This window comes from Jiangella endophytica (assembly GCF_003427025.1).
GTDB classification, from domain to species: domain Bacteria; phylum Actinomycetota; class Actinomycetes; order Jiangellales; family Jiangellaceae; genus Jiangella; species Jiangella endophytica.
In genome coordinates this window covers 286801-402143 of record NZ_QVAI01000003.1, presented here as the reverse complement: position 1 = coordinate 402143, position 115343 = coordinate 286801, and the positions used below count along the sequence as shown (strand labels likewise).

95 protein-coding genes and 1 pseudogene (2 of these 96 only partly in view) are annotated in these 115343 nt (G+C 72.8%); 29 read left to right on the top strand and 67 right to left on the bottom strand.

Going from position 1 to position 115343, the window contains the following annotated elements; translation table 11 throughout:
• From gltB to trpB, 7 genes are all read right to left on the bottom strand, one after another.
• Window positions 1–564, bottom strand: the 5' portion of a protein-coding gene (gene gltB / locus DZA62_RS08740; protein WP_116948467.1) for a glutamate synthase large subunit. Its footprint begins 3996 nt before the window's first position; only the first 564 of its 4560 coding nucleotides appear in the window; its start codon is at window positions 562–564; its stop codon lies off the left edge, out of view.
• 203 nt (window positions 565–767) lie between these two features.
• Window positions 768–956, bottom strand: coding sequence for a hypothetical protein (locus DZA62_RS35585; protein WP_157987554.1), 189 nt, complete (start codon window positions 954–956; stop codon window positions 768–770).
• Window positions 957–1158: 202 nt separating this feature from the next.
• The gene (gene lgt / locus DZA62_RS08735) at window positions 1159–2703 is read right to left on the bottom strand and encodes a prolipoprotein diacylglyceryl transferase (protein ID WP_232827313.1); all 1545 of its coding nucleotides are present in this window, start codon (window positions 2701–2703) and stop codon (window positions 1159–1161) included.
• Between the two features lie 54 nt (window positions 2704–2757).
• Window positions 2758–3600: a DsbA family protein gene (locus tag DZA62_RS08730; RefSeq protein ID WP_116948466.1), complete on the bottom strand. Its 843-nt coding sequence runs from the start codon at window positions 3598–3600 to the stop codon at window positions 2758–2760.
• Window positions 3601–3688: 88 nt separating this feature from the next.
• Window positions 3689–4471, bottom strand: a complete 783-nt coding sequence (locus tag DZA62_RS08725) for a DsbA family protein (RefSeq protein ID WP_116948465.1) — start codon at window positions 4469–4471, stop codon at window positions 3689–3691.
• Window positions 4471–5265, bottom strand: a complete 795-nt coding sequence (gene trpA / locus DZA62_RS08720; protein ID WP_116948464.1) for a tryptophan synthase subunit alpha — start codon at window positions 5263–5265, stop codon at window positions 4471–4473. The genes DZA62_RS08725 and trpA overlap by 1 nt, the downstream gene beginning before the upstream one ends.
• Window positions 5262–6512 carry a tryptophan synthase subunit beta gene (trpB, locus tag DZA62_RS08715; RefSeq protein WP_116948463.1) on the bottom strand — a complete coding sequence of 417 codons (1251 nt, stop codon included), beginning with the start codon at window positions 6510–6512 and terminating at the stop codon, window positions 5262–5264. The genes trpA and trpB overlap by 4 nt, the downstream gene beginning before the upstream one ends.
• Before the next feature lie 230 nt (window positions 6513–6742).
• On the opposite strand from trpB, the gene DZA62_RS08710 reads away from it, so the two are divergent.
• On the top strand, window positions 6743–7630 hold the full coding sequence (locus DZA62_RS08710) for a hypothetical protein (protein ID WP_116948462.1): 888 nt from the start codon (window positions 6743–6745) through the stop codon (window positions 7628–7630).
• Window positions 7630–9415, top strand: a pseudogene (locus DZA62_RS37535) (GMC family oxidoreductase N-terminal domain-containing protein). Before DZA62_RS08710 ends, DZA62_RS37535 begins: the two are co-directional and overlap by 1 nt.
• A gap of 15 nt (window positions 9416–9430) precedes the next feature.
• On the opposite strand, the gene trpC reads toward DZA62_RS37535, so the two are convergent.
• The 6 genes from trpC to hisI form a co-directional block, all read right to left on the bottom strand.
• A complete protein-coding gene (gene trpC, locus DZA62_RS08700; RefSeq protein ID WP_116948461.1) occupies window positions 9431–10246 on the bottom strand; it encodes an indole-3-glycerol phosphate synthase TrpC in 816 nt (271 codons plus the stop codon).
• Window positions 10247–10363: 117 nt separating this feature from the next.
• Window positions 10364–10645, bottom strand: a complete 282-nt coding sequence (locus DZA62_RS08695) for a winged helix-turn-helix domain-containing protein (RefSeq protein WP_198663550.1) — start codon at window positions 10643–10645, stop codon at window positions 10364–10366.
• A 71-nt stretch (window positions 10646–10716) separates the two neighbouring features.
• Window positions 10717–10968 (bottom strand): HGxxPAAW family protein, encoded by a 252-nt coding sequence (locus tag DZA62_RS08690; RefSeq protein ID WP_116948459.1) that lies wholly within the window; start codon window positions 10966–10968, stop codon window positions 10717–10719.
• A 247-nt stretch (window positions 10969–11215) separates the two neighbouring features.
• On the bottom strand, window positions 11216–11803 hold the full coding sequence (locus DZA62_RS08685; RefSeq protein WP_157987553.1) for a TIGR02234 family membrane protein: 588 nt from the start codon (window positions 11801–11803) through the stop codon (window positions 11216–11218).
• A complete protein-coding gene (locus DZA62_RS08680) occupies window positions 11800–13335 on the bottom strand; it encodes an anthranilate synthase component I (RefSeq protein WP_116948457.1) in 1536 nt (511 codons plus the stop codon). Before DZA62_RS08680 ends, DZA62_RS08685 begins: the two co-directional genes overlap by 4 nt.
• Window positions 13332–13691: a phosphoribosyl-AMP cyclohydrolase gene (gene hisI, locus DZA62_RS08675; protein ID WP_116948626.1), complete on the bottom strand. Its 360-nt coding sequence runs from the start codon at window positions 13689–13691 to the stop codon at window positions 13332–13334. Before hisI ends, DZA62_RS08680 begins: the two co-directional genes overlap by 4 nt.
• Before the next feature lie 142 nt (window positions 13692–13833).
• On the opposite strand from hisI, the gene DZA62_RS08670 reads away from it, so the two are divergent.
• Window positions 13834–14322, top strand: a complete 489-nt coding sequence (locus DZA62_RS08670) for a septum formation family protein (RefSeq protein WP_157987552.1) — start codon at window positions 13834–13836, stop codon at window positions 14320–14322.
• Window positions 14323–14422: 100 nt separating this feature from the next.
• Entirely contained in the window at window positions 14423–14995 is a 573-nt protein-coding gene (locus tag DZA62_RS08665; RefSeq protein ID WP_157987551.1) for a septum formation family protein, read from the top strand.
• A 19-nt stretch (window positions 14996–15014) separates the two neighbouring features.
• On the opposite strand, the gene DZA62_RS08660 is transcribed toward DZA62_RS08665, so the two are convergent.
• The 7 genes from DZA62_RS08660 to hisH form a co-directional block, all read right to left on the bottom strand.
• Window positions 15015–16811 carry an ABC transporter ATP-binding protein gene (locus tag DZA62_RS08660; protein WP_116948454.1) on the bottom strand — a complete coding sequence of 599 codons (1797 nt, stop codon included), beginning with the start codon at window positions 16809–16811 and terminating at the stop codon, window positions 15015–15017.
• Window positions 16808–18562, bottom strand: a complete 1755-nt coding sequence (locus DZA62_RS08655) for an ABC transporter ATP-binding protein (RefSeq protein WP_116948625.1) — start codon at window positions 18560–18562, stop codon at window positions 16808–16810. Before DZA62_RS08655 ends, DZA62_RS08660 begins: the two co-directional genes overlap by 4 nt.
• Window positions 18563–19550: 988 nt before the next feature.
• Complete coding sequence (locus DZA62_RS08645) at window positions 19551–20876, bottom strand: choice-of-anchor L domain-containing protein (protein WP_157987550.1); 1326 nt, start codon at window positions 20874–20876, stop codon at window positions 19551–19553.
• A 156-nt stretch (window positions 20877–21032) separates the two neighbouring features.
• Entirely contained in the window at window positions 21033–21794 is a 762-nt protein-coding gene (gene hisF / locus DZA62_RS08640) for an imidazole glycerol phosphate synthase subunit HisF (protein WP_116948451.1), read from the bottom strand.
• Window positions 21791–22516, bottom strand: a complete 726-nt coding sequence (gene priA / locus DZA62_RS08635; RefSeq protein WP_116948450.1) for a bifunctional 1-(5-phosphoribosyl)-5-((5-phosphoribosylamino)methylideneamino)imidazole-4-carboxamide isomerase/phosphoribosylanthranilate isomerase PriA — start codon at window positions 22514–22516, stop codon at window positions 21791–21793. The genes hisF and priA overlap by 4 nt, the downstream gene beginning before the upstream one ends.
• Complete coding sequence (locus DZA62_RS08630; protein ID WP_116948624.1) at window positions 22516–23256, bottom strand: class I SAM-dependent methyltransferase; 741 nt, start codon at window positions 23254–23256, stop codon at window positions 22516–22518. Before DZA62_RS08630 ends, priA begins: the two co-directional genes overlap by 1 nt.
• A 2-nt stretch (window positions 23257–23258) precedes the next feature.
• The gene (hisH, locus tag DZA62_RS08625; protein WP_116948449.1) at window positions 23259–23966 is read right to left on the bottom strand and encodes an imidazole glycerol phosphate synthase subunit HisH; all 708 of its coding nucleotides are present in this window, start codon (window positions 23964–23966) and stop codon (window positions 23259–23261) included.
• Between the two features lie 29 nt (window positions 23967–23995).
• On the opposite strand from hisH, the gene DZA62_RS08620 reads away from it, so the two are divergent.
• On the top strand, window positions 23996–25177 hold the full coding sequence (locus tag DZA62_RS08620) for an alpha/beta hydrolase (protein ID WP_157987549.1): 1182 nt from the start codon (window positions 23996–23998) through the stop codon (window positions 25175–25177).
• A 5-nt stretch (window positions 25178–25182) separates the two neighbouring features.
• On the opposite strand, the gene hisB is transcribed toward DZA62_RS08620, so the two are convergent.
• The 4 genes from hisB to DZA62_RS08595 all read right to left on the bottom strand — a co-directional run bounded on the left by hisB (window position 25183) and on the right by DZA62_RS08595 (window position 29371).
• Entirely contained in the window at window positions 25183–25782 is a 600-nt protein-coding gene (gene hisB, locus DZA62_RS08615) for an imidazoleglycerol-phosphate dehydratase HisB (RefSeq protein ID WP_116948447.1), read from the bottom strand.
• Window positions 25779–26870, bottom strand: coding sequence for a histidinol-phosphate transaminase (locus DZA62_RS08610; protein WP_116948446.1), 1092 nt, complete (start codon window positions 26868–26870; stop codon window positions 25779–25781). Before DZA62_RS08610 ends, hisB begins: the two co-directional genes overlap by 4 nt.
• A complete protein-coding gene (hisD, locus tag DZA62_RS08605; protein ID WP_116948445.1) occupies window positions 26867–28186 on the bottom strand; it encodes a histidinol dehydrogenase in 1320 nt (439 codons plus the stop codon). Before hisD ends, DZA62_RS08610 begins: the two co-directional genes overlap by 4 nt.
• Before the next feature lie 603 nt (window positions 28187–28789).
• The gene (locus DZA62_RS08595; protein ID WP_198663548.1) at window positions 28790–29371 is read right to left on the bottom strand and encodes a TetR/AcrR family transcriptional regulator; all 582 of its coding nucleotides are present in this window, start codon (window positions 29369–29371) and stop codon (window positions 28790–28792) included.
• 81 nt (window positions 29372–29452) lie between these two features.
• Here DZA62_RS08595 and DZA62_RS08590 point away from each other — a divergent pair, with 81 nt between their 5' ends.
• Window positions 29453–30253, top strand: a complete 801-nt coding sequence (locus DZA62_RS08590; protein WP_116948442.1) for an SDR family NAD(P)-dependent oxidoreductase — start codon at window positions 29453–29455, stop codon at window positions 30251–30253.
• Here DZA62_RS08590 and DZA62_RS08585 read toward each other — a convergent pair.
• Together DZA62_RS08585 and DZA62_RS08580 are read right to left on the bottom strand one after the other, a co-directional pair.
• Window positions 30250–30843 (bottom strand): SanA/YdcF family protein, encoded by a 594-nt coding sequence (locus DZA62_RS08585; RefSeq protein WP_116948441.1) that lies wholly within the window; start codon window positions 30841–30843, stop codon window positions 30250–30252. The two genes, DZA62_RS08590 and DZA62_RS08585, sit on opposite strands and share 4 nt — an antisense overlap.
• Window positions 30840–31436 (bottom strand): TetR/AcrR family transcriptional regulator, encoded by a 597-nt coding sequence (locus DZA62_RS08580; RefSeq protein ID WP_198663547.1) that lies wholly within the window; start codon window positions 31434–31436, stop codon window positions 30840–30842. The genes DZA62_RS08585 and DZA62_RS08580 overlap by 4 nt, the downstream gene beginning before the upstream one ends.
• Window positions 31437–31546: 110 nt before the next feature.
• On the opposite strand from DZA62_RS08580, the gene DZA62_RS08575 reads away from it, so the two are divergent.
• Window positions 31547–33751 carry an MMPL family transporter gene (locus DZA62_RS08575; protein ID WP_116948439.1) on the top strand — a complete coding sequence of 735 codons (2205 nt, stop codon included), beginning with the start codon at window positions 31547–31549 and terminating at the stop codon, window positions 33749–33751.
• Here the strand turns inward: DZA62_RS08575 and DZA62_RS08570 are convergent.
• From DZA62_RS08570 to DZA62_RS08550, 5 genes are all read right to left on the bottom strand, one after another.
• Window positions 33697–34350: a formylglycine-generating enzyme family protein gene (locus DZA62_RS08570; RefSeq protein WP_116948623.1), complete on the bottom strand. Its 654-nt coding sequence runs from the start codon at window positions 34348–34350 to the stop codon at window positions 33697–33699. The genes DZA62_RS08575 and DZA62_RS08570 overlap by 55 nt on opposite strands.
• A gap of 5 nt (window positions 34351–34355) precedes the next feature.
• Window positions 34356–35303, bottom strand: a complete 948-nt coding sequence (locus DZA62_RS08565; protein ID WP_116948438.1) for a sugar kinase — start codon at window positions 35301–35303, stop codon at window positions 34356–34358.
• The gene (locus DZA62_RS08560) at window positions 35300–35950 is read right to left on the bottom strand and encodes a bifunctional 4-hydroxy-2-oxoglutarate aldolase/2-dehydro-3-deoxy-phosphogluconate aldolase (protein ID WP_116948437.1); all 651 of its coding nucleotides are present in this window, start codon (window positions 35948–35950) and stop codon (window positions 35300–35302) included. The genes DZA62_RS08565 and DZA62_RS08560 overlap by 4 nt, the downstream gene beginning before the upstream one ends.
• Complete coding sequence (locus DZA62_RS08555; protein ID WP_116948436.1) at window positions 35947–36726, bottom strand: IclR family transcriptional regulator; 780 nt, start codon at window positions 36724–36726, stop codon at window positions 35947–35949. Before DZA62_RS08555 ends, DZA62_RS08560 begins: the two co-directional genes overlap by 4 nt.
• Window positions 36727–36827: 101 nt before the next feature.
• Window positions 36828–37802 (bottom strand): acetylxylan esterase, encoded by a 975-nt coding sequence (locus DZA62_RS08550; protein ID WP_116948435.1) that lies wholly within the window; start codon window positions 37800–37802, stop codon window positions 36828–36830.
• 152 nt (window positions 37803–37954) lie between these two features.
• Between DZA62_RS08550 and DZA62_RS08545 the strand changes: the two genes are divergently transcribed.
• Both DZA62_RS08545 and ybaK read left to right on the top strand, forming a co-directional pair.
• Window positions 37955–38848 carry a galactose-binding domain-containing protein gene (locus tag DZA62_RS08545; protein WP_198663545.1) on the top strand — a complete coding sequence of 298 codons (894 nt, stop codon included), beginning with the start codon at window positions 37955–37957 and terminating at the stop codon, window positions 38846–38848.
• 97 nt (window positions 38849–38945) lie between these two features.
• Window positions 38946–39443, top strand: coding sequence for a Cys-tRNA(Pro) deacylase (ybaK, locus tag DZA62_RS08540; RefSeq protein ID WP_116948433.1), 498 nt, complete (start codon window positions 38946–38948; stop codon window positions 39441–39443).
• Window positions 39444–39543: 100 nt separating this feature from the next.
• Here ybaK and DZA62_RS08535 read toward each other — a convergent pair whose 3' ends face one another.
• The 4 genes from DZA62_RS08535 to DZA62_RS08520 form a co-directional block, all read right to left on the bottom strand.
• On the bottom strand, window positions 39544–40089 hold the full coding sequence (locus DZA62_RS08535; protein ID WP_157987548.1) for a DUF2567 domain-containing protein: 546 nt from the start codon (window positions 40087–40089) through the stop codon (window positions 39544–39546).
• A complete protein-coding gene (dnaE, locus tag DZA62_RS08530) occupies window positions 40074–43544 on the bottom strand; it encodes a DNA polymerase III subunit alpha (protein ID WP_198663586.1) in 3471 nt (1156 codons plus the stop codon). The genes DZA62_RS08535 and dnaE overlap by 16 nt, the downstream gene beginning before the upstream one ends.
• 187 nt (window positions 43545–43731) lie before the next feature.
• Window positions 43732–44376, bottom strand: coding sequence for a chorismate mutase (locus DZA62_RS36250; protein WP_198663544.1), 645 nt, complete (start codon window positions 44374–44376; stop codon window positions 43732–43734).
• 249 nt (window positions 44377–44625) lie between these two features.
• Window positions 44626–47796: an ATP-binding protein gene (locus DZA62_RS08520; RefSeq protein ID WP_116948430.1), complete on the bottom strand. Its 3171-nt coding sequence runs from the start codon at window positions 47794–47796 to the stop codon at window positions 44626–44628.
• Between the two features lie 119 nt (window positions 47797–47915).
• On the opposite strand from DZA62_RS08520, the gene DZA62_RS08515 reads away from it, so the two are divergent.
• Complete coding sequence (locus DZA62_RS08515) at window positions 47916–49310, top strand: FAD-binding oxidoreductase (RefSeq protein ID WP_116948429.1); 1395 nt, start codon at window positions 47916–47918, stop codon at window positions 49308–49310.
• A 140-nt stretch (window positions 49311–49450) separates the two neighbouring features.
• On the opposite strand, the gene DZA62_RS08510 is transcribed toward DZA62_RS08515, so the two are convergent.
• The 4 genes from DZA62_RS08510 to DZA62_RS08495 form a co-directional block, all read right to left on the bottom strand.
• On the bottom strand, window positions 49451–50374 hold the full coding sequence (locus DZA62_RS08510) for an RluA family pseudouridine synthase (protein ID WP_116948428.1): 924 nt from the start codon (window positions 50372–50374) through the stop codon (window positions 49451–49453).
• Window positions 50371–50919 (bottom strand): signal peptidase II, encoded by a 549-nt coding sequence (gene lspA / locus DZA62_RS08505; RefSeq protein WP_157987547.1) that lies wholly within the window; start codon window positions 50917–50919, stop codon window positions 50371–50373. Before lspA ends, DZA62_RS08510 begins: the two co-directional genes overlap by 4 nt.
• Entirely contained in the window at window positions 50892–51317 is a 426-nt protein-coding gene (locus tag DZA62_RS08500) for a TraR/DksA family transcriptional regulator (RefSeq protein ID WP_198663543.1), read from the bottom strand. The genes lspA and DZA62_RS08500 overlap by 28 nt, the downstream gene beginning before the upstream one ends.
• 133 nt (window positions 51318–51450) lie before the next feature.
• The gene (locus DZA62_RS08495) at window positions 51451–51714 is read right to left on the bottom strand and encodes a DUF167 domain-containing protein (protein ID WP_198663542.1); all 264 of its coding nucleotides are present in this window, start codon (window positions 51712–51714) and stop codon (window positions 51451–51453) included.
• A 222-nt stretch (window positions 51715–51936) separates the two neighbouring features.
• On the opposite strand from DZA62_RS08495, the gene ileS reads away from it, so the two are divergent.
• Entirely contained in the window at window positions 51937–55122 is a 3186-nt protein-coding gene (gene ileS / locus DZA62_RS08490; protein ID WP_116948425.1) for an isoleucine--tRNA ligase, read from the top strand.
• Between the two features lie 484 nt (window positions 55123–55606).
• Here ileS and DZA62_RS08485 read toward each other — a convergent pair whose 3' ends face one another.
• The 5 genes from DZA62_RS08485 to ftsZ all read right to left on the bottom strand — a co-directional run bounded on the left by DZA62_RS08485 (window position 55607) and on the right by ftsZ (window position 59421).
• Window positions 55607–56407, bottom strand: coding sequence for a DivIVA domain-containing protein (locus DZA62_RS08485; protein WP_116948424.1), 801 nt, complete (start codon window positions 56405–56407; stop codon window positions 55607–55609).
• A gap of 46 nt (window positions 56408–56453) precedes the next feature.
• Window positions 56454–56732: a YggT family protein gene (locus DZA62_RS08480; protein ID WP_197682826.1), complete on the bottom strand. Its 279-nt coding sequence runs from the start codon at window positions 56730–56732 to the stop codon at window positions 56454–56456.
• Between the two features lie 106 nt (window positions 56733–56838).
• Window positions 56839–57378: a cell division protein SepF gene (locus tag DZA62_RS08475; RefSeq protein ID WP_116948423.1), complete on the bottom strand. Its 540-nt coding sequence runs from the start codon at window positions 57376–57378 to the stop codon at window positions 56839–56841.
• A 118-nt stretch (window positions 57379–57496) separates the two neighbouring features.
• A complete protein-coding gene (gene pgeF, locus DZA62_RS08470; RefSeq protein WP_232827310.1) occupies window positions 57497–58219 on the bottom strand; it encodes a peptidoglycan editing factor PgeF in 723 nt (240 codons plus the stop codon).
• 2 nt (window positions 58220–58221) lie between these two features.
• Window positions 58222–59421 carry a cell division protein FtsZ gene (gene ftsZ / locus DZA62_RS08465; protein ID WP_116948422.1) on the bottom strand — a complete coding sequence of 400 codons (1200 nt, stop codon included), beginning with the start codon at window positions 59419–59421 and terminating at the stop codon, window positions 58222–58224.
• A gap of 723 nt (window positions 59422–60144) precedes the next feature.
• Between ftsZ and yidC the strand changes: the two genes are divergently transcribed.
• Together yidC and DZA62_RS08455 are read left to right on the top strand one after the other, a co-directional pair.
• Complete coding sequence (gene yidC, locus DZA62_RS08460; protein WP_116948421.1) at window positions 60145–60921, top strand: membrane protein insertase YidC; 777 nt, start codon at window positions 60145–60147, stop codon at window positions 60919–60921.
• A gap of 97 nt (window positions 60922–61018) precedes the next feature.
• The gene (locus tag DZA62_RS08455; protein ID WP_116948420.1) at window positions 61019–61378 is read left to right on the top strand and encodes a hypothetical protein; all 360 of its coding nucleotides are present in this window, start codon (window positions 61019–61021) and stop codon (window positions 61376–61378) included.
• A gap of 458 nt (window positions 61379–61836) precedes the next feature.
• Here the strand turns inward: DZA62_RS08455 and DZA62_RS08450 are convergent, their stop codons facing one another.
• The 12 genes from DZA62_RS08450 to mraZ all read right to left on the bottom strand — a co-directional run bounded on the left by DZA62_RS08450 (window position 61837) and on the right by mraZ (window position 76703).
• On the bottom strand, window positions 61837–62589 hold the full coding sequence (locus DZA62_RS08450; protein ID WP_116948419.1) for a cell division protein FtsQ/DivIB: 753 nt from the start codon (window positions 62587–62589) through the stop codon (window positions 61837–61839).
• Window positions 62586–63998, bottom strand: coding sequence for a UDP-N-acetylmuramate--L-alanine ligase (gene murC / locus DZA62_RS08445; RefSeq protein ID WP_116948418.1), 1413 nt, complete (start codon window positions 63996–63998; stop codon window positions 62586–62588). Before murC ends, DZA62_RS08450 begins: the two co-directional genes overlap by 4 nt.
• A gap of 4 nt (window positions 63999–64002) precedes the next feature.
• Window positions 64003–65307 carry a UDP-N-acetylglucosamine--N-acetylmuramyl-(pentapeptide) pyrophosphoryl-undecaprenol N-acetylglucosamine transferase gene (locus tag DZA62_RS36775; protein ID WP_232827309.1) on the bottom strand — a complete coding sequence of 435 codons (1305 nt, stop codon included), beginning with the start codon at window positions 65305–65307 and terminating at the stop codon, window positions 64003–64005.
• Between the two features lie 145 nt (window positions 65308–65452).
• Window positions 65453–66769 carry a putative lipid II flippase FtsW gene (gene ftsW, locus DZA62_RS08430; protein WP_116948417.1) on the bottom strand — a complete coding sequence of 439 codons (1317 nt, stop codon included), beginning with the start codon at window positions 66767–66769 and terminating at the stop codon, window positions 65453–65455.
• Entirely contained in the window at window positions 66766–68205 is a 1440-nt protein-coding gene (murD, locus tag DZA62_RS08425) for a UDP-N-acetylmuramoyl-L-alanine--D-glutamate ligase (protein ID WP_408618443.1), read from the bottom strand. The genes ftsW and murD overlap by 4 nt, the downstream gene beginning before the upstream one ends.
• A gap of 224 nt (window positions 68206–68429) precedes the next feature.
• Window positions 68430–69491 (bottom strand): phospho-N-acetylmuramoyl-pentapeptide-transferase, encoded by a 1062-nt coding sequence (mraY, locus tag DZA62_RS08420; RefSeq protein ID WP_116948416.1) that lies wholly within the window; start codon window positions 69489–69491, stop codon window positions 68430–68432.
• Window positions 69488–70876 carry a UDP-N-acetylmuramoyl-tripeptide--D-alanyl-D-alanine ligase gene (locus tag DZA62_RS08415; protein ID WP_116948415.1) on the bottom strand — a complete coding sequence of 463 codons (1389 nt, stop codon included), beginning with the start codon at window positions 70874–70876 and terminating at the stop codon, window positions 69488–69490. Before DZA62_RS08415 ends, mraY begins: the two co-directional genes overlap by 4 nt.
• Window positions 70873–72393 (bottom strand): UDP-N-acetylmuramoyl-L-alanyl-D-glutamate--2,6-diaminopimelate ligase, encoded by a 1521-nt coding sequence (locus DZA62_RS08410; protein ID WP_116948414.1) that lies wholly within the window; start codon window positions 72391–72393, stop codon window positions 70873–70875. The genes DZA62_RS08415 and DZA62_RS08410 overlap by 4 nt, the downstream gene beginning before the upstream one ends.
• Window positions 72394–72412: 19 nt before the next feature.
• The gene (locus DZA62_RS08405) at window positions 72413–74746 is read right to left on the bottom strand and encodes a penicillin-binding transpeptidase domain-containing protein (protein WP_116948413.1); all 2334 of its coding nucleotides are present in this window, start codon (window positions 74744–74746) and stop codon (window positions 72413–72415) included.
• Window positions 74746–75126 carry a septum formation initiator family protein gene (locus tag DZA62_RS08400; RefSeq protein ID WP_116948412.1) on the bottom strand — a complete coding sequence of 127 codons (381 nt, stop codon included), beginning with the start codon at window positions 75124–75126 and terminating at the stop codon, window positions 74746–74748. Before DZA62_RS08400 ends, DZA62_RS08405 begins: the two co-directional genes overlap by 1 nt.
• Window positions 75123–76097: a 16S rRNA (cytosine(1402)-N(4))-methyltransferase RsmH gene (gene rsmH / locus DZA62_RS08395; protein ID WP_116948617.1), complete on the bottom strand. Its 975-nt coding sequence runs from the start codon at window positions 76095–76097 to the stop codon at window positions 75123–75125. Before rsmH ends, DZA62_RS08400 begins: the two co-directional genes overlap by 4 nt.
• Before the next feature lie 174 nt (window positions 76098–76271).
• On the bottom strand, window positions 76272–76703 hold the full coding sequence (gene mraZ, locus DZA62_RS08390; protein WP_046767667.1) for a division/cell wall cluster transcriptional repressor MraZ: 432 nt from the start codon (window positions 76701–76703) through the stop codon (window positions 76272–76274).
• A 775-nt stretch (window positions 76704–77478) separates the two neighbouring features.
• On the opposite strand from mraZ, the gene DZA62_RS08385 reads away from it, so the two are divergent.
• Genes DZA62_RS08385 through DZA62_RS08375 form a run of 3 tightly spaced genes read left to right on the top strand, consistent with a single transcriptional unit; the run spans window position 77479 to window position 82115 of the window.
• Entirely contained in the window at window positions 77479–78429 is a 951-nt protein-coding gene (locus tag DZA62_RS08385) for an AAA family ATPase (RefSeq protein ID WP_116948616.1), read from the top strand.
• A gap of 6 nt (window positions 78430–78435) precedes the next feature.
• A complete protein-coding gene (locus tag DZA62_RS08380) occupies window positions 78436–79752 on the top strand; it encodes a DUF58 domain-containing protein (RefSeq protein ID WP_116948411.1) in 1317 nt (438 codons plus the stop codon).
• Window positions 79752–82115 carry a transglutaminaseTgpA domain-containing protein gene (locus DZA62_RS08375; protein ID WP_116948410.1) on the top strand — a complete coding sequence of 788 codons (2364 nt, stop codon included), beginning with the start codon at window positions 79752–79754 and terminating at the stop codon, window positions 82113–82115. The genes DZA62_RS08380 and DZA62_RS08375 overlap by 1 nt, the downstream gene beginning before the upstream one ends.
• A gap of 545 nt (window positions 82116–82660) precedes the next feature.
• Here DZA62_RS08375 and DZA62_RS08365 read toward each other — a convergent pair.
• The 3 genes from DZA62_RS08365 to mgrA form a co-directional block, all read right to left on the bottom strand.
• A complete protein-coding gene (locus DZA62_RS08365; RefSeq protein ID WP_116948408.1) occupies window positions 82661–83107 on the bottom strand; it encodes a DUF3040 domain-containing protein in 447 nt (148 codons plus the stop codon).
• 132 nt (window positions 83108–83239) lie between these two features.
• Window positions 83240–84001, bottom strand: coding sequence for a methyltransferase domain-containing protein (locus tag DZA62_RS08360; protein WP_116948407.1), 762 nt, complete (start codon window positions 83999–84001; stop codon window positions 83240–83242).
• Window positions 84002–84005: 4 nt separating this feature from the next.
• Complete coding sequence (mgrA, locus tag DZA62_RS08355) at window positions 84006–85067, bottom strand: L-glyceraldehyde 3-phosphate reductase (protein ID WP_116948406.1); 1062 nt, start codon at window positions 85065–85067, stop codon at window positions 84006–84008.
• An 18-nt stretch (window positions 85068–85085) separates the two neighbouring features.
• On the opposite strand from mgrA, the gene DZA62_RS08350 reads away from it, so the two are divergent.
• Both DZA62_RS08350 and DZA62_RS08345 read left to right on the top strand, forming a co-directional pair.
• Window positions 85086–85916 (top strand): spermidine synthase, encoded by an 831-nt coding sequence (locus DZA62_RS08350; RefSeq protein WP_116948405.1) that lies wholly within the window; start codon window positions 85086–85088, stop codon window positions 85914–85916.
• A gap of 291 nt (window positions 85917–86207) precedes the next feature.
• Window positions 86208–86870, top strand: a complete 663-nt coding sequence (locus DZA62_RS08345) for a DUF998 domain-containing protein (RefSeq protein WP_116948404.1) — start codon at window positions 86208–86210, stop codon at window positions 86868–86870.
• A gap of 63 nt (window positions 86871–86933) precedes the next feature.
• Here the strand turns inward: DZA62_RS08345 and DZA62_RS08340 are convergent, their stop codons facing one another.
• From DZA62_RS08340 to DZA62_RS08330, 3 genes are all read right to left on the bottom strand, one after another.
• Window positions 86934–89813, bottom strand: a complete 2880-nt coding sequence (locus DZA62_RS08340; RefSeq protein ID WP_116948403.1) for a vitamin B12-dependent ribonucleotide reductase — start codon at window positions 89811–89813, stop codon at window positions 86934–86936.
• A gap of 75 nt (window positions 89814–89888) precedes the next feature.
• The gene (gene nrdR, locus DZA62_RS08335) at window positions 89889–90407 is read right to left on the bottom strand and encodes a transcriptional regulator NrdR (protein ID WP_116948402.1); all 519 of its coding nucleotides are present in this window, start codon (window positions 90405–90407) and stop codon (window positions 89889–89891) included.
• Window positions 90408–92275: 1868 nt separating this feature from the next.
• A complete protein-coding gene (locus DZA62_RS08330; RefSeq protein ID WP_116948401.1) occupies window positions 92276–92734 on the bottom strand; it encodes a LysM peptidoglycan-binding domain-containing protein in 459 nt (152 codons plus the stop codon).
• A gap of 228 nt (window positions 92735–92962) precedes the next feature.
• Between DZA62_RS08330 and lexA the strand changes: the two genes are divergently transcribed.
• Complete coding sequence (gene lexA, locus DZA62_RS08325) at window positions 92963–93691, top strand: transcriptional repressor LexA (RefSeq protein ID WP_116948400.1); 729 nt, start codon at window positions 92963–92965, stop codon at window positions 93689–93691.
• A gap of 75 nt (window positions 93692–93766) precedes the next feature.
• Here the strand turns inward: lexA and DZA62_RS08320 are convergent, their stop codons facing one another.
• Entirely contained in the window at window positions 93767–95734 is a 1968-nt protein-coding gene (locus DZA62_RS08320) for an ATP-dependent DNA helicase (RefSeq protein WP_198663541.1), read from the bottom strand.
• 90 nt (window positions 95735–95824) lie between these two features.
• On the opposite strand from DZA62_RS08320, the gene DZA62_RS08315 reads away from it, so the two are divergent.
• Complete coding sequence (locus tag DZA62_RS08315) at window positions 95825–97666, top strand: S9 family peptidase (RefSeq protein WP_116948398.1); 1842 nt, start codon at window positions 95825–95827, stop codon at window positions 97664–97666.
• Between the two features lie 70 nt (window positions 97667–97736).
• On the opposite strand, the gene hflX is transcribed toward DZA62_RS08315, so the two are convergent.
• The 3 genes from hflX to miaA form a co-directional block, all read right to left on the bottom strand.
• A complete protein-coding gene (hflX, locus tag DZA62_RS08310) occupies window positions 97737–99149 on the bottom strand; it encodes a GTPase HflX (RefSeq protein WP_198663583.1) in 1413 nt (470 codons plus the stop codon).
• Between the two features lie 416 nt (window positions 99150–99565).
• Entirely contained in the window at window positions 99566–100405 is an 840-nt protein-coding gene (dapF, locus tag DZA62_RS08305) for a diaminopimelate epimerase (RefSeq protein ID WP_116948396.1), read from the bottom strand.
• On the bottom strand, window positions 100402–101316 hold the full coding sequence (gene miaA, locus DZA62_RS08300; protein ID WP_116948395.1) for a tRNA (adenosine(37)-N6)-dimethylallyltransferase MiaA: 915 nt from the start codon (window positions 101314–101316) through the stop codon (window positions 100402–100404). The genes dapF and miaA overlap by 4 nt, the downstream gene beginning before the upstream one ends.
• Before the next feature lie 151 nt (window positions 101317–101467).
• Between miaA and DZA62_RS08295 the strand changes: the two genes are divergently transcribed.
• Entirely contained in the window at window positions 101468–101674 is a 207-nt protein-coding gene (locus DZA62_RS08295) for an antitoxin (RefSeq protein ID WP_116948615.1), read from the top strand.
• A gap of 37 nt (window positions 101675–101711) precedes the next feature.
• Here DZA62_RS08295 and DZA62_RS08290 read toward each other — a convergent pair whose 3' ends face one another.
• On the bottom strand, window positions 101712–102371 hold the full coding sequence (locus DZA62_RS08290) for a class III extradiol ring-cleavage dioxygenase family protein (protein WP_198663540.1): 660 nt from the start codon (window positions 102369–102371) through the stop codon (window positions 101712–101714).
• A gap of 105 nt (window positions 102372–102476) precedes the next feature.
• On the opposite strand from DZA62_RS08290, the gene DZA62_RS08285 reads away from it, so the two are divergent.
• The 8 genes from DZA62_RS08285 to DZA62_RS08250 form a co-directional block, all read left to right on the top strand.
• Complete coding sequence (locus DZA62_RS08285) at window positions 102477–105698, top strand: hypothetical protein (RefSeq protein WP_116948393.1); 3222 nt, start codon at window positions 102477–102479, stop codon at window positions 105696–105698.
• Between the two features lie 317 nt (window positions 105699–106015).
• On the top strand, window positions 106016–106375 hold the full coding sequence (locus DZA62_RS08280) for a cupin domain-containing protein (RefSeq protein ID WP_116948392.1): 360 nt from the start codon (window positions 106016–106018) through the stop codon (window positions 106373–106375).
• Entirely contained in the window at window positions 106368–107231 is an 864-nt protein-coding gene (locus tag DZA62_RS08275) for an ABC transporter permease (RefSeq protein ID WP_116948391.1), read from the top strand. The genes DZA62_RS08280 and DZA62_RS08275 overlap by 8 nt, the downstream gene beginning before the upstream one ends.
• Window positions 107232–107289: 58 nt before the next feature.
• Window positions 107290–108300, top strand: coding sequence for an ABC transporter substrate-binding protein (locus DZA62_RS08270; protein WP_116948614.1), 1011 nt, complete (start codon window positions 107290–107292; stop codon window positions 108298–108300).
• Between the two features lie 20 nt (window positions 108301–108320).
• Window positions 108321–109133, top strand: a complete 813-nt coding sequence (locus DZA62_RS08265; protein WP_198663539.1) for an ABC transporter ATP-binding protein — start codon at window positions 108321–108323, stop codon at window positions 109131–109133.
• Window positions 109130–110347, top strand: coding sequence for a hypothetical protein (locus DZA62_RS08260; RefSeq protein ID WP_116948390.1), 1218 nt, complete (start codon window positions 109130–109132; stop codon window positions 110345–110347). Before DZA62_RS08265 ends, DZA62_RS08260 begins: the two co-directional genes overlap by 4 nt.
• 98 nt (window positions 110348–110445) lie before the next feature.
• Entirely contained in the window at window positions 110446–111309 is an 864-nt protein-coding gene (locus DZA62_RS08255; RefSeq protein WP_116948389.1) for a sugar phosphate isomerase/epimerase family protein, read from the top strand.
• 13 nt (window positions 111310–111322) lie between these two features.
• Window positions 111323–115343, top strand: the 5' portion of a protein-coding gene (locus DZA62_RS08250) for a ThuA domain-containing protein (protein ID WP_116948388.1). It continues 503 nt past the right edge of the window; 4021 of the gene's 4524 nt are visible here — the first part of the coding sequence; it begins with the start codon at window positions 111323–111325; the stop codon falls past the right edge of the window.

Below are 115343 nucleotides of genomic sequence, written 5' to 3'. Positions count from 1 at the left end.
GCGCTCGAGCCGCTTGCGCAGCACGAACGCCTTGCGGTCCAGCTCGATGCCGCTGATGGAACGGACGTCGCCGCCTGCCACATTCTCGTCCTCGGCGGAGAGGCGTGCCTCGGCCGCCACGAACAGCTGGCGCACCCGCGGCAGCGTCGACCGCGCCGTCTTGCCCAGCAGCCCCGGCGTCGTGGGGACGTCGCGCCAGGCGAGCACCGTGAGGCCCTCCTCGGCGGCGATGCGCGCGGTGGCCTCGGTGATCTCGGCGTCCTGCGCGTCGTCGTCGGGGATGAAGGCCAGCCCGGTGGCGTAATGCCCGGCGGCGGGCAGCTCGACACCGGCGACCGCCCGGCAGAACGCGTCGGGCACCTGTATGAGGATGCCGGCACCGTCGCCGGAGTCGGGCTCGGCGCCCGAGGCGCCCCGGTGGTCGAGATTGCTCAGGGCGGTCAGCCCGCGATCGATGATCGCGCGACTGGCCACGCCGTCGAGCGTGGCCACGAAGGCCACGCCGCAGGCGTCGTGCTCGAACCGCGGGTCGTAAAGACCCTGGGGGTGAGGCGTGAGGCGCATGGCACTCCCGTCGTCGTCAGACTGGCGGCGGGTGCAGGGACGGCTCTGGCCCGTGCGTGAAGTTTCGTGGAGATTACAACACTTCGGCCGTCGTGTGTTGTCGCGTCTCTCCATGATATCGGCGACGGTGCCGATAGGCACAGACGCGAACCCGCTGTTGATCATCGGATTCTCCACCGATGACCGGTCGTTGCCGCAGATCGTCAGGTCAGCGGACTGTCGAACCGTACAAGTACATTGACGTCCACGCAGTTGTGAACGTCGCCACGCCCGGCGTGGCGAGCGCGGTTCGTGGCCGTTTCGTGACGTAACACGTCGCGATGTTCGCGGCAGCCACTGTTGATCATGGAGAAATGCGGGTTCCGGAACGCCGGAAGGCTGCGCTTCTCCATGATCAACAAGGATGCGCGGCGTCATCACGCACCAGATCCTTGATGATCATGGAGCGAGCGGCCAGCGGACCGGCACCACCAGCGAGCAGGACTGCCGGGGCCCATCTCTGGGCCGGCCCCCTGATGCTGCCTTCACGGGGACCGGCCAACGGGGCAGGCCCCTGCGAACGGAAGCCCTGCCCGACGTGACCCGACGCGCGCGTCAGCTGCCGCTGGCGGGCGTACTGGTCGAGTCGGCGGCCGGTGTCTCCGCCGGTGCCTCCGCCGGTGCCTGGGCGGCCGTCGCCTTCTTGGCGGGTGCCTTCTTGGCCGGTGCCTTCTTGGCGGGTGCCTTCTTGGCGGTCGTCGTCTTGGCCGGGGTCTTCTTGGCTGTCGTCGTCTTCTTCGCCGCCGTGGCCTTCGACGGAGCGGCGGCTGCCTCGGCGTCGGCGACCTTCTTCGCCGGCGCCTTCTTGGCCGTCGTCGCCGTCGTCGCGGCCGTGGTCTTCTTGGCCGCGGCCTTCTTCGCCGCCGGCTCGGTGGCGGCCTTCTTGGCCGGCGCCTTCTTGGCGGTCGTGGTCTTCTTGGCCGCGGTGGTCTTGGCCGTCGTCCGCGCCGGGGCGGACGCGACGGCGGCGCTGGTCTTCTTGGCCGCGGCCGGATTGTCCTCCGCCGCCTTGTCCTCCGCCGGTTTCCCGGCGTCGGCCGTCACCTCGGCCGGCTTCCCGGCGTCGGCGGGCTTGTCCTCGGCAGGCTTCTCTTCGCCCGGCTTGTCCTCCGCCGGCTTCCCGGCGTCGGCGGACTTCTCCTCAGCCGCGGGCTTCTCGTCCTTCGCGCCGTCCTCCGGCTCGTCGTCCGGCAGCGTGATGGGCGTCTCGTCCTCGGCCTTGGCCTTGTCGTCGAACGGGTCGGGCTGGTCGTAGAAGCCGCGCAGCGCCTCGGGGTCCTCCCGTCCCGGGTGCCGCTTGAGCGACCAGAAGAAGTACGCCACGGCCGCGACGAAGATCAGCCCGCTCACCCACAGGTTCACGCGGACGCCGAACAGGTGGTTGGCGGGGTCGATGCGCAGGTACTCCCAGAAACCGCGGCCCAGCGTGTAGCCGGCCACGTAAAGGGCGAACAGGCGGCCGTAACCGATGGTGTACCGCTTGTCGAGCCACAGCAGCAGGAAGGCCAGCGCGACGGCCCACAGCGACTCATACAGGAACGTCGGCTGGAAGGTCGCGACGTCGGCGTAACCGTCGGGCCGATGGGCGGGATCGATCTCCAGGCCCCACGGCAGGTCGGTGGGACGGCCGAACAGCTCCTGGTTGAACCAGTTGCCCCACCGGCCGATGGCCTGGGCGAACAGGATGCCGGGGGCCAGCGCGTCGGCCATGGCGGCGAACGGGACGCCGCGCCGGCGGCAGGCGATCCAGACCCCGAGGCCGCCCATGGCGATGGCGCCCCAGATGCCCAGGCCGCCCCGCCAGATCTCCAGCGCCTGCCAGGGGTCGCGGCCCTCGCGGAAGTAGAGCTGGTTGTCGGTGATGACGTGGTAGATGCGGCCGCCGATGATGCCGAACGGCACCGCCCACACCGCGACGTCGGCGACGACGCCGGCTTCGCCGCCACGGGCGAGCCAGCGTCGGTTGCCGAGCCAGATCGCGAGCACGATGCCGGCCATGATGCACAGGGCGTACGCCCTCAGCTCGAACCCGAGGATGTCGATGGAACTGCTGCTCGGGCTGGGAATGAAGGTGGGCACCACGGCCGGCGTCGCGATCACAGGCGAACCGTACCGGACCGGTCGAACCGGTGCGTCATCGCGGTGTGCTCCAGATCACTGAGTGGCGGACGGGTTGGGCGTCTCGGCCGCGGGCGGCGTGGCCGGCGGGGTGGCCGGCGGCGTCGTGGCGTTGGCGTCCGGGGCGGGGGTGGCGACGCTGCCGCCGGCGGCGACGGTCGCCACAGCGGCGTTGATGCCCTCGGGCGTCCACTGGGTGGAGTCGAGCGGCTCGCCGTTGAGGAACACCGTCGGGGTGCCGGTGATCTCGTGGTCGCGGGCCGACTCGGGCACGGCGGCCGCCCAGTCCTCGAAGTCGTCGTCGCGGACACAGCCCTCGTAGTCGCCGCCGATGCCGATCTGCTCACCGAGGTCGACCAGCGAGCTGGTGGACCACTGCGTGCCGGCGGCCGCGAACGCGGCGCTCTTGAACTCCGCGGCCTGGCCCTCCTGCGCGGCGCAGGCGAACGCGTTGTTCGCCCGGCGCGAGTAGACGGCGCCGGTGAAGTCGAGCGGGTGGTAGACGATGTTGGCCTGGCCGGAGTCGACCAGCGACTGGATGGCGGCGCCGTTGGCCGACTCGAAGTCGGCGCAGTGCGGGCACAGGAAGTCCATCCAGTAGTCGATGGTGACGGGCGCGCCGGCGTCGCCGACCAGGATGCCGCCGCCGTCGCCCTCGATGACCTGGCCGTTGCCGGAGCCCACGGCCTCGGGCACCGCGACCGGGCCGTCGCTGCCTCCGCGGCTGGCCGCAACGGCGACCGCGATGATCGCGACCGCGGCCACGATGGCCACCGCCACGCCGTAGCGCATCATGCGCTCGCGCCGCTTGTCCTGGCGCGCCTGCTCCTCGCGCATCGCTTTGATGCGCTCGCGGGCCTCGGCCTTCTTGCTGCTCATCGATGGGCTTCCTTCGACACGGGTGAGTTCACGGGGATTGACGAGGGTACAACTTCATTGACCATGACGTGAGTTCCGGCCACTGTCATCACGATGTCGTCACGGCGGCCTCGACGGCCGCGCGGAACTCGTCGGCGCTCATGGCCGCGGGGTTCTCCAGGGCCTGGCCGTTCAGCAGCACCGACGGGGTCGCCTCGAGGCCCTCGGCGCGGAAGGCGTCGAGGACGTGGCGGCCCCAGTCGGCGTAGGTGCCGTCGCGGACGCACGACTCGAACACCGCGTCGTCGAGGCCGACCGCCTGACCGGCCGCCAGCAGGTCGTCCGTCGTGTAGCCGCCGGAACCCTCCTGGGGCTGGTTCGAGAACAGTTCGGTGAGGTACTCGACCGGCCGGCCGGCGTCGACGGCGCAGCCGAACGCGTTGCTCGCGCGGTCGGACTCGTCGCCGAGGAACGCCGCCGGGTGGTAGACGACGCGAGCGGTGCCGGCGGTGGTCAGCTCTTCCAGCACCGGACCGTTCTCGGCCTCGAACTGGCCGCAGAACGGGCACTGGAAGTCGAACCAGTAGTCGATGGTGACCGGCGCGTCCGCCTCGCCCACGGCCACGCCGGTGCCGTCGTCGACGGCGCCCGAAGGGATGGCGCCGGTGCCCTCGGGCCCCTGCGTCGACCGATTGACCAGCACGATCGCGATGACCGCGACGACCACCAGGATGCCGACGGAGATACCGGCCCGGAGGAACCGCTCGCGCCGGCGTTCGGCCAGCGCCTTGGCCTCGGCCTCCTTGCGCAGCTCCGCAGCCCGCTGCCGGGCCGCCTCCCTCTTCGAGCCCCGGGCCGGCGGCGGGTGGTCGTCGTCTCGCCTACTGGCCATCAGCGCGCACGCACTCCCCCGGCGAGGTCGGCGGCCAGTTCGGCGACGGACGCGACCCCGGCGGCGAGATCGGTGGCCTCGAGCAGCCGGCGGACGAACGCGGAACCGGCGACGACGCCGTCGGCGAACGCGGCGATCTCGGCCGCCTGCGCGCCGTTGGAGACGCCCAGCCCGACCGCGACCGGGAGATCCGTCGTCGCCTTCGTCCGCGCGACCAGCCCGGCCGCGGCGTCACCCACCTGCGCACGGGTTCCGGTGACGCCCATGACGGACGTGGCGTAGACGAAGCCGCGGCAGGCCGACGTCGTCATGGCGATGCGTTCGTCGGTGGACGACGGCGCGACCAGGAACACGGTGTCGAGGCCGTGCTCGCGGGCCGCCGGGATCCAGGAGTCGTCGGCATCGGGCGTGAGGTCGGGCGTGATGACACCGGACCCACCGGCCGCCGCGAGGTCGCGGGCGAACGCCGCCGCGCCGTAGCGGTCGAGCGGGTTCCAGTACGACATGACGACGGCGGGCGCGCCGGTGGCGGCGACCGCCTCGACGACGCGCAGCACGTCGGTCGTGGTGGTGCCGGCCTTCAGCGCGGCGTCGACGGCGCTCTGGATGACCGGGCCGTCGATGAGCGGGTCGCTGTAGGGCAGCCCGATCTCGACGGCGTCGACGCCGGCCTCGACCATGGCCCGGATGGCCGTGATGGAACCGTCGACGCTGGGGTAGCCGGCCGGCAGGTAGCCGACCAGGGCGGCGCGGCCCTCGGCGCGCGCCTTCTCGAACGCGACCGTCGTGCTCACGGTGCGACCTCCCCGGACTCGTCCATGAGGCCGAACCACTTCGCCGCGGTGTCGACGTCCTTGTCGCCGCGCCCGGACAGGTTCACCAGGATGGTGGCGTCGGGGCCGAGTCGCTCGCCCAGCCGCCGGGCGCCGGCCAGCGCATGTGAGCTCTCGATGGCCGGGATGATCCCCTCGGTGCGGCAGAGCAGCCGGAACGCCTCCATGGCGTCGGCGTCGTCGACCGGCTCGTAGGTGGCCCGGCCGGTGTCCTTCAGCCAGGCGTGCTCGGGGCCGACGCCCGGGTAGTCGAGGCCGGCCGAGATGGAGTGGGACTCGATGGTCTGGCCCATGTCGTCCTGCAGCAGGTACGACCGCGCGCCGTGCAGCACGCCGGGCGAGCCGGCGGTGATGGTCGCGGCGTGCCGGCCGGTGGCGACGCCGTCGCCGCCGGCCTCGAAGCCGTACAGGGCGACGTCGGGGTCGTCGACGAACGCGTGGAAGATGCCGATGGCGTTGGACCCGCCGCCGACGCAGGCCGCGACGGCGTCGGGCAGCCGCCCGGTGAGGTCGAGCACCTGCTGCCGAGCCTCGACGCCGATGATGCGCTGCAGATCGCGCACGAGCGTCGGGAACGGGTGCGGCCCGGCGACCGTGCCGAACACGTAGTTGGTGGTGGCGACGTTGGTGACCCAGTCGCGCAGCGCCTCGTTGATGGCGTCCTTGAGCGTGCGCGAGCCGGTGGTGACCGGGACCACGGTGGCGCCGAGCAGCCGCATGCGGGCGACGTTGAGCGCCTGCCGGCGGGTGTCCTCCTCGCCCATGTAGATGACGCACTCGAGGCCCATGAGCGCGGCGGCCGTGGCGGTGGCGACGCCGTGCTGGCCGGCGCCGGTCTCGGCGATGACCCGCGGCTTGCCGATGCGCTTGGTGAGCAGCGCCTGGCCCAGCACGTTGTTGATCTTGTGCGAGCCGGTGTGGTTGAGGTCCTCGCGCTTGAGCAGGACGCGCGCGCCGCCAGCCGCCTCGGCACCGAACCGGGCCGCCTCGGTGACGGGCGTGGGCCGGCCGGTGTAGGTGGTCAGCAGGTGGTCGAGCTCGGAGGTGAACGCGGGATCCTGCTTGGCCGCGGTGTACTCGCGGTCGAGCTCGTCGAGCGCCGCGATCAGCGCCTCCGGGACATAACGGCCGCCGTAGGGGCCGAACCGGCCGGGCCGGTCCGCGCGGTCGGCGGAAAGGACGTGCCCAGGGTCGGGCCTGGTGTCCACCCGAGTAGCTCCTCGATGCGTGGCAGAGATGGCTGACAGGTGACGGGAGCGCAGCGTGCGCCGTCACCCGTGACGGTATCGCAGCCGGTGGACACGGCCCCAATCGCGTTCGCTTTTGCCGAACCGCTTGACGCTGCGTCAGTGCCGTCGTTACGTTCCAGCCCCCATTACCCGCGAGTAACAGTTCGTGACCCGAGGGTTGAGTGTCAATGACGACCAGAGAGGCACCCATGTCCGTGCCCAGCCGCGACCTCGGCCGTCGCGCGTTCCTCGCCCGGATGGGGGTGCTCGGCGCGGCGGCGGCGATCCCCGCGCTCGCGGCGCCCTCCGCGGCCGCTCCCCCGGCCGCGCTCTCGCCGCTCGTCGGCCTGCTCCGCCCGGTTCTCGCCGAACTGTCGCGTGACACCCTCCGCGGGCTGGTCGTCATGGTCTGCCCCGGCCCGGACGCGTACTCGCGGGCCCAGGGGACGCCGCGCGACGAGCCGGGCGCGCTGGAGGCCCGCGGCGACGACTTCATGATCGCCGCGCTGGACGGCTTCGTGCCGTTCCCGGACCAGCTGGCCACTCCCCTGGCCGCCGCGCTGGCGACCGCCGTCGACGACATCGGGCTGCCGCTGCCACCTGGGCTGCTGCCGCCGCTGTTCCCGCCGGTGTGGACGCTGGACCGCGTGCTCCAGCAGCTGCTGGAGAACGACGACGCACTGCCGTTGTCGCTGGTCGTGGCGCTGCTGCTGAACGTCGTCGCGACCCAGGTGAACCCGCTGGCGCTGAACGGGCCGTTCCTGTCACCGTTCGCGCGGCTCTCGCTGGATGAGAAGGCCTCCGCATTCGAGCTGCTGGAGGGCCCGGACGCCGCCCTGGTGGCGCTGCTGGACGCCGGGCTGCCGGAGCCGCTGCGTTCGTCGATCAGCGGGCTGCTGCGGTTCCTGGCCGGTGCGCTGCTCGAGTTCTCCGCGTTCGGCTCCTACAACGAGTGGGGCGTGTACGACGGCGCCCGGCGGACGGTGACGGAGCGGCCGGTCGGCTGGGAGCTGTCCGGCTACCAGCCCGACGGCGTCGTCGACGGCTGGGCCGACTTCATCGGCTACTACGAGGGACGCACCGAGGTGGAGGCCTGATGCGCGACGTCATCGTCATCGGCGCGGGCGGCGGCGGGCCCGTCGTCGCGAAGGAGCTGGCCGCCCGCGGCCTGGACGTCCTGGTGCTGGAGGCCGGGCCGCGCCACGCCGACCCGGCTCGCGAGTGGACGCACTACGAGAACGACGCCAACAACCCGCTCACCGGGTTCCTGCGGTTCGGGCCGTCCGACCGCGAATCGCCGGCGTGGTACCGCGAGACGCCGCAGAACTCGTTCATCTGGCAGCTGTCCGGCGTCGGCGGCACCACGCAGCACTACTTCGGCAACTGTCCGCGCGCCTACCCCGGCGTGTTCCAGGGCTACGACGGCCCGGACCGCGACGCCTACGACACCGCCCACCTGTTCCCGTTCGGCTACGAGGAGCTGGTGCCGTACTTCGAGTGGGTCGAGGCGACGCTGCCGGTCCAGACCGCCGCCATGGGCACGAAGGAGCAGGTGTTCTTCCGCGGCTGCGAGGGCATCGGGCTGCCGGTGCAGACCACGAAGACGACGACGGAGGACTCGTTCCGGCCGCAGGAGAACGCGATCCTGCAGCCGGGCGGGTTCGCCGGCAAAGTGACCGGGCGCGACGACCCGCGACTGCGCTATCCCGAGGCGACCGGCTGCACGTTCTGCGGCTACTGCATGCAGGGCTGCAGCAAGCCGGCCGGCGCGCCGAGGAACCTGGCAGCGAAGCGGTCCACGGACAACAGCTACGTGCCGATGGCGCTGACGGCCGACAGCTGGGCGGCGGGCGGGCGGGCCGCCGAACTGCGGGCCGACGCCGTCGTCACCCGGATCCACAGCGAGGAGCGCGACGGCGAGACCGTGGCGACGGGCGTGACCTGGCGCGATGGCGCGACCGGCGACACGCACCGCGAGGACGCCCGCGTGGTCGTACTGGCCGCCGGTTGCACGGAGAGCCCGCGGCTGTGGCTGAACAGCCGGCTGCCGAACCCCGAACGACTGGGTCGGCCGCGGCTACACCGACCACTTCTTCGACTGGGTCATCGGGCTGTTCGACGAGAACACCGGGTCCAGCCGAGGCGCCGCGTCGGCGGCCCGGGCGGAGTTCCCCGGCCGCGGCGGCATGGAGAACGTCGGGCTCACGCCCGGCCTGCAGCAGTTCGCCGCCGTCTTCTCCGACAGCGGGATCCGCGGCCATTACGGCAACGGACGCGGCCCGACCGGCCCGTGGGACGGCGCGGCCGGCCGGATGATCGGCCCGGAGCTCAAGGACGCGCTGATGAACGGCGTCGACCGCCTGCTGAACATCCTCGTCATCACCGACGACGACGTCGAGGCGCAGAACCGCGTCACCCTGTCCGCGCTGCCCGCCGACGAGCACGGCCCGGTGCCGAAGGTCGCTTTCCACCAGCGCAAACGGTCTGCGCGGACGCTGCGCAACCGCGAGTTCGTCTCCGCCCGGGCGGCCGAGACGCTGCGCGCGGCCGGCGCCCGCAAGGTGATCCGGGTCGACTGGCCGCCGCTGCTGCTGCACGTGCAGTCGTCGATGCGCATGGGCGTGTCCGAGGCCGACTCCGTCCTGGACGCGAACGCCGAGGCCCGCGGGGTGAAGCGGCTGTTCGTGGCGGACAACTCGGCGCTGGCCAACTCCCTCGGCGGCCCGAATCCGACGCTGACCTCGCAGGCGCTGGCCACCCGGACCGCGGAGAAGATCTTCCGGACCTACTTCGGCGGCGACCCCTGGGTGCGCACGGAGTCGCCGGTGGTGTCCACCGACCCACGGGTCACCGACGGTCTGCGAGCCCGCTCGCTCGCGTGACCGGCGGGGCAGCCGTCAACCCTGGCGGCTGCCCCGGTTGAGCGCCGGATGGGCGCCGGCGGCCACGAGGTCGGCGACCGCGGCCCTGGGGTCCTTGCCGGTGACCAGCGTCTCGCCGACCAGGACGGCGTCGGCGCCGGCCCGGGCGAGGTCGATGACGTCGCGCGGCGACTTCACCCCGGACTCGGCGATCTTGACGATGCCGTCCGGGACCAGCGGGGCCAGCCGCTCGAACGTGGTGGTGTCGACGTCGAGGGTCTTGAGGTTGCGGGCGTTGATGCCGACGAGCTTCGCACCGGCGTCGGCAGCCCGCGCCACCTCGTCGGCGGTGTGCGCCTCGACCAGCGGCGTCAGCCCGATGGACTCGGCCCGCTCGATGAGGCTCACCAGCGCGATCTGCTCGAGCGCCGCGACGATGAGCAGCGCGAGGTCGGCGCCGTAGGCGCGTGCCTCCCACAGCTGGTAGCTGGTGACGATGAAGTCCTTGCGCAGCACCGGCGCGTCGACGGCGGCCCGGACGGTCTTGAGGTCGTCGAGGGTGCCACCGAACCGGCGCCGCTCGGTGAGCACGCTGATGGCCGCGGCGCCGCCGGACTCGTAGTCGACGGCGAGAGCGGCGGGATCGGCGATCTCGGCCAGGGAACCGCGCGACGGGCTCGACCGTTTCACCTCTGCGATGACCGAGACCCCGGGCGAACGGAGCAAGGGCAGCGGATCACGAGCGGGCGGCTGTTTCGCCGCCATCTCTTTCAGCTGATCGAGAGGGCATTGGCTCTCACGTTCGGCCAGGTCGGTGCGTACCCCGTCGATGATCTCTTCGAGAACGCTCATCTCCGCCCCTCGCCGGTGCCGCCCGCCCGGATCGATCGACCCGGCTGGTCCAGAGTAACGGCGAGTGAGGGGTGCTCTCGACATACCCCCGGTGAAGGACGCTCGACGGCCATGTGCTCACCCCTCCGGATCGGCGTCGAGGGCGTAGCCGACGCCGCGTACCGACCGGATGGTCAGAGCGCCGTCGAGCTTGCCGCGCAGGGTCGCGACGTGCACGTCGACGGTGCGGCTGCCGACCGGCACCGGATAGCCCAGTGCCTGGCACATCAGCTCCGCGCGCGTGCACACGCGGCCGGGCCGGCACATGAGATGCGCCAGCAGCGCGGCCTGCAAGGGCGTCAGCGCGACCTCGCGCCCGCCCGGCGTCGCCACCCGGCGGTGGTCGACGTCCAGCGTCACACCGGCGACAGAGACGATCGGCGGGCCCGCCCGGGTCCGGTCCGACGTCGTCCTGCCGGCACGCGCCATGGCTACCCGACGGTGTCCTCGCCCGTCACCGCGGCGGGCTGCCGGGGACCGGCCGTGGAGTCGCGCTGCCCGAGGCCCATCATCTGCATGATCTTGCCGACGATGCCGCCGACGACGACCAGGCCGACGCCGCCGATCCAGAACAGCGGCCAGTTGAGCAGGATGACGGCGATGCAGCCGACCACGAAGCCGGCCAGGATCAGGATGACCGTGGTCCAGGCAGCCGGGGTGTGGCCGTGCTCGTTGTGCGCCATCTGTGTCACGTCTCCTGTCGTCGTGGCCTTACCCGCCATTGTGCCCGATGACGACCGCCGCTCGTCGGCCGACCTCCGTTCCGGCGCCGCAGGCAGGCCCGATGCCCCGCTGGAGCTCTGCCGTCGGAAGCGACGGCAGAGCGCGATCGCGCGCGATGGAGCTCTGCCGTCGGAAGCGACGGCAGAGCTCCAGGGCGGTATCAGGTACCCCTGGATCCCGTTGACCAGCGGTGACGCGTGGTCCGGCTCAGGAGGTCGGGTCGTCGCCGCGGTCGAGGGCGTCCCAGGTGGCCCGGTTGCCCTCGGCGGGCTTCGGGGCGCGGCGCGGGGCGCGGCCGCCGGAGCGTTCGTACCGGGCGCCCATGGACGGCCAGGACGGCCCACGCACGGCCACCAGCAGTCCTGCGAGCAGCACCAGCAGGCCCGCGACGACCACCGCGACCGGCCACACCGGCGACGTGGACACGGAGTCGACCGGCCCGGCGGCCTCGGGACCGGTCGCCAGCCAGTCGGACACTCGCCCGGAGAGGTCGGGCAGCACGACGGCGGCCATGACGGCCTGGACGGCGCCCAGGACGGCCAGCACGACCCCGACGATCCGGCGGCCCACGCGGCGGACCGCGGGCACCGCCACGACGGCCGCCAGGGCCACCAGCGCGACGGCCGGCGCGAGCGGCAGCAGGTCGGAGCCGGACACCGTCGTGGACGTCACGGAGAGTGACGACGACTGCTCGCCGGTCCCCCACGGCCGGGACGCCGCCACCAGGCCCAGCACACCACCGGCGGCCAGCAGGAGCAGCGCGCCGAGGTACTCGCGGCGGACCTGCGGGCTCACCGCACCGGCCGCATCGTCTCGGCGACGGCGATGGCCCGCAACGCCGCCGCGGCCTTGTTGCGCGACTCCGTCCACTCCGCCTCGGGGTCGGAGTCGGCGACGATGCCTGCGCCGGCCTGCACGTAACCGACGCCGTCGCGGATCAGCGCGGTGCGGATGGCGATGGCGACGTCGAGGTCGCCGGCGAAGTCGAGGTAGCCGACGACGCCGCCGTAGACGCCGCGGCGGACCGGCTCGAGGTCGTCGATGATCTCCATGGCCCGGACCTTCGGCGCGCCGGACAGCGTGCCTGCCGGGAAGCAGGCGGCCAGCACGTCGAGCGCCTCCTGGTCGTCGCGCAGCCGCCCGACCACCGTCGACTCGATGTGCATGACGTGGCTGTAACGGCGCACCGTCATGAAGTCGACCACCTCGACGGTGCCGGGCGCGCAGACCCGGCCGAGGTCGTTGCGCGACAGGTCGACCAGCATGAGGTGCTCGGCGCGCTCCTTGGGGTCGGCGAGCAGTTCGTCGGCCAGCGCGGCGTCGGCCTCGGGCGTGTCGCCGCGCCACCGGGTGCCGGCGATGGGGTGCGTCATGACGCGGTCGCCGTTGACCTTGACCAGCGCCTCCGGGCTGGACCCGACGACCGAGTAGGCGCCGTCGTCGTCGCCGTCGGGACCGGGCAGCCGGACGAGGTACATGTACGGGCTCGGGTTGTCGCGGCGCAGCACCCGGTAGACGTCCAGCGGGTCGGCCGGTGTCGGGGTCTGGAACCGCTGCGAGAGCACGATCTGGAACGCCTCGCCGGCCCGGATCTCCTCTTTGGCCCGCTCGACGGCGGCGAGGAAGTCGGCCTTCTCGGTACGGCTGTCGTGCCGCGGCGGCGTGCCGGGGTCGTAGGACGCCACCGACGACGGCGTCGGCTGCGCCAGCTCGGCGGTCATGCGGTCCAGCCGCTCGACGGCGTCGGCCCACGCCTGGTCGACCCGTTCGTCGCTGTCGTCCCAGTTGACGGCGTTGGCGACGAGCAGGATGGTGCCGTCGTCGTGGTCGAGGACGGCGACGTCGGTGGCCAGCAGGAAGGAGAGATCGGGCAGCCGCAGATCGTCGATCGTCGTCGACGGCAACCGCTCGAGCCGCCGCACCGCGTCGTAGGAGACGAACCCGACCAGCCCGCCGGTCAGCGGCGGCAGGCCGGGCAGCCGCCGGCTGTTCAGCGCCCGCAGCGTGCCGCGCAGCGCCTCCCACGGGTCGCCGCCGGACGGCAGCCCCACCGGCGGGGTGCCGTGCCAGACGGCCTCGCCGTCGCGCTCGCTCAGCACCGCCGCGGACCGCGCGCCGACGAACGAGTAGCGCGACCACACGCCGCCGTGCTCGGCGGACTCCAGCAGGAACGTGCCGGGACGGTCGGCGGCCAGCTTGCGGTACACCCCGACCGGGGTCTCGCCGTCGGCCAGCAGCCGCCGGACCACCGGGATGACGCGGTGCTCCTTGGCCAGCACCCGGAACGTCGCGAGATCGGGCGTGACGTCGACGGCCGCGGTGGTCATGCCGCCGTCCCGGTGACGGAGTCGATCAGACCGTCGTCGAAGCAGGTGCGGGTGCCGGTGTGGCAGGCCGGTCCCTCCTGGTCGACCTTGAGCAGCAGGGTGTCGCCGTCGCAGTCGAGACGCACCTCGCGCACCCATTGCCGGTGGCCGGACGTCTCGCCCTTCACCCAGTAAGCGCTGCGGCTGCGGCTCCAGTAGGTGGCCCGGCCGCTCGTGAGCGTTCGGTGCAACGCTTCGGCGTCCATCCACGCGAGCATGAGCACCTCTCCGGTGTCGTGTTGCTGGACGACCGCGGGGAGCAGGCCGTCGGGCGTGAGCTTGAGCCGGGCGGCTACGGTGGGGTCGAGACCGGGCATGCCCCCATTGTCTCCGACGCCCTTCGTGGCGTACGACACGCGTCCGGATCTTCGGTATCGCATCGTGGACGAGCCGATGACCAACTAGGGTGCCGTGGTTGGGTACGACAGGGCACCGACCTCTTGACGAAGGAGCATTCTCGTGGCACGCACGCCCCGCGTCGCCATGGCGGCGCCGGCCGCCGTGGCCGCGGTTCTGCTGCTGGCCGGTTGCTCGGACGACGGTGACGAGCCTCGACGCGACGCGTCGGGCAACGTCACCGAGTCCGCCGGTGCCGATGTGTTCGACGTGCAGGTCGGCGACTGCCTGGGTGACTTCGGCGACTCGGAGCAGGTCACCGACGTCTCCGTGGTCCCCTGCGACCAGGAGCACGCCCAGGAGATCTACGCCACGGCACAGATCCCCGACGGCGAACTGCCCGGCGACGACGACCTCCGCGCGCAGGCCGAGGAGGCCTGCACCGCCGACTTCGAGACCTACGTCGGTCTGCCCTACACCGAGTCCGCGCTCGACTTCACCTGGCTGCAGCCCACCACCGAATCGTGGGATCAGGGCGACCGCGAACTGGTCTGCCTCGTCAACGACCCCGCCGGTCCGGTCACGGGATCGCTGCAGGGCGCGAACCGCTGAGCTCGGTGACCACCCCCATGAACTCCGCCGACCGTCCGAGCGGTCGGCGGCCGTAAGACGCCGTGTCATCGGCGTGTACAACCTGAAGGAGACAATGATCGTGCGGATCACGATTCGTACTGCTGTCACGGCGCTGGCCGCCGTCGCGGCGCTGAGCCTGAGCGCATGTGGCGACGACTCGTCTGACGACAACGCCGGCGGCGACTCGACCGCCACAGAAGAGACCTCGCCGGAGGAGACCCCGGCCGAGGACGAGACCCCCGCCGAGGACGAGACCCCGGCCGAGGAGGAGTCCGAGGCCCCCGAGGGCGAGACCCAGGACGTCTTCGACGTCGGCCTGGGCGACTGCATCAGCAACTTCAACGCCGAGGAGCAGGTCAGCGAGCTGACCGTCATCCCGTGCGAGGAGGAGCACGACCAGGAGGTGTTCGCGGTCTACGAGGTCCCGGACGGCGACTTCCCGGGCTCGGAGACGTTCCAGTCGCAGGTCGAGTCCGACTGCGTCACCGAGTTCGCGACCTTCGTCGGCATGGACTACAGCGAGTCGGTCCTGGAGATCCAGTGGCTGGAGCCGACCGAGGAGTCGTGGGCGCAGGGCGACCGCGAGCTCGTCTGCACCGTGCTCGACCCGTCCGGCCCGGTGACCGGCACCCTCGAGGGCGCCAACCGCTGAGCTCCGGCCGCGGCCTGGGTCAGCGCGACTGACTGACCCAGGCCGCGTGCAGGGCGGCGTACACGCCGCCCTTGTCGACCAGCTCGGCATGCGGCCCGGCCTCCACGAGCCGGCCGCGATCGAACACGAAGACCTCGTCGGCGGCCTCGGCGGTGGACAACCGGTGCGCGATGGTCACCGACGTCCGGCCGCGGGAGACGCCCTCGAGCGCCCGCGCCAGCCGCACCTCTGTCGCTGGGTCGACCGCGCTGGTGGCCTCGTCGAGGACCAGCAGGTCGGGGTCGGCCAGATAGGCGCGGGCCAGCGCCACCAGCTGCCGCTCCCCCGCCGACAGCGACTCGCCGCGCTGACCGACCGGCGTCTCGAGCCCAGCCGGCAACGAGTCGAGCCACTCGCGCAGCCCCAGCTCGGTGACGGCGAGCAGCAGCTCCTCGTCGGTCGCCTCGGGTTTGCCGTAGCGCAGGTTGGCCGCGAGGGTGTCGTCGAACAGGAACCCCTCCTGCGGCACCATGACCACCCGTTCGCGCAGCGACGCGAACCGCACGTCGCGCAGGTCGGTGCCGTCGACCAGCACCCGGCCGTGCACCGGGTCCATCAGCCGGGTGAGCAGCTTGGCGAACGTCGTCTTGCCGGAGCCGGTCTCGCCCACCACGGCGACCCGGGTGTGCCGGGCGATCGCGACGTCGACCTCGTGCAGCACCGTGGGCCCGTTCGGGTAGGCGTACGAGACGCCCTCGAAGCGGACGTCGATGGGGCCGCGGGGCAGCCGGACGCCGTCCTCACCCGGGTCGGCGACGTCGGCCGGGGTGTCGAGGATGCCGAGCACCCGCCGCCAGCCGGCGATGGCGTTCTGCGCCTCGCTGAGCACTTCGGTGCCGACCTGGACCGGCGCGACGAACAGCGTGACGAGGAAGAGGAACGCGAGCAGCCGGCCGAGCGTGATGTCGCCGGCGACGCCGAGGAGTACGCCGACCACGATGATGGCGGCATTGGCCAGGCCGGCCACGACCTCGCCGGTGGAGAACGCCGTAGCGGCGAGCCGCTGTGCCCGGCTGGCCGCGACGCGGTGTGACTCGACGGCGTCGTCGATGCGCTGCTGGGTGCGGCCCTCGACGGCGTAGGCGCGGACCGCCTGGGCGCCGACGACGGACTCGGAGATGGCGCCGAGCATGCCGCCGACCCGCTCGCGGACCACCATGTACGCCGAGGACAGCATGCGCTGGAACGTCCGCAACGCCAGGAACAGCGGCAGGAAGCAGACCCAGACGAGCAGCGTCAGCTGCCAGCTGTAGACCGCCATGACGATGGTCGCGAGGATCAGCTGGCCGATGCTGACCAGCATGATCAGCCCGCCCCACTGGACGAACTGGGAGATGGTGTCGACGTCGCTGGTGACCCGTGAGACCAGCGAGCCGCGCCGCTCGGTGTCCTGGGTGAGCACGGAGAGGTCGTGGACGTGCCGGAACGCCTTGGTGCGAAGCGTCGCGAGCCCGGCCTCGCTGGCCCGGAAGATGCGCCGGTTCATCAGGTAGGCGGCGACGACGGTGATGACGACGCCCACCGCTGCCAGCCCGACCATCCAGCGGACGAAGCCAAGGTCCGGGCCGCCGGCGGCGTTCAGGCCGTCGTCGATGGTCTGCTGGACGGCGATCGGCACGACCACGCGGCCGGCGGTGGCGACCAGCGCGAGCAGCAGCGTCGGTGTCAGGCCCTGCGTGATCTCCGGCGACAGCGCCAGGCCGCGCCGGAATGTCGCCCAGGCGGAGCCGGAGCGGACGTCGCCCAGGCGCGATCCTGGGCCGGCTGCTGTGCTCATGACCGCTTCTCCTGGTTGGTGCCGGCCATGGCCCGCTCGACGGCGTCGCGTTCGTACGCGGTGATGAGGTCGCGGTAGCCGGGCGACGTGGTGAGCAGCTCCGGATGGCTGCCGCGCGCCGACACCCGGCCGTTCTCGACGTAGACGACTTCGTCGGCCAGCGCGATGGTGGCGCGCCGGTAGGCGACCACGACGACGGTGGACGGCAGCGCGGCGTCGCGCAGCCCGGCCAGGATGCGCCGCTCGACCTCGGGGTCGACAGCGCTGGTGGCGTCGTCGAGGACGAGCAGCCGCGGCTTGCGCACCAGCGCTCTGGCCAGCGCCAGGCGCTGCCGCTGCCCACCGGACAGGGTGGCGCCACGCTCGCCGATGCGGGCGTCGAGCTCGCCGGCCAGCTCGTGCACGAAGCGGTCGCCCTGGGCCAGTCGCAGCGCCGCCCAGACGTCGTCGTCGGGCACGGTGAGGCCGAGCGTGACGTTGTCGCGGACGCTGTCCTCGAAGATGAACGGCTGCTGGAACACCAGCGACACCGCGGCGGCGACCTGGCCCGGCTCGAGCCGGCGCAGGTCGGTGCCGTCGAGCAGCACCGCCCCGCTGACCGGGTCGACCAGCCGGACCAGCAGGCTGGCCAGCGTCGACTTGCCCGACCCGGTGGACCCGACGACGGCGACGGTGCGGCCCGGCTCGACGTCGAGGTGGACGCCGTCGAGCACCGGCGTGCCCTCGACGTAGGAGTAGCCGACGTCGTGGAGGCCGAGGTGTGCGGCGCCGTCGTCGCCGCTCGCCGACAGCCGGTCGGTGCCGTGCGGCAGCGCGCCGGTGGCGTCGAGCACCGCCCGCACACGCCGCCAGCCGACGCTCGCACGGGGCAGCTCGCCGAGCACGAAGCCGATGGCGCGGATCGGGAACGCGGTGATCGTCAGCAGGTACGCGACCTGGACCAGCGTGCCGGCCGCCAGCGACCCGTCGGCGACCCGCACCGAGCCGATGATCAGCACCGCCAGCACACCGAGGTTCGGCAGCGCGTCGAGCATGGGGTCGAACGCGCCGCGGACCCGGCCGACCGCCGCGTTGGCGTCGCGCAGCTGGCCCGCGACCTTGGCGAACCGGGCGGTCTCGGCGGCCTCGCGGCCCAGCGCCTTGACCACCATGGCGCCGTCGAACGACTCGTGCGCCACGCCGGAGAGCTCGGCCCGCAACGCCTGCGCGCGTGTGGCCAGCGGCGACAGGCGGCGTTGGTAGAAGAAGTTGAGCAGCAGGATGGCCGGGAACAGCAGCGCGCCGACCAGCGCCAGCGCGGGATCGGCCAGGAACATCGACACCAGGGCGAACACCAGCATGACGACGACGCCGAGCGCGAACGGCAGCGGCGCGATGGGCCAGAACGACGACTCGACGTCGGCGTTCGCGTTGGACAGCAGCTTGCCGGTGGAGTGCTGGTGGTGCCACGACAGCGGCAACCGCAGGTACTGGCGGCTGACCTGGCGCCGGTAGCGCGCGTTCAGGAGGTACTGGCCCAGCCCGGCGAAATACCGGCGCACCACGATGCCGGCGGCCTTGACCAGCGACGTCACCATGATGGCCAACGCCGCCAGCGCGAGCGCGCCGGTGGTGGTCTCGCCGTCGCGGAACGCCGGCACGATGACGCGGTCGGTGACCCGCCCGATGACCTCGGCTGTCGCCACCGTCGCGAGGCCGTACACGGCGCTGCCGGCGACCGCGATGCCGAGGATGACCGGCTCGTCGCGCATGGCCCGGACGAGGATCCGGACCCCCTCGCGCAGGGTGGCCTGCCGCTCGTCCCTCACATCACTCGCTCTCTGCGCGCCCGACTGCGGCCCCGGAAGCGCGCAGGCGTGATCGGCCGCTCGCGCGAATTCCGTGGGGTGCCCGGCTTTGTACGGTACCAACTGGCACTGACACACCTGTAATCGGTTTCCAGCGTCCGCGGGCCAGCGGCCGGGCAGGATCACCGGTGCCCGCCGGTCGCCGGTGGCCGCGCACTCTCGGTGGGCGCGGGTGCTCGTGGGCGCCGTGCCGTGCGCCGTTGTGGCGACGGGAGGAGTGTGGGCACGCCTCGATCCCGGGATGCCCGATTTGCCTGGTTTGCGGGGTGTTGTGGACCGTGATGATCATCCAGGATCGTGCACATCACTAGGACTTCTCGTGCTCCACTCGGCATGCATGCCTGGTGATGCGCCAGAACGCCTGGTGATGGCTCCCGAAACGCCGGTAAAATCTCACCACGTGGACACCAGCGGGCAGCGAACCGGCGCACCGGAGCCACGGGCATCCGCCGCCACATCCAGGCACCGCTGACGGCCGGAGCCGACCGTACGCCCCGACGCCGGCGCCCCGGCGCACCGAAGGCACGGCGAACGCCACCACGACCGACGCGGACCAGTGCAGGGTGCGCTGATGGCACGGGCAAGCGTCGCCCCGACCGGCACGGGCCGGTGCGCGGTGCAGCGAAGGCACCGCGAACGGTGGACCGGTGCGGGCTGTGCCCGCTCTTCCCCCGCCCCCTGATAGCTGCCAGTTCTTAGACCGCGTGCGCGGGTCAAGCGGTCATCGTCGCGCGAAGCGCCAAATAGCCCGCTTGAGGCGCGCGTGCGTGGCGAAAATGGGCAGCAGGAGACGGCCAACTGAAGCACTACGGCCAACGGCGCACACCCCCACCGAACGCCGCTGCCCGCCCCGCCGGGTGGCGGGGCGGGCAGCGGGTGACGTGCGGCGGCGTCAGACCGTGGCGCGGCGCGAGCGCAGCAGCACCGCGAGCCCGGCGATGCCCAGCAGCGCGGCCGCCGCCAGCGGCAGGCCGGGGCCCGAGCCGGTGTCCGGCAGCGGCTCACCGGTCTCGTCCGGCGACGGGCTGGGCGACGACGGCGACGGCGTGCCCGCGTCGGTCGGCGACGGTGACGCCGTCGGGGTCGGCGTGGGCGTCGGCTCCTCGACGACGCTGACGGTGACGGTGGCCGGCTCGGAGGTCGCGGTGCCGTCGGAGACGGTGAACGTGAACGCGTCGTCGCCGGTGTAGCCCTCGGCGGGGGTGTACGTGAGGTCCGGCGCCTCGCCGCTCAGCGTGCCGTGCTCCGGCTCGGACGCCAGCTCGTACGTGAGCGCGTCGCCGTCCTCGTCGGTGCCGGTCAGAACGATGCCGGCCGGGGTGTCGACATACGCCTCGACGGCCTGGTCGTCGGCGACCGGCGGGTGGTTGGCCTCGAACGTCCCGGCCGCGATGATCACGGTGGAGTCGAGCTGCTCGTCCGACGCGTCGGCGATGGCCAGCTTGATGTGGTTGGTCTCGCCCGCGACGACGTCGGCGGCGCAGGTGAGCACCGTGGTGAAGCCGTCCAGCTCGGTGGCGTCGGCCGCGTCGGGCAGCTCGTTGTCCACGAACAGCTCGGCGTTGGTCCCGCCGTTGATCGTGTTGATCGAGACCGGCTGGGCGTCGGCGCCGACGACGGCGCAGTTCTCGCCGTTGACGAAGAAGCCGAAGACGTCGTTGAACACGTCGTCGACGTACTCGTTGTACTCCTCGGAGCCGAAGATGTAGCCGAACCTGATCTGCTCGGTCTCCGGGACGAAGTCGAACTCCAGCACGGCGGCGTCGTAGGTCGGGAACGACGCCAGGGCGCCGAGGTCGGGGTCGCCGGGCAGGCCGTGCTCGGTGGTCATGTCGTCGGAGACGTTCGGGCCGAGGATCGAGCCGCGGTCGCCGCCCACGGACCCGGACGACAGCGCGACGCCGCCGACGACGCCGAACACGTCGTCGAAGCCGCCGGCCAGGCCGGCCGCCAGCGGGCTGCCGGTGTACCGCACGTTGTCGACCGTGACGCCGTCACCGACCAGCGTCTGGACGATCTCGTCGGCGGACAGGCCGCCGGTCTCGAGGTCGGCGACGGTCTGGTCGCCGACGCCCTCCCCCTTGGCCGACAGCGGCGTGGAGCCGGCGCGCGAGGCCGGTTCCTCGGCGGCCGACGCGGCCGGCGCACCGGCGGCGATGAGCAACGCAGCGCCCGCGGCCAGCGCGGACGTCCTGCGGGCATACGACAGAGACCTCACTGGGTGCCCCCCTCAAGGCATGACGACGCCAGGGGCGCCGCCGCAAAAGAAAACAGAAAGTGTCGTGTCGGGTCCGCCGCCGGGCGGCGGACCGCGCCAGCTTAGCGGTATCGGCGCCGCTTGTGGCGGTTCGACCCGATAGGTGTCGCCCGCGCCCTACCGGACGGTATGACCGGATTCCGCGAGCGCCGTCTTGACGTCGCCGATGCGCAGGTCACCGAAGTGGAAGACGCTGGCCGCGAGGACGGCGTCGGCCCCGGCGTCGATGGCGGGCGCGAAGTCGGGCAGCGCGCCCGCGCCGCCGCTGGCGATCACCGGCACGTCGACGACGGCGCGCACCGCCCGCAGCAGTTCGAGGTCGTAGCCGTCCTTGGTGCCGTCGGCGTCGACCGAGTTCAGCAGGATCTCCCCGGCGCCCAGCTCGGCCGCCTTCGCCGCCCAGCCGACGGCATCGATGCCGGTGCCGCGGCGGCCGCCGTGCGTGGTGACCTCGAAGCCGGACTCGGTGCCACCGCCGCGCCGAGCGTCGACCGACAGCACCAGGACCTGGCTGCCGAAGCGGTGGGCGATCTCCGCGACCAGTTCGGGCCGGGCGACGGCCGCGGTGTTGACGCCGGTCTTGTCGGCGCCGGCGCGCAGCAGCCGGTCGACGTCGTCGACGGAGCGGACGCCGCCGCCGACGGTCAGCGGGATGAACACCTGCTCGGCCGTGCGCGAGACGACGTCGTACATGGTGGACCGGTCGTCCGACGACGCGGTGATGTCGAGGAACACCAGCTCGTCGGCGCCCTCGGCGCCGTAGGCGGCGGCCAGCTCGACCGGGTCGCCGGCGTCGCGCAGGTCGGTGAACCGGACGCCCTTGACCACGCGGCCGGCGTCGACGTCGAGGCAGGGAATGACGCGGACGGCGACGCTCAAGACGTCGCCACCTTTAGAGCGTCGTCCAAGGTGAAGTTGCCCTCGTATAGCGCCGTGCCGATGATCGCGCCCTCGACGCCCAGAGGCACCAGCTCACGCAGTGCGGCGACGTCGTCCAGGCTGGACACGCCGCCGCTGGCCACGACGGGCCGGTCGGTGCGAGCGCAGACCTCGCGGAGCAGGTCGAGGTTGGGACCGCGCAGCATGCCGTCCTTGTTCACGTCGGTCACGACGTAGCGGGCGCAGCCGTCGCGGTCGAGCCGCTCCAGCACCTCCCACAGCTGGCCGCCCTCGCGGGTCCAGCCGCGGGCGGCCAGGGTGGTGCCGCGGACGTCCAGCCCCACGGCGACGCGGTCGCCGTGGCGGGCGATGGCCGACGCCGTCCACTCCGGGTCCTCCAGCGCGGCGGTGCCGATGTTGACCCTCCGGCACCCGGTGGCCAGCGCGTTCGCCAGCGACTCGTCGTCGCGGATGCCGCCGGACAGCTCGACGTCGACGTCCAGCCGGCCGACGACCTCGACCAGCAGCTCGCGGTTCGACCCACGCCCGAACGCGGCGTCGAGGTCGACCAGGTGCACCCACGGGGCGCCGGCCCGCTGCCAGTTGAGCGCGGCCTCCAGGGGATCACCGTAGGACCGTTCGCTGCCGGCGTCGCCCTGGACCAGCTGGACCGCCCGGCCCTCGGTGACGTCGACGGCCGGCAGCAGCTCGAGGATCGCCATCAGAGCTTCACCGCCCGGAACCGCAGCCGGCGGTAGTCGGCCCACCAGGCGTCGTCATGCCACAGCGCCGGCCGGGCCAGTTCCTCGGCGCGCGTCAGCACCTCGGCGGGCAGCGCTTCGACCTGCGACGAGGCGAACATCTCCAGCCACCTCGTCAGCCCGTCGGGGCCGGTCAGCTTGGTCGGCCGGTCGTAGAAGTCGAGCTGGCGGATCTCCAGCCCGGCGTCCTCCAGCATGGCGGCGTACTCGGCCGGGGAGTTGAAGAACCACGGCCACGTGCGGTCGGGCAGCCCGGCCTCGCGGCTGGCGCGGTCGACGGCCGCGGTGATGGACGCGACGTTGCCGGTGGCGCCCATCTCGGCGACGAACCGGCCGCCCTCGCGCAGCGCGTCGGACACACACCCGAGTACCTCGACCTGCGACGTCATCCAGTGCAGGGCGGCGTTGGAGATCACGGCGTCGACCGGCTCGTCGACGGTGAAGTCGTGCGCGTCGGCGACCCGCAGCTCGGCCGCGTCGCCCAGCCGCTCGCGGGCGGCCTCGATCATCGCGGGGTCGGCGTCCATGCCGATGACCCGCGCGCCGGCGTCGATGAGACGCTGGGTCAGCTCGCCGGTGCCGCAGCCGAGGTCGAGGATGGACTCGCCGGGCTGCGGCTGGAGCCAGTCGAGCAGTTCCGCGCCATAGGCGGCCACGAACGCGAAGTCGCGGTCGTAGGCGCGCGCGTCCCAGTTGGTCACGGTCACAAGCTCCTCATCCAGTTCTCCAGGAGGTGCAGCCCCGCGTCCCCGGACTTCTCCGGGTGGAACTGCGTCGCGGTCAGCGGCCCGTTCTCGACGGCGGCGACGAAGGTGTCGCCGTCGTGTCCGCAGGTCGTCACCAGCGGGGCCGCCAGCCGCTCCGGCGGCGGCATGACCCACTGGCGGACACCGTACGAATGCACGAAGTAGAACCGTTCCTTCTCCACGCCGTCGAACAGCACCGACCCGGCCGGCACGTCGACGGTGTTCCAGCCCATGTGAGGCAGCGGGTGCGCCTGCAGCCGCTCGACGGTGCCCGGCCACTCCCCCATGCCCTCGGTCTCGACGCCGTGCTCGACGCCGCGGTCGAACAGGATCTGCATGCCGACGCAGATGCCCAGCACCGGGCGGCCCCCGGCCAGCCGTCGTCCGACCACCTCGTGGCCACGGGCGGCGCGCAGGCCGGCCATGCAGGCGGCGTAGGCGCCGACGCCGGGGACGACGAGGCCGTCGGCCTCGGCGGCGGCCTCGCGGTCAGCGGTCAGCGTGACCGACGCACCGAGCTTCTCCAGGGCGCGGGTCGCGGACCGGACGTTGCCGGATCCGTAGTCGAACACGACCAGCGACCGACGCCGAGTGCCGAGCCTGGGAGCGTTGCTCTCGGGAGACCCGGCTGTGGAAACGCCGTGGTTGGGTTGCACGTCACTCATCGTCCACCTCGGCGTGTCACACTTCCAGCGTGACCCTCGACGATCGTGCCGGCGCACTCACCGGTGCGGGACGGCGTTGGCCGCTGCGGGTCGCCGTGGGCTCCGCGGCGGTCGCGGTGGCCGGTCTGGCCACGACCGGCGCCGGCGGCTGGTACTACGCCGACGAGCTGCTGCAGGTGCGCCCCGACCCGCCGGACTACCCGGTCGAGGTCGTCGCCGTCGTCGGGTCCACCGTCACGCTCTCCGGCCCGGGTGCCGACGAGGCGGGCGTCGTCGGCCTCGAGTGGCCCGGCGGGTTCGCCCGCGTGGGCCCGGACATCGACGTCGCGGGCGAGTACGTCCTGCGCAGCATCAAGCCCTACCCGCAGTTGCCCGCCGTCGGCACGAACGTGCGGGTCGCCTACTACGCCGCGCCCGACGACCTGCGCGATCTGTCGCGTGTCGCGGGCGTCGCCGCCCGGACGATCGAGTTCGACGGCCCGCTCGGCGCCTACCCGGCCACCTACCTGCCGGCCGACGGCGACCGCTGGCTGATCCACGTGCACGGCCGCGGCGCCACCCGGGGTCAGGCGTACCGGCTGGTCCCCGCCGTGCACCGGCTGGGGCTGCCGCAGCTGTCCATCTCGTACCGCAACGACGACGGCGCGCCCGAGGGCCCGCACCGCGAGTACGGGCTGGGCTGGACGGAGTCCGAGGACCTCGCGGCCGCCCTCGACTGGGCCCGCGAGCACGGCGCCCGCGAGTTCGTCCTGACGGGCTACTCGATGGGCGGCGCCATCGTCGGCAACCACCTGCGCACGCAGGGGTCCGACGGCGTCAGCGGTGTCGTCCTCGACTCGCCGGTGCTGTCGTGGCTGGACATCCTCGCCTACCAGGCGCGGCTGCGCGGCGTGCCGGCCTTCGGCGCCACCGTCGCGGCGTCGGTGGTGCGGGCGCGCACCGGCATCAACGTCTGGGCGATGGACCAGGTGGCGCACGCCGACCAGTTGGACGTCCCGGTGCTGCTGATCCACGGGTCGGCCGACACCACCGTCCCGGTGACGTCGTCGGACCGGTTCGCCGAGGCCCGGCCGGACCTCGTCACGTACGTCCGCACCGAGGCCGAGCACGTCCGCAACTGGAACCTCGACCCGGCCGGGTACGAGGCGGCGGTGACGACGTTCCTGACCGGCCTGGCGACGCGGGCCGACGACGCCTCCGTGCAGGTCTAGCGCCGTCACAACGCGCCCTTCGTCGACGGCACGCCGCGCTCGCGCGGGTCGATGGCGACCGCGGTGCGCAGTGCCCGCGCGACGGCCTTGAACTGGGCCTCGGCGATGTGGTGGGGGTCGCGGCCGCCGAGCACGCGCACGTGCATCGTCAGGCCGCCGTGGTGGGCCAGGCTCTCCAGCGCGTGCGCCGTCAGCGAGCCGGTGAAGTGGCCGCCGATCAGCACGAACTCCTGCCCCGCCGGCTCGCCGGAGTGCACGAAGTACGGCCGTCCGGACACGTCGACGACGGCATGCGCCAGCGCCTCGTCCAGCGGGACGGTGGCCTCGCCGTAGCGGACGATGCCGACCTTGTCGCCGAGCGCCTCGCGCAGCGCCTGGCCGATGACGATGGCGGTGTCCTCGACCGTGTGGTGGACGTCGATGTGGGTGTCGCCCTCGGACCGGACGGTGAGGTCGATGAGCGAGTGGCGGGCCAGCGCCGTCAGCATGTGGTCGTAGAACGGCACGGTGGTGGCGATATCGTGGCGGCCCTCGCCGTCGAGGTCCAGTTCGACGCTGACCTTGCTCTCGCTGGTCGCGCGCTCGACCTTGGCGGTGCGGCTCATACCGTTCCCTCCCGCAGTACGTCGCTCAGGGCGACCTTGAACGCCGTCGTCTCGTCGGGGGTGCCCACCGACACCCGCAGCCAGCCGTCCGGGCCGGTCTCGCGGATCAGCACCCCGTGGTCCAGCAGACCCTGCCAGACGGCGTGGCGGTCCGCGAACCGGCCGAACAGCACGAAGTTCGCGTCGGACTCGGCCACCTCGAGACCGGCGTCGCGCAGCCAGGTGGCCAGGGCGTCGCGCTCGTCGCGCAACTGGGCAACCCGGGCCTGCAGCTCGGCGGCGTGCTCGAGCGCGACCACGGCGACCGCCTGGGTGACCGCCGAGAGGTGGTAGGGCAGCCGGACGACCCGCAGGACGTCGATGATCGGCCGGCCGGCCGCAGCGTAGCCGAGCCGGGCGCCGGCGAACGCGAACGCCTTGCTCATGGTTCTGGTGACGATGAGCCGCGGGTGGGTGTCGAGCAGGCTGAGCGCACTGGGGACGCCGTCGCGGCGGAACTCCGCGTACGCCTCGTCGACCACGACGACGCCGTCGGTGGCCTCGTGCAGGGCGCTGACGAGGTCGAGCGGCACCGCCGTGCCGGTCGGGTTGTTGGGCGACGCGACGAGGACCACCGTCGGCTGGTGCTCGGCGATCGCCTTCAGGGCGCGGTCCTCGTCGATGCCGAAGTCGTCCTCGCGCTGCGCCGTCACCCAGGCCGTCGAGGTGTCGCGGGCGTACTCGGGGTACATCGAGTAGGTCGGCGCGAAGCTCAGCGCCGTGCGTCCCGGGCCGCCGAAGGCCTGCAGGATCTGCAGCATGATCTCGTTGGAGCCGTTGGCCGCCCACACCTGGGACGTCTCGAGCGTGACGCCGGACTCGCCCTCCAGGTAGCCGGCCAGCCGCTCGCGCAGCGTCGTCGCCTCGCGGTCCGGGTACCGGTTGAGGTCGCGCACGGCGTGCGCGACCGCGCGGGCGGCGTCGGCGACCAGCTGCTCCGACGGCGGGAACGGGTTCTCGTTGACGTTGAGGCGGACCGGCACGTCGAGCTGGGGCGCGCCGTAGGGCTCGACGCCGCGCAGTTCGTCGCGGATGGGGAGGTCGGTCATCGCTGGTCGCCTTCGAACCGTGCGGTGACCGCCTCGCCGTGGGCCGGCAGGTCCTCGGCGTTCGCGAGCGCGCGGACGTCGTCGGCGACGTTCCTCAGGGCGGCGCGGTCGTACTCGACCACGTGGACGCCGCGCAGGAACGTCTGCACCGACAGGCCGGACGAGTGCCGCGCGCTGCCGCCGGTGGGGAGCACGTGGTTGGAGCCGGCCGCGTAGTCGCCCAGGCTCACCGGGGACCAGGGGCCGACGAAGACGGCGCCGGCGTTGCGGACGCGGTGCGCGACCGCCGCGGCGTCGCGGGTCTGGATCTCGAGGTGCTCCGCCGCGTAGGCGTCGACCACGGCCAGGCCCTGGTCGACGTCGTCGACGAGGACGATGCCGGACTGCTCGCCGCCCAGCGCCGTCAGCACCCGCTCGTCGTGCTTGGTCGCCTTGGCACGCGGTTCTAGCTCGGCCGTCACGGCGTCGGCCAGCTGCTCGCTGTCGGTGACCAGCACCGACGCGGCCAGCGGGTCGTGCTCGGCCTGGCTGATGAGATCGGCGGCGACGTGCCCGGGGTCGGCGGTGTCGTCGGCGAGCACCGCGATCTCCGTGGGCCCCGCCTCGGCGTCGATGCCGACGACGCCGCGCAACAGCCGCTTCGCCGCCGCGACGTAGACGTTGCCGGGTCCCGTGACCAGGTCGACCGGCTCGACCGTTCCGTCGATGCCGTACGCGAACATCGCCAGCGCCTGGGCGCCGCCGACGGCGTACACCTCGGTCACGCCGAGCAGCGCGCAGGCGGCGAGGATGGTCGGGTGCGGCAGGCCGCCGGTGTCGCGCTGCGGCGGGCTGGCGACGGCGAGGCTGCCGACCTGCGCCACCTGCGCCGGGACGACGTTCATGACGACGCTGCTCGGGTAGACGGCCAGGCCGCCGGGCACGTAGAGGCCGACGCGCTCGACCGGGATCCACCGCTCGGTGACCGTCCCGCCCGGCACCACCGTGGTGGTGACGTCGGCGCGGCGTTGGTCGCCGTGGACGAGGCGGGCGCGGCGGATGGACTCCTCGAGCGCCGTCCGGACGCGAGGGTCGAGGCCGTCGAGCGCGGCGTCGATGGCCTGCTGCGGCACCCGCACGTCCTGCAGCTCGACCCCGTCGAACCGGAGGGTGAGCTCCTTGACCGCCGCGAGCCCGCGATGCCGCACGTCGGCACAGATCGGCCGGACGGCATCGAGCGCCGCCTCGACGTCGATCGGGGCGCGTGGGACGAGCGAGCGGTAGTCGAGGTTCTCGCCGGCGGCGAGCCTCCCCCGCAGGTCGATGCGGCGTATCACTCACCCGAGTCTATGTGCGCCGCTCACCCCTCGGACGCATTGCCCGCATCGCAAGATGCGCGGTGAGGGCATCAGCCCGAGGAAGTGAGCCCGAGACCCCTCCGGACGGTGGTGGCGCTCGGGCGTTGCGCTGTCCAGGGCGCGACCACCACGACGGCGGTGATCAATGGCGCCACTCGACGACGCCAGTCCTTGCCCGCGCCCCAGGCCCAGGCGATCGCGTCCGGCACCCAGCGCAACGGCTCCGCCCTCGGCGGCAGGTGCCGGTAGCTGAACCCGCCTTCCAGCCCGCCTTGCGCACCGCCTCGTCGAGGGTGGTGCGGTCCCGCTCGTCCTGGCCCACGCCTGACTCGATCACCAGACCCTCGACCGTCAGGTCGGTGACCATGCGCCGCATGATCTCCGAGCGACCGTCGCGGTCGACCGGGTGCCGAGAGATGAAGAGGGTGGCGGCGACCGGGAGTGCGCAGACGACGTAGTCGCGACGGCCGGACTCGTCGATGTAGGCGTGCGACGCCACCAATGGACCCTCCCGATCACGGTCAGGCGATCCGTCCGCCCTGCCCGGCCGGAGGACGCCGTCAGTGATCCACAGGTACACGTCTACGCAGGTCGAGGGCCGATTCCGCGCAGCAGGGTGTCGACGACGCGGGCGGCGAGGGCGTCGGGGTCGCGGACGCCGGGGTCGTCGCCGGCGAGGGTCTCGCCGATCAGCGCGTAGTACACGCGCCGCGCCCACTCCAGGTCGGTCGCCGGGTCGAGGGCGCCGGCCGCCTGGGCCTTGCCGAGCAGCTCGACACAGCGGCGGGCGATGCCCCGTTGCGCCTCGGCCACCTGGGAGTCCGGCCGCATCGAGCCGGCCAGCGCGAACGGCCAGCTCACCTTGACCCGGATGACGTTCGCGGTGATCTCGTGCAGCGCGACGAGCGGGGGTGCGGTCTCGGGGCGACCGGCCTCGATGGCGGCGGCCAGCTGCTCGACCGCCGCGGCGGACATGGCGTCGACGAGGGCCTGGCGGGTGGCGAAGCGGCGGTGGACGGTGGTCCGCGCGACGCCCGCGGCCTGGGCGACCTGTTCCAGCGACGCGCCGGGATCGCGAGCCAGGACGCGCTCGGCGGCCTCCAGGATCGACCGGATGCTGCGCTCGGCGTCGGCGCGCAGCGGCCGCTCCAACGATGCACTCACCTCCCCCACGCTACAACTCTCCGCATAACTGATACAGTCATGTTGCAATTCAGTAGGTAATCGCGCCACCCAAGGAGCAGCATGCCGATCGCCCTCGTCACCGGAGCGTCCTCCGGCATCGGCGCCGAGTTCGCCCGCCGGCTCGCGGCCCGCGACCACGACCTCGTGCTCGTCGCTCGCTCGCGGCGGCGGCTCGACGCCCTCGCCGGCGAGCTCCGCGACCGGTACGGCATCGCCGCCGACGTCGTCGCGCGCGACCTCGCCGAGCCGGGCGCGGCCGCCGCGCTGGCCGGCGAACAGCGGCACCGCGGCATCGATGTCCTCGTGAACAGTGCCGGCTACGGGACGGCCGGCCGGTTCGAACAGATCGCCGCCGGCCGCGACCACGACCAGCTCATGCTCAACGTCGTCGCGCTGGTGGACCTGTGCCGAGGCCTGATCCCCGGCATGCTCGGCCGCGGCAGCGGCGCCGTCGTCAACGTCGGCTCGACCGCGGGCTTCCAGCCCTCGCCCTACTTCGCGACCTACGCCGCAGGCAAGACGTTCGTGCTGAACTTCAGCCTCGCGCTGCGCGCGGAGTACCGCGGCCGCGGCGTCCGCGTGCTCGCACTCTGCCCCGGCCCGACCCGCACGTCGTTCTTCGACACCACCGGCGAGCGGGCCGCGATCGGCGGACGGATGATGACGGCGGAGGCGGTGGTGCGCGCCGGCCTGCGCGGCCTCGACCGCGACCGCGCCTACGTCGTCCCCGGGCTGGGCAACGCGCTCGGCGCCCACCTCAACCCGCGACGACCGCGGCGGGTGGTCGCCGCCCTGGCGAAGACGGTCACCCGGCGCGCCCTCACCGACGCCGACGCCGACCCTGGACGGCCGGCGCCCTAGCCGAAGATCGCCCGCGCCATCGCCGGCACCGACGCGGCCACTTCGCGCAGGTACCCCTGCCGCGTACCGGGCGGATTCGAGTCCTTCGAGTCGTGCGCGACGCCGACCGCGTCGAGGCCGAGCGACCGGCACAACGCGACCGACCGCGGCAGGTGGAACCGCTGGCTGACCACCAGCAGCCGCGACAGCCCGAACTCGTCGCGGGCGCGGATGCACGACGCCCAGGTGTCGACGCCGAGCGGGTCCTCGACGATCGCCTCGGACGGCACCCCGGCCGACACCAGGTACCGCCGCATCGCCGCCGGCTCGTCGTACCCGCCGGGCGCCGTGCCGCCGCTGACCAGCAGCGTCCGCGTCCGCCCGAGGTGATAGAGCGCGGCGGCGACGTCCAGCCGCCCGGCCAGCAGCCGCGACGGCTGCCCGTCGGCCCGCACACCGGCGCCCAGCACCAGCGTCACGTCCCTCGACGGCGCGTCGGCCGGCTCGGACAGGATGCGCCCGGCGCTCGCCGTGTACGCCCAGACCGACGGCACCGCCAGGGCGACGACGGCCGTCGCGGCGGCCAGCAGGAGCCAGCGCCGGCGGCTCATCCGATCACCGGCTCGAGATAGCCGTGCAGGACGGCGCGCAGCTCGCCCTCGAGGGCCGCCCGCTCGGCGCCGTCGGCGGCGACGATGAGCGGCATCATCGCCCGGACCAGCTGGATCGCGACCGTCGCGGTGCGCTCCACGACGTCGGGAGCGACACCCGGCGCACGCACCGACAGCAACGCCGACACCCGCCCGAGCAGCGCGGCGTGCAGCGGCGCGACCGCGGTGGTCAGCGATGGCGGCAGGTCCGGCCGGGCGAACAGCGCCTTGAACCCGCGGTTGGCCAGGTTGAACTGGACCAGCGGCGCGGTGATCGCGCCGATCAGCTGGTCCAGCGGCAACGCGGCGAGGTCGGCGCCGTCGAACGCCGCCGACCGCAGCTCGGCCAGCTGCGCGGCGTACCGCTCGGCCAGCGCCCGGGCGATGTCGTCCTTGTTGGCGAAGAACTGGTACAGCGAGCCCGGCGAGATACCGGCCCGGGCGGCGATCGTGTTGGTGCTGACGGCCTCGTAGCCGGACTCGGCGAACGCCTCGGCCGCGGCCGCGAGGATCTGCTCCATCCGCGCCTGGCCCCGCGCCTGCCGTTTCGTCACACCACCCACCCCAGCGTCGATTCGACAAATACGAGCACTCGCTCGTATTCTCCAAAACGCGAGCTTCGACTCGTCTTTTCATCGACGCTACCACGAGGGAGCCGCCGATCATGCTCGGCCGATACGTCACCCGCGCACCGCGCCGGATCCTCGTCGGGACCGTCGCCCTGTTCCTGCTCGCCGGCGTGCTGGCGGCGTCCGTCATCGAGGCGCTCGCCCTCAACCGGTACGAGGCGCCGGGCTCGGAGTCGCTGCAGGCGCGCGCCGCCCTGGCCGAGCAGTTCGGCACCAGCACGTCGAACGTCGCGCTGCTGGTGACGGCAGCCGGCGGCTCCGTGGACGACGCCGGCGTCGCCGCCGCGGGCGCCGCGCTGACCGAGCGGCTGGCCGCCGAATCCGCCGTCGGCGACGCGTGGTCGTACTGGAGCGACGGCGCGGCGACGCTGCGCAGTGAGGACGGCCGGCACGCGCTGGTGCTGGCCTGGGTCCCGGGCGACGCCGACCACGTCCGCGGCGACGTGCTGCCCGGCCTGACCGAGCGGTTCGCCGGCGAGGACGGCCCGATCGAGGTCACGGTCGGCGGCGGGGACGAGGTGTTCCGGGTGGTCGCCGAGCAGGCCCGGGCCGACTTCGTGCGTGCCGAGATCGTCATCCTGCCACTGGTCGGCGTGCTGCTCTGGCTGGTCTACCGGCGGCTGGCGCCGGCGCTGGTGACGCTCGGCGTCGGGCTGTTCTCCGTGGTCGCGACGCTGGCGATCCTGCGCGTCGTCACGCTGTTCACCGAGGTGTCCACGTTCGCGTCGAACATCGCGCTGGTCATGGGCATCGGGCTGGGCGTCGACTACGGCCTGTTCGTGACGTACCGGTTCCGCGAGGAGCTGGCCCGCGGCGTCGCCGTCCCCGACGCGGTCCGGGCTGCGGTCGCCGGAGCTGGGCGGACGGTGCTGTTCAGCGGCGCGACGGTCGCGGCGTCGCTGGCCGTGCTGTTCGTGTTCCCGTTCCCGTTCCTGTCGTCGTTCGCCTACGCCGGCATCGCCGTGGTGCTGACGGCGGTGTTCGGGGCGACGGTGATCCTGCCGGCGGCTCTGACGCTGCTCGGCCACCGGGCCGCGCGCCGTCCCGGCCGCCGGGACGCGGGACGCGAGACCGGCTTCTGGTTCCGGCTCTCGACGGCGGTCATGCGCCGGCCGGTGGTCAGCGGCGCCGCGGCGCTCGTCGTGCTGCTGGGCCTCGGCGCGCCGGCGCTCGGCGTCGAGTTCGGCTCCCCCGACGACCGCGTGCTGCCCGCCGGCCAGCCGGTGCGCGACCTCTACGACACCGTGCGGGCCGACTTCGCGACGGAGGACGCCGATGCCGTGCAGGTCGTCGCGCCGGCGCTCGACGACGCGCGGATCGCGCCGTACGCGGCGGCCCTGTCGGAGCTGGACGGCGTCGAGCGGGTCGATTCCGCGGCCGGCGCGTACGCGGACGGCGACCGGCTCGCCGTCGCCGCCGACCCGGGCCGCTACGCCGACGGCGCCGGCGCCTGGTTCGCCGTCGTACCGACCGGCGAGCGACTGGCCGCCGACCCGACCGGGCTGGTCGCGGACGTCCGCGCGCTGCCCGCGCCCGCCGAGGTGCTGGTCGGCGGCTACCCGGCCGAGCTGGCCGACTACCGCGACGGCGTCGTCGACCGGCTGCCGCTGGTCGGCGGGCTGATCCTGGGCGTGACGTTCGTCGTCCTGTTCCTGATGACCGGGTCGGTGGTCGCGCCGCTGAAGGCGTCGGTGCTCAACCTGCTCAGCCTGTCGGTGATGTTCGGCGTGCTGGTCTGGGGCTTCCAGGACGGCGGCCTCGCGGACCTGCTCGGCTTCACGCCGACCGGCGTCATCGAGCCGAGCATCCCGCTGCTGATGTTCTGCGTCGCCTACGGGTTGTCGATGGACTACGAGGTGTTCCTGCTGGCCCGCATCAAGGAGGACCACGACCGCACCGGCGACGTGTACGGGTCGGTGCCGCGCGGCATCGCCCGGTCGGCGCCGCTGGTCACGGCGGCCGCGGTGATCCTGGCGGCCTCGTTCGCGGTGTACGCCACCGGCGAGGTCGTGTTCCTGCAGCAGCTCGGCATCGGCATGGCGCTGGCCGTGCTCGTCGACGCGACGTTGATCCGCGGCGTGCTCGTGCCGGCGCTGATGCGGCTGGCCGGGCGGGCGAACTGGTGGGCGCCCGGGCCGTTGCGCCGGCTGCACGACCGGATCGGCCTGCGCGAGAACGTCGCCGCTCAGCCGGCGACGACCGACCTCGCCAGTCTGAACCCGACGTCGTCGACCCGGTAGGTGGGGTGGCTGCGGCGGCGGACCGAGGCGCGGCAGCTCCAGTGCTCGTCGAACCAGCCGCCGCCGCGCAGCACCCGGTAGGTGCCGTACACCTGCGCGTCGTAGACGTCCCAGCACCAGTCCCACACGTTGCCGATCAGGTCGTACAGCCCCCACGGGTTCGGCGCGCGGGTGCCGGCGGGATGGATCCGCTCGTCGGAGTTGCCGCGGTGCCAGGCGATCTCGTCCAGCGCGCCATACCGCGGCCCGGTCGTCCCGGCCCGGCAGGCGTGCTCCCACTCGGCCTCGGTGGGCAGCCGGTAGCCGTCGGCGGTGGCGTCCCACTCGGCCCGCTCGGCCGCCTCGTCGACGTCGTACGCGGGCGTGAGCCCCTCGCGCGCCGACAGCGCGTTGCAGAAGCGGACCGCGTCCCACCACGAGACGCACTCGACCGGCAGCGCGTCACCGTCGGAGGCGCTCGGCCGCAGGCTGGTGACCTCGGCGTACAACGCCTGGGTCACCGGCACCGCACCCAGGGAGAACCCCGCGACGTCGACCGTCCAGCGCCGCTTCGTCCGCCGGTCCGACAGCGTCACCCAGCCGGCCGGGACGGCGACCAGCTCGGTCAGCGGTGCACCGCCTCGGTCGCCCGCAGCGCTGGCAGGTCGGCGCGGGTCGGCAGGCCCTCCCAGTCGCCGAGGGAGGTGCAGGCGAACGCACCCGCCGCGACCGCCGTCGCCAGCCGCCGCTCGACCGGAGCGCCCTCCATCAACTCCGTGAGGTAGCCGGCCACGAACGCGTCGCCGGCGCCGACGGTGTCGACCACCTGCACCGGGACGGCCGGCGTGCGGCGCAGTTCGCCGTCGACCAGGGACACCGCGCCGTCGGCGCCCAGCTTGATGACGACGTGCGCCGGGCCCAGCTCGGCCAGCGCGTAAGCCAGGTCCTCCGGGTCGCCGTCGGGCACGATCAGCGACGCCTCCTCCGGCCCGGCGAACAGCACGTCGGCCTGGCGGGCCAGTGGCGCCAGAGCGGCGCCGGCGTCGTCGCGGCTCCACAGCGCCGAGCGGTAGTTGACGTCCAGGGAGACGGTGGTGCCGGCTGCCCGCGCCGTGTCGACGGCCAGCTGCACGGCCGACGCGGGCCCCGGCCCGAGCGCCGGGGTGATGCCGGTGACGTGCAGGACGGCGGCCTGCTGGATCGCCTCGAGCGGCAGGTCGAACGCGGTCAGCGCCGACGCGGCGCTGCCGGCCCGGTAGTAGCGGACCCGGGTGTGCAGACTGTTGGGCCGTTCCTTCACCATCAGCCCGGTGGGCCGGGTGTCGTCGACGGAGGCGATGGCGGTGATGCCCTCGGCCCGCAGCTCGCGCAGCATCAGCTCGCCGAACCCGTCGGCGCCGACCCGGCTGATCCACGTCGCCGGCCGGCCCAGCCGCCGCACACCGACCGCGACGTTGAGCTCCGCGCCCGCGACGGACAGCTGCATGGCACGGTGGTGCGCCCAGCCGCCGGTCTCGGTGGCCGCGACCAGCGCCATCGCCTCGCCGATGGTGACGAGGCCCCGCCCGCTCACGCGCCCGCCCGCGCGTCGCGCACGGCCGCCAGGGCCCGCGCGGCCCGGTCGGCCAGCGCACCGAGATCGCCGCCGTCGGCCGCGTCGCCCAGCAGCGGCCCGCCCAGCCCGACGCCGGACGCGCCGGCCCGGATCCAGTCGCCGATGTTGTCGAGGCTGACGCCGCCGGTCGGCATGATCGCGATGTCCGGGAACGGCCCGCGCAGCGCCGTGATGTAGGACGGCCCGACCGCCGAGCCGGGGAACAGCTTCACCACGGTGGCGCCGGCCCGCCACGCCGCCAGCACCTCCGTCGGCGTGAACGCGCCCGGGTACGCCGGGATGCCGGCCTCGCGCGCGACCGCGACGACGTCGGGCTCGACCGACGGCGACACGACGAACCCGGCCCCCGCCTCGACGACGGCCCGCGCCTGCTCCGCGTCGACGACCGTCCCCGCGCCGACGTCGACGGAGCCGGGCAGCGTCTTGCGGATCTCCCGGATCGCGTCGACGGCGCCCGGCGAGGTCAGGGTGATCTCCAGGCAGGTGATGCCGGCGTCGACGAGCGTCCGGCTGATCTCGCCGAACCGGTCGGCCGAGCGGGCCCGCAGGATCGCCATGACCCCCGTCTCGCGCAACTGGGCGCTCGGTGGGATGCGGTCGGTCATCGTGGTTCCTCTCTCAACGGTGGTGCGCCGAGTTGGCCGGAGATCGCCCGCCCCGCGGCGACGACGAGCTCACCGAGCCGCTCGAACCGGTCGGGGGTGATGCGTGTGGCCAGCCCGGCGACGGAGACGGCGGCGACGACGGCGCCGTCGTGGTCGAACACCGGCGCGGCGACGCAGCGGATGTCCGGCTCGTTCTCGATGTCGTCCACGGCATACCCGCGCTCGCGGATCGTGACGAGCCCGGCGCGGAACGCGGCCGGCTCGGTCACCGTCCGCTCGGTCCGCCGCGTCAGCCCGTGAGCGACGACGGCCTCGACGGTCTCGCCCGGCGCGAAGGCCAGGTAGGCGCGGCCGACGCCGGTCGAGTGGGCCGGCTGTCGGGACCCGACGTAGGAGTTCATCCGCACCCGCCCCGGCCCGTCGATCTTGTCGATGTAGACCATGTCCGGGAGGTCGGGCAGCACGAGATGCACCGACTCCCCCGACTCCTCGACCAGCCGGCGCAGCGCCGGCTGGGCCAGCGCGCGCAGGTCGACGGAGTCGAGGTAGTCGCGGCCCAGCTGGGCGGTGCGCGGGCCGAGCAGGTGCCGGCCCCGCTCGACCCGGACCAGGCCGGCGTCCGCGAGTGGGGCGAGCAGCCGGAGGGCCGAGCTCTTGTGCACGCCCACGGTGGCGGCCAGCTCGGTCAGCGTCGCCCCGCCCGACGGGGTGGCCGCCGCCACGGCATCGAGCAGGGCGATCCCCCGTCGCAGCGACGACGAGTTGTTCCGCTCCACCGGCTCACCTCTGTTGCGCTATGCACAACCACGTTGTGTAGGTGAGCTCATCATATCGGGCCATCCGGTGCGGGGCGGCCGCGCGGCCGCCCCGCCTCCGCTCAGGCGCCCTTGGCGATGTCGCGCAACCAGTGCAGCTGCTCGCGCGTCTGGAACGTCTGACCGCCCTCGTGCTTGTTGTACGGCCAGACCTTGATCTCCTTCGGCCCGGCGTAGTGGTTGTACGACGCGAACACCGTGGACGGCGGGCAGGTGGTGTCCATCAGCGCGACGCTGTAGAGGGCCGGGGTGGTCGCCCGTGCGGCGAGGTTCATGCCGTCGAAGTACGAGAGCGTCCGGAACACCTGCTCCTCGTGGTCGCGATGGATCGACAGGTACCGGGCGATCTCGTAGTACGGCTGCGTCTCGACGATCTCCGTGGCCCGCCGGAACCCGGTCAGGAACGGGACGTCGATCATCGCGCCGACGAGGCCGGAGCGCAGGCCGGCCACCGCGGTGGCGATGCCGCCGCCCTGACTGCCGCCGCCGATCACCACGCGCGACGCGTCGACGAGCGGGTGCGCCAGCGCGGCGTCGACCGCGCGGACGGCGTCGGTGTAGACGCGGCGGTAGTAGTAGTCGTCCGGGTCGAGCACGCCGCGGGTCATGAACCCCGGTGTCTGCGCGTTCTGCCCGCCGGTCGGGTCGGGGGTGTCGCCCGGGGAGCCGTTGGAGCCCTGCCCGCGGGTGTCCATCACGAACGTCGCGAACCCGGCGACCGCGGAGGCCAGCCAGTCGTGTGGGAAGCCGCGCCCGCCGCCGTAGCCGATGTAGTGCACGACGGTCGGCAGCGGCTCCGAGGCGCCGGCCGGCACGATCAGCCAGCCGGCGATGCGGTGCCCGCCCCAGCCGGAGAACCGCACGTCGAACACGTCGACCAGGCTCAACGCGGCGTCGTAGGGGGCGAACTGCGGGTCCAGCGGGAACTGGGCGGCCTCGTCGAGGGTCCGCGACCAGAACTCGTCGAAATCGGGCTGCTCGTCCCGCTCCGGGCGGTACTCACGCAGTTCCGAGAGGGGCTTGTCGAACAACGGCATGGCGGGCGTCCTCCGCGAGGCGTCGTTAAGTGTGGTCGGATCACCTTATTCGACCCGAAGAGATCGGATCAGAGCCGTCACTTTACCCGCTTGATCCCGGTGATCATCGCCGTTCGTCCGCCAACCCATCCGATGTATCTCCCCAAGGAACCGTGGAGGCACGGCATGGGCCGTCGGGTACGGCGACAGCGGACGCGGGCGGCCAGGCGGTGGGCGCGCAACCCCGCGTTCGCCGGCCCCGCCGGGTGTACGACGGCGACGGCCGGGTGGTGCCCGCGACGGCCGACGGCGACCGCCTCACACTGGCCACCGAGGCGGGCCGGAGCTACCGCATCGTCGCACAGGTACGGACCGGTGCGACGGTCCTCGCGGGGCCGCTTCGCCCCGGCGCGACCGTCCCTGTGACGGTGTCGCCGGCGCCGGCCGAGCAGCGAGCCGTCCCGACGACTCGGCGTCGGCTCGAGGCGCCCGGCGGCTGGACCGTCACGCCGTCCACCCCGCGGCTGCCGCCCGTCGTCAAGGGCGGCGCCCGGACGGCCGAGTTCGCGCTCGCGGTCCCCGAGGGAACACCGGACGGCTCCTACCGGATCACCGCGCGGATCGCGTCGGACGACTGGAGCATCCCGGTCCGGCTGGGCGTCCAGATACTGCGTCCGAACCTGGCCCGAGGCAAGCCCGCGACCCCGTCGACGACGGAGGCCGGCGGCGTGCCAGCGCGGACGGTCGACGGCACCACCAGCGGCAACTGGGGCAACGGCTCCGTCACGCACACCCAGTTCCAGCCGGAGTCGTGGTGGCAGGTCGACCTCGGCGCGATCGAGGACATCGGCGGGATCGCCGTACGGAACCGGACGGACCGCTGCGCCGACCGGCTGACCGACTTCTCCGTGGTCGTGTCCGACACCCCGTTCACGTCGGGGTCGCTGCGTCAGACGCTGACACGGCCGGGGCGTGTGGTCGTACCACCATGCGGCACAGGGCGGCACGCCGTCGGCGCTCGACGTCGGGCGCACCGGGCGGTACGTCCGTGTGCAACTTGCCGGTAACACGGCGTTGTCCTTGGCCGAGGTGCAGGTCTTCGGCTGCGCTCGAAACGCGGCGCGTGCGATGACGAATCACTCTGGTTGGGTCTAGATTGCCCTAATGGGGACAACAACACGCCAGCGCACAGGAACACCGGCCACACTGGTGCTGGAGAGAGCGGGAGTGCCGTTCACCGTGCACCCGTACCACCACGACTCCTCCGCGCCATCCTTCGGCCTGGAGGCCGCCCGCGCCCTCGGCGTCGTGCCGACGCGCGTCTTCAAGACCCTCCTGGCTGAGGTCGACGACGAGCTCGTCGTCGCCGTGGTGCCGGTGTCCGGGTCGCTGGACCTCAAGTCGCTGGCTCGCGCCGCATCCGGTAAGAAGGCGGTCATGGCCGCCACCTCGCAAGCGGAGCGGGCCACCGGCTATGTGGTCGGGGGGATCAGTCCGTTCGGGCAGCGCCGCCGCCTGCCCACCATCGTCGACGAGTCTGCCTACGGTTATCCGACGGTGTTCGTCTCGGCCGGCCGCCGAGGTCTCGACGTCGAGATCACCCCGGCCGACCTCGTCCGGCTGACCGGCGCCAAGACCGCCACCATCGGCCGCACCAGCTGACCTGCACGGCCCTGCCCGACGTCACGCCCCCGCGTCGGGCAGGCGGCTCCCCACCCGCACCCCTGCGCCCGACCTCGCCGGTGTCGCGCCCGCGACGGCGTCACGGACCGTTGACGCCGGGCGGCGCCCACGGCGTGCGGTCCTCACGGAACAACGCCACGACCGCGGCCACGACCACGGCGACCATCGACCACACCAGCAGCGCCGCGTCGGATCCCAGCCGTAGCGGGATCAGCGCCGCGGCACCGTCGGCCAGCCCGGAGACGTCGCCGTCAGGCCCCAGGAACTCGCCCACGTACTTGGCGATCAGCGACCCGACGACGCCCATGGCGGCCAGCGCCACCAGGGCGGCCACCGGGTTGCGCCGGTGCCAGATGACGAAGACGATCGACAGCACCAGCCCGAACCCGCCGCCGAGCAGCGTGAACACGGCGTCGCGGGTGAACAGGTGACGGCCCTCGCGGGAGTCGTAGCCCAGTCCCCCGTTGACCACGACCCCGTGGACGTCGGGCGCCAGCAGCCACCACAGCACGCCCATGAGCACCCCGGCGACGACCGACGCGACGACGATCTGGACGACGACGCGCCTGGTGGTCGGCGCGCCGTGCCCCAGCCGTTGGGCGCGGGTCACTACGACGCCAGACACGTCGGCCCCAGCAACTGCTTGAGGTCGCCCATGAGCGCCGTGGACGGGGTGACCCGCAGGCGATCGTCGAGTTTCATGACCGTGGTGCGGGTGGACCCGGTGAGCCGCAGGTGCACCGGCGTGACGCCGGGATGCGTGGTGAGGACGTCCTTCAGACGGTCGACCAGGGGCGGCGTGCAGCGGCTCATGGCCATGGTGACGACGACCGGGCCGGACGGGCCGTCGGAGAGATCGGGCAGGCTCAGCTCGGCCGCGATCAGCTGCGGGGCCTCCTCGCGGCGGTCCAGCCGGCCCTTGACCACGACGATCTCGTCCTCGGCCAGCTGCAGCGCGTACAGCTGGTAGGTGGCCGGGAAGAACATCGCGTCGATGGAGCCCTCGAGGTCCTCGACCGTGACGATGGCCCAGGTGTCGCCGCGCTTGCTGACCTTGCGCTGCAGCGACGTGATGAGACCGCCGACGCTGATGGTGGTGCCGTTGGGCACCTCTTCCTCGTCGCTGAGCGCGGAGATCGGCCGGTCGGAGGCATTGGCGATGACGTGCTCGAGCCCGAGCAGCGGGTGGTCGGAGACGTAGAGCCCCAGCATCTCGCGCTCGAACGCCAGCTTCTGCTTCTTGTCCCACTCGGTGAGCTCCGGCACCGTGACCTCGAAGCCACTGCCGGTGTCGTCGCCCGCACCGCCGAACAGGTCGAACTGGCCGACCGCCTCGTTGCGCTTGAGCGAGATGACGGTGTCGACGGCGTCGTCGACGATGGCGGCCAGCGCGCGGCGGGCGTAGCCGAGGGAGTCGAACGCGCCGCCCCGCACCAGCGACTCGACCACGCGTTTGTTGCAGACGTGCACCGGGACCTTGTCCATGAAGTCCGGGAAGGTCTCGAACCGGCCCTTCTCGTGCCGGGCCGAGACGATGCCGTCGACGACGTTGGCGCCGACGTTGCGGATGGCGGTGAGCCCGAACCTGATGTCGGTGCCGACCGGGGTGAAGTCGCCGGCGGACTCGTTGACGTCGGGCGGCAGCACCTTGATGCCCATGCGGCGGCACTCGGACAGGTAGAGCGCGGTCTTGTCCTTGTCGTCGCGGACCGACGTGAGCACAGCGGCCATGTACTCGGCCGGGTAGTGCGCCTTGAGGTAGCCGGTCCAGTACGCGATGACGCCGTAGGCAGCGCTGTGCGCCTTGTTGAACGCGTAGTCGGAGAACGGGACCAGGATGTCCCAGAGCGTCTTGATGGCGGCGTCGCCGAACCCGCTGGCCTTCATGCCGTCGGAGAACGGCACGTACTCGGCGTCGAGGACCTCGCGCTTCTTCTTGCCCATGGCGCGGCGGAGCAGGTCGGCTTTACCGAGCGAGTAGCCGCCGAGCTGCTGGGCGATGGCCATGACCTGCTCTTGGTAGATGATCAGGCCGTAGGTGGTGCCGAGGATCGGTTCGAGCGCCTCGGCCAGCTCCGGGTGGATCGGCGTGATGGGCTGCTGGCCGTTCTTGCGCAGCGCGTAGTTGATGTGGCTGTTCGCGCCCATGGGGCCGGGGCGGTACAGCGCGATGAGCGCGGAGATGTCCTCGAAGTTGTCGGGCTTCATCTGCCGCAGCAGCGACCGCATGGGTCCGCCGTCGAGCTGGAACACGCCGAGGGAGTCGCCGCGGCCGAGCAGCTCGTACGTGCCGCGGTCGTCGAGCGGCAGCTCCTCGAGGACGATGGCGTCCTTGCCGTTGCGGACGATGTTCTTCAGTGCGTCGTCGAGGATGGTGAGGTTGCGCAGGCCCAGGAAGTCCATCTTGACCAGCCCGAGCTCTTCGCAGGTCGGGTAGTCGAACTGGGTGATGATGGCGCCGTCCTGCTCGCGCTTCATGACCGGGATGGTGTCGAGCAGCGGCGCCGAGGACATGATGACGCCGGCCGCGTGCACGCCCCACTGGCGCTTCAGGTTCTCCAGGCCCTTGGCGGTGTCGACGACCCGGCGCACCTCGGTGTCGGACTCGTACAGCGACCGGAACTCGCCCGCCTCGGCGTAGCGCTTGTGCTCGGGGTCGAAGATGCCGGAGAGCGGGATGTCCTTGCCCATGACGGCGGGCGGCATGGCCTTGGTGATGCGCTCGCCGACCGCGAACGGGTTGCCGAGGACGCGGCTGGCGTCCTTGATGGCCTGCTTGGCCTTGATGGTGCCGTAGGTGACGATCTGCGCGACGTGGTCGGTGCCGTACTTCTCGGTGACGTAGCGGATGACCTCACCACGCCGGCGCTCGTCGAAGTCGATGTCGAAGTCGGGCATCGACTTGCGCTCGGGATTGAGGAACCGCTCGAAGATCAGGCCGTGCGGGATGGGGTCGAGGTCGGTGATGCCCATGGCGTACGCCGCGATGGAGCCCGCACCCGAACCACGCCCCGGGCCGACCCGGATGCCGTTCTCCTTGGCCCAGTTGATGAAGTCGGCGACGACGAGGTAGTAGCCGGCGTAGCCCTTGCCGGTGACGACCTCGGTCTCGTAGTTCGCCCGCGCCCGGACCTCGTCGGTGATGCCGCCCGGGAACCGCTGGTGCAGGCCGCGCTCGACCTCCTTGACGAACCAGGAGACCTCGTCCTCGCCCGGCGGCACCGGGTAGCGCGGCATGTACTTGCCGGCCTCCTCGACGAACTTGACGTCGCAGCGCTCGGCGATGAGGAGGGTGTTGTCGCAGGCCTCGGGGTAGTCGGCCCACTTCTCGCGCATCTCGGCCGCGGTCTTGAGGTAGAAGTCCTCGGCGTCGAACTTGAACCGCTTGGGGTCGGCGAGCGTGGAGCCCGACTGCACGCACAGCAGGACGGCGTGCGCCCCGTGGTCGGCCTTGTGGGTGTAGTGGAGGTCGTTGGTGGCCAGCAGCGGCAGGTTGAGGTCCTTGCCCAGCCGCAGGAGGTCCTCGCGGATGCGGGTCTCGATGTCGAGCCCGTGGTCCATCAGCTCGAGGAAGAAGTTGTCCTTGCCGAAGATGTCGCGGAAGTCCGACGCCGCCCTGATGGCCTCGTCGTACTTGCCCAGCCGCAGGAACGTCTGGACCTCGCCACTGGGGCAGCCGGTGGTCGCGATGATGCCACTGGCGTATTTCTCGAGCAGTTCGCGGTCCATGCGCGGCTTGAAGTAGAAGCCCTCGATGGAGGCCAGCGACGACAGCCGGAACAGGTTGTGCATGCCGCCGGTGTTCTCGGCGAACATCGTCATGTGGGTGTAGGCGCCGCTACCCGAGACGTCGTCGCCGCCGCCGTCGCCCCAGCGCACCCGGGTCTTGTCGAACCGGCTGGTGCGCGGCGTGAGGTACGCCTCGGTGCCGATGATCGGCTTGATGCCGTGCTTCTTGGCCTTGTTGTAGAAGTCGTAGGCGCCGAACACGTTGCCGTGGTCGGTGGTGGCCAGTGCCGGCATGCCCTGTTTGGCGGCCTCGGAGAAGAGGTCGTCGAGGCGGGCGGCGCCGTCGAGCATGGAGTATTCGGTGTGCACGTGCAGATGCACGAAGCTCGATCCGGCGGAACTGGCAGCACTCGACACGACGCTCAGACGCCTCCTCACGCAGACACTCCACCGGCGTCAGAGGGGTGTGCGCCGGGGACTGGAGACAGCCTATGCCGAGGCCCCGACAGCTTCTCGGTGCCACTCCGAGAGAGTCCGCTCACAACCGCCAGACGGGCGGTTCGCCCGATTCGTCACGCTCGGCCGCGTCGAGCCCGGCCTCGATGATCGCGGTGACGACGCGTGCCAGCGACTCCGGCGGAAGCGACGGCGCGCGCTCGGCCATCGCGGCGACGATGGCGGCCTCGCGCCGCGGGTCGCGGCCTGCGTGCCCGCCCACCGGCTTGAGCCGCTGCACCCGTCCGGCCAGCGCCACGCGGTGCTCCAGCAGCGTGGCCAGGGCCGCGTCGACGGCGTCGATGGCCGCGCGGCACCCGGCGACGGTGTCGGGGACGGTGGACCGGACCAGCGGCGCGACGCGTGCGGCGGCCTCGCGGGCCTGACCGGCGGCCGCGGTGCCCGGCCCCTCCAGCCACAGCCCGTCGGCTCCGGCGGCGACGGCGGCCGCTGCCAGCTCCGGCCGCTCGCCCAGGTTCGCGACCACGGGCCGCCCGTGCCGGCGCGCGTCGGCGATCGCCGCGGGGTCGGCGCCGTCCACGAACGTCACTGACCCGGCCGCGATGGCGTCGTGGTCGAGGTCGCCACCGGCGCCGGGCGGTGCGATGACGGGCGGCCGTGGCGCGGCGAGGGCCGCCGGCGGTGCCGGGTTGTCGGTGGCGGCGGTGCGGTGCGGGGATGCGGTCACGAGATGCTCCTGTTTCCGTGGGCGGCCGTCACCTCGGGAGCCGGCCGCTCGGGGCACATGACAAGAGGCCCCAGGCGGCGCCTGAAGCCTCGTGAGCCGACTCGGATGAAGGCCGCGCTACGCCTCAACGCGGCCGGCGACCCGGGCCGGCTCGATAAAGGCGGGATACGTGCGCATGGCAGGGACGGTACCGGCGTGGTCGCCGCCTGTCCACAGACCGGACGGATCGGTTCGCATGGCGAGACAGCATCACCGGAGCGCCTCGCGGCAGGCCGCCACGACCTCGTGCACCGCGGCCAGCGGGGCGGTCCAGCCGGTCCGTTCCCCCGCGGCCGCCAGTGGTGCGAGAAGATCGGCCGCCCCGCGGGGGTCGCCGCGGCGGATCCGGGCGCGGGCCAGCGCCACATAGGTGTCCGCGCCATAGAGCCAGGCCGATCCGGACGGCGCGCTGACGGCCCGCGCCATCGCCTCGGCCTCGTCGAGCAGCTCGCGCGAGTCCGTCGCCCCGGCCAGGGCCGCCAGGCAGGGCAGCCGGTAGGCCTCGGTGCCGTGCCGGTCGGCCACCGCCAACCCGCGCTCGAGCAGCGCGACGGCCTGCGCGGTCTCGTCCAGCTCCAGCAGCGTGGTGGCGTAGTTCGCCATGCTCGCCGCGCTGAACCATGCGTGCGCCTGCAGGGTCAGGGACCTGCGGCCGTACCGGACGGCATCGTCGTATCGACCCCGCAGTCGCGCGATCCAGCCGAGGTTCGACACGTACCAGGACTCGTAGCCGCTGTATCCGCTGCGTTGATTGACCGCGAGCGCCTCCTCGACGCGCGCGGTGGCCGTGTCCCAGTCACCGCGAGCGATCGCGGGAAAGGCGGACTCGAACACACACCACTGCAGCAGCCACAGGTCGCCGGAGCGGCGGCACAGCGGCTCCAGCTCGTCCAGCACGCCGTGCAGCTCCCGCACCTCGCCCTGGTAGGCGTACGCCGTCTTCAACCCGTCCAGCGCCTCCGCCAACGTGTCGTCGTCGCCGAGGACCCTGGCGAGGTCCAGGCTCCGCCGCCCGTACGCGAGGGCGTCGGCGAAACGCAGCCGGTTGGCCGAGAGCACCGAAAGCCACGCCAGCAGCTCCGACTCCGCCGGCCGGTCGCCCAGCAGCTGCGCCAGTCGCAGGCTCTCCTCGAGGTGGAGCATCCCCTCGCCGACCGGCCGGCCACCGCCCGCCCAGGCCGGGCCGCCCAGCTGGCGCAGCGCACGCATCTCCAGGTGCTGGTCGCCGGCCGCCCGCGCGGCGTCGAGTGCCTCCGCGTGGTCGGCGACGGCGCCGTCGTACCGGTACATCGCCTCGCGCGCCCGGCCCCTTGCCAGGTGCGCCCGCCCCTCCAGGCCGATGTCCCCGCAGCGGCGGGCCGCCTCGATGGCCTGGTCCAGCAGTGCCTCGGCGTCGCCGACGGCGTACCGGCGCATCGCCTGGTCCCCGGCGGCCAGCCAGCCCGGCCCGGCGCGGGCCCAGTCGCCGGCCGCCGCGGCGTGCCAGCCGACCGCCTCCGGGTTGCCTGCCTGGACGGCGGCGGCGCGCAGGTGGTACGCGACCCTGGTCGGCTGCGGCGTCGCGGCGTAGAGCGTCTCCTGCACGAGGTCGTTCTCGAACTCGTACAGGCGGCCGGCCACCACGAGCAGCCCGGTGGGCAGCATCCGGTGACAACGCCGCGCGGCCTCCTGCGCGCTGAGGTCGAGCAGGCCGGCCAGCGTCATCGGCGTGAACGACGTGCCGAGCACCGCGGCGGCGTGCAGGAGTTCCTCGGCCTGCGGGCCGGCCCGCCGCACGCGGGCCATGACGCTGTCGCGCAGCGAGTCCGGGATCCCCTCCTCACCGGCGGCCAGAGCACGCAGCGTCTCGACCACGAACAGCGTGTGCCCGCGGGTGCGCCGGGCGATCTCCGCTCCGTGCGCCTCCTGGCCCGCCTCGGCGGCGAGCCGCGAGATCGCCGCCTCGTCGAGTGGTCCGACGTCGAGGCGTTCGGACACGCCGGCCAGCGTGGCGAGCACCCGCTCGCCCTCGTCCGCCCGGACGGTCCCCACGACCAGCAGGCGGCCACCGGCCAGCTGCCGGCCGAGGTAGTGCAGCAGCTCGACGGTGGCTGCGCCGGCGTGGTGCAGGTCGTCGACGACGAACACGACCGGCTGCCGGGCGGCCAGCCGGCGCAGGAAGTGGACCACCGCGTCGTAGACCCGGCGTCGACCGGCCGCAGCGCTGCGCCGCTCCGGCGGCGGCTCACCCAGCAGCGACGCCACCTCCGGGACGAGCGTGGCCAGGGCACCGGCCCGGTCCGCTGCGGCCCGCCGCAGCACAGACGCCGGCAACCGGGTGACCAACCGGCCCAGCGCCTCGGCGACCGGTTGCAGGAACAGCGAGCGCTCGACGTCGTAGCAGCGCGCCTCGAGCGTGAGCCCGCCGGTGCGCCGGGCGATCCGTGCGGCCTCCTCGGCCAGCGCGGTCTTGCCGATCCCGGCCTCGCCGGCGAGCAGCACCAGGGCACCGTCGCCGGCGACAGCGCGTTCCCACCGCCGGGTCAGACGCGCGAGCTCGGACGTCCGCCCGGCGAGCCGCTCGGCGCCAGGGGTGGTCTCGACGCCCGACGGCGTCGCCACCGGCGCGGCCTGCTGGCGCAGGATCGCGACGTGCAACTCCCGGGTCGACGGCGCCGGGTCGATGCCCAGTTCGGCGGCCAGCCCGTCGCGCAGGCGTTCGAACGCCGCCAGCGCCCGCGCCGGTTCGCCGGCAGCGTCGTAGGCCCGCATCAGCGCCCGGGCGGAGCGCTCGTCGAACGGCTCGGCCTCGGCCGCGGCCTCCGCCGCGACGAGCGCCGCCGCGACGTCCCCGGTGCTCAGGCCCGCCTCGACCGCGACCGCGCGGGCCCGGCCGATCAGATCCGCCTGCTGCCGCCGGCCCTCGCCGGCCCAGGACGCGTCGGCCTCGTCCGCGAGCAACGGCGCCGAACCGACGAGGTCCAGCGCGGCCTGGGCCGCGGCCAGGGCGATCGCCGGTTCCGCGTTCGCCAGCCGGATCTCGGCCTCTCCCACCAGGTCGGCAGCACGGTGCAGGTCGACCTGTGTGCCCTCGCCGAGGCGGTACCCGGACCGGCCGCCGGCGACCACGTCGGGACCGAGGGCCGCTCGCAACCTGCTCACCAGGGTGGCCACGCTCGCCGCCGGCCGCCGCGGCGCCTGCTCGCCCCACAACGCCTCGACGATGCGGTCCATGGAGACCGGCCGGCCACCCGCGACGGCCACGAGGGCCAGCAGGGTCCGGCCCTTGCGGTCGGCCACCTCGCCCGCGTCCAGCGTGCGCCCGGCTCGCGCCACGGTCAGCTCGCCGACCAGGCGCACCTGCAGCTCAGCCCCGTCCGCCGCGTCCACCCCCCATGGCACCAGGTCGTACTCCTCATGTCCGCGCCGGTCAAGGGCTCACCGCGGGGTGACCGCAACGGCACCGCAACGGGCGGTGGAACCGTCTCCGGCGTCCGAACGACCCACCGACGGGGGTAACCATGACCACTGCCATCGAGACCTGGCGCATCGCGCACCGCGAGCTGACCGACGTTCGCGGACGCCTGACCGGGCCGGAGGACGCCGGCTACGACGAGGCCCGCAAGGTCTACAACGCCATGATCGACCGGCGCCCGGCGCTCATCGCGCGGTGCGCCGACGAGGACGACGTCGCGCGGGTCGTCCGCTTCGCGCGCGACCACGGGCTCCTCCTCGCGGTGCGCGGGGGCGGCCACAACGGGGGTGGCCTGGGCGTGGTCGACGACGGTGTGGTCATCGACCTCGGCGACCTGCGCGACATCACCGTCGACCCGGAGGCCAGGACGGCGCGGGTCGGCGGCGGCTGCACCTGGGGCGAGGTGGACCGCGCGACCCACGAGCACGGCCTGGCCACACCGAGCGGCATCATCTCGACGACGGGTGTCGGCGGCCTCACGCTCGGCGGCGGCCTCGGGCACCTGACCCGCGCGTTCGGGCTGGCCATCGACAACCTGCTCGAAGTGGAGATGGTGCTCGCGAACGGTGAGCGCGTCTCGGCCAGCGCGGCCGAGCACCCCGACCTGTTCTGGGCCGTCCGGGGCGGCGGCGGCAACTTCGGGGTCGTCACGTCGTTCCTGTTCCGGCTGCATGAGCTCGACACCGTCGTCGCCGGTCCGACCTTCTGGCCGGTCGAGCAGACCGCCGAGGTCCTCTCGGCCTACCGCGACTTCCTGCCGGCGGCACCGCGCGACCTGAACGGGTTCTTCCTGGTGGGCGCCGTGCCGCCGGCACCGCCGTTCCCGGAGGAGCTGCGCCTGCGCACGATCTGCGGCGTCGTCTGGTGCCACGTCGGCTCCCCGGAGCAGGCCGCTGCCGACATGGCACCGTTCCTGGACGCGCTGCCCGAGCCGCTCCTGCACGCGCCGGCGCCGATGCCGCACCCGGCACTGCAGAGCGCCTTCGACGGGCTGTACCCGCCGGGAGACCAGTGGTACTGGCGGGCGGACTTCGTCAAGGAGATCCCGGACGAGGCCGTGGCGATCCACGCCGACTTCGGCGCCAGGCTGCCCACCTGGAAGTCGACGATGCACCTGTATCCGGTCGACGGCGCGGCCCACGACGCCGGTCCCGCCGACACCGCCTGGAGCTACCGGGACGCGCGCTGGGGCTCCGTCTTCGCCGGAGTGGACGCGGATCCGGCCAACGTCGACCTCATCAGCTCGTGGTCGGTCGGCTACTTCGCGGCGCTGCACCCGTACTCGGCCGGCGGGGCGTACGTGAACATGATGATGGACGAGGGCCAGGAGCGGGTCCGCGCGAGCTACCGCGACAACTACGAGCGGCTCGCCCGCGTCAAGGCCCAGTACGACCCGGGCAACCTGTTCCGAGTCAACCAGAACATCCGGCCGGCGAGCTAGGTAGGTGAGTCCGATCGTCGGCGGTGGTGCCTCGTTCGGACTCGCTCAGACGGGGTGCGTCTCCCGAATCTCGGCCGCAACGAGGCACCGCGGGTGCATCGCGCAGTGGGCCACGGACTCGGGAGACACCCTGGGGACGACTACGGGCGGATGGCGTCCAAAGCGTGTTGCAGGTCGTCGGGGTAGGACGAGCTGAACTCGGCCCACTCCCCCGTCCCGGGGTGCTCGAAGCCCAGCCGCTTGGCGTGCAGCCACTGCCGCGTCAGCCCGAGCCGGGCGGCCAGCGTCGGGTCGGCGCCGTAGGTGAGGTCGCCCACGCAGGGATGCCGCAGCGCGCTGAGGTGCACCCGGATCTGGTGCGTCCGGCCCGTCTCCAGGTGGATCTCCAGAAGGCTGGCGGCCGGGAACGCCTCCAGCGTCTCGTAGTGCGTGACGCTGGGCTTGCCGCCCGCGACCACCGCCCACTTGTAGTCGTGGTGGGGGTGGCGGTCGATGGGCGCGTCGACGGTGCCGCGGGACGGGTCCGGGTGGCCCTGGACCAGCGCGTGGTAGACCTTGTCGACCGTGCGTTCCTTGAACTGCCGCTTCAGCGACGTGTAGGCGCGTTCGGACTTCGCCACGACCATGAGCCCGCTGGTGCCGACGTCGAGGCGGTGCACGACGCCCTGGCGCTCGGCGGCGCCGCTGGTCGAGATGCGGAAGCCGGTGCCGGCCAGGCCGCCGACGACGGTGGGGCCGGTCCAGCCGGGGCTGGGATGCGCCGCGACACCCACGGGCTTGTCGACCACCACGATGTCGGGGTCGTCGTGCACGATGCGCATGCCCTCGACGCGTTCCGGCACCACCTGGACGGGCGCCGGCGGCGACGGGATCTCGACCTCCAGCCACGATCCGCCGCGGACCCGGGTGGACTTCTGCGCCACATCGCCGTCGACGACGACGTGACCGTCCTCGACCAGCGCGGCGGCCTTACTGCGGGAGAACCCGAACAGCCTGGCCAGGGCGGCGTCGAGACGCTCGCCCTCCAGACCGTCGGGGACGGGGAGGCTGCGGTTCTCGCTCACGCGGCGGCCGCCTTCTCGCGCGACTGCGAGGCGCGGCGGACGCCGTCGTGCGGGACGCCGCGCACGCTCAGGACCGCGACCAGCACGGCGCCGGCGACGATGGCGGAGTCGGCGAGGTTGAAGACCGGCCAGTTCGGCAGCTCGACGAAGTCGACGACGTGGCCGCGGAACGCGCCGGGCATGCGGAAGATGCGGTCGGTCAGGGTGCCGAGTGCGCCGCCCAGCACCGCGCCGAGCGCGACGGCCCAGCCCCGGTGCGCGACCCGGCGGCTCACCGCCACGATGACCAGCACGACCGCGATGGCGACCACTGTCAGCACCGGTGTCATGTTCGTGGCCAGGCTGAACGCGGCGCCCGGGTTGCGGATCAGCCGCAGCTGGACGAGGTCGCCGATGACCGGGACCGCCCGGCCCGGATCGAGCAGCGCGACCGCCAGGATCTTCGTCAACTGGTCGGCCGCGAGCACGGCGACCGCGACGGTCAGGAGGACGCCGGTACGCCGGCGCCCTCCGTCCGTCAGCGGCGCTCCTGCTTCTGCTTGCACGTCATGCACAGCGTGGCCCGCGGAAACGCCTGCAGCCGGGCCTTGCCGATGGGGTTGCCGCAGTTCTCGCAGATGCCGTAGGTGCCGTTCTCGATGCGCCCCAGCGCCCGCTCGGTCTGGTTCAACATGTCGCGGTGGCTGGCGGCCAGCGACATCTCGTGCTCGCGCTCGAACGTCTTGGTGCCGGTGTCGGCCTGGTCCTCGCCGCCGGTGTCGCCGCTGCGCAGCAGGTCGGCGATGTCGGCCTCGGCCTCCGAGATCTCTTCACGCAGCCGCGCGCTGTCGGACTTCAGCAGCTCGCGGAGCTCCGCGAGCTCGGCCTCGGTCCACGGTTTCTCGTCCTCGCGGACCACCAGTGCGGCCGCCTCAGTGGCCTCGACCTTGCTGTTCCCGGCCATGGTGTCCACCTTCGCCTTCGCACCCGCCATCTGCCTCGCCACCCTTCAATACCCCCGTTGCCCCGGCCCACCCCTGCACTGCTCACGTCGATCGGGCCAGGTGCCGCGAGGATAGATCGAGAATCGTCCGTCATCAATCCGCCTCGCGCATGAGATCTGCCAGGCGCGATCGCGCCGCGTCCGGGACCTCGACAGTCTTCGTCCTACTTGTCGCTCCGGTGAGCAACGTCACCTCCCTGCGGCGTATTCCCAGGGCGGCGGCCAGGGCATCGAGCGCGGCCTTGGTGGCGGCGCCGTCGACGGCACGCGCCTGGACCGCGACGACGAGCGCTTCGCCGTAGCCGCCACCCACCGCCGTCCGGGAGGCGCCGGGCCGCACCCGGATCGTCACGCGCACGGCCCCCAGGGTAGCTCCGCGCGTCGTACACTTGGCTCCGTCGCGAGCAGGCGTTGACGGGGCCATCACCTCCGAGCCGCCGGAAGAACGGCGCCACGGCGCCCACTAGACCCGGCCGCGGCGAACGAAGTGGACCGGCGTCGCCGGTCAAGGAGGGTGGTACCGCGGGGTCCGCCTCGTCCCTCCGTCGGGAGCTGCTGACGGAGGATTCGAGAGACGACCATGACCAACGCGACCGAGCCGACCGGCTACCGCGAGGTGACCGCCCAGGTCGACCTGCCGACGCTGGAGCACGACGTCCTCGCGTTCTGGCGCGACAACGACGTGTTCGCCCAGACGGTGAAGACCAGCGAGGGCCGCCCGCAGTGGACCTTCTACGAGGGTCCGCCCACCGCCAACGGCATGCCCGGCACCCACCACATCGAGGCCCGCGCCTTCAAGGACGTGTTCCCGCGCTACCAGACGATGAAGGGCTACCACGTGCCCCGTCAGGCCGGCTGGGACTGCCACGGCCTGCCGGTCGAGATCGCCGTCGAGAAGGAGCTCGGCTTCGAGGCCAAGAGCGACATCGAGGCGTACGGCGTCGCCGAGTTCAACGCGAGGTGCCGCGAGTCGGTGCTGCGGCACGTCGACGCGTTCGAGCAGCTCACCGAGCGCATGGGCTACTGGGTCGACCTCTCGCAGGCGTACCGCACCATGGACGCGTCCTACGTGCAGAGCGTCTGGTGGTCGCTCAAGCAGATCTTCGACAAGGGCCTGCTGGTCGAGGACTACCGGGTGTCGCCGTACTGCCCGCGCGACGAGACGGCGCTGTCGTCGCACGAGCTGGCGCAGGGCTACGAGACCATCGTCGACCCGTCCGTCTACGTGCGGTTCCCGCTGACCGGCGGGCCGCTGGCCGGGCAGGCATCGCTGCTGGTCTGGACGACGACCCCGTGGACGCTGGTCTCCAACACAGCGGTCGCCGCGCACCCCGACGTCACCTACGTCGCCGCCCGGGCGGCCGGGTCGTCCGAACTGCTCGTGCTGGCCGAGCCGCTGCTGGCGGCGGTGCTGGGCGACGACGCCGAGGTCGTGTCGCGGTTCACCGGCACCGAGATGGAGCGGTGGACCTACCAGCGCCCGTTCGAGCTGGTCGACATCCCCGACGCCCACTTCGTCGTCGTCGACGGCTACGTGACCACCGAGGACGGCACCGGGCTGGTGCACCAGGCGCCCGCTTTCGGCGCCGACGACCTGCGGGTCTGCCGCCGCTACGACCTGCCGGTGGTCAACCCCGTGCGCTCCGACGGCACGTTCGCTCCTGAGGTCGCGCTGGTCGGCGGCCAGTTCTTCAAGCGCGCCGACGCCGACCTGGTCAACGACCTCGAGCACCGCGGCGTGCTGTTCAGGCACGTCCCGTACGAGCACGAGTACCCACACTGCTGGCGGTGCCACACGCCGCTCATCTACTACGCGCAGCCGTCCTGGTACATCCGCACGACGCAGATCAAGGACGCGTTGCTGCGCGAGAACGAGAAGACCGCCTGGTACCCGGAGACCATCAAGTGGGGCCGCTACGGCGAGTGGCTGCGCGGCAACGTCGACTGGGCGCTGTCGCGGAACCGCTACTGGGGCACGCCGCTGCCGATCTGGCGCAACGACGAGGACCCGTCCCGCATGATGTGCGTCGGCTCGCTCCAGGAGCTGTCGGAGCTGTCGGGCCAGGATCTCTCCGAGCTGGACCCGCACCGGCCCTACGTCGACGACGTCACGTTCACCCTGCCCGGCGTGCCCGGCACGTTCCGCCGCGAGCCGTACGTCATCGACGTCTGGTACGACTCCGGCGCGATGCCGTTCGCGCAGGTCGGGTACCCGTTCGCGCCCGGCAGCGCCGAGGCGTTCGAGAAGTCCTACCCCGCGCAGTTCATCAGTGAGGCGCTCGACCAGACCCGCGGCTGGTTCTACACGCTGATGGCCATCGGGACGCTGGTGTTCGACCGGTCGTCGTACGAGAACGTCGTCTGCCTGGGGCTGATCCTGGCCGAGGACGGCCGGCGCATGAGCAAGCACCTGGGCAACATCCTCGAGCCGATCCCGCTGATGGACGAGCACGGCGCCGACGCCGTCCGCTGGTTCATGCTGGCCAGCGGCTCGCCGTGGCTGCCACGCCGGGTCGGGCACGCGCGGCTGCAGGAGATCGTCCGCAAGGTGCTGCTGACCTACTGGAACACCGCGTCGTTCCTGTCGCTGTACGGGCGGACGGCGGGGTGGACGCCCGGCGACGCGTCGGTGCCGCCCGTCGCCGAGCGGCCGGTGCTCGACCGCTGGGCGCTGTCGGAGCTGCACCGCCTGGTCCGCGAGGTCGACACCGCGATGGACACCTTCGACACGCAGGCGGCGGGCGCGCGCCTCACCGCGTTCGTCGACGACCTGTCCAACTGGTACGTGCGCCGGTCGCGGCGGCGGTTCTGGGAGGGCGACCCGGCCGCTCTGGCGACACTGCACGAGTGCGTCGAGACGCTGACCCGCCTGATGGCGCCCCTGGTGCCGTTCGTCACCGAGCGGGTCTGGCAGGACCTCGTCGTGCCGTCCACCCCGGACGCCGCGTCGTCGGTGCACGCCGCGACCTGGCCCGAGGCCGACGAGTCGCTGATCGACGACGCCCTGCGGACCGAGGTGGCGCTGACCCGGCGCCTGGTCGAGCTGGGCCGGGCCGCGCGGGCCGAGTCGAAGGTGCGGACGCGGCAGCCGCTGTCGCGCGCGGTGGTCGGCGCCCGGGGCTGGGAGACGCTGCGGGCGGAGCTGCGCGCCGAGATCGCCGACGAGCTCAATGTCGCGTCGGTGCTGTCACTTTCTGACGTCGGAGCGGCCGGCGACCGGTTGGTCGACGTGTCGGCGAAGGCGAACTTCCGGTCTCTGGGCAAGCGGTTCGCGAAGGACACCCCGCGCGTGGCGGCCGCGGTCGCGGCCGCCGACGCGTCGGCGCTGGCGGCGGCGCTGAAGACGTCCGGGACGGCGACCGTCTCCGTCGACGGCCTCGGCGTGGTCGACCTGGCCCCCGACGACGTCGTCGTCACCGAGACGCCGCGCGAGGGCTGGGCGGTCGCCCGCGAGGGTGAGACGGTCGCGCTGGACCTCACGCTGACCGACGCGCTGGTTCGGGCTGGTCTGGTGCGCGAAGCGGTTCGGCTGGTCCAGGAGGCCCGCAAGGCGTCCGGCTTCGAGGTGTCCGACCGCATCGAGCTGGCGTGGTCGGCGACCGACCAGCTGGCGGACGCGCTGCGCGAGCACAGCGCCCTGCTGGCCGACGAGGTCCTGGCGACGGCCGTCCACGAGGGACTGGACGCGCTGGCCGGCGTCCCCGAACACGGCGACGCCGACCTCGGGCTGACGTTCCGGGTGCGCCGGGTGGACGCCCCGGCCTGACAGCGAGACGCACGGCGTTCTGACGCGCTCCGGCCACGTCGGCCGGGGCGCGTCGGTGCGTCCGGCGTGGTCACGCTCGGACTGACGGTCTCACGCGCGCCCAAGGCGACCCCGACGGTCCAGCCCACCCCGCGGGCCCAGGTGTGCCCCAGCACTGCCCGACGCCGTTCGTCGTCCAGCCGACCCCGACCAGCCGATCCGGCCAGCCGACTGTGCATCCTGGGGCCAGCCAGGCCAACCCGCGGACCCGGCACCACCCGACGACCACGCCGCCCTGCCGCCCTCCCGTCGCAGCGACACACGCCCCGGCGCTGCGCACCGTCGTGCCACGGCTTCGCCAGCTCCGGACGCGCGAAGTCCGGCCCATCCGGCCTGTGCCGGGGCGAGAAACGCGCGAAGGGGCCCGGCCGGCGGATCACCGCCGGCGTCGGGCCCCTTTCGCGTGGACCATTGGTGCAGGTGGAGCGTCAGTCCGGGTGGTGCGTCAGCGCTGTTCGTCGTCGAGCAGGCTGGCGACCGAGCGGAGCGAACCGCCCGTCTGCGTCACCTGGGCGTTGCCGCCGGGACCGGACGGCTGCGGCGCACCGCCGCCTCCGCCCGCGGCCGCCGCGGGGACCTGCCCCACGCCGGTGTCGGCCTCGTCGGCGCCGCCGGTCTCGAGCTTGCGCAGTTCACGCTCGAGGTAGGACTTCAGTCGGCTGCGGTACTCGCGCTCGAACGCCCGCAGCGTCTCGAGCTCGCGCTCGAGGTCGGCACGGTCGGACTCGAGCTTGCCGAAGACCTGAGTGCGGCGCTTCTGCACCTCCTGCTCGATCGAGTCGGCCCGCTGACGGGCGTCCTGCTCGATCTTCGCGGCCTTGGCCTTGGTCTCGGAGTCCAGCTTCTCGGCACGAGAGCGAGCATCGCCCATGAGGCGATCGGCCTCGGCCTTGGAGTCGGCGACGAGCTCGTCGGCCGTCTTCTGGGCCAGGGCGAGGACCTTGGCCGCGGCGTCGCTTGGCTGCACGCCGACAGGCGCGGCGGCCACAGCCGACGGCGGGGCTTCGGGGGCCTTCGGCGCCTCGGGCTGGCGCGGAGCCTGGATGGGCTCGGCCGACGCGGCGACTCCGCCGCCACGGGTCACGGCGGAGAGCTTGTCGCGCAGCTCGTCGTTCTCTCGCTGCATGCGCGCAAGCTCGGCCTCGACCTCGTCCAGGAACTCGTCGACCTCCTGCATGTCGTAACCCTCGCGCAGGCGGACCGTCGTGAACTCTTTGTTCTGGACGTCCTCGGGCGTCAGTGGCATAGCGTCACCTCGGATGTGGGCATAGGCAGAATGTCACCGTACCGCGTCATCCTAGGGATCCAACAACAACAAGCAGAATCTGGACCAGGATGATGAGCACGATGAACGCCAGGTCTAGGGCAACCGAGCCGATCCGCAACGGCGGAAGGACGCGACGAATCGCCCGCAAAGGCGGGTCGGTCACCGTGTATATGGCCTCCAACACGACCAGCACCAACCCCTTGGGCTGCCACTCGCGCGCGAAGACTTGAATCCAGTCGACCACGAGGCGGACCAACAGAGCGATGAAGAACAGCCACAACACCGCGGAGAGGATCTGACTCACAGCCGACACAACACCTGAACTTACCTGACGCCGGGCCGGAACGAGGACTTGGACACGGCGAGCCGGGCGCGAGTTCGCGGAGTTTGCGACTCACACCCGGCCCAGGTCAGCTCTGGTTGAAGAACCCGCCGCCCACCATGCGGGCCTTGTCCTCGGCCGTCACGCTGACGTCGGCCGGTGTGAGCAGGAACACCTTCGCCGTGACGCGGTCGATGCTGCCGCGCAGCCCGAAGATGAGCCCTGCGGCGAAGTCGACCAGCCGCTTGGCGTCGGCCTCGTCCATCTCGGAGAGGTTCATGATGACGGGCGTGCCGTCGCGGAAGTGCTCGCCGAGCGTGCGCGCCTCGTTGTACGTGCGCGGGTGCAGCGTGATGATGCGCGCCTCGCGCATGGCCGGTGCCCTCCGTACCGCGGCGACGGGCCGGCGGTCGGCGAGCGAGGCGACCGTGGCGGTGTGCTCGCGCTCAGGCGCCCGCTCGCGTTCACGGCGTTCGGGGAGCCGCTCCTCGGGCTCCTCGGCCGCCGCTTCCTCGTACTCGTCGGCGTAGGCCTCGTCGTAGTCGTCGTCGGTGTATTCGTCGTCGTAGCGGTCTCGGTCCTCCACGAGGCCGAGGTAGACCGCAACCTTGCGCATTGCGCCGGCCATTCAAGTCCTCCGGACTAGTGGTGGACGGTCCCCTGTTGATCCAGACACTAGCCCTGGCCGCGACCGGATCCGGGGATTGTGAGCGCGACACGCCCACGTGTCGCAGCAGTCACACCAATCACGCCTGACTCATCCATGCCACCCCCGCGAACCGTCCTGTCACGCCGTCTCGGCGGTAGGAGTAGCTGTGCGGGTCCTCGATCGTGCAGGTCGCGACGGTGTCGACGGCGGCGCCCGCCGCGCGCAGCTGGGCGACGACGCCGGCGGGGACGTCGAGCGCCGGCGTGCCCTGCCGGGTGACGGCCCACGCCTCCGGCACGACGGCGGCGACGTCGGCCCGCATGGCCTCGGGGACCTCGTAGCAGCGTCCGCAGACCGCCGGCCCGACCCGCGCGACGAGCTTGCGGGCGCCGAGGTCGCGCATCGCCGAGATGGCCGCCGGCACCACGCCGGCCGCGAGCCCGGGCCGGCCCGCGTGCGCGACGGCGATCACCCCGGCCTCCGGGTCGGCCAGCAGCACGGGCACGCAGTCGGCGACGAGGACGGCGAGCGCACGGTCCGGCTCTGTCGTCACCAACGCGTCGACCTCGGGCGCGGGACCGGACCACGGCCCGTCGACGACGGCGACGGCGTTGCCATGCACCTGGTTCATGTAGGTGACGGCGTCCGACGGCAGACCGATGCCCGTCGCCAGCACCTCGCGGTTGCGCCGGACCGCCGCCGGATCGTCGCCCACGTGGCCGCCGAGGTTCAGCTCGTCGTACGGCGCGGCGCTGACGCCGCCGTGCCGATCGGTGAAGGCGAACCGGACGGCGCCGGCCACGCTGGTGTCGCGGAGCACTACTACTTCAGGAAGTCGGGCACGTCCAGGTCGTCGCTGGCCGTGGACGGGACGATGCGGCGCTGTTCACGGGGCGGGGCGGGCGGCGCGGCGGGTGCGCCGTCACCGTCGGCGCCGCCCGAGTCCCCCTGATCGCTCGATCTCGCGGCCGGGGTGGCCGTCGCGACCGAGCCGATACCCCCGGCGGCGGCCGGACCGGATGCCCCGGACGCCGATTCGGGCTTCTTCACGGTGCCCAGCTCGCGGCGCACCGGCTGGCCGCCGTCGAACCCGGCCGCGATGACGGTGACCCGGACCTCGTCGCCCAGCGCGTCGTCGATGACCGCACCGAAGATGATGTTGGCGTCGTCGTGCGCCGCCTGTGCGACCAGGTTGGCCGCCTCGTTGATCTCGAACAGCCCGAGGTCGGAGCCGCCGGAGACTGACAGCAACACCCCGTGCGCGCCGTCGATGGACGCCTCGAGCAGCGGGCTGGAGATGGCCATCTCGGCCGCCGCCACAGCTCTGTCCTCGCCGCGGGCGGACCCTATCCCCATGAGCGCCGAGCCGGCGTTGCTCATGACCGACTTCACGTCGGCGAAGTCCAGGTTGATCAGGCCCGGTGTCGTGATGAGGTCGGTGATGCCCTGGACACCGGAGAGCAGCACCTGGTCGGCGCTCTTGAACGCGTCGAGCACGCTGACCTGGCGGTCGCTGATCGACAGCAGCCGGTCGTTCGGGATCACGATGAGGGTGTCGACCTCTTCGCGCAGCGCCTCGATGCCGGCCTCGGCCTGCATCGCCCGCCGGCGCCCCTCGAACATGAACGGACGGGTCACGACTCCTATGGTCAGCGCGCCGAGCGACCGCGCTATGCGCGCGACCACGGGCGCGCCGCCGGTGCCGGTGCCGCCGCCCTCGCCCGCCGTGACGAAGACCATGTCGGCGCCCTTGAGCACCTCTTCGATCTCCTCGGCGTGGTCCTCGGCAGCCTTCCGGCCGACGTCCGGGTTGGCACCGGCCCCCAGCCCCCGGGTCGCTTCACGGCCGACGTCGAGCTTCACGTCCGCATCGCTCATCAGCAACGCCTGCGCGTCGGTGTTGATCGCGATGAACTCGACGCCCTTGAGCCCGACTTCGATCATGCGGTTGACCGCGTTGACTCCGCCGCCGCCGATGCCGACGACTTTGATCACCGCGAGGTAGTTCTGCGGAGCAGTCACTGGACATCGCCTTTCGTCGTGTTCAAACCCTCACCCTCAAGTTGAGGTTTATAGTTATGTCAACCTGAGGATGATGAAACGCTAAGCGCGAATCCGGCTCGGCTCCCGTAGACACGCCGTAGTCGGCACGGATTGGCCTCCCCATGGGTCCCGCATGCCCGAGTGCGCTTACCCTGGTCGCCATGACTCGGTGGCTCGGCGCCGGAGCAGGCGACGACGCGAACGGCGGCTCCACGGCCGGCGACGGTGGTCGCGCTGCCGCCGGCGACCGCGAGGCCGGCGACAGCGCCAGCTCGTCCGGCGGCCGTCGCGCTGCTGCCCGTGGCCGTCGCGCTGCTGCCGGCAGCCTCGCGGGCCGCGGCCGCATCGGCGGCTTGGGCGCGGCCGTGACGCGCTTCGCCACACGCTGGCTGGCCGCCGCCATGGTCGTCGTCGCGACGATCCTCGCCGGCGTGTTCGCCACGCCGCTCGGCTCCGCGCCCGGCGTGGTCGCTCTGCTCGCCGTCCTCATCATGGTGCTGGCGATGCTGGCCACGTCGCGTTCCCGCACCCCGGCCCGCCCGCGCTACGGCCCCGGCCTGCGCCGCGTGGCCGCCGCTCCCCCGATAGTCATCGCCCAGACCGACCCCGACGCCGCCGCCCGCCCGCGGCCGAGAGCACCGTCCGGACAGCTGGTTCCGCTCAGCTGTCCGTCCACGTGTTCTCGTTCCGAAGGGTCCCGTCATGCTTTCCGTTCTCGACACGCCTGCCCAGGCCGTCTCCGAGCTGGTCCTCGCCCTCTCCTCCGCTGTGGAGCCAGTGGCCGGTGACGCCGCCACCGGCACCGCCATCCTCCTCGTCGTCGTGCTCGTCCGGATTCTGCTGCTGCCACTGAGCCTGCGCGCCGCCCGGGCCGGACGTGCCCGGCTCGCGCTGCGGCCGGCCGAGCTGCGGTTGCGCGAACGCTTCCGCCGCGACCCGGTCCGCCTGCGCCGCGAGCTCACCGCCCTGCACCGCTCCCACGGCACGTCGCCGTTCGCCGGACTCGGCGCGTCGCTGGCGCAGCTGCCGTTCTTCATGGTGCTGTACCGGCTGTTCTCCGCCCCCACCCTGAACGGCGGGGCGAACGCGCTGTTCACGCACACGCTGCTCGGCGTGCCGCTGAGCGACAGCTGGCTGGCCGCGATCGGGTCCGGCATCATTCCGGCCGAGCTGCTCGTGTTCGGTGCGCTGTTCGTGCTGCTCACCCTGGTCGCCTGGTGGTCCTCGCGCCTCGCCGCCCGCTCGGCGGCACAGCTCGCCGCGACGTCGGCCGCCGGCCGGTCCGCGGGCCGTCCCGGTGCGCCGATCGAGGTCGAGGCGCTGATGGCCCGGCTCGGCCGGATCCTGCCGTTCGGCACCGTCGTGGCGGCCGCGTTCCTGCCGCTCGCGGCCGGGCTCTACCTGCTGCTCTCCGCCACCTGGACGGCCGCGGAGCGGTCCATCCTCTGGCGTGACCGCGCGCTCCCGTCCGCGGCCTGATCAGGGCTCCATCCACAACCCCCACCAATTCGCCGGCTTGTCCACATTCCCCGCCTTCGTCATGGCGCCGCGCCCTCCGATCTGGCGAGATGGATCCATGACCGACACCCACCCCCACACCGCCGCACTCACCATCGACGACCAGGAGGTTCACCAGCCAGGCCTACCTCGGCGGCGCACCCGGTTCGACGACGAGATCGCGCGGATCATCCGCGACCGCGTCCAGGCCGACCTCGCCAAACGAACGGCGCGCCGACGACGTCACCGAGAAGACCGCGAGGCTCTCGAACGACGCCGCCGGTACGCGAAGACCGCCCTGCACCTCGAGAAGCTCGCGGCCAGGCCGCAGCAGACCTGCCACTGCGCCCAGCCGCGACCACCCGCGCTGCTCGGACGAGATCCGGGCGGCGGGACGAGCGTGCTGGCCCTCTGCCCGGTCTGCGGACGAAGAACCTGACCCGCGCCCCGGGGCCCAGCCGGCTGACCGGCACGACGCCGGTCAGCCGCGCTCGGAACCGGCCGTCGCGGCCGACTGCCCGCCAGCGCGGCCGCAGACCCTGGTCGCAGCTGTAGCGCGCCGTCCCGGCTGCAGCCCGCGGCGGTGGGCCGCCGTCCCGGCTACGGCCCACCGCCCCGCCTGTGCGAGTGGCTGCGGCCCGGACACGGCCGACTGCGCCTGCCACGCCTGGGGCGGCCAACCCGCCCCGTCGCCGGCACGCCTCCGGGCGCGCTACCGCGACGCCGCCCGATATGGCCGGCGCACCGCACCAGAGCGTCCACCGCGTTCTGGCCAGCGCTCGGTCGGCGGACGGGACGAGCCGGCGGCGTTGCCGGCGTCCGCGTCCAGGCGACGGTCGGTGTCGGGCTGGGCGCCGCGACCTGCCTGGCGGCGCCGTTCTGCCGCTGGCCCGCGGGTCAGGAGTTGACGGCGGGATGCTCCGGAGCGGACACGTCGTACGACGACGGCGGCTCCTCCTGTGAGTCGATCAGCGCCAGCAGCACCTCGGCCTTGCGGTCGATGTCGTCGGCGGTGCCCCAACGCACCAGAGCGCCGTCGGAGAGCTCGAGCCTGATGTCGGCCTCCGAGCGCGCCTCGACGGTGTCGACCAGGTCGTACAGCGAGTCGGGCAGGCCGGTCAGCACGGTCACTCCGGCCGCGCGCACCGCGTCGTCGACGTCCGAGGCGGAGTCGTCGCCGGGGGCGCTCAGCACGGGCAGTCCGTCGGGCCTGGAGTCCGCGGCGCCGAACAGGGCGCCGGTCTCGTCGACGCTCCACCACGAGCCGTCGACCGACACCGCGGCCACCGGGACGCGCGGCGTGACGTCGATGGTCAGCGTCGACGGCCATGAGCGGCGCACCTCGACGGACGCGGCCTCGGGCAGCTCGGCGACTCGTTCGGCGACGGCATCGGTGTCGACCCGCGCCAGCGGCGTCCCCACGGGCGCCTCGGCCAGTGACAGCACCTCGTCCGACAGCGACGACGGCACACCCTCGACCGATACCGACTTCACGGAGAGCACACTCGACCAGCCCACCAACCACACGAGGCCCGACACCACCGCCACCCCGAGCAGGGCGAGCAGTACGCCGAGCAGCCTCCGCAGCCGCTGCCGCCGCGCCCGGGCCGCGAAGAGCTGGGCGCTGGGCGACCGCGACGCGACGCTCATCGCGACCGTGCCGCCAGCACGTCGAGCACTTCCGGACCGATCAGCGTGACGTCGCCGGCGCCGACGGTCAGCAGGATGTCACCGGGTTCGGCCCGCGACGCCGCCAGTTCCGGCACCGCCGACCACGACTGCTCGAACACCACGTGCGACGGCGGCAGCGGCACCGCGGCGGCCACGAGCGCGCCGGTGACGCCGGGCTCGGGGTCCTCGCGGGCGGCGTAGACGTCCATGACCACCACCTCGTCGGCGGCGCCCAGGGCGACCCCGAACTCCGAGGCGAAGATGCGGGTGCGACTGAACAGATGCGGCTGGAACACCACGACCACGCGGCCCGCCCCGGCCACGCCACGGGCGGCGGCCATCGCGGCGGCCACCTCGGTCGGGTGGTGCGAGTACTCGTCGTAGACACGCACACCGCCGGCGACGCCCTTGAGCTCGAACCGGCGCCGGGTCCCGGTGTAGCCGGCCAGGCCGTCGAGCACGTCGCCCGCCGGGAAGCCCAGGCCGAGCGCGGCGGTGAAAGCGGCGGCCGCGTTCAGCGCGTTGTGCTTGCCGGGCAGCTGCAGCTGGATCCGCTCCTGCCGGCGGCCGCGGGCGACCAGCTCGAACGACGCGCCGGGCCCGGCGATGTCCAGCTCGGTCACCCGCACGTCGGCGTCGCGCGACTCCCCGAACGTGTGCACCACGACGCCCCGTCCGGCGGCCCGCTCCCCCAGGGCTCGGGCGCCGGGGTCGTCCGCGCAGACCACGAGGAAGCCCGAGACGCAGTCGACGAACGCGTCGAAGGCGGCCTCGTAGGCCTCCGGAGTGCCGTAGAAGTCGAGGTGGTCGGCCTCGACGTTGGTGACGATCGCCACCTCGGGCTCGTAGGCCAGGAACGACGCGTCGCTCTCGTCGGCCTCGGCCACGAAGATGTCGCCGCTGCCGTCGTGGGCGTTGGCGCCCGACTCGTTCAGGTTGCCACCGATCGCGAACGACGGGTCGGCGCCGCAGTGCTGCAGCGCGACCGTGATCATCGACGTGGTCGTGGTCTTCCCGTGGGTGCCGGCCACGGCTATCGCGCGCCGCCCGGCCATCACCGAGGCCAGCGCGGCGGCCCGGGGCAGGATCGGAAGCCCGCGTTCACGCGCCTCGACGACCTCGGGGTTGCTCTCGCGGATCGCGGTCGAGACGACGACGGTCTCGGCCAGCCCGACGTTGGACGCGGCATGGCCGACGTGCACCTCGGCGCCGAGGGCGCGCAGTCCGGCCAGCCCGCCCGAGTCCTTGGCGTCGCTGCCCGACACCGGCACGCCGCGGGCGAGCAGGATGCGGGCGATGCCGCTCATGCCGGCACCGCCGATGCCGACGAAGTGGACCCGGCCCAGCTTCTCCGAGGGCACGGTCCGCTCCGGTGGCGAGACGATCACGTGGTCAACCTCCGACGCTCTTCTGTGCAGCCGCGCGCCGGACCAAGTCGACCAGGCGATCGTCGGCGTCGCGACGACCGAGAGTAGCCGCTGCGGCACCCATCGCGTCCAACCGAGCCCGATCACCCAGCAACGGAGTCACCTCGCCGGCCAGCCGCGACGAGGTCAGCTCACCGTCCGCGACCAGCACTCCGCCGCCGGCGGAGACGGTCGGGACGGCGTTGAACCGCTGCTCGCCGTTGCCGTGCGGAAGGGGGACGTAGACGGCCGGCAGCCCGACGGCGGCCAGCTCGGCGCAGGTGATCGCGCCGGCACGGCACACGACCAGGTCGGCGGCGGCGTAGGCGAGGTCCATGCGGTCGACGTACGGCACCGGGACGTAGCGGGGCTCCCCGGCCGCCGCGCCGGCGCCCGTCGCGCCCGGACCAGCCACGCCTGGACCTGTCGTGCCCGGACCACTGGTGGCCACACCGGACCCGTCCGGACCATCTGTGACCGCATCGGCGCCGTCCGGACCACCTGCACCCGGACCACTCGTGCCCGGGTCACCCGTCCCCGGGCCAGCGGAAGCGGCCGGGCCGGCGACCGGGATTCCGTGCGCCGCGGCAGCCTCGGTGGCGGCCCGCAGGTTGTCGCGGCCGACGGCGTGGAGCACCTGGAAGCCGGCGTCGAGCAGGGCGCGGAGGGCACCGGCGGTCGCCTCGTTGATCCGGCGTGCTCCCTGGCTGCCGCCGAAGACGAGCAGGGTGGGCAGCGACGGGTCGAGGCCGAAGAAGGCGCGCGCCTCGGCGCGGGTGGCGTCGCGGTCGAGGAGCGCGATGGACCGGCGCAGCGGGATCCCGACGTGCTGGGCGTGCGGGAGCTCGACACCGGGCGAGGCAACCCCGACGAAGGAGGTGAAGCGGGCGCCGATGCGGTTGGCCAGGCCCGGCTTGGCGTTCGCCTCGTGCACGACGATCGGCACGCCGAGCCGGCGCGCCGCGACGTACGCGGGCAGCGCCACGTAGCCGCCGAAGCCGACCAGCACGTCGGCCTGGTGCGACCGCAGCACCTCGGTCGTCTGCCGGACGGCGGCGCGCACGCGCATGGGCAGTCGCAGGAGGTCGGGCGTGGGCCGGCGCGGCAACGGGACCGGCGGGATCAGCGCCAGCTCGTAGCCGCGCTCGGGAACGAGGCGGACCTCCAGTCCGCGCTCGGTCCCGAGCAGGGTGACCTGCGCGTCAGCATCGGCACGACGCACCGCGTCGGCCGTTGCCAGGGCAGGTTCGATGTGCCCGGCGGTACCGCCGCCGGCCAGGACGACCTTCACCCGCAGATCCTCCCCGACCGGCGACGCTGCTGAAACGCGAGCGCCCGTACCGACGGCACCACATCGGCGCCGGACCGGCGACACCACTGGAACACGACCTCGCGGGCCGGCGACACCGCGCCGACCCCAGACCACGCCTGCGCCCTCACGCGCGGATCCTCCTCAACCGGCGGCGCTCCCGCCGCGCCTGCTTGCGGGCCGCCAGCGCCTCGCGAGCGCCGGGCTCCTCCTTGGCCAACGCCATCAGGATCCCGACCGCGACGATGGCGACGACCATGGAAGCGCCACCGTACGACACCAGCGGCAGCGGCACGCCGATGACCGGGAAGACGACGAGGACGCTGCCGAGGTTGATGATCGCCTGGACGATCAGCCAGCCCGTGATGCCGGCCGCCGCCAGCCGGGTGAACGTGTCGGTGGTGCGCATCGCGATGCGGATGCCGGCGAACCCGAGCGTGAAGAACAGCCCGAGCACCATCAGAGCGCCGGGCAGTCCGAGCTCCTCGCCGAGGATGGAGAAGATGAAGTCGGTGTGTGCCTCGGGCAGCTGGCCCCACTTGAGCCGGCTCGCGCCGAGTCCGCTCCCCCACCAGCCGCCGGTCGCGAAGGCATAGATCGAGTTGGCCGCCTGGTAACCCGTGCCGGAGAAGTCCGAGAACGGGTCGAGGAAGCTGACGACGCGCGACATGCGGTTCTCGGAGGCGGTGACGAAGTACGCCCCCACCACACCCACCACACCGAGCGCCAGCCCGAACAGCCACGTCGGCACGCCGACCACCCACAGCAGCGTCAGCACGATCGCCATGAGCACGAGCGCCGTGCCGAGGTCGTGCTGGCCGATCGTCAGCGCGACGATCGCACCCGCCACCGGCACGAACGGGATCATCAGATGCTTCCACTGGGCCAGCAGCCGGCCCTTCAACGCGAACATGCCGGCGCCCCAGACGATCAGCGCCAGTTTCGCCGGCTCCGACGGCTGGATGAGGAACGGCCCGCCGAGGTCCAGCCAGTTCGTGTTGCCGCCACGAGTGACACCGAGGCCGGGCACGAACGTCAGCGCCAGCAGCATCGCCGCCACGACCAGCATCGGCAGCCCGAACCGGCGGATCAGCCGGGCCGGCATGCGGGACGCGATCCAGGCGATCGGCAGCGCCACGATGACCCACGCCAACTGCCGGGCGAAGTAGTAGTACGGGTAACCGAACTGCACCCGCGACATGACGCTCGACGCGGAGAACACCATGATCATGCCGAGCACGAGCAGCAGGCCGGCCGAGCCGAGCACCAGGTAGTACGAGGCCAGCGGCCGCTTCAGCAGCCGGCGCAGCGCCTCGGCCGCGGCCGCGCGCATCGGTTTCGCGCCGGCCCCCGAACCGCCGGAGCCCCCGGCCCGCGAGCCCCCCGGCCCGCCGCCAGCGGCGCCGGCCGAACCGCCCGGCGCCTGCTGATCGACCGTGCTCACGGCGTCGCGCGGCCCCCGGGCAGACGTCGCACCGCATCAGCGAAGGCGTCGCCCCGGGCACCGTAGTTGGCGAACATGTCCATGGACGCGCACGCCGGCGCCAGCAGCACGGTGTCGCCCGGGCGGGCGAGCCCGGCGGCGGCGGCCACGATGCGATCCATGGCCTCATTGTCGGTGTCGGGAACGTCGACAACCGGTACATCCGGTGCGTGTCGTGCGAGCGCTTCGGCGATGACCGCACGGTCCGCACCCAGCAGGACGACGCCGCGCAGGTGCCCGCGGACGTCACGCACGAGGTCGTCGAACGACGCGCCCTTGGCCAGGCCGCCGGCGATCCAGACGACGGGGTCGTAGGCGGCCAGCGACGCGGCGGCGGCGTGCGGGTTGGTCGCCTTGGAGTCGTCGATGTAGGTGACGTCGGCGACGACGGCGACGGTGGCGATGCGGTGCGGGTCGGGCGCGAAGCCGCGCAGGCCGTCACGGACCGCGACCGGCGGGACCCCGATCGACCGGGCCAGGGCGGCCGCGGCCAGGGCGTTCGCGACATTGTGCGGCGCCGCGGGCTGCACGTCGGTGATGGCGGCCAGCTCGGCGGCCGACGTCTGGCGCTCGGCGATGAACGCGCGGTCGACCAGGTACTCGTCGACCACGCCGACCATGCCGACCGACGGGATGCCCAGCGTGAACCCGATCGCCCGGGCGCCCTCGCGCACGTCGGCGTCGCGGACCATCTGCTCGGTGGCGGGATCGGCGACGTTGTAGACGCAGGCGGTCTCGACGCCCGCGTAGATGCGCGCCTTGTCGGCGGCGTACGCCTCCATCGAGCCGTGCCAGTCGACGTGGTCGGGCGCGATGTTCAGGACGGCGGCGGACCGCGCGGCCATCGAGTACGTCCAGTGCAATTGGTAACTGGACAGCTCCACGGCGATGACGTCGTGCCCGCCGGGGTCCATGACGGCGGCCGCGATCGGGTCGCCGACGTTGCCGGCGGCGGCCGCGCGCAGGCCGGACGCCCGCAGCATCGACGTCAGCATCCGCAGGGTGGTGGTCTTGCCGTTGGTGCCGGTCAGCACCAGCCACGGGGTGGCGGGGTCGCGGATCCGCCAGGCCAGCTCGACCTCGCCCCAGATCGGCACCCCGGCGGCAGCCGCCGCGGCCAGCAGCGGCGCGGACGGCTTCCAGCCTGGCGACGTCACGACCAGCTGCGTGCCGGGCGGCAGCGACGCGGTGGAGCCGGGGCCGAGCTCGATACGGGCGCCGAGGATGCGCAGGATCGTCGCGCGCTCCTGCTCGTCCGGGCCGTCGCGGTCGTCCAGCACGGTCACCTGGGCGCCCAGTTGGATCAGGGTGTCGGCGACCGCGTACCCGGTCACACCGAACCCGGCGACGGTCACCCGCAGCTCGGACCACGGGCTGTCGCGCCGGGCCTCCTCCAGCCACGACGGCGCCGGCCCACCGGACGACGCACTACCCGACGACCCAGGCCCGCCCGTCGACCCGGACCCGCCCGACGACACACCACCGGACGACGCGGGCTCGGCGGACTCGCCCGCCCCAGCCGCCGCGGCGGCCCCATCAGCCTTGCCGACCCCGCCGACCACGGGAGCGCTGCCGGCCCCAGCAGCACTATCGGCCCCAGAGGCACCAGCGCCGCCGGAGCTCATGCCGTCGCCACCCATTCGGCGTAGAAGAGGCCGAGCCCGAGCACCACGAACATGCCGGCGATGATCCAGAACCGGATGACGATGGTGACCTCGCCCCAGCCCTTGAGCTCGAAGTGGTGCTGGAGCGGCGCCATCCGGAACAGCCGCTTCCCGCCGGAGATCTTGAACCAGCCGACCTGCAGGATCACCGACAGCGTGATGACGACGAACAGCCCGCCCAGCACGATCAGCAGCAGCTCGGTCCGCGTCGTGATCGCCAGACCGGCCAGGCCGCCGCCGAGTGCGAGCGAGCCGGTGTCGCCCATGAAGATCTTGGCCGGCGCCGCGTTCCACCAGAGGAACCCGAAACAGGCTCCGACCAGCGCCGCCGCGACGACGGCGAGGTCGAGCGGGTCGCGCACCTCGTAGCAGCTCGGGCCCGGGGCGACGCCGCATGACTGGTTCAGCTGCCAGACGCCGATCAGTGTGTACGCGCCGAACACCATGACGGCGGCGCCGGTCGCGAGGCCGTCCAGGCCGTCGGTCAGGTTCACGGCGTTGGAGAACCCGGAGATGAGGAACAGCGCCCACAGCACGAACACGGCGGCCGGCAGCACCCACCCGGTGTCGCGCAGGACGGACAGTGCCTGCGACGCGGGCGTGTTGTTCTGCTCGTCCGGGAAGTTGATGGCCAGGATCGCGAACACGACGGCGACGGAGATCTGCCCGGCCATCTTGGCCCGGCTGCGCAGGCCGAGGCTGCGCTGCTTGGCGATCTTGATCCAGTCGTCGAGGAACCCGACGATGCCCAGGCCCACGACCAGGAACAGGACGAGCAGGCCCGACACCGTCGGCGGCGACGGCCGGACCAGGTGCGCCACGAAGTACGCGATCACGGCCGCGACGATGATGACGGCGCCGCCCATGGTGGGCGTGCCGCGCTTGGTGTGGTGGCTGGTGGGTCCGTCGTCGCGGATGAGCTGGCCGTAGCCGCGCTTGACCAGCCAGCGGATCGCCAGCGGGGTGCCCAGGATCGACACCACGAGGCCGACGACGCCGGCCGTGAGGATCGAGATCACTTGTCCTCCACCAGCCGTTCGCCGAGAAAGCGCAGGCCGGCATCGCGTGACGACTTGACCAGGACGACGTCGCCGGGCCGCAGCTCGGCGCGGAGCAGTTCGAACGCGGCGTCGACGTCGGGTGCCCAATCCGACTCGCCGTCCCAGGACCCCTCGAGCGTCGCGCCCTGGTGGATCGCCCGGGCGCCGTCGCCGACCGCGATCAGCCGCGACACGTTCAGCCGGACGGCCAGCCGCCCGATCGCGTCGTGCTCGGCGATCGACGCCTCCCCCAGCTCGCGCATCTCGCCGAGCACGGCCCACGTGCGGCCCTCGCCGGCGGGCCGCAGCGACGCCAGCGTCTTCAGCGCCGCGCGCATCGACTCGGGGTTGGCGTTGTAGGCGTCGTTGACGACGGTGACGCCGTCGGGCCGCTCGGTGACCTCCATGCGCCACCGCGACCGCGGCAGCGCCGCGGACAGCCGCGTCGCGACGTCGTCCAGCGACATGCCCAGCGCCAGCGCCGCACCCGCGACGGCCAGCGCGTTGGACACCTGGTGCTCGCCGACCAGCCGCAGCGACACGCGGGCGTCGCCGTCTGCCGTCACGATGCGGAAGGACGCGCGCCCGGCGGCGTCGAGCGCGACGTCCTCGGCGCGGACGTCGGCGTGGACGGACTCGCCCACCATGACGACCTGAGCCTGCGTCTGCTCAGCCATGCGGCGCACGACCTGGTCGTCGGCGTTCAGGACCGCGGTGCCGTCGGGCGGCAGTGCCTCCACCAGTTCGGCCTTCGTGCGGGCGATGGTCTCGCGGTCGCCGAACTCGCCGAGGTGCGCACTGCCGACGTTCAGCACGATGCCGACGCGAGGCGGCGCGATGCCGCACAGGTAGGCGATGTGTCCCGGCCCGCGCGCGCCCATCTCGGCCACGAGCGTCCGGGTCGACTCGTCGACCCGCAGCGCCGTGAGCGGCACGCCGATCTCTCCGTTGTACGAGCCGGGCGGCGCGACCAGCGGTCCGAGCGGCTCGAGCACCTGCGCCAGCAGGTCCTTCGTCGTCGTCTTGCCGGAGGACCCGGTGACGCCGACGACGGTGACCTGCGGGAGGCGGTCGAGGACGGCGCGGGCCAGCCGGCCGAACGCGACCTCGGTGTCGTCGACGACGACGGCCGGCACGCCGACCGGCCGCGCGGCGAGCACCGCCACGGCGCCGGCCTCGACGGCGGCGGAGGCGAAGTCGTGCCCGTCCTGCGCCTCTCCCTGCCGTGCGACGAACAGCCCGCCGGGGCCGAGCTCACGTGAGTCGGTCACCACCGGTCCGGTCACCCGGACGGCGGGGTCGGCGACGGCGTCCAGCCGTCCGCCAGTGGCCGAGGCGACCTCGGCCAAGGTGAGCGGGATCAAGCTGACTGCTCCTCACTCCACCGCACCAGCTCCTCGCGGAGCACGTCTCGATCGTCGAATGGATGCACGACGCCTGCGATCTCCTGCCCTTGTTCATGCCCTTTGCCGAGGACGACGACGGTGTCGTCAGGCCCGCGGGCGCTGCGCAGCGCCGCGCGGACGGCCTCGCGGCGGCCCCCCACCTCGAGGATCTCCCCCGCCCGCTCCGCGTCCGGCACCGCCTGGGCGCCGGCGACGACGGCGGCCCGGATGGCGGCCGCGTCCTCGGAACGAGGATTGTCGTCGGTGACGACGAGTACATCGGCGCCGCGCGCGGCCGCCGCCCCCATGAGCGGCCGCTTCTCGCGGTCGCGGTCGCCACCGGCCCCGACGACGACGATCAGCCGGCCGCGCGGGTGCAGTGCCTGCAGCACGTTGTCGATGGCGTCGGGCGTGTGCGCGAAGTCGACGACGGCGACCGGCGCGCGACCGCCGGCGGCGTCGTCGACGACCTGTTCCATCCGGCCGGGAACGCCGGGGCACGCCGCCACGCCCTCGACGGCCGCGACGAGGTCGACGCCGGCCGCGCGCAGCATCGTCACCGCCAGCGCGGCGTTGGAGACGTTGAACTCGCCCGGGATCGGGACGCGCAGCTCGAGCTTGTCGCCGTCGGCCCCGGCCAGCGTCGCGCGGTCGCCGTAGCAGTCGACCTGCCAGTCCGCCTCAGCCGTGACGTGCGGCGGCGCGACCGTGACCACCGGCAGCGGGGTCGACGCGGCCAGCCGCCGGCCGTACTCGTCGCCGACCACCACGACAGCGCGGCGGGCGTGCTCCGGCGTGAACAGCCGGGCCTTCGCGGCGAAGTAGTCGTCGAGGCCGTGGTGGAAGTCGAGGTGGTCCTGGGTGAGGTTGGTGAACCCGGCGACGTCGAACACCACGCCGTCGACCCGCCCGAACACCATGGCGTGGCTCGACACCTCCATGGCGCAGGCCGTGACGCCGCGCTCGCGCATGACGGCGAGCAGCGCGTGCACGTCGGTGGCCTCGGGCGTGGTGCGGATGCTGGCGACCCGTTCGTCGCCGACCCGGGTCTCGACGGTGCCGATCAGCCCGGTGACGTGCCCGGCGGCGCGCAGCCCGGACTCCAGCAGGTACGTCGTGGTGGTCTTGCCGTTGGTGCCGGTGACACCGAGCATCAGCAGGTCACGGGCCGGGTGGCCGTACACCGTCGCGGCGATCTCGCCCAGCCGCGACCGCGGGTCCGGCAGCCGCAGCACCGGTATCGCGACGTCGCCGGCCAGCGCGATGCCGTCGTCGTCGGTCATGATCGCCACCGCACCGGCCTGCGCGGCGGTGGCCGCGAACCGGGCGCCGTGCGTCACCGCGCCGGGCAGCGCCATGTAGAGGTCGCCGGGCCGGACCTGCCGTGAGTCGTGGGTGACGCCCGTCACCAGCACGTCCGCCGGCGCGGCGGCGTCGAGCGCCGTCAGCGGCAACGGCGTGACGTGGCGGGGGCGCAGTCCTGGGCGGTCGGGCACGACAGAGCAATCTACTCGGTCAGTCGGCGAAGAGTGGCACCTGCGGCGCCTCGGTGCCGGTCGGTGCCACGCCGCCCTGCTCGAGAGCGAAGCGCATGATGTCCGCGAAGGCCGGACCGGCCAGCGCGCTGCCGGAGTTGCCGTTCTTCGGGTCGAACAGCGACACGACCACGACGTACCGCGGGTCGTCGGCCGGCGCGAAGCCCATGAAGGACGAGTTGTAGTCGGCGTAGCAGCCGCAGTCGGGGTCGACCCGCTGCGCCGTACCGGTCTTGCCGGCGATGCGGTAGCCGTCGACCAGCGCGGGCTTGCCGGTGCCGCCCTCGCCCATGACGGCCTCCATCATCGTCGTCACCTCGGCGGCGGTCTCCTCACTGATGATCCGTTCCGGCGCCGACGGCTCCACCGGCGTCTCGCGCCCGTCGGCGCCGATGGTCGCCGCGATGAGCCGCGGGTCGACCCGCACGCCGCCGCTGGCGATCGTCGCGTACGCCGAGGCCATCTGCACGGCGCTGACCGAGATGCCCTGGCCGAAAGCGACGTTGTCGCGGGTCAGGTCGGTGAAGTCGTCGCCGGACGGCAGCCGGCCGCCGGTCTCGCCGGGCAGCCCGAGGTCCGGCGCCGTGCCGAACCCGAACCGACGCAGGTAGTCGTGGTAGACGTCCTTGTCCAGCGTCTCGGCGGCCAGGACGGTACCGACGTTGCTCGACTTCGCCACGACGCCGGCCAGCGTCATCTGGTCCTCGCCGTGACTGTAGTAGTCGTGGATGGTCTCGCCGCCGCGCCTGATGCTGTCGGGCACCGAGAAGACGGTGGTGTGGTCGGCCAGCCCCTGGTCGACCACGGCCGACATCGTGATCGGCTTGAACACCGAGCCCGGCTCGTAGGCGTCCTCGACGGCGGCACTGCCGCGGTCGGCGGCCTCGGTCTTGCTCGGGTCGCTGGGGTCGAACGCCGGCGTGGCGGCCAGCGCGACGATCTCCTGCGTGTCGACGTCCATGACGACGGCGACGCCGTCGGCCGCGCCGGCGTTGGCGACCGCCTCGGCCAGCACCTGCTCGGTGTTCCACTGCACGTCACCGTCGAGCGTCAGCCGCAGCCCGGTGCCGGCGACCGGCTGGGTCACGTGGTTCGCCGAACTGTTCGGGATGCGGATGCCGCCGGGGCTGAACTGGTAGGTCGCCTCGCCGTCGACGCCGGCCAGCGTCTCGTCCATGGCCTGCTCGAGGCCGGTGAGGCCCAGGCCGTCGGCACCGAGGAACCCGACGACGTTGCCGGCGACGATGCCGGCCGGGTAGTCGCGGGCGGGAGCGGGTGCCGCGGTGAGCCCGGCCAGGCCGAGCGCCCGGACCTGCCGCCACACCGATCCCGGCACCCCTCGCCCGATGACGACGTAGCGGTCCGTGCCGGTGAGGTCGCGCTGCAGCGCGGCGGCGTCGGTGCCGAGGATGCCCTCGAGCTGCAGCGCGTACGCGGCCGGGTTGGTCACCTGAGTCTGGTCGACCTCGACCGTGTAGGCCTCGACGGTGCTGGCCAAAGGTTCACCGTCGCGGTCGATGATGACGCCGCGGTCGGCCCGCACCGCCACCGTCTTCAGCCCGATGCGATCGGCGACGGAGGCATACGTGGACGCGTCGATGCCCTGCAACTGGATCAGCCGGCCGCCGAACAGCGACAGGACCACGCAGACGCCGATCAGCGAGACCCGAAGCCGTTTGCGCGGGTCGGCCAGCCGGACGGTGCGCGGCTGCTTCGGCGGCCTCGGTGACCTCGGCCGCTTCGGCGGCTTCGGCGGCCGCGGCGCGCGGGACGACTTGGGCGTGCGGACGGCGCGAGCCGGCTTGCCACCGCGGGACGACGCGCCGGACGGGCGGCCCCGGGTCGCCGAGCCGACGGCGCCGGCCCGCACCTCCATCCGGCGACCGGCGCGGGCGGGACCGTCGGCGCGGCCGCCGGGGGACGCCGTCGGTGCGCTGCGCCAGGCGGCGTCGAGCTCGCTCTTCGGCGCGCCCTGACGGGGGCGCGCGGTGGCGCCGCGCCGCGACGCCGCGCCCTTCGCGGCCGCGGCGGACCTGCGGGCCGGCTTCGCGGCGGCCGTCTTGCCGACCGGCTTCGCGGCGCTCGTCTTGCGGACCGGCTTCGCGGCGGCCGTCTTGCGGACCGGCTTCGCGGCAGCCGTCTTGCGAGCCGGCTTGCCCGTGCTCTTGGCGGACGCCTTCGGGGCGGCCTTGGGCGCCGGCCGCGCGGCACGGCCCGCCGCCGAGCCCCGTCCAGCACCTGCCGCCGTTCCCCGCCCCGCCGTGCCACGGCCGGTCCCGGCCGTGCCGCCGCCGTCCCGGCCCTTCGGCGGCATCAGCCGGCACCACCGGCGTCGCCGGACGAGGAGCGCGGCAGCTCCAGGAACGTGGGCGGCTCCTCGGACGCGACCATGCCCATCCGGACCGCTTGGTCGGCCAGCGCGTCGGGCGCGCTGCGGGCGGCGACACGGTCGGCGAGCTCGGTCTGCCGGTCGCGCAGCTCGTCCGTGGTCGACTGCAGCTCGCCCAGTTCGAAGGCACCCTGCTGCAGCGCGGTGTTGAGGACCAGCAGCCCGATCAACCCGATGCCGAGCACCAGCAGCACCAGCACGACGAACGGAGCGCGCGGGGCACGGGAGGCGCGGGCCTGCACGCTGCGCAGCGCGGGCCGGCGCGGCGCGGCGACGGGTGCGTAGGCGCGTTCCGCGGCGCTCATGCGACCTCCCTGATCCGCTCGACGGCACGCAGCCGGGCCGACTGCGCGCGCGGGTTGGCGGCGATCTCGTCGCTGGTGGGCGGCTCGGACCGGGTCAGCAGCCGCAGCTCGGGCCGGTGCTCCGGCAGCTCGACCGGCAACCCGGGCGGCGCCGTGCTCGTCGAGCGCGCCGCGAAGAGCTGCTTGACGATGCGGTCCTCCAGCGAGTGGTACGAGAGCACGACGATGCGCCCGCCCAGCGCGAGCGCGTCGATGGCGGCCGGGAGTGCCCGCTCGAGCACCTCCAGCTCGCCGTTGACCTCGATGCGCAGCGCCTGGAACGTGCGCTTGGCCGGGTTGCCGCCGGTGCGCCGCGCCGGCGCCGGGATGGTGTCGCGGATCAGCTCGACCAGCCGGGCGCTGGTGTCGAACGGCGCCCGCTTGCGCTCCCGCACGACCGCCGCCGCGATGCGCGACGCGAACCGCTCCTCGCCGTAGCGGCGCAGGATGCGGGCGAGGTCGGCCGCGGCGTAGGTGTTGAGCACCTCGGCCGCGGTGATGCCGGTGGACTGATCCATCCGCATGTCCAGCGGCGCGTCCCGTGCGTAGGCGAAGCCGCGCCCGGCCTCGTCCAGCTGGAGGGACGAGACCCCCAGGTCGAACAGGACGCCATGCACGCGCCGGATGCCGAGGCCCGCCAAGACGTCGGCGATCCGGTCGTAGACCGCGTGGACGCCGGTGAACCGGTCGCCGAACGGCGCCAGCCGCTCGGTGGCCCGGGCCAGCGCCTCGCGGTCGCGGTCGAGGCCCACCAGGTGGGCCGTGGAGCTGCGGCGCAACAGGGCCTCGGCGTGCCCGCCGAGACCCAGCGTGGCATCGACGACCACACGCCGTCCTGCCTCGGACGGCGCGGACGCCGGCTCCAGAGCCGGAGCCAGGAGCTCGACGACGCGGTCGAGCAGCACCGGGACGTGCGCCCCCTGCTCAGTCATCGACACCCCCGCGTCTCTCGTCGTTGCTTCACAGTGCTGTTGCCATCGCGGCTCGTACGACCAGGTCCCCGCCCGCTCGGGCTTGCTTGCCAGCTCTGGTCTCTTGCCACCGGGGAAGGTGCGTCAAGTGACTGAGCGGCCGGAGACCTCGTCGTGCGTTCCACGCGACGGCGGTCAGAAGATGCCGGGCAGCACCTCCTCGGAGATGTCGGCGAACATCGGTTCCTTCTCCGCCTGATACGTCTCCCAGGCCTGCTCGGACCAGATCTCCACCCGCGTCATCGCCCCGACGACGGTGCATTCGCGCTCCAGGGCCGCGTACGTACGCAGTCCCGGCGGGATGGTGATGCGGCCCTGCTTGTCCGGAACCTCGTCGCTGGCCCCCGCGGCCAGCATCCGGGCGAAGTCACGCGTGCCCTTGTGCGTGATGGGGGCGGCGCGCAACTGCTCGGTGAACCGGAGGAACTCGGCCCGCGGCCACACGTAGAGACAGCGCTCCTGCCCTCGTGTGATCACGACGCCCTCCGCCAGTTCGTCCCGGAACTTCGCCGGAAGGATGAGCCGCCCTTTGTCGTCCAGCCGGGGCGTGTGGGTGCCGAGGAACACGGCCCACCTCCCCGCTGTCCGCCGTGACCGTCACCGGAACTTCCGCTGATCGCCACCCCGGACCACTCTTCCTCCACTGCCCGCCACTCTACTCCACTCTCCCCCACTTGCAACCACATTCGGCCCCATCGCGCCCCACCACGCCCCACGAGGGGCCTGGCCGGACGGCGGCGACGTGGCGGGGCGGACGGACCCACCGGGCCGGCGTCCGCCCTGGTAGAAGCGCCATGGACGGGACCGTCGGACGGCGCCGGCGAAGGGGTGGAGCGCGGTGGGAGGCGAGGTGGAGCGGCTGTGGGGCGCAGGCGGCTCGCCGGGCCGCGACGGCCGAACGGCTCGCGCGTCACCCCAGCTCAGCGCGGCGGGGCCGCCGGCGGGACGCGGTGGTGGAGGGAAGTGGGGAACGCCCGGCCGGGCGCGGGTGGAGGAGGGCGGTGCGGCCCGGCGGCGACTCGCCACGGCCGCGCCCCGATTCCAAGATCGAGGGCGCCGCGACACACCGTCCCACCAGGCCAGGCGAACATCGAATGTCCGCTTCGGATGGATGCGCGTGCATAGCGAGTGGACATAGGCTCTGCGGGTAAGCGAAAGCCGGGGCCGATCGGAACCTGCAGGGTGGGTCGAACGTCGCACACTGCGAGACTTGAAAGCGGAATTCCGCGATCGGCCGAGGCACGTCACGCCGACGAGGTCGGGGATCGAAGGAGGAAACGTGCCTGAGCCGTTCAACCCGGGCCGTCATCAACAGCAGGGATCCAGCGAGCTCGTACCCGAGCTGGCGCTGAGCGATCTCGCCGACACCGCGGCGCGCATCCAGACGGCCATCGGCTCGGTGGTCGAGGGGAAGCCCGAGGTCATCAAGCTGGCCCTGACCGTGTTGCTGGCCGAGGGGCACATCCTCATCGAGGACGTCCCCGGTGTCGGCAAGACCATGCTGGCCAAGTCGGTCGCCCGCGCCATCGACTGCTCGGTGCGCCGCATCCAGTTCACGCCCGATCTCATGCCCAGCGACGTCACCGGCGTCTCGGTGTTCAACCAGGAGACCCGCGAGTTCGAGTTCAAGCCGGGCGGCGTGTTCGCGAACATCGTCGTCGGCGACGAGATCAACCGCGCTTCGCCGAAGACGCAGTCGGCGCTGCTGGAGTGCATGGAGGAGCGGCAGGTCACCGTCGACGGCACGACGTACCAGCTCGAGGCGCCGTTCATGGTGGTCGCCACGCAGAACCCCATCGAGATGGAGGGCACCTACCCCCTCCCCGAGGCGCAGCGCGACCGCTTCATGATGCGGCTGTCCATGGGCTACCCGTCGCAGCAGGCCGAGATCGAGATGATCGACACCCACGGCTCCACCAGCGCGCTCGACCCGCTCGAGCCGGTCACCGACGCCGCGCACGTGCACAAGCTGGTCCGCCTCGTCCGCGGTGTGTACGTCGCCGACCCGATCAAGGAGTACGCGGTCGCGCTCACCAGCGCCACCCGCACGTCTCCCGACCTCCGGCTGGGGGCGTCGCCGCGGGCGACGCTGCACCTCATCCGGGCGGCGAAGGCGTGGGCGGGCCTGGAGGGCCGCGAGTACGTCCTGCCCGACGACATCCAGGCTCTGGCCGCGCCGGTGCTAGGCCACCGCCTGCTGCCCACGGCCGAGGCGCAGATCGGCCGGCGCGACGCCGCGAGCATCGTCACCGATCTCGTCCAGCGCGTCCCGCAGCCCGAACCGGCCCGGTAGGGCCTCATGAACGACGCACTGTCCGGTCTCACCCGCCGCGGCTGGGCCTTCCTGGCCGTCGGCGGCGGCGCCATCCTGGCCGCCGTCCTGGCCGGGCAGCGCGACGTGCTCCGGGCCGGCATCCTGCTGGTCGTCATCCCGGCCATCAGCCTGATGGTGGCGCTGCGCAGCCGGGTGCGGCTGGCGGCGTCGCGGTCCATCGAGCCGCCACGGGTCTCGGTGGGCGAGCGGGCGACGGTGCACCTGCAGCTGGCCAACTCCGCGCGCATCCCGACCGGTGTGCTGCTGGTCGAGGACAGCATCCCGTTCACGCTCGGCGCCCGGCCGCGGTTCGTCCTCGACCACGTGTGGTCGCGGTTCCGGCGCGACGTCACCTACGCCATCGACCCGGTGGTGCGCGGACGCTACAAGGTGGGCCCGCTGACGGTGCGGGTCACCGACCCGTTCGGCATGGTCGAGCTGCGGCGCGCGTTCAGCGACGTCGGCACGCTCATCGTCACGCCGACGGTGCACCAGCTGCCGCCGGTCCGGCTGGTCGGCGAGTGGAGCGGCAGCGGCGAGAGCCGGCCGCGGGCCATCGCGGCCGCCGGCGAGGAGGACGCCACGATCCGCGCCTACCGCACCGGCGACGACATGCGCCGCGTGCACTGGCGGGCCACCGCCCACCACGGCGAGCTGATGGTTCGCCGCGAGGAGCAGCCCTGGCAGAGCCGGGCCACGATCCTGCTCGACACCCGCACGTCCGGGCACACCGGCGAGGGCATCGACTCCTCGCTGGAGTGGAGCGTCACGGCGGCGGCGTCCATCGGGGTGCACCTGTCCGAGCGCGGTTACGCCGTCCGGCTGGCCACCGACCACGGCAGCGCCGTCTCCACCAACTGGCACGACCCCGCCAGCGGCCCCGGCGACGCCAAGGTGTCGCTGCTCGACGCGCTCGCCGTCGTCCAGCCGCAGCGCGACGCGTCCGTCGGCCGCTGGCCCGACCTCCTCAGCGGCGCCGAGGCCGCCACCGGCCTCCTGGTCGGCGTGTTCGGCCGGCTCACCGAGCAGGAGGCCCGCCTCGTCGCCGGCCTGCGGCAGGGCTCCACGGCCGCGCTGGCCGTCGTCCTCGACGTCATGTCATGGACGTCGATGGGCGAGAACAACCGTGAGCGGGTACGGCTCACCGCCGGCGTCCAGGTGCTGCGCAGCGCCGGCTGGAACGTCATCGTCGCCAAGCGGGGTGAGCACCTCGCCACGCTGTGGGAGCGGCTCGGGCTGCAGCGACCGGCCGTGTCGGCTCCCACGCCGGCCGGCGCCACGAGCGGACAAGAGGCGGGTTGATGTCGTCGCTGAGTGCACAGGGCCGGTTGACCATCGTCGCGGCGGTGGCGGCCTGGTTGTCGGTGCTGCCGCTGTTCGCCATCACGCAGACCGACGACTGGATCGTGCCGGCCGCCATCGTCATCGCGCTGGTCGCCGGCGGCGGTTACGTGCTGCGCAAGCTCGGCGTGCCGGCGCTGCTGGTGCCGATCGCGCAGCTGGCGGTCGTCGTGCTGTGGCTGGGCGTGCTGGTGGCCAACGACGTCGCGCTGCTCGGGTTCATCCCGACCACCGACTGGGCCACCCGGCTCGTCGACGTGTTCCGCGAAGGCCTCGACGTCACCTCCACGTACATCGCCCCCATCCCGGTGCCGCGCGGCGTCCTCATGCTGGTCGTCGGCGGCGCCGGCGTGGTGGCCGTCCTGGTCGACACCCTCGTCGTCTGGCTGCGCCGGGTCCCGCTGGCCGGTGTGCCGCTGGCCGCCTGCTACGGCGTCGCGGCCGCGGTCATGAGCATCGGCCTGGACTGGTGGTGGTTCCTGCCGCCGGCGGCCGGTTTCCTGGCGCTGCTGGTCTCCGAGGGACGGACCCGGGTGGCCGCCTGGGGACGCTCGGCCAGTCCGTCGGCGCGGCGCAGCGGCATCCCCGAAACCGACTCACTGGCGCGCAACGGCCGGCGGGTCGGCGCGGTGGCGCTGGCGGTGGCGGTCGCCGTCCCGGGCCTGGCGCCGGTGCTCACCGAGGGCGTGCTGGGTCCGGGCCGAGGCGGGGGCGGGGGTGGCGGGCAGACCATCCGCACCGACAACCCGATCATCGACCTGCAGCGCAACCTGCAGCGCGACCAGAACGTCGAGGTGCTGCGGTACACCTCCTCCACCGAGGAGCCCTCCTACATCCGCATCGTCACCCTCGACGTGTTCGACGGCGAGGAGTGGAAGACGTCCGACCGGCCCGTGCCCGACTCCGTCGACTCCGGGCTGCCTTACCCGCAGGGCCTCGTCCAGGCCGACTGGCCGGTCGCCGATTACGACATCAGCGTCACCGACGACTTCAGCTCGAGCTGGCTGCCGCTCCCCTACCCGGCGCAGACGGTCAACATCGAGGGCGACTGGCGCTATCACGCGCCCACCCTGGACGTCGTGGCCGACGGCGACGACGTCCGTGCCCGCAGGTACACCGTCCAGAGCCTGGTCGTCGAGCCGACCGTCGAGGCGCTGCGCAACGCCGGCCCGCCCAGCGACGACGTCGACGCCATGCTGGAGCTGCCCGACAACCTCCCTGACATGGTCACCGACCTCGCCGACTCGGTCACCCGGAACGCCCCTGACGACTTCAGCAAGGCCGCCGCGCTGCAGCAGTGGTTCCGCGGCCCGAGCGGCGGCTTCACCTACGACATCACGGCGACGTCCGGCCACAAGGCCGACGCGCTCGTCGAGTTCCTGACCGACCGGACCGGCTACTGCGAGCAGTTCGCCGCCACCATGGCCATCATGGCCCGCTACCTGGGCATCCCGGCGCGGGTCGCGGTCGGTTTCACCGGTGGCGACTACCAGGGCAACGGGACGTACCTCGTCCGCTCGCACGACTCCCACGCCTGGCCGGAGCTGTACTTCGAGGGGTCCGGCTGGGTCCGGTTCGAGCCCACCCCGGCCGCGATCACCGGCATCGCGCCCGACTGGACGCTCGTGCCGAGCCAGAACGCGCCGGTGCCCGACCCCAACGATCCGTCCGCCCCGACGCCGCAGCCGACCAGCACCGCCCCGTCCATTCCGCGCGACGATCAGCTCGGCGGCGGCGCCACGTCCGGCGGCCAGGAGCCTCCGTCGCGGTGGCCGCTGATCGTGCTCGGGGCGCTGGCGCTGGCGGCGTTCTTCGCGACGCCGTCGGTGGCCGCCCGCATCGGCCGCGAGCGGCGCTGGCGCCGGGCCGGCGACGACCCGGGCGCCCTGGCCGAGGCCGCCTGGGCCGACCTGCGCGAGTCCGCCCGCGACGCCGGCCGTCCCTGGAACCCCGCGGCCACCCCGCGGGTCACCGGCCGCCGCCTCGCTACCGCCTCCTCCCTCGACGACGACGAGCGGCAACTCCTCGACCACCTCGTCGGCGCCGTCGAACGCGCCCGCTACGCCCGCCAGGCCCCGCCCGTCGAGGCCCTGCGTGAAGACACCGACATGGTGCGCCGCTCCATCGCCCGCTCGGCCTCGCTGGGCCGGCGCATCCAGGCGTTCCTGCTGCCGACCCGCTACCGCGACAGCGCGGTCGAGGCCAACCGCCGCCTGGTCGACGGCTTCGACTGGATCGACGCCACAGGTGAGCGCATGCGCTCGTCCGTCGCCTCGGCCACCCTCCGGCGGCGGCTCCCGGCAACCCGCCCACCCGCCGAGTAGGCCGCCTTCCGGCGCGACGATCGGTCCGCGGCTGTCGCGCCGGAAGCAGGGCTCACCAGGTCGGTGACGCGGCGGCGGGCCTCGCCGGGCGCCGGCGTCCGGCCTGACGGAGGCGGCGTCCGGCGTGATAGGTGGCGGACCATCGGACACGAGCGCCGTTCAGGCGACCACGCCGGCGGCACCAGGGCATGACGCGGCAGAACGGGCAGCCGACGGCGATGGTGTCGGCGCCGAGTGCTTCGGTGGTGCGGGTGGTGTTGATGCGGGTGCCGATGCGTTCTTCCATCCACAGTGGCCGGGACCGGCGAAGCGTCGGCCGGGGTGCACGGATCTTCGCCGCGCAGGCCGGCACGACACCACCTGGGCTGGGCCCCGCGGCCCCGCCACAAGCACCGACTCCCCCGCGCCGCCGCACCTGACGCCTTCACGGCGCCGCCCCGACGCACGCCGTCCGGCAGTCGCGACGTCACGCGACCGCGGCTAGTCGCCCCCAGAAACGCGAAAGCGCCGCCCGCAGGCGACGCTGACCGCGTGGACCGTTGACGCTACTGCCCGTAGCCCCGCTCGCGCCGGTTGCGCCAGCGCTGCTCCATGCGCTCCATGAACGAGCCGCTGTTGCGCGGTCCCTTGGGACGACGCTGCCGACGGGGCGACCCCGGGCTGATGTCGGGGACCTCACCACTGCCACCACCCGCGGCAGCTGCGGCCGCGGCGTCGGTGGGCGGGACGCGCCGCCATGAGGTGACGGCGTAGAAGGCAGAACCGAGCATGACGACGAAGCCGGCGACGCCGAGCGGGATCACCTGGGTGACCGCGCCCGTCATGAGCAACACGACACCGACAACGAAGACCAGACCGGCGAGAACCGCACGCCGCCGGTACCGCCGCCGAAGATCCGCGCCACGCATGGCAGTGGCGAACTTCGGATCCTCAGCGAGGAGCGCCTGCTCCATCTGCTCGAGCAGCCGCTGCTCATGATCGGAGAGTGGCACCGTTCCCCTCCAATGAACACGGATATCTTTGGGCACCTGCTGTAAGGACCAGCATATGCGGCCGACGCCACCGAAGAAAGCCAGGCGTTCGACCGAAGCCGATGGATGTCGCAGTACCCGCCGGCGGGCCGATCATACGTCCGCCCCCGCGGGCCTTCCGGCGAGCACGTGAAGGGCCGCGGCCACTGCCCGGAATGCGGGATGGGCCACGACAGCGGCCTCCAGTTCGGCGAGTGCGGCAACCTCGGCGGGGTCGTCGACGACGCTGCCCGCGACGAGGTCGGTGAGCACCCGGACGCCGTGCACCTCGTCGACCCGCAGGCCGGCGTCCGCGAGCAGCGCCCGGACACCGTCCTCGTCGAACCGGCGCGGCAGCGGGTCGGAGTCGCCCCAGCGGCCGTCCGGGTCGTCGAGCAGCCGCCGCGCGTCGGCGAAGTGCCCGGCCAGCGCCTTGGCGAGCACGGCGGCGAACCGTTGAGCGACGACGACGCTGGCGAGGCCGCCGGGGCGCAGCGCCCCGGCGATCGCCGTCACCGCGCCGGACAGGTCGTCGACCACCTCGAGGACGCCGTGACAGACCACGACGTCGACGCCGTCCGGTCCGACGACGCCGGCCAGTCCGGCGGCGTCGCCCTGGACTCCGGTGACCTGGTCGCCGACGCCCGCCTCGGCCGCCCGGCGGGCCAGCGCGGCGAGCGCGTTCGGGCTCGGGTCGACGACGGTGACGCGGTGCCCGATGCGGGCCAGCGGCACGGCGAACACGCCGCTCCCGCCGCCGAGGTCGACGATGTCGAGCTCGCGGCGGCCGGTGGACGTCCCCAGCGCGGCCAGCGCGTCGTACAGCTGCGCCCAGATGGCCTCGGTGCGCGGGTTGCGGCGCAGACGCTCGTTCATCGGGTCACGCGTCGCTCGACCGGGCCCAGATGTTGAGGCCCGCCTCGACGGCGTGCTTGTCGATCTCGGCCAGTTCGTCGTCGGTGAGGTCGAGCCGGTCGAGCGCGCCCAGGCTGTCGTCGAGCTGGCCCACCGTGCGGGCGCCGATCAGCACCGACGTCACCCGCTCGTCGCGCAGCGCCCACGACAGCGCCAGCTGCGCGAGCGTCTGCCCCCGCGACTCGGCGATGCCGGCCAGCGCGTTGAGCCGGTCGACGACGTCCTGCGTGACCAGGGACGGCGAGAACGACCCGCCGCGGGCCGCGCGGGAACCGTCGGGCACACCACCGAGGTACTTGTTCGTCAGCAGGCCCTGCGCCAGCGGCGAGAACGCGATGATGCCGAGGCCCTCGTCGGCGCACGCCTCGGTCAAGCCGGCCTCGATCCACCGGTTGAACATCGAGTAGGACGGCTGGTGGATCGCCAGCGGCGTGCCCAGCTCGCGCATGATGGCGACCGCCTCGCGGGTTCGCTCGGGCGAGTACGACGAGATGCCCGCGTACAGCGCCCGGCCGGACCGGACCGCGGTGTCGAGGGCGCCCATGGTCTCCTCGAGCGGCGTGTCGGGGTCGAACCGGTGCGAGTAGAAGATGTCGACGTAGTCCATCTGGAGACGCGACAGTGACTGATCCAAGCTGGCCAGCAGGTACTTGCGCGAGCCCCACTCGCCGTACGGGCCGGGCCACATGTCGTAGCCGGCCTTCGTCGAGATGATCAGCTCGTCGCGGTACGGACGGAAGTCCTCGGCGAAGATGCGGCCGAAGTTCTTCTCCGCCGAGCCGGGTGGCGGGCCGTAGTTGTTGGCGAGGTCGAAGTGGGTGACGCCGCGGTCGAACGCGGTGCGCAGGATGGCCCGTTGCGTGGCCAGCGGCGACTCGTCGCCGAAGTTCTGCCACAGTCCCAGCGAGATGGCCGGCAGCTTCAGTCCGGTGCGGCCGCTGCGGCGGTACGGGGTGTCGATGTAGCGCGCTTCGTCGGCTCGGTACGGCGCGCCTACATGGAGGTTTCTTGTCGGACGGTCAGCCATGCTGCGAACCTATCGTCCATGCCCCCGCACCGTGGCAGCGACCGCCCCCGTCCCGAACGCTTCGCCGGACTCCATCACGTCGACTCCGGCACCGCCGAGCTGGCCGAGAACCGCTCCGACCCCGGCGGCTGGTCCATCCGCCTCAACGGACTGGCCAGTTCGTACGTCCACGTGGACGACCCGACACGGCTGGACTTCGAGTACATGCAGTGGACCGGTCACGTCCTCGACGTCGTCGCGCCGCCGCGGTCGCCGCTGTCCGTCGTCCACCTGGGCGGGGCCGGCTGCACGCTGGCGCTGTACGTGGCGGCGACGCGGCCGGGGTCACCGCAGACGGTGTTCGAGATCGACGCCGTCCTGGTCCGGCTGATGCGCCAGGCGTTCGGGCTGCGCGCCGTACGCGGGCTGCGACTGAAGACGATGGACGGGTTGGAGGGGCTGCGCTCACTGCCGGACGCCTACTCCACGGTCGTCATCCGCGACGCCTTCGACGGCGCGGAGGTGCCGCGGCATCTGACCGACGTCGCGTTCTACCGCGAGGCGGCACGGGTGCTCACCGACGGCGGCGTCTACATCGGGAACGTCGCCGACACCGCGCAGGTACGCGAGGCGCGGATCGACGCGGCGACGGCGCTCGAGGTGTTCGCGAACGTCGCGATGATCGCCGAGCCGGGCCAGCTGCGAGGCCGCCGCTACGGCAACGTCCTGCTGGTCGCCTCGCAGGCGCCGCTGCCGGACGACGGACTGGTCCGCAAGCTCGCCGGCGGCGCCGTCCGCGCCCGCTACGTCGAGCCGTCCCGGGTCCGGGAGCTCGTCGCGGGCGTCAAGCCACGGCTGTCGCCCTCGTAGCCGGTCAGGACGCCGTCGGGGCGTCGTCAGGAGCGGGCCGGGGCGCCGCGGGCGCACCCGTCCCGAGCATCAGCGCGCTCGCCGGGTCACCGACGCCTGCCCGCCCCGGCTCGGCCATGCTCGCGATCACCGCCGCCATGGCGCACGACGTCGTCCACGCACAGGAGTTCTCCGGCGGCGCCTCCCCCGCTGCGGCCCGCCAACCGACAATCCGGTGAGTCTTGACAACTTTTCTTTTCGGTGTGAGATTGGAGTCACCCGCGCACACGACGCTTCGAAAGGACCAGGACCATGACCGCGATCGCCGCCTCCCCCGCCGTCACCGCCACGACCGCCGCTCGATGCACGTCGCACCGGCTGCTCGCCGCCGGGGTCGTCGCCGGCCCGCTGTACGTCGCGACCGTCGTCGCGCAGTACTTCCTCCGCGACGGCTACGACCCGACGCGGCACGCGGCGAGCGTGCTGGCCAACGGCGACCTCGGCTGGCTGCAGACCACGAACTTCCTGCTGGCGGGCGTGCTGACGGTGCTGGCCGCGGCCGGGCTGCGCCGTACCGGGCTGGCCGGCACGTGGGCGCCCCGGCTGGTCGGCGTCTTCGGGCTGTCGCTGCTGGCCGCGGCCGTCTTCGTCGCCGACCCGGTCGAGGGCTTCCCGCCCGGGACCCCGGCGTCGGCCGCCGAGACGATGAGCTGGCACGGGCTCGGGCACCTGGCCGCCGGCGCCGTCGGCTTCACCTGCCTCACGGTCGCGTGCTTCGCCCTGGGCCGCCGGTTGCGCCGGGCCGGCCACCGCGGCGCCGGCGCCTACGCCGTCGCCAGCGGGTCGCTGATCCTGGCCGGGTTCCTCGCGATCTCGTCCAGCGCCGGCGCGACCTGGGGCGTGCTCGCTTTCAGCGCCGGCATCGTGGCCGGCTGGACGTGGCTGGCCGTCACCTGCGCCCGGCTCGCCCGCTGAGCCAGGACGACGACGGCGGCCGCGGGGATTCGTCCCCGCGGCCGCCGTCGTCGTGTGCGTGCGTCAGCTGCAGCCGCTGGTGGAGCCGCAGCCCTCGCAGACGTAGCAGCTGCCGGCCGGGCGCATCTTCGTGCCGCAGGTGAAGCAGAGCGGCGCGTCGGTGCTGGTGCCCTGGATGACCTCGAGCAGCTCGGCGGACGTGTGCGCCTGGACCGGGGCCGGACGGGCGGACGCGACCTCGGCGACCGGAGCCGGCTGGGCCGGGGCGGCCTCGGCCTTCACCGGGGCCGACTGCCGGAAGGTGTCGACCTCGACCTCGACGTCGGAGGAGTCGGGGGTGTACTCCCCCGTGTCGAGCTGGCGGGCCCGCTCCGTCGCCGTGTAGATGCCGAGCGCGGCGCGCGACTCGAACGGCAGGTGGTCGAGCGCGAGCCGGCGGAAGATGTAGTCGACCACGCTCTGCGCCATGCGCACGTCCGGGTCGTCGGTCATGCCCGACGGCTCGAACCGCATGTTGGTGAACTTCTCGACGTACGTCTCCAACGGCACGCCGTACTGCAGCGCGATGGAGATGGCGATCGAGAACGCGTCCATGATGCCGGCCAGGGTGGAACCCTGCTTGCCCAGCTTCAGGAAGACCTCGCCGAGGCCGTCGTCGGGGTACGAGCCGGCCGTCATGTAGCCCTCGGCACCGCCGACGGTGAACGACGTGGTGCTGCTCGGGCGGGTCTTCGGCAGCCGCTGGCGGGTCGGCCGGTACTCGACCACGACCTCGCTGCCGGCCTTCTCCTTCACGGCGGGCTTCGCCTTGGCGTCGGACAGCGGCTGGCCGACCTTGCAGTTGTCGCGGTAGACGGCGAGCGCCTTGAGGCCGAGCTTCCAGCCCTGCAGGTAGATCTCCTCGATCTCCTCGACGGTCGCCGACTCGGGCATGTTGACCGTCTTGGAGATGGCGCCGGACAGGAACGCCTGGACGGCGGCCATCATGCGCACGTGGCCCATCGGCTCGATGGCCCGCGGCTGACCGGCGGCGCAGTCGAACACCTCGTAGTGCTCCGGCTTGAGGCCGGGCGCGTCCACGACGTTGCCGTGCTCGGCGATGTACTCGACGATCGCCTCGATGGTCTCGTCGGCGTAACCGAGCTTCTTCAGCGCCTTCGGGACCGTCAGGTTGACGATCTGCATGGAGCCGCCGCCGACCAGCTTCTTGAACTTGACCAGCGAGAAGTCGGGCTCGATGCCGGTGGTGTCGCAGTCCATCATGAAGCCGATGGTGCCGGTGGGCGCGAGCAGCGAGGCCTGCGCGTTGCGCCAGCCGTTCTTCTCGCCGGTCTTGTTGCCCTCGGCCCACACCTTGGTGGCCAGGCTGCGGACGTCGGCGTCGAGCGACGACACCGAGCGGAGGTCGTCGTTGGCGGCGGCGTGCTTGCGCATGACCCGGGCGTGCGCCTCGGCGTTGCGGGCGAAGCCCTCGTACGGGCCGACGACGCCGGCCAGCTCGGCGGAGCGCTTGTAGGCGGCGCCGGTCATCAGCGAGGTGATGGCGGCGGCCAGCGCCCGGCCGCCCTCGGAGTCGTAGGCCAGGCCGGACGCCATGAGCAGCGCGCCCAGGTTCGCGTAGCCGATGCCGAGCTGACGGTAGGCCCGGGTGGTCTCGGTGATCGACTCGGTCGGGAAGTCGGCGAACGTGATGGAGATGTCCATCGCCGTGATGATCAGCTCGACGGCCTTGGCGAACGTGGCGCCGTCGAAGCTCCCGTCAGGCTGCAGGAACTTCATCAGGTTGAGGCTGGCGAGGTTGCAGCTGGAGTTGTCGAGGCTCATGTACTCCGAGCACGGGTTGGACGCGGTGATGCGGCCGGTCTCGGGGTTGGTGTGCCAGTCGTTGATGGTGCCGTCGTACTGGATGCCGGGGTCGGCACACTCCCACGCCGCCTGCGCCATGTCGCGGAACAGCTTCTTGGCGTCGACGGTGGAGATGACCTCGCCGGTCATGCGCGCACGCAGGCCGAACTCGCCGCCGTCCTCGACCGCGCGCATGAACTCGTCGTTCACCCGGACGGAGTTGTTGGCGTTCTGATACTGGACGGAGACGATGTCGGAGCCACCGAGGTCCATGTCGAAGCCGGCGTCGCGCAGCGCGCGGATCTTGTCCTCTTCGCGCGCCTTCGTCTGGATGAACTCCTCGACGTCGGGGTGGTCGACGTCGAGCACGACCATCTTGGCCGCGCGCCGGGTGGCGCCGCCGGACTTGATAGTTCCGGCCGAAGCGTCGGCGCCGCGCATGAAGCTCACCGGGCCGGACGCCGTCCCGCCGGAGGACAGCAGCTCCTTGCTGGAGCGGATGCGGGACAGGTTCAGGCCGGCGCCCGAGCCGCCCTTGAAGATCATGCCCTCTTCGCGGTACCAGTTGAGAATCGACTCCATGGAGTCGTCGACGGAGAGGATGAAGCACGCCGACACCTGCTGCGGCGACTTCGTGCCGACGTTGAACCACACCGGCGAGTTGAAGCTGAACACCTGGTGCAGCAGCATCCAGGTGAGTTCCTGCTGGAAGATCTCGGCGTCCTCGGGCGTGGCGAAGTAGCCCTCGTCCTCACCAGTGGTGCGGTACTTCTTCACGACCCGGTCGATGAGCTGGCGCAGGCTCCACTCGCGCACGTCGGTGCCGACGGCGCCGCGGAAGTACTTCGTGGTGACGATCGTCGAGGCGTTCAGCGACCAGGAGTCCGGAAACTCCACGCCCTTCTGCTCGAAGACGGTCTCGCCCGTCTTCCAGTTCTGCTGGACGACGTCGCGGCGCTCCCACGTCACCTCGTCGTACGGGTGCACACCGGCGGTGGTGTAGATGCGCTGGACACTCAGCCCGCGCGCCTTCTTCGACCGTCCGCCCGGTCGGCTCCCCGCGCTGTTGCGGCTCGGCCCGCTCACCGTCTCCGTCATGGACCTTCCTCACTTCCCCCGGCTTGACCCGTGTGTCCGGGCCTGTTCATTCGGTTGTCGTGCTGGACTGCTGGCTCACGGTTCCGCGACGGTCAGGGTGGAGTCCTGCTCCTGCCCCTCGTTCTCGTCGCGGTGACGCTCGGCCCGCTCGCGGTCGGCCCGCAGCGTCGCGATCTCGTTCTCGAAGTCGTCCAGGCTCTCGAAGTCGCGGTACACGCTGGCGAAGCGCAGGTACGCGACCTCGTCCAGCTCGCGCAGCGGGCTCAAGATGGCCAGGCCCACCTCGCGGCTCGGGATCTCCGCGCTCCCCGACGCGCGGAAGTGCTCCTCGACCCGCTGGGCCAGCCTGGCCAGGGAGTCCTCGCTGACACCCCGCCCCTGGCACGCCCGGCGCACCCCGGCGACGACCTTCTCGCGGCTGAACGGCTCGGTGACCCCGGACCGCTTCACCACGGCGAGCGTCAACTGCTCGACGGTCGTGAACCGGCGCTCGCAGCCAAGGCACTGCCTCCGCCGGCGGATCACGGTGCCCTCGTCAGCGGTACGGCTGTCGACCACCCGGCTGTCGGCGTGACGGCAGAACGGACAGTGCATGTGGGGCACCTCCTCGACGCTGGACCTGTGGACGAGATGGGGACAACTTGTGCACTCTCGACCACTACCTGTGGACAGCTTACACCTGTGTAACTACTAGATATAGGGGTACGGTACGTCGGCCGGAGGGGCGTCTGCAACCGACATGGACGTACTCGGCGGAGGGGGTTTCAAAGCCGCAGGTCATGGATGAGTCGATCAAGTCGTTCGGCGCGTCGCGCGGTCCTGTGGTGGGCCTCACGTCGTTGCCGGCCGGATCCCCGGACGCGGCTGGTTTTCGCAGGTCGGGAGCGGTTTTGGGCCGTCCTGGCGGGTCGCCGGGCTGCCGCCGGGCCGGAGGCCTGTGGGTTGTGGATGACGGCGGGGTCGCCGGGTTGTGGACAGAGGGGCGACCACAAGATGTGGGGGTGTCCGTTGGCCGGGTCCCCCGTGGGCCCGGTCTTCGGTACTTCGGGCTCGTCGGTACTTCGGACTCGTCGGCTCTTCCGGCTCGTCGGCTCTTCCGGCTCGTCGGCTCTTCCGGCTCGTCGGCTCTTCGGGTGTTCGGTGGGCCGGGCTCTCGTTGGGTTGGGTCTGCCGCGTTGGCCTGCCCCCTGCTGCTCTCCATGGTCGGGAGCGCGGGAGGCCGCCTCAAGCGGACTCCGTTGGGCGCTTCGCGCGGCGACGACCGCTTGACCCGACCACCCGCGCCCCCGTTCAAGCAGCATCAGGGGCCGGCCCAACCATGGGCCCCGGCTTCCCTGCTCGCTGTGCACCTGGCTCGCTGGCCGCCTCTGGCCATGGGTGGTGTTCCGGCGACCGACTCCGTTGCTGGTCCGGCTCCGCTGGCCGCTGCCGACTTCGCCGGGGTTGGCTACCGACTCCGCCATGCGTTGCCGGCCCGCTGGCCGCTGCCGACTCCACGGACCGACGGCTACCGACTCCGCTCGGCCCACCGTCCGCTGGCCGCTGGCGACCTCGCTGGGGTCGGCGACCGACCCACTACTGGTCCCGGCCCGCTGGCCGCTGCCGACTCCACGGACCGACGGCTACCGACTCCGCTCGGCCCATTGTCCGCTGGCCGCTGGCGACTCCACGGACCGACGACTACCGGCTTCGCCGTGCATTGCCGTCCGCCGGCCACGGCCAACGTCGCCGGTCGACGGGCGCTGCGCGAGCTTGTGCCATGGCCGGCATGCAGGGCCAAGTGATGCCCTGGACCTCGTCGCGATGACCCGTACCAGCGGGCACCCACCGATTCCCCGAGCCGCTTTCATGATCATCCAGGATCCGACACCCTATAGTGCATCGAATCCTGGATGATCATGAAGAACGCCATCGATCAGCGGACTCGGCCGAGAAGAGCGCCAACCGCGAGATTCCAGCGGACCTGAACGCCCGTGCCGCCCTCCCGTCCCCTGCCAGCCGCCCATGAGGCATGAGCCGGTTCGGGTGGGGCGGACAGCGAACACGCCAACGGGACCCGCACGCCCGGACCACGCCCATCCCAGCGCCGGACGGAATCGCGCGAGGCAACGCGACGCGGGTCCAGCGGTCGTCGTCGGCGCTAGCAACGCGACGCGTATCGAGAGGCCATCGTCGGCGCGAGCAACGCGACGCGTATCGAGAGGCCGGAGTCGGCGCGAGCAACGCGACGCGTATCGAGAGGCCGGAGTCGGCGCGAAGCGCCCGAGCGGTCGAGGCGCACGACCGCGACTCGACGACGATCGGTCAGCAGGGGTCGAGAATCAACGGTCGAACCAGTCGAACAGCCGAGGAAAGCCAGCGGTCAGGGCGCACCGACGAGCGTGGGGGCATGGAGGCGATGCCCATCCACCCGCACGGCGCACCGGACCGAGGACCCGGCCAACAGCCGGACCGGGACACGGTCAGAGGCCGGACGGGACCTGGATGAGATCGCCGGGGCGGATGTCGCCCGCCGAGGAGAGGCCGTTCAGCTGGATGATGGCGGCGACCGTCTCGCGCGGGTCGGCCGAGGGGGCGACGTCGGTGGCGAGCTCCCAGAGGGTGTCGCCACCGCGGACCTCGACCGTCGTGGTGGTGGCAGCGGCACCGGCGGGGGCGCCACCGTCCCACGGACGGACGAACGCCAGGGCGCCGGCGACGATGAGCAGCAGCCACGCCAGCCCGACGACGACCCGACCGCGCCGGGTGAGCCGCGAGCCGTGCAGCGACGGCTCGGCCGAACCCACGCACGCGACCGCCGCCGGGCGCCCGGCCGGACGCCGACGCGCGACGTGGCGGCGCGGCGGGGCATCGGTGCGCTCGGGCTCGATGACCACGCGGGTGCGGGTCTCGAACGGCGGGATGTAGGTCGTCGTCGCCATGGTCAGCCTCCGGTCTTGTCGCACATCCGTTCGATAGAACGACTGTACGAATAGTTGTACACGCTGCCACTGACAGAGTCGAGACACGTTCGAACAGATGTTTGATCGTGTCTTGCATTCCGGCTACTGTGACCACATCAATCGACCCTGCGACGCGTTTTCGAACGGATGCTGCGAAAAGCGCCGTCGCATCGACCGCAGTGACATCAACGAGTAGCCGGAGGTGGCGTGGTGGCCAACAACGACGACGAGGAGCGCGGCGAGGCAGCCGTCGCCTCGGTGCACAACTTCCCGGAGACCCACCAGCATCCGGCCGACCTCACGGTGCGGCAGCGCAAGGTGCTCGAGGTCATCCGCGAGTCGGTGGGCCGTCGTGGCTATCCGCCCAGCATGCGCGAGATCGGACAGGCCGCCGGCCTGTCCAGCCCGTCCAGCGTCGCCCACCAGCTGGGCGTGCTCGAGAACAAGGGCTACATCCGCCGCGACCCGCACCGCCCCCGAGCACTCGAGGTCCTGCCGCCCGGCACGGCGCCCGGCGACTTCACCCGCCAGATGATGGACGACGAAGAGAGCAACCTGCCCACGCCGTCGTACGTCCCGATGGTCGGCCGCATCGCCGCAGGTGGGCCGGTGCTGGCCGAGCAGGCGGTCGAGGACGTCTTCCCGCTGCCGCGCGAGCTGGTCGGCGAGGGCACGCTGTTCATGCTCCGCGTCGTCGGCGACTCCATGGTCGACGCCGCCATCTGCGACGGCGACTGGGTGGTCGTCCGTCAGCAGCCGGTGGCCGAGAACGGCGAGATCGTCGCCGCGATGATCGACGGCGAGGCGACGGTGAAGACGTTCAAGAAGCGCGACGGCCACATCTGGCTGTTGCCGCACAACGCCGACTACGAGCCCATCGACGGCGACGACGCCACGGTGCTGGGCCGCGTGGTCGCGGTCATGCGCCGCATCTGAGACGACCGAGCCGGCTCCGGCCGGGGCGTTCAGGCCACCACACGCCCCGGCTGGTGCCCACTCGGCCACGAACAGCTACGACGAGACCGCCAGCCGCTGCAGCGCGCCCGACACGACCGACTTGTCGCTCGTGAACCACATCGGCGGCAGCGACGCCCGCAGGTAGCTCCCGTATCGGGCGGTGACCAGGCGCGGGTCCAGCACGGCCACCACGCCCCGGTCGGTCGACCGGCGGATCAGCCTCCCGGCCCCCTGCGCCAGCAGCAGCGCCGCGTGCGTGGCCGCCACCGACATGAAGCCGTTGCCGCCCGACTTCTCGACCGCGCGCTGCCGCGCCGACGCGAGCGGCTCGTCGGGCCGCGGGAACGGGATGCGGTCGATGACGACCAGCTGGCACGACCCGCCCGGCACGTCGACGCCCTGCCACAACGAGAGCGTCCCGAACAGGCAGGTCTTCTCGTCGGCGGCGAACGTGCGCAGCAGCGTCGCCACCACGTCGTCGCCCTGACACAGGACGGGGAGATCGGGCAGACGCTTGCGCACGGCCTCGGCCGCCTCCTGCGCCGCCCGCCGCGACGAGAACAGCCCGAGCGTCCGCCCGCCGGCCGCCGCCATCAGCTCGACCAGGACGTCGACCGCCTCGGGGCGCAGGCCGTCGCGGCCCGGCGTCGGGAGGTCGCGGGCGACGTAGAGGATGGCCTGCTTGCCGTAGTCGAACGGCGACCCGACGTCGAGCGAACGCCACGCCGGCGCGCCCTCGCCCATCAGCCCGAACGCCCCGGCGGCGGAGTCGAAGGACCCGCCGAGCTCGAGCGTGGCCGACGTGGCCACGACGGTGTTCTGCCCGAACAGCCGCTCGCGCAGCAGCCCGGCCACCGACAGCGGTGCGACCCGCAGCGACCGGCCGCCGCGCTCGCGGTCCTCGACCCACACGACGTCGTGCTCGCTGTTGGCGACCAGCCGCTCGGCCGTGCCGTAGACGTCGTCGATCATGGTCTTCGCGGCCCGCCGGGACGCCTCGACGTCGGCGGCCCGCTCTTCGCGGGCGGATCCGGCGAACCCCGACTGCACCGCCCGCGCCGCGTCGCGCAGCTCGACCAGCGTGGCCAGCAGCGCCTCGGGCACGGAGTCGAGCCGGCCCACCGGCGCGTCGAGCAGCGCCGCCCGCAGGCGCTCGCCCGCCGCGCGCAGTTCTTCGGCGTCGCCGTCGTCGACGTGCACCCGTGAACGCACCGCGGCGCGGTCGATGACCCCCGGCCACAGGTCGGCCGTGGCGACGCCGGTGACGCGCGCGGCCAGCTCGTGCGCCTCGTCGACCACCACGACGTCGTGGTCGGGCAGCACCGGCAGCCCTTCGAGCGCGTCGATGGCCAGCAGCGCGTGGTTGGTGACGACGACGTCGGCGCCGTCGGAGCGGGCGCGGGCCAGCTCGGCGAAGCACTCCTGGCCGTACGGGCAGCGTGCGGCGCCCAGGCACTCGCGCGACGACACCGAGACCTGCGACCACGCGCGGTCGCTGACCCCGGGTTCGAGTTTGTCGCGGTCGCCGGTGCCCCTGGTCGCCGCCTGCTGCTCGGCCCACTCGCGAGCCCGCAGCACCTCGGCGCCCAGCGGCCCGGCGGACAGTTCCTCGACCGGGACCAGCTCGCCCTGGTCGTCGGGCGCGCCGTCGCGGACACGGTGCAGGCAGGCGTAGTTGGCGCGGCCCTTGAGCGTTGCCCACCTGGGCAGCCGGCCCAGCAGCGGCTCGGCCGCCTTGGCCAGCGCCGGGAGGTCGCGGTCGACCAGCTGCGCCTGCAGCGCGAGCGTCGCCGTCGCGACGATGACCGGTCCGTCGGCGGCGTCGGCGTGCAGCAGCGACGGCACCAGGTAGGCCAGCGACTTGCCGGTGCCGGTGCCGGCCTGGACCAGCAGATGCTTGCCGTCGGCGACCGATTCGCCGACCGCCTCGGCCATCTCGACCTGACCAGGGCGTTCGGCACCGCCGACGGCCCCGACGGCCGCCGTCAGCAATTTCTCGACCGTCACATCACCCTGGCTCACCGGCCCGACACTACCCGACCACGCGACCCGGAAAGCGGTTGTCCACAGCCGCGTCTCGACCATGTCCGAGGCGCGTGATGGAATGCCGGAATGACGTATGACGCGGTGCCGCTGATCCCCCGGGACGTCCTGTTCGGCAACCCCGAGCGGTTACTTCCCACGCTGTCGCCCGACGGCTCCCGGCTGGGCTTCGTCGCCCCGGACGAAGGCGTGCTGAACGTCTGGGTCGGGCCCGCCGACGACCCCGCGGCGGCGCGTCCGGTCACCCACGACCGCCACCGCGGCGTGCGCACGTTCATGTTCTGCCACGACGACCGCACGCTGGCGTACCTGCAGGACACCGACGGCGACGAGGACTGGCGCCTCTACGCGCTCGACCTCGAGACCGGCGAGACCACACTGGTCACGCCGCAGGACAAGGTCACCGCGCACATCCTCGAGCACAACCGGTGGCACCCCACGTCCATGCTCGTCGGCCTGAACGCCGACAACCCCGAGCTGCACGACGTCTACCGGCTCGACCTCACCACCCGCGAGCTGACGAAGATCGCCGCCAACCCCGGCTACGCGGGCTGGCTGGTCGACTCCGAGCAGCGCATCCGCGGCGGCGTCGCCATGACGGAGGACGGCGGCGCGGTCGTCTACCGCCGCGGCGACGACGGCACCGACGAGCCGTGGTTCGAGATCGGCCCCGACGACGTCCTCACCACCGATGTCGCCGGGTTCAACCGCGACGGCTCGGCCGCCTTCCTGCTCTCCAGCACCGGCGTCAACGCGGCCAGGCTCATCCGCGTCGACCTCGCGACGGGCGCCGAGACGGTGCTCGCCGAGGACCCCGAGTACGACGTCGCCGGCATCGCCCGCGATCCCGAGACGCTCGAGCCGCAGGCCGTCACGTACATCAAGGAGCGCAAGTCCTGGACCTTCCTCGACCCCGACTTCGGGGCCGAGGTCGAGCGCCTGACGTCGCAGCTGCAGGGCGACGTGGGCATCGCGCGGCCGGTCCGCGACGACCGCACCTGGCTGGTGCACGACCTGCTGTCCGACGGCCCGGTCCGGTACTACCGCTACGACCGCGACTCCGGCGAGCTCACCTTCCTGTTCTCGCACCGTCCTGAGCTGGAGCAGTACGACCTCGCCGAGATGGAGCCGTTCTCCTACACCGCCCGCGACGGCCTGACGGTGCACGGCTATCTGACCTACCCGCGCGGCGTCGACCGTGCGAGCCTGCCGGCGGTGCTCGACGTCCATGGCGGTCCGTGGGCGCGCGACACCTGGGGCTACGACCCCGAGGCGCAGTGGTTCGCCAACCGCGGCTACGTCTGTGTCCAGGTGAACTTCCGCGGCTCGACCGGCTATGGCAAGGCGTTCGGCAACGCCGGCAACAAGGAGTGGGGCCGGGCCATGCACACCGACCTGCTCGACGCCGTCGACCACCTCGTCGGCCAGGGCCTCGTCGACCGCGACCGCGTCGGCATCTACGGCGGCTCGTACGGCGGGTACGCCGCGCTGGCCGGTGCGGCGTTCACGCCCGACGTGTTCCGCTGCGCCGTCGACATCGTCGGGCCGTCGAACCTGCTCACACTGCTCGCGTCGGTGCCGGAGTACTGGAAGCCGCAGATCGCGCTCATGCACAACCGCGTCGGCAACCCCGAGACCGAACGCGACCTGCTGTGGGAGCGCTCGCCGCTGTCGAAGGTCGACCAGATCACCATCCCGGTGCTGGTCGCCCAGGGCAAGAACGACCCCCGGGTGAAGATCGCCGAGGCCGAGCAGATCGTGGCCGCGCTCGAGGAGAAGGGTCTCGACCACGAGTACCTGCTGTTCGAGGACGAGGGCCACGGCCTGGCCCGGCCCGAGAACCGCGAGCGGTTCTACGCCGCCGCCGAGCGTTTCCTCGCCACCCACCTGGGCGGACGCGTACAGGAGTAGCAGATACGGGAGTGGCGCGTGCCCTCACGCGAGCACGCGCCACTCCCCTCTCTTCGGCCCTTGCGACGAATCAGCGAGCGGCGACGGTGTAGGGCTCGAGCGCCGCGGCCAACGACTCGGGCACCCGCGCCCGAACCCGCGTGCCCTCGGCCTCGTGGTCGACCGACAACACCTCGCCGACACTGTGCATGCGCGCCACCAGCTCACCGTGGTCGTACGGCACCAGCGCGTCGACCTCGATCGGCGGCTGGGGCAGCTCGCTCTCGATGAGCGCACGGAGTTTGTCGACGCCGGCGCCCGTGCGGGCGGAGACGGAGACCGCGTGCGGCTCGTTGCGCAGCAGCCGGGCCATCACCATGGGGTCGGCGGCGTCGGACTTGTTGACGGCGACGACCTCGCGCACGCCGCTGGCGCCGATGTCGGCGAGCACCGAGCGCACCGCCGTCAGCTGGCCCTCGGGGTCGGGGTGCGAGCCGTCGACGACATGCACCAGCAGGTCGGCGTCGGCGACCTCCTCGAGCGTCGACCGGAACGACTCGACCAGCTCGTGCGGCAGGTGCCGGACGAACCCGACGGTGTCGGCGAGCGTGAACACCCGGCCCTCGGCCGTCTGCGACCGGCGCACGGTGGGGTCGAGGGTCGCGAACAGCGCGTCCTCGACCAGCACGCCCGCGCCCGTGAGGCGGTTGAGCAGCGACGACTTGCCGGCGTTGGTGTAGCCCACGATCGAGACCGCGGGCACCGCGTTGCGGCGGCGGTCGGCCCGCTTGGTGTCGCGGGCCGTGCGCATGTCGGCGAGCTCGCGACGTAGCTTGGCGACCCGGGTACGGATGCGCCTGCGGTCGGTCTCGAGCTTGGTCTCACCGGGACCGCGGGTGCCGACGCCGCCACCGGCGCCGCCGGCGCGACCACCGGCCTGCCGGGAGAGGCTCGCGCCCCACCCGCGCAGCCGCTGGGAGAGGTACTCGAGCTGGGCCAGCTCGACCTGCGCCTTGCCCTCGCGGCTCTTCGCATGCTGGGCGAAGATGTCGAGGATCAGCATGGTGCGGTCGACGACCTTGATGCCGACCTTGTCCTCGAGGTTGCGCAGCTGCGATGCCGACAGCTCACCGTCGACGATGACGGTGTCGGCACCCTGGGCCTGCACGACCTCGCGCAGCTCCTCGACCTTGCCGGAGCCGATGAAGGTGGCGGGGTCGGGCTTCAGCCGACGCTGGGCGAGCGCCTCGAGCACCTGCGAGCCGGCCGTCTCGGCCAGCGCCGCCAGCTCGGCGAGGGAGTTCTCCGCCTCGATGAACGACCCGCCCGGCCAGACGCCGACGAGCACGACCCGCTCGAGCCGCAGCCGCCGGTACTCGACCTCGGTGACGTCCTCGAGCTCGGTCGACAGGCCCGCCACGCGCCGCAGCGCGTGCCGCTCGTCCAGGTCGTAGTCCCCGGTGGTGTCGCCGTCCAGGAGGTCGAACTCATCGACCTCCGGCACCTCGGCGGAGTCGTCATAGGGGTTGTATGCGTGGCCTGGACTATTGCTCAATTCTCCTGCTTTCGCCGAAAGACGTGTTCAGGAGCGACCATAGCTCGACCCGGTGGACGCCGCCCACCTTAATTTCGCCGCGGCGCGCAACGTGGCCGCTCGTCGTCCGGCCTTGCCCGTGGACTTCTCCTGGGCGCGCCTGGCCACTTCCTGCAGCACGGCTTCGCGCCGCTGCTTCTCCGTTGCACCCATGGCTTCGCCTCCCGTCAGGCGCGCGGCCGGCCCCGTTGCCGCCCCACGCTCACAACGTTAGGCCCGCTCCCCGGCGGTTGCATCGACCGCGAGTCTGACGTCGTGCTCCTTCTACTGAAGGAGACGTCCTCGGGGTTTCCCAGGATGCTGTGATCTGGGTCACATCGCGATCGTCAGAGCTCGACGGTACCCCGCAGGCCCAGCACCGCAGGGCCGGTGAGCAGCAGTTCACCGTCCGGCCGCTCCGTGACGACCAGCCGGCCGCCGGGTACATCGACCAGGTAGCGAGCGCCGACGCCGACGCCGTCGCGCCGCATGGCCGCCCATGCTGCCGCGCAGACGCCGGTGCCGCAGGACCGGGTCTCACCGACGCCGCGCTCCCACACCCGCAGCGCGATGTGCTTGTGCCCCCGGTCGACGACGAACTCGACGTTCGCGGAGTCGGGGAAGACCGACGCTGGCCGCAGGTCCGGCGCGGATGTGAGCGGTCCGGGCGCCTCCAGGTCGTCGACGAACACGACGGCGTGCGGGTTAGGCACCCGGACCGGCGTGGCCTCCCAGGTGTGCCCGCCGATGGCGACGAAGGCCAGCTGACGGGTGGCGGCCGGCTTGGCCCGGCCCATCTCGACGGTGATCTGGCCGTCGGGCTCGGCGTGCACGGTGCGGACCCCGCCGCGGGTCGCCACGGCCAGGACAGGCCCCTCGACCAGGCCGTTCTCCCAGAGGTAGCGGGCCATGACGCGCACGCCGTTGCCGCACATCTCGGCGACGGAGCCGTCGGCGTTGCGGTAGTCCATGAACCACTCGGCGTCGTCGGCCAGCTCGCGGACCTCGTCGGCGGTCTCCGTACGGGTGACGCGGATGACGCCGTCGGCGCCGATGCCGGAGTACCGGTCGGCCAGCCGCCGCACCGTCTGCTCGTCGAGGCGCTCGGCCAGGGCGCCGTCGGCGTCCGGAATGACCACGAAGTCGTTCTGGGTGCCATGGCCCTTGACGAAGGAGATGCCGCTCACGACCGACGATGGTAGGTCAGAGCGCGCTCCAACCGGTCATTGGCGTCGAACGGCACCCAGCCGATGCGGTCGTCCTTGCCGAACCAGGCGTGCTGGCGGCGGGCGAACCGGCGCGTGAGCTGCACCGTCTCGGCGCGGGCGGCATCCTCGGTGAGGTCGCCCGCGAGGTGGGCGAGCACCTGCGCGTAGCCCAGTGCCCGGCTCGCCGTCGGGCCGTCGCGCAGGCCGCACGCCTCCAGGCCGCGGACCTCGTCGACCAGGCCCAGCTCCCACATGACGTCGACCCGTCGCTCGATGCGCTCGTCGAGGACGTCGCGCGGGACGTCCAGGCCGATCTGCACGACGTCGTCGTAGTGGTACTCGCGCGGCGGCAGCGTGGCGGTGAACGGGCGGCCGGTCAGCTCGATGACCTCGAGTGCGCGCACGACCCGGCGGCCGTTGGTGGGCAGGATCGCGGCCGCGGCGGCGGGGTCCCGCCCCGCCAGCCGCTGGTGCAGGGCCGCCGCGCCGACCCGCGCGAGCTCGTCCTCCAGCCGGGCCCGGACGCCGGGATCGGTGCCGGGGAACTCGAACCGGTCGAGGACCGCGCGGACGTAGAGCGCACTGCCGCCGACCAGGATCGGGGTGACGCCGCGGGATCGACAGTCGTCGATGGCGTCGCGGGCCAGCTGCTGGAACTCCGCGACGGTGGCCGGGCGGGTGACCTCGTACAGGTCGAGGAGGTGGTGCGGGACGCCCCGGCGCTCGCGCGGCGCCAGTTTCGCGGTGCCGATGTCCATGCCGCGGTAGAGCTGCATGGAGTCGGCGTTGACGACCTCGCCGTCCAGCCGAAGCGCGAGGTCGACGGCGAGATCGCTCTTGCCCGCGGCGGTGGGCCCGACGACGGCGACGACGGGGACGTGCTGACTCACCCGCCGAGTGTGCCATGCCGGCCGGGCGCCGCCGGAATGTTCCGAACGCGTTGCGGGCCGTGGTGGGTGGGGGTATGAACGTCGGTGGGAGCGCTGGTCGAGTCGCAGCGGGCGGCCCGGCGGCGCACGTCAACGAGGGGAAGTGCCGATCATGGGCTTCGACGAGATCAAGAACAAGGTCCAGGACCTGGTGTCCGGCAACGCCGACAAGGTCAGCGACGGCGTCGACAAGGCGACGGACTTCATCGACGACAAGACCGGCGGCAAGTACAGCGAGCACCTCGAAGGCGTCGACGACAAGGCCCGCGACTTCATCGACGGCCTCGACGGCGAGAAGGGCGAGGACAAGCCGTCCTGACGCCTCGCCGCTTCCGGCACGGGAGCGGCGCGCGCGGTCAGCCGTGCCGCTCCCAGACGCCGACCAGGTAACCGACGCCGTACGGTGCGCCGTCGTAGCCGACCTCGGCGTCGAACAGCCCGTCGTCGGCGGCGCCCGCGAGCACCCGCAGCGCCTTGCGTCCGGGCGACCCGACCTCCGCGGACAGCTCCGCGTCGAGGTCCAGCAGCCGTTGCGGATCGCCGTCGCGTAGGGCACCCGCCAGCGCGGCGTCGTAGCTCTCGGCCTTCGCGCGCAGCTCCCGCGGCGTGGTGTCCGCCCGCAGCGGCGACCCGTCGGCCATCACGAGCAGCGCGACGCGATCGGCCCGGCCCGCGATGCGCCGGCCCAGCTCGACGCAGTCGCCGTCACCCGCGTCGCCGGCCACCGTGGCCGACGTCACCGGCCCGTCCCAGCCGCCACGCTGCAGCAACCAGGCACCGACGCTGACCGACAACGGCAGGTTCGGCTCCGCTGGGGGCGCTTCGTCCCCAGGCAGCGCGACCGTGACGTCGACGCCGTAGGCCGCGAGGCTGCCGACCCGCGCCGCCTCGTCCGCCGTCGACTCACCCGGCCCGACCACCACCAGGACGTCGGGACTCGCCGCCCGGAGGTCGTCCAGTGCGGACCAGCAGGCCACCCGGACGTCGTCCAGCCGGCGGTCGTCGGAAACCGCCATAAGAGGCGGATATGGGCAGATCGCGGCGGCGATGAGCACAACCGAAGCCTAGATGCGGCGCGGCCCGGCTGCGCCACCGACCTTCTTCATGGTCGAATGTCGGATATGTTCGACGCCGACAACAGCCTCCTCCTCACCGCCGCCGGTGTGGTGCTGCTGCTCGGCCTCGGCTGCATCATCGCCTGGCTCCCGGCGCGCCGCCGCGACGCCGCCGGACTGCCCACGCGGCTGCTGGTGACCGCGGGCCTCATCATGGGATTCGCCGACCTCGGCGGACTCGGCAGCGTCCTCGGCTTCTCGCTGGCCGCGATGGGCGGGCTGATCGCCTGGGAGGCGCAGCCCCAGCCGGAGGTCCCGCGCCCGCATCGCGGCGGCATCGTGGTGGCGGCTGTCCTGGCCGGACTGGCCGCGTTGGGGACGTTCGAAGGCTGGGGGCCGCTGACCCGGGTCCCGACGGAGTTGCGCGCGGTAGCGACCCTCGTGGTGGCGGCGACGGGAGCGTTGGCGACGCTGGCCATCGCGGATCGCGCCCGGGTGCGGCTGCGGGTCGCGATGCGGCGCCGGTTCGGCCCGGTCCGGCCGCGGCAGCGGCCGGCGATCGCCGGGCTGGCGGCGACCAGCAGGGTGGCGGCGGGCGGCGTGGCGACCCGCGGGGTGACGGCCGGCGGGATGGCTGCCGGCGATGCGGCAGGTGGAGCCCCTTCACTCGCGCTCGGCCCAGCGACAAGCAGTCCCGCCGCGGCTGATCCGGCGGCGGCGACTCTGGCTGATGCGAACCTGGCGACGGCCACTCCGGCCCCGGCCGGCTCGGCGACCGCCGATCGGGCCACGACCGATCCGACGACGGCCGCGCCGACTGCGCCGACCCATGCGATGGCCGGTCGAACCACGATCAGTCCCACCACGAACGGTCGGGCCGAGGTCAGCGGGGCCGCTGATGGAGCGTCCGCCGATTCCGGCGTGGCCGCCGCCGGCGAGGTCGCCGACGACGAGACTGCGGAGGTCGCGGCAGGGGCGGCGACCAGCACCGCAGCACTCGCCGTTTCCCACCCGGATGCCCGACGAGACGGGCACGAACCCGCCGGCTCCTCGGTCTCGGCGATGCCGGTTCAGGAGCCATCGGCGCCGTCTGAACGGTCGGCCGAGCTGGACCGGGCCACGCATCCGGAGCCGGGCGCTGGCTCCGATCCGGCGACCCTGGCCGAGCCGGCGACCCTGGCCGAGCCGGCTGCCCAGACCGAGCCAGCCCCGCGGTCCGAGCCGGCGTCTCGTCCCGAGCCCGCGACGCCGGCCGAGCCAGCAGCGCAATCCGAGCCCGCCGCCCAGCCGACGCAGGCCGCACACGCCGAGCCGGACCTCCAGCCCGTGCCGTCCACCCGGACCGAATCGTCGGAGCGACCCGAGCTCGTGACGCGGCTGGAGCCAGAGAGCGAACCGGAGCCGGTGCAGGAGCGCGAGCTCCAGGCGCGGTCCGAGAGCGTCGCCGCTCAGTCGGCGACTCGCCCGTCGGGCGTGATCCGCCGTACGTTCGGCGCGCCGCGCACGCGCACGAAGCCGCCTGCTGCGCAGCCGCCCGCCGAATCGCCGGCCGACTCGCCGGCCGGACCGCCGGCCGAGCCCGCAGCCGAGCCGCCCGCCGAGGCCGCGGACGCGGCACAGCTCGGCGGCCGACGGCAACCGGCACCGCAGACCGAGAGCACCCGCGCCGGGCGGTCCCGCGCCCAGCTCCGCGACGCTCTCACCAGGAGGCTCGCCGCCACCCGCCGAACGTCCGAAGCCGACGCGGCGGCGACCGAACCGACGCCCACCCAGCCGACGCCCACCCAGCCGAAGCCCACCCAGCAGACGCCCGCCGAGCCGAAGCCCGACGACCCGAAACCGGCCGAACAGCCGGCCACCGAGACCGGCCCGAGCCGCTCGAAGCTCGAGCTGCGCCGGGCCATGAGCCATCGCATCTCCGCGTCGTGGCCGGACCGGCCGCCGACCGAGTCCGGCACCACGAACCGGCCGGCCGACACCGGCACCACGAACGAGCCGACCGACACCGGCACCACGAACGAGCCGACCGAGTCCGACACCGGAAACGCCGAGCCGGCGACGCCATGGCGCACGCGGCTCCGGGCGGCGTTCGGCCGCACCAAGGCGGCTCCGCCAGGACCCGTCGAGGAACCACAGGACGACCAGAAGGGGCCCGACTGGGTCCGCGCCCGCGACACCCTGCGCCGGTTGACCACATCGCGGCTGGAGCAGCTCGACCAAGAGCCGCCGCCGCAGGAGCAGAAGCCCGAGCCACGCGAGGAGCAGAGTGGGCCGGCCTGGGTCCGGGCCCGCGACGCGCTGCGCCGGTTGACCACGTCGCGGCTGGACGAGCTCGACGAGCGGCCGGCGGCTCCGGCCGAGGATGCCGCTCTCCCGCACGATGCCCAGGAGGTCGTCCCCTGGGCCCGTCGCGACGCCTTGCGGCGGCTGACGGTGATCCGGCTCGAGCGGCTGGACGAGCAGCGCGAGCCCGGCGAGGAGCAGCGCAACGGCGCCGCACCGAAGAGCCGGCGCCCCGAGCCGCCGGGCGAGCCGGCGCGCAACGACAAGCCAGCGCGCAAGGACAAACCGGCGCGGGGCAAGGGCGGCGGATCCGTGCCACGCATCGACGAGCGGACCCGCCCGGCGACGCCGGAACCCGCAACCCCGAAGCCCGCGACCCCGGCCGCCACAACCCCGGAACCCGCAACCCCGAAGCCCGCGACCCCGGCCGCCACAACCCCGGAACCCGCAACCCCGGAACCCGCAACCCCGAAGCCCGCGACCCCGGCCGCCACAACCCCGGAACCCGCAACCCCGGAACCCGCAACCCCGAAGCCCGCGACCCCGGCCGCCACAACCCCGAAGCCCGTGACCCCCGAACCAGCGACGCCGAAGGCGACGAAGGACGCCGCCTCAGGGTGGGGCCGGCGGTTGCGTGACGGAGTCCGGGGTCGGCTCGCCCGGCTGGCATCGGATTCGGCCCGCGCCGATCGGGACGCGACGGCTCCGAAGCCGTCGAACGACACGTCGGCAGCCGATCCGGACCAGCCGACGCCGATGCCGGCGGGCAGAACCGACCGGCCGAAGCCGGCACGCAAGCGCGAGCGGCCGGACCGGTCGAGGCCCGATGCGGCCAGGGTCACCGCCAGGACCGTGAACGGCGCCGAGCTTCCGCCGCCGCCTCCTCCTCCCCCGCCACCCCCGCCGGAGTCGGCTCGGCCGGCGTCGGCTCGGCGGCGGACGCCGGTGCGGGTGGTCGGCGTCCCGCCTGGCACGCCGCCTCCTCCCGCGCCACCCGCCGGCTGAACCTCGGCGCCGGGCGGAGGCACTCGCCCGGCCGCCGCCCCCGCGACCCAAGGCCCCGCAGACCGCCGATCCGCCCTACGCCCGCACCCGCACCCGCACCCGCACCGCACCGCACCCGCTCACCCTGCGCCCGCCTGCGCCCTCCTGCGCCCTCCTGCGCCCTCCTGCGCCCGCCACGAAACCGCCCGTCACCGCGTTCGTCAGGCATCCGGACGATCAAGACGGACCGGACTCTTGACCATCTCGGCGGCGCACGGGTAACGTCGGCCGCCACAGGAAAGCGTTTTCCATTGACGTACTTCCGCAAGGAGGCGCGAATGGCCGCACCCTCGACCGCACCCGCCACAGCCAGGCTCGATGCGATCCAGCCACGCGCGTGCTCCTGCGGGCAGACCCGCCGCGCGTTCGTCGACGTGGAGCCGGGAACGGCGAGCGTCCATCTGCTCGACGTCGAAGCCGCCACCAGCCACTACCACCGCAAGGCCACCGAGTTCTACGTGGTCCTGGAGGGCGAGGGCCAGGTGGAGCTGGACGGCGTCGCGCACCCGGCCGGCCCGCTGAGCGCTTTCCCGATCCCGCCGGGCACCCGGCACCGGGCGATCGGCGAGCTTCGCGCGCTGGTCGTCGCCAGTCCCCCAGCGACCAGCCCGACGACGAGGACAGTATTCGATGCCTGAGGTGATCTCCCGGGCCGCGCCGCCCGCACCAGAGACCGACGAGGCGCCCGCACGGCGCACCGCCGCCCAGCGAGTGATCCAGCTCCTCGACGCCGTCTGGCGACCCGCGCTCCTCCTGGTGCTGCTGGTCTTCGGCTGGTGGGCGATCACTGCGGCCGAGGTGTTCCCCGCCTACCTGGTCCCCGCGCCGGGCGACGTGGCGAACGAGCTGATCGAAGAGCGCGAGATGCTCGCCCGGCACACGTGGGTGACGACGTACGAGACGGTGCTGGGCTTCCTGCTCGCCGCGGCGATCGGGATGCTGGCCGCCGTCCTCATCGTGTACTCGCCGACGCTGGAGAAGGCGCTGTATCCGCTGATCCTGTTCGCGCAGGTGATCCCGAAGATCGCCATCGCGCCGATCCTCGTCGTCTGGTTCGGGTTCGGGCCGATGCCGAAGGTCATCCTGGCCGTGCTGATCGCCTTCTTCCCGGTGGTGGTCTCTGGCGTCGCGGGCCTGAGATCGACGGATCCGGAGCTGCTGGACCTGTCCGCGACGATGGGCGCGAGCCGGTGGAAGACCTTCCGGAAGATCCGGTTCCCGAACGCGCTGCCGCACCTGTTGTCCGGCCTGAAGGTCGCCGTGACGCTGGCCGTCGTCGGCGCGGTGGTCGGCGAGTTCGTCGGCGCCGACGAAGGGCTCGGATACGTGTTGCTGCTGGCCAGCGGCAACCTGAACTCGTCGCTGCTGTTCGCCGACCTGATCCTGATGTCCGCCCTCGGTGTCGTCCTGTTCGTCATGGTCGAAGTGGCCGAGAAGCTGCTGATCCCCTGGCACGCCAGCCGGCGGCAGGGCGTTCCCCTCACCACGTCATGAGCACCAGTCCCGATCCCGTCATGAACCCCGCATCGACGCACTCATGAAAGGGCCGATCATGCGACGCAGCCTGCTGGCCACCTCCGCCGTGGCACTCCTCGTCCTGTCCGCCTGCGGTGGCGACGACACCACCGCCGCGAGTGACGGCGACGGCGGCGACCTGACCGAGGTGACCCTGACCCTCAACTGGGTCCCGTACGGCGAGCACGCGCCGTTCTACTACGGCGTCGCCGAGGGGATCTACGAGGAGGAGGGCATCGACCTGGAGATCAAGCCGGGCAGCGGCTCCGGCACGACGGTGCAGCAGGTCGCCCAGTCGCAGACCGACTTCGGCTGGGCCGACACGCCGCCGCTGCTCAACGGCATCACCGAGGGCATGCCGATCAAGAGCCTCGGCGTCTTCCTGCAGACCGGCCCGGCTTCGGTGGAGTTCTTCACCGACCAGGGCATCAGCGAGCCCGCCGACCTGGTCGGCAAGGTCGTGGCGGGAACACCGGGCGACGCGATGTACGCGACGTTCCCGGCCTGGCTGGAGCTCAACGGGGTCGATCCGGCGGACGTCGAGGTGGTCAACGTCGACCCGTCCGGCAAGATCGCGGCGCTGGTCGAGGGCCGCGCCGACGCGATCATGGGCTTCTTCCACGACCAGGGCCCGACGATCGAGGACCTCAGTGGCAAGGACGTCGACGCGCTGCTGTTCACCGACTGGGGCATGAACCTGCTCGGCACCGGCATCATCGCGCACCAGAAGACGATCGACGAGAACCCGGAGCTGGCCGAGGCGTTCGTGCGGGCGACGGCGCGAGCCTGGGAGGCCGCCGCGGAGGACCTGGACGGCGCCGCGGCGGCCATGGAGGAGGGCGCCGACGAGACCCCGCCCGCCGAGGTGCTGCGTGCCCAGCTGGAGCAGAGCATCGGCCTGCTCCGCCTGGACGAGGCCGGCACGCCGGGCGTCAACACCGAGGAGCAGTGGCAGGAGACCATCGACCTGCTGTCCGACGCCGGCTCATTGTCGGACCCGGGCGACCCGGGGACCTACTGGGAGTCGTCCTTCAGCGAGGCCGGGTGAGCACGGAGATGCCGGAGACCATGACGACACAGCCTGCGGCGGCCGCCGGCGAGCAGCGCGCGGCCACGACCATCGACATCACGGACCTCACCTGTACGTTCACCAGCAAACGGAAGCGGACGACGGCGCTCACCGACGTCTCGCTGTCGGTCGAGGCGGGCGAGTTCGTCAGCATCGTCGGACCGTCGGGCTGCGGCAAGTCGACACTGCTGAAGATCGTCGCCGGGCTGGTCCCGCCGAGCAGCGGCGACGTCCGCCTGCTCGGCAACCCGGTCACCGGGCCGCAGCGCGAGATCGGCTTCGCCTTCCAGCGGGCCGCACTGTTGGAGTGGCGCGGCGTCCGGGCGAACATCCTGCTCCAGGCCGAGATGCGCAACATGGACAAACGCCAGGCCGCCGCGCGGGCTGACCAGCTGATCGAGCTGACCGGACTCACGGGGTTCGAGAGCGCGCTGCCGCACGAGCTGTCCGGCGGCATGCAGCAGCGGGTCGCGCTGTGCCGGGCGCTGCTGCACGAGCCCCCGGTGCTGCTCATGGACGAGCCGTTCGGCGCCTTGGACGCGCTCACCCGCGAGCACATGAACGTCGAGCTGCACCGCATCTGGCGGGAGACCGGCACGACGGTCGTGCTGGTGACGCACTCCATCGCGGAGGCGGTCTACCTCGGCCAGCGGGTGGTCGTGATGACGCCGCGACCGGGCCGCATCGAGCGGGTCTACGACGTCGACCTGCCCGCGGTCCGCGACTACGGCGCCACCATGTCCAGCTCGACGTTCGAGGAGCTGGCGCGCGAGATCCGGGTGCTGCTGGGGGCCAGCGGCCACCACGGATGACGCCCGAGCGCCGCTGGTGGAACACCGCCGGCGCGTGGCTCGCGATCGGCACCGGGCCGGCGGCGCTGGTGCTGGGAGCCGGAATCGCCGACCGGCACGACGGCCCCGTGCCGGTCGGCGCGCTGCTCGCCGGCGGCGTCGCGATGACGGTGCTGCTGCTCGTGCCGGGACGGCTCGGGCTGCGGCCACCGTACGGCGAGGGCCGGCCGCTGGCGCAGCTGCTCGAGGCGTACCTGCCGCGCGGCGACCGCACGGTGGTCGGTGCGCTGATGGCGCTGGCGATGGCCGGCTGGCTGGGCTTCAACGCGGGCCTGGGCGGCGCCGCGCTCGGGTCGCTGCTGAACGTGCCGAAGTGGGCCGGCGTGGTGGTGCTGGGCCTGCCGCTGCTGGCGATCGCGGCGGCCGGCCAGCATCGCTGGAACGCGCTGGCCCTGGTGACGACGGCGGCGGCGCTCGCGCTGATCGTCGTCATCGCGACACACGGCTCCCCCGCCGGTGAGCCGCCACTGGACGCCGGCTTCGGCACCTCGTCGACGCTGCTCACCGACATCGCCGTGTTCGTCGGGTACGTCGCGGTGTTCGGGCTGCGGGCACCGGACTTCACCGCCGGGTTGCGCGGCCGCGGCGACCTGTGGGCCTGCACGGCGATCCTGGTGCTGCCGACGCTGGTCGCGGCGACCGCCGGGACGATGATCGCGCTGCGCAGCGACTCCGCCGACCTCGTGGCGCACCTGCGCACGTCGGACCTGGGGACGGCACTCGTGGTGGTCGCGGTGGCGGCGCCGTGCCTGACGGCGTTCCACTCCGGCGGTCTGGCGCTGCAGTCGGTGGTGCCCGCCCGGCTGGGTGGGGCTGCCCACCCGACGGGCGGGCACCGGCAACGGCTGCCGGACCGGGCGGCGACGGCGGTCATCGGCGTCGCCGGGCTGGCCCTGGCGCTCACCGGGTTCGAGAACGCCCTGCTCCCCTGGCTGACGGTGCTCGCCGCGGTGCTGCCGCCGCTCGTCGTCCCGCTCGGCTGGGAGGCCCGGGTGCGACGGCGGCAGCGGCGCCCGCCGCGCCCCGTCAGCGCCGCCATGTGGCTGCCCGCCGCCACGCTCGGCGTCGTGCTGACGATCGCCGGCGTGCCCGGCGCCCCGCTCGCCGGCCTCGCCGCGGCCGTCCTGTGCACGGCCGGAATGCACGGATATCACCGGATCCGCCCGAGCCGTTGACTCGGCCCGTGCCCCGCCGTTACGGTACGAGCAACACACGGAAAGCGCTTACCACCGCGAGAAGTTCATCGTCGAACAACGAAAGGTGGAGTCGCCCCATGTCCCGACGCCTGATCGAGCGCCGTGCCTTCCTGCGCACCACCGCCGCAACCGCCCTCGCCGCAGGAGCGGCGACCGCCGGCGTCCTCCCCGCCGCCGCCGGCAGCGGCCGCCGGCCGATCCCCCGCCCCGCGATCGGCATGCACCTGTACACGATGCGCCGCTCCCTCGCCGTCGACTTCGCCGGCACCGTCCAGGCGCTCGCCGGCATCGGCTACGCCACCGTCGGCGTCAGCGGCCGTCACGGCCACAGCGCGGCCGCCATCCGCGCCATGCTCGACGCCGCCGGCCTGAAGGCGGTCCTCGAGCACGTCGGCTACGACCGCCTGACGAACAACCTCGAGGGCGCCTGCGAGGACGTCCTGACGCTCGGCGGCCACTGGGTCGTCACGTCCAGCCTGCCCGGCTCGCTCTACACGCTCGACGGCATCCGCCGGGCCGCGGCGGAGTTCAACCGGGCCGGCGCGGTCGCCGCGACCTACGGGCTGAAGGTCCTGCACCACAACCACGACGCCGAGTTCCGCACCGACGGCGGCCGGGTGCTCTACGACGTGCTGCTGGAGGAGACCGACCCGGACCTCGTCGGCTACGAGCTCGACGTCTACTGGGCCGCCCGCGGCGGTTACGACGCCGGCGACTACTTCGTCCGCCACCCCGCGCGGTTCCCCGCCCTGCACGTCAAGGACATGGCGCCGGGCGGCGGGTTCGCCGACGTCGGCTCCGGGACGCTCGACTTCGCGGCGATGTTCGAGCACGCGCACCGCGGCGGCGTCCGCCAGTTCCTCGTCGAGCACGACAACCCGGCGGACGAGCTGAGCACGGCCCGCAACAGCTTCCGGTACCTCCGCGACCTGCGCTTCTGACGGGAGGCGGCGCATGCTCCGAGCAGGGCTGGCCGCCGTCCTGGCGGCCTCGGCGCTCACCGGTGGCGGCCTGGCGACCGCCGCCGAGGAACCGGCGAACGAGAGCTTCGACGCGCTCGTCTTCTCGCGCGTCACGAACTTCTACCACGACTCCATCCCCGCAGGTCAGGCGTTGATCGAGCAGCTCGGCGAGGAGCACGGGTTCAACGTCACGGTCTCCGACGACCCGGGGAACTTCACCGACGAGACGCTCGGCGAATACGAGGTGGTGATCTTCAACAACACCAACTCGACGCCCCAGGCCGGCGATCTGCTGAACGCCGAGCAGCGGGCCGCGTTCGAGCGCTACATCCAGGCCGGCGGCGGTTACGTCGGCATCCACTCCGCGTCGGGCACCGAGCGCGACTGGGAGTGGTACGGCGAGCTGGTCGGCGCGTTCTTCCTCAGCCACCCCGCGGTCCAGGAGCTCGAGGTCGAGGTCGACGACACCGTGCACCCATCGACCAACCACCTGCCCCAGGAGTGGACCCGCACCGAGGAGCCGTACGACTTCGTCACCAACCCGCGCGGCGACGTCCACGTGCTGGCCAGCTACGACTCGACGTCCTACAGCGGGCACCGGATGGGCGCCGACCACCCGATCAGCTGGTGCCAGAACTTCGACGGCGGCCGGTCCTGGTACACCGGGATGGGGCACGCGTCGTCGGCGTTCACCGACGAGCCGCTGTTCGTGCAGCACCTGCTCGGCGGCATCCAGTGGGCGGCCGGCGTGGCCGAGGGCGACTGCGGCGCGACATCGGAGCACAACTTCGAGAAGGTCCAGCTCGACGGCAACACCGACGACCCGCTGGCGATGGACATCGACGACACCGGCCGGGTCTTCTACGTGCAGCGCGGCGGCGACGTGAAGGTGTACGACCCGGCGACGGCACGGACGGAGCTGGCTGCGACATTCGACGTACTGGTCGAGCACACGCACGGCATGCACGGCATCGTGCTGGACCCGGACTTCGCCACCAACCGCTGGCTCTACCTGTACTACTCCCCGCGGGACGAGGAGAACACCGTCGTCGCACGGTTCACCTATGACGAGGCCACCGGCACCATCGACCCCGGGTCCCGGGTGACGATCTTCGAGCTGCCGTCGCAGCGCGAGGTCAACGCGCACGAGGGCGGCGGCATGGACTTCGACGCCGACGGCAACCTCTACGTCGCGACCGGCGACAACGCCTCGCCGTGCTGCGGCGGCTATGGCGCCACCGACGAGCGGCCCGGGTTCGAGTACAACGACGCGCAGCGATCGTCGGCGAACACCAACGACCTGCGCGGCAAGGTCCTGCGGATCCACCCGGAGGACGACGGCACGTACACGATCCCCGAGGGCAACCTGTTCCCGCCCGGTACCGAGAACACCCTCCCGGAGATCTACGTCATGGGGCTGCGCAACCCGTACCGCATCCACGTCGACCAGGAGACCGGCTGGCTGTACTGGGGTGACGTCGGCCCGGACGCCCGCGTGGACAACCCGGCGCGCGGTAGCCGCGGCTACGACGAGTGGAACCAGGCCCGCACCGCCGGCAACTTCGGCTGGCCGCACTGCATCGGCGCGAACCAGGCGTACAACGACCACGACTTCGCCACCGGCGAGTCGGGCCCGCTGTACGACTGCGCCGGCGGCCCGGTCAACGACTCGCCGAACAACACCGGCCTGACCCAGCTGCCGCCGGCCCAGCCGGCCTGGCTGCCGTACCAGTACGACCTCACGCCGGAGTACCCGGAGCTGGGCACCGGCGGGCGGCTGGCGATCGGCGGCCCGACGTACCACTTCGACGGCGACAACCCGTCGGAGGCGAAGTTCCCGGAGTACTACGACGACACCGTCTTCATCGCCGAGTGGACCCGCAACGCGATCTTCGAGGTGCAGCTGGACGAGGACGGCCAGCCGGCGATCATGAACCGATTCCTGCCCGGCGTCGAGTTCCTGCGCCCGATCGACCTGCAGTTCGGCCCGGACGGCTCGCTGTACGTCATCGAGTGGGGCTCGAACTACGGCGGTTCCGGCCGCGGCGACCCGAACACCGACTCCGGCATCTACAAGATCAACTACGCCCAGCCTGGCGAGCGGTCGCCGGTGGCGCGGGCGTCGGCCGACCCCACCTCCGGGCAGCCGCCGCTCGCCGTCCGGTTCAGCAGCGCGGGCTCCGGCGACCCGGACGAGCACGAGATCACCTACGCGTGGGACTTCGACTCCGACGGCGTCGTCGACTCCACCGAGCCGAACCCGTCGCACACCTACACCGTCAACGGCGACTACACCGCGCAACTCGTCGTCACCGACCCGACCGGACGGACCGGGGTGGCGAACGTGCCGATCAGTGCCGGCAACACCCGGCCGGAGGTCGAGCTGGTCGAACCGCTGGACGGGCAGGTCTTCGACTTCGGCGAGCCGGTGCCGTTCGAGGTGCGGGTCGACGACGCCGAGGACGGCGTGAGCGGCGGCGGCGTCGACTGCGAGGACGTCGTCACCCAGCCGGCGCTCGGGCACGACCAGCACGGTCACCCGCTGGAGCAGTACACCGGCTGCACCGGCGAGATCGAGACGATCGTCGACGACGGTCACGACGAGGCCGACAACATCTTCTACATCGTCGACTCGACGTACACCGACCGGGGCGGCGACGGCGTCGAGCCGTTGACCGGCGGCGACTCGGCGATCCTGCAACCGCGGCACAAGCAGGCCGAGCACTGGACGTCCGCGAGCGACGTCGTCCTCTACGACACGCAGGAGGGCACCGGGAACCGGATGGTCGGCCAGATCGGCCACGGCGACCACCTGTCCTACGAACCGGTGAACCTGCGCGGCGTGAACCGGCTGACGTTCCGGTACGCGTCGGCCGGGACCGGCGGGACGGTGACGGTGCGGCTGGACGCCGTCGACGGGCCGGTGGTCGGCAGCGGGCGGCTGGAACCGACCGGCGGCGCGTACGCGTTCGAGGAGGCCGACATCGCGGTCGAGGACCCGGGTGGCAGCCACGAGCTGTTCCTCGTCTTCACCAACGAGCCCGGTGACGACTACCTGTTCAACGTCGACTCGTTCCGGTTCGGACACACGCTGCTCGACGGGGTCCGCGCGGCGCGGGCGGCGGTGCGGGAGTTCGCGGCCGCCGCCGACGCGGTGGAGCTGACCGAGGAGCAGGCCGCGTACGTGGCGAGCGCCGAGGAGCGGATCGACCGCGAGCTGACGCTGGCGATGGACACCGCGACCGACGACCCGGCGTTCGCCCGGTCGCTGGACCGCGCGCTGATCTTCGTCAACCAGACCCGGCAGTGGGTCGCCGGGCGAGGGCTGCCCGCCGCGCTGGCGACTCCGCTGGACGAGGCGGCGGCCGCGCTCGAGGGCGTCATCGGCACCGTCGACGGCGTCAGCGCCACCTTGGCGGTGGACGGCGGCGCGATCACCGCGGGCGAGACGGCCCGGGTGACGGCGACGCTGACCAACGGCGGCACCGCGGCCGTGCGGTCCCCGGCGGTCTCGCTCGACCTCCCCGAGGGCTGGCAGGCGGTCGCGGCCGGTCCGACGTCGGCGACGTCGCTGGCCGCCGGGGCGACGCTGACCGGAGCATGGGACGTCGCGGTCCCGGCCGGCGCGACGCCCGGTGAGGTCGCGCTGACCGGATCGGCGGGGTACGCCCACGTCGGCCGCGAGCGGGTCACCGTTGCGCTGTCGGCGCCGGTGGTGGTGCGGCCGGCGGTGTCGGCCGACGCGGTGAGCATCGGCGCGCCGCTGTTCGCCGGCCGGTCGTCGGCCGCGTCGGTGACGGTGACGAACCACCGCTCGGCTGCCGCCGCGGACGTGACGGCGACCGTGACCGTGCCCTCCGGGTGGACGGCCGGCTCGGCGACCGCGACGGTGCCGCCCGGCGGGTCCGCGACGCTGGAGGTGCCGGTCACCGCGCCGGCCGGCGGCGTCACGGCCGGGCCGCTCGCCGAGGCGACGCTGACCGCGTCCGTCACCGCGACCGGCGTCGTCGTGG

Bases quoted from the DNA above. Each gene is read 5' to 3' on its own strand.
- DZA62_RS08350 (WP_116948405.1), top strand. From the start codon at position 85,086: ATGCCCCCGCACCGTGGCAGCGACCGCCCCCGTCCCGAACGCTTCGCC.
- DZA62_RS08450 (WP_116948419.1), bottom strand. From the start codon at position 62,589: ATGAGCGTCGCGTCGCGGTCGCCCAGCGCCCAGCTCTTCGCGGCCCGG.
- DZA62_RS08730 (WP_116948466.1), bottom strand. From the start codon at position 3,600: ATGAGCAGCAAGAAGGCCGAGGCCCGCGAGCGCATCAAAGCGATGCGC.
- ileS (WP_116948425.1), top strand. From the start codon at position 51,937: ATGACCAACGCGACCGAGCCGACCGGCTACCGCGAGGTGACCGCCCAG.
- DZA62_RS08260 (WP_116948390.1), top strand. From the start codon at position 109,130: ATGACGCCCGAGCGCCGCTGGTGGAACACCGCCGGCGCGTGGCTCGCG.
- DZA62_RS08455 (WP_116948420.1), top strand. From the start codon at position 61,019: ATGACCGACACCCACCCCCACACCGCCGCACTCACCATCGACGACCAG.
- DZA62_RS08405 (WP_116948413.1), bottom strand. From the start codon at position 74,746: ATGCCGCCGAAGGGCCGGGACGGCGGCGGCACGGCCGGGACCGGCCGT.
- DZA62_RS08340 (WP_116948403.1), bottom strand. From the start codon at position 89,813: ATGACGGAGACGGTGAGCGGGCCGAGCCGCAACAGCGCGGGGAGCCGA.
- DZA62_RS08560 (WP_116948437.1), bottom strand. From the start codon at position 35,950: ATGACCGACCGCATCCCACCGAGCGCCCAGTTGCGCGAGACGGGGGTC.
- DZA62_RS08265 (WP_198663539.1), top strand. From the start codon at position 108,321: ATGACGACACAGCCTGCGGCGGCCGCCGGCGAGCAGCGCGCGGCCACG.
- DZA62_RS08285 (WP_116948393.1), top strand. From the start codon at position 102,477: ATGTTCGACGCCGACAACAGCCTCCTCCTCACCGCCGCCGGTGTGGTG.
- DZA62_RS08550 (WP_116948435.1), bottom strand. From the start codon at position 37,802: ATGCCGTTGTTCGACAAGCCCCTCTCGGAACTGCGTGAGTACCGCCCG.
- DZA62_RS08345 (WP_116948404.1), top strand. From the start codon at position 86,208: ATGACCGCGATCGCCGCCTCCCCCGCCGTCACCGCCACGACCGCCGCT.
- DZA62_RS08360 (WP_116948407.1), bottom strand. From the start codon at position 84,001: ATGAACGAGCGTCTGCGCCGCAACCCGCGCACCGAGGCCATCTGGGCG.
- mgrA (WP_116948406.1), bottom strand. From the start codon at position 85,067: ATGGCTGACCGTCCGACAAGAAACCTCCATGTAGGCGCGCCGTACCGA.
- DZA62_RS08280 (WP_116948392.1), top strand. From the start codon at position 106,016: ATGGCCGCACCCTCGACCGCACCCGCCACAGCCAGGCTCGATGCGATC.
- DZA62_RS08575 (WP_116948439.1), top strand. From the start codon at position 31,547: ATGCTCGGCCGATACGTCACCCGCGCACCGCGCCGGATCCTCGTCGGG.
- DZA62_RS08330 (WP_116948401.1), bottom strand. From the start codon at position 92,734: ATGGCGACGACGACCTACATCCCGCCGTTCGAGACCCGCACCCGCGTG.
- DZA62_RS08315 (WP_116948398.1), top strand. From the start codon at position 95,825: ATGACGTATGACGCGGTGCCGCTGATCCCCCGGGACGTCCTGTTCGGC.
- DZA62_RS08655 (WP_116948625.1), bottom strand. From the start codon at position 18,562: ATGCGCGACGAGCCGGTCATCCTCGGCATCGCGGTCGCCGGCAGCGCC.
- hisI (WP_116948626.1), bottom strand. From the start codon at position 13,691: ATGCCCGGTCTCGACCCCACCGTAGCCGCCCGGCTCAAGCTCACGCCC.
- DZA62_RS08515 (WP_116948429.1), top strand. From the start codon at position 47,916: ATGACCACTGCCATCGAGACCTGGCGCATCGCGCACCGCGAGCTGACC.
- DZA62_RS08660 (WP_116948454.1), bottom strand. From the start codon at position 16,811: ATGAGCACAGCAGCCGGCCCAGGATCGCGCCTGGGCGACGTCCGCTCC.
- yidC (WP_116948421.1), top strand. From the start codon at position 60,145: ATGCTTTCCGTTCTCGACACGCCTGCCCAGGCCGTCTCCGAGCTGGTC.
- DZA62_RS08585 (WP_116948441.1), bottom strand. From the start codon at position 30,843: ATGAGCCGCCGGCGCTGGCTCCTGCTGGCCGCCGCGACGGCCGTCGTC.
- DZA62_RS08590 (WP_116948442.1), top strand. From the start codon at position 29,453: ATGCCGATCGCCCTCGTCACCGGAGCGTCCTCCGGCATCGGCGCCGAG.
- DZA62_RS35585 (WP_157987554.1), bottom strand. From the start codon at position 956: ATGGAGAAGCGCAGCCTTCCGGCGTTCCGGAACCCGCATTTCTCCATG.
- DZA62_RS08475 (WP_116948423.1), bottom strand. From the start codon at position 57,378: ATGGCCGGCGCAATGCGCAAGGTTGCGGTCTACCTCGGCCTCGTGGAG.
- DZA62_RS08275 (WP_116948391.1), top strand. From the start codon at position 106,368: ATGCCTGAGGTGATCTCCCGGGCCGCGCCGCCCGCACCAGAGACCGAC.
- DZA62_RS08380 (WP_116948411.1), top strand. From the start codon at position 78,436: ATGAACGACGCACTGTCCGGTCTCACCCGCCGCGGCTGGGCCTTCCTG.
- nrdR (WP_116948402.1), bottom strand. From the start codon at position 90,407: ATGCACTGTCCGTTCTGCCGTCACGCCGACAGCCGGGTGGTCGACAGC.
- DZA62_RS08270 (WP_116948614.1), top strand. From the start codon at position 107,290: ATGCGACGCAGCCTGCTGGCCACCTCCGCCGTGGCACTCCTCGTCCTG.
- DZA62_RS08500 (WP_198663543.1), bottom strand. From the start codon at position 51,317: ATGGCCGGGAACAGCAAGGTCGAGGCCACTGAGGCGGCCGCACTGGTG.
- DZA62_RS08400 (WP_116948412.1), bottom strand. From the start codon at position 75,126: ATGAGCGCCGCGGAACGCGCCTACGCACCCGTCGCCGCGCCGCGCCGG.
- priA (WP_116948450.1), bottom strand. From the start codon at position 22,516: ATGGCGATCCTCGAGCTGCTGCCGGCCGTCGACGTCACCGAGGGCCGG.
- hisB (WP_116948447.1), bottom strand. From the start codon at position 25,782: ATGAGCCGCACCGCCAAGGTCGAGCGCGCGACCAGCGAGAGCAAGGTC.
- trpC (WP_116948461.1), bottom strand. From the start codon at position 10,246: ATGAGCGTTCTCGAAGAGATCATCGACGGGGTACGCACCGACCTGGCC.
- ybaK (WP_116948433.1), top strand. From the start codon at position 38,946: ATGGGGACAACAACACGCCAGCGCACAGGAACACCGGCCACACTGGTG.
- DZA62_RS08680 (WP_116948457.1), bottom strand. From the start codon at position 13,335: ATGACCACCGCGGCCGTCGACGTCACGCCCGATCTCGCGACGTTCCGG.
- DZA62_RS08255 (WP_116948389.1), top strand. From the start codon at position 110,446: ATGTCCCGACGCCTGATCGAGCGCCGTGCCTTCCTGCGCACCACCGCC.
- DZA62_RS08610 (WP_116948446.1), bottom strand. From the start codon at position 26,870: ATGACCGACCTCCCCATCCGCGACGAACTGCGCGGCGTCGAGCCCTAC.
- DZA62_RS08375 (WP_116948410.1), top strand. From the start codon at position 79,752: ATGTCGTCGCTGAGTGCACAGGGCCGGTTGACCATCGTCGCGGCGGTG.
- DZA62_RS08690 (WP_116948459.1), bottom strand. From the start codon at position 10,968: ATGGCGCACAACGAGCACGGCCACACCCCGGCTGCCTGGACCACGGTC.
- dnaE (WP_198663586.1), bottom strand. From the start codon at position 43,544: ATGCTCGACGGCGCCGCCCGCCTCGACGACCTCTTCTCCGAGGCCGCC.
- hisH (WP_116948449.1), bottom strand. From the start codon at position 23,966: ATGAGTGACGTGCAACCCAACCACGGCGTTTCCACAGCCGGGTCTCCC.
- rsmH (WP_116948617.1), bottom strand. From the start codon at position 76,097: ATGACTGAGCAGGGGGCGCACGTCCCGGTGCTGCTCGACCGCGTCGTC.
- DZA62_RS08295 (WP_116948615.1), top strand. From the start codon at position 101,468: ATGGGCTTCGACGAGATCAAGAACAAGGTCCAGGACCTGGTGTCCGGC.
- DZA62_RS08485 (WP_116948424.1), bottom strand. From the start codon at position 56,407: ATGCCACTGACGCCCGAGGACGTCCAGAACAAAGAGTTCACGACGGTC.
- DZA62_RS08710 (WP_116948462.1), top strand. From the start codon at position 6,743: ATGTCCGTGCCCAGCCGCGACCTCGGCCGTCGCGCGTTCCTCGCCCGG.
- DZA62_RS08290 (WP_198663540.1), bottom strand. From the start codon at position 102,371: ATGGCGGTTTCCGACGACCGCCGGCTGGACGACGTCCGGGTGGCCTGC.
- DZA62_RS08725 (WP_116948465.1), bottom strand. From the start codon at position 4,471: ATGGCCAGTAGGCGAGACGACGACCACCCGCCGCCGGCCCGGGGCTCG.